Origin of the sequence: Pseudomonas sp. UME65, from assembly GCF_014170225.1 — a bacterium.
GTDB lineage: Bacteria > Pseudomonadota > Gammaproteobacteria > Pseudomonadales > Pseudomonadaceae > Aquipseudomonas > Aquipseudomonas protegens.
Genome location: NZ_LZZQ01000010.1, coordinates 450,223 through 564,760 on the forward strand (window position 1 = coordinate 450,223; position 114,538 = coordinate 564,760).

Below are 114,538 nucleotides of genomic sequence, written 5' to 3' on the forward strand. Positions count from 1 at the left end.
TGTCTTCATCACTCAGCCGCTGATCCGCAGCCGCACCTTCGATCTCAGCGCCCAGTTGCAGTACGAGGACAAGCGCCTGCGCGACGACATCGACCTGTTCGAAGTCAGCAGCCAGAAGCATGTGGAACTGTGGAGCCTGAGCCTCAACGGCAACTCCCAGGACAGCCTGCTCGGCGGCGGGCAGAACTTCTTCTACCTCACCTACGGCAGTGGCCGGTTGAGCATCGACGACCCGATGGACCAGTGGCGCGACCATTTCACGGCCGGCACCAACGGTGGCTTTCAGAAGCTCAACCTCAATGCCGCGCGCCTGCAGTACCTGAGCCCGCGCTTTCAGCTCTATGGCCAGTTCAACGGCCAATGGTCCTCGACCAACCTGGACAGCTCGGAAAAATTCGGCATCGGCGGCCCCTTCGATGTGCGCGCCTATCCCCAGGGGACCGGCAGTGGCGACCAGGGCTGGCAGGCCAGCCTGGAGCTGCGCTTTCTCCTGGCCCCGCGCTGGCAGCTCAAGGCGTTTGTCGATCACGGCGCGGTGCAGGTCAACAAGAGCCCCTGGATCCACGACGAGAACCGCCGCCAGCTGTCGGGCGCCGGTGTGGGTGCCAGTTGGAGCGGTCCTTCGCAACAGATCAGCGTGACCAGTGCCTGGGCCCTGGACAACAACCAGGAAGGCAGCGGGCCCGAGCGCACGCCGCGGATCTGGGCCAGCGCGACACAGTATTTCTGAAGGCCAGCGTGTGCTTCGGAGGTGGTGCCGTCCTGCATAGGTTGCAGGGCGTTAATAAGTAGATAAGGAGTCAACGTGAATAAGGTTTATGCATTGGTGTGGAATCAGGCCCAGGGCTGCTGGAGTGTGACCGACGAGGGCGCGCGCCGTCGTCGTCGCTCCGGAACACGCAAGGGCCTGGTGGTGATGGTGGCCGGGCTGCTGGGCATTGGTGTTCTGCCTATGGCCTTCGCGTTGCCGACCGGCGACACGATAGTCTCCGGATCTGCGGACATCCTGACGTTCGACAATGGCAAGCAGATGTCGATCAACCAGCACTCCGACAAGCTGATCACCAACTGGAACGACTTCAGCGTGAACCGCGGCCAGACGGTGACCTTCAGCCAGCCGACCAAGACCTCGGTCGCCCTGAACCGGGTGATCGGCGTCAACGGCAGTAACATCCAGGGGCAGATCAATGCCAACGGCCGGGTGTTCCTGATCAACCCCAACGGCGTGGTATTCGGCAACAACGCTCAGGTCAACGTCGGTGGCCTGGTGGTCTCGACCAAGAACATCAGCGATGACAACTTCAAGGCCGGCAACTACAAGTTTGCCGGGACCTCACAAGCTGAAATCGTCAACAACGGCGTGATTACTACCACCGATGGTGGCAGCGTGGCCCTGCTCGGCAAGACCGTGCGCAACGAAGGCGACATCAAGGCGCAAAAGGGCCGTGTGGCCCTGGGTGGCGGCGACGAGTTCACCGTCAGCTTCGACAGCAACAACCTGCTGGACCTGAAAGTCGATGCCGCGGCGATCAATGCGCTGGTCAGCAACGGCGGCCTGCTCAAGGCCGATGGCGGGCAGGTGTTGATGACCGCACGCAGTGCCGGCTCGATGCTGCAGACCGTGGTCAACAACCAGGGCGCCATCGAAGCCAACACTCTGTCGCGCAAGGCCGGCAAGATCACCCTGGACGGCGGTGATGTCGGCGTGGTCAACGTCGGTGGCTCGATGAGCGCCAACGCACTGACTTCGATCGGTGATGGCGGTGTCGTGGAGACCAAGGGCGCCGACACCAAGGTGCAACTGGCCGCCCGGGTCAACACCTTGGCCACCAATGGCAAGGCCGGTACCTGGAAGATCAGTTCCACCGATATCAATGTCAGCCCAACCTCCACCCCCGGCAGCAACAACGTGTATGCCGATACCCTGTCGTTTAACCTGGCTTCCACCAACGTCGAGTTGAGCAGCAAGTCCGGCGACGTTTCGATCGACGGTGATATCAACTGGAGCAGCGGCAATCACTTGAACGTCGCTTCGGCCCAGGACATCAACCTCAATAAAAACCTGAAGGCCAGCGGTACAGGCGCTCGTGTTGAGCTCCAGGCCGATCGGGACATCAAGCTCAATGGTGCGGTAGCGCTGACCGGTGCCAACAGCAGCCTCGGCCTGGTCTACGGCAACAGCTATGTCCTGGGCGATCGCGGCCAGGTCACCCTGTCCGGCAGCGGCGCTTCGTTCGACGTCAATGATGACCTGTACACAGTGATCCAGAACTCCGCGCAGTTGCAGGCGATCGGCACCAACCTCGGTGGCCTGTATGTGCTGGGCAATGACATCAAGGGCACCGGCATCATCAAGACCATTGGTGGCAACAGACAGTTCAACGGAATCTTCGAGGGCCTGGGCAATACCATCAGTGGTTTCACCGTCAATACCGATGGGCCTTACGGTGGTCTGTTCGGCCGATCGTCCGGCAGCATCAGCAACCTCAAGCTGGCGTCGATGAGAATCAACGGTACTACCTCCAACTCGGGCTTCGGAAAAATCGGTGGCTTGGTGGGCGAGAACACCGGCCGCATCGAAAACGTCAGTGGCACCAACCTGGTCGTGAACGCCAACAGCAATCAGACCAACACCGTCGGTGGCCTGGTCGGCGTCAACGCCGGCGGCAGCATCAACCGTGGATCGGTGACCGGTACGGTGACCGGTAACAACAACACCTTGGCAATGGGCGGCCTGGTCGGCGAAAACAATGTTGGCCGCGCCGGTGTGGGGAGTATTACCAATAGCTCCACCAACGTGCAGGTGTTGGGCACCGTACAGCTCAGTGAGGTGGGTGGCATGGGCGGCCTGGTGGGGATCAACAAGGGCGGGGAAATCAAGGGTTCTTCGAGTGCCGGTACGATCGGAACGGGTTTCCGTCCACCCGTTAACCCACCCGTTCGCCCACCTTACATCGACCCGAACCTGGGTGGTTTGGTGGGCTACAACCAAGGCGGCCTGATTGATAACGCCAGTTCCTCGGTCAATGTCTGGGGTTATGCCGCCAGCCGCATCGGTGGTCTGGTGGGGACCAACAAAAATGGCACCATCATCGACTCCAGCGCCAGTGGTGCGGTTGCGGGTGCAGCGTCCTTGGCCGCAGGTGGCTTGGTGGGCTTCAACCAGAACAGCGAGCTGAAGAACGTCAAGGCCACTGGCACGGTGACTGACTCCACCGGCACCAACATTGGCGGTCTGGTGGGCAAGAACGAGGACAGCCAGATCCACACGGCGGAAGCGACCGGCAATGTGACAGGTGGTGCCAACAGTAATGTCGGTGGCCTGATCGGACACAACTTTGGCGGTAACACCGAATATGTCGTGGCTCGTGGCAATGCCAGCGGCGGCAACATCAGCAACGTCGGCGGGTTGGTGGGTTACAACGACGGTGACCTGAGTTCGGCCGAAGCCAGCGGTGACGTCCGCGGCGGCGTCACCAGCTTCGTCGGCGGCCTGGTGGGTACCAATGGCGACCTTGTCGATCACCGCATCAATAGCGCATCGGCCAAAGGCGACGTAGTGGGCGGTGATCGGAGTGCGGTTGGCGGCCTGGTCGGTCAGAACAATTCGTTCATCACCAACTCCCTGGCCGATGGCCAGGTGAGCGGCGGCGTCTCTGCCCTCCTGGGCGGACTGGTCGGCTTGAACACGGGCGATCTGCGTAACTCTTCGGCCTCCGGCAAGATCAACTTCGTTGCGCGCAACGCCCAGACCTACGGTGGCCTGGTCGGGGTCAACTACGGCGACATGCGCTACAACAGGGCGGAGGAGCTGGCGGCGCAAGTGCCAGCGGTCGGCCTGAACGAGGGCGATATCCGCAACTGATGACCGGTACCCACTGATCTGAGGAGGGGCAGTTCCCCGGTGCACCTGGCTGATGCCTGGCGTACCGGGTGCTGACTGATGACGGGTACCTGCTTGTCTCGTTCCTTGATGATCTTTCTTAAGGGTGGCCGGAAGCAGCCGGCCACTGTTGGACAACCCATCTCGTTTGTGCAGGGCATGGCCGTTCACACAGGCGGTGCTCCAACAGTGCAGACAGGGAGAAAGACAGATGATTCGCCAATGGCTGAGGCTTGTAACCGAGCGTAGACCGCTGTCCCTGTGGGTTCATGGCGTCGTGCTTGCAGCGATGCTTTGCGGCTGGGTCGGCACGCAAGCGCGCGCAGCCTCGGTGAACGGTTATGCCAGGGGCTGCGACGTCACCAGCAACGCCGTTACGCAATGGCGGCTGATCAACCCGTTGAACACCAATACCGCGGTAGGAACCGTGTTATGGCAGCGTACGCTGACCTTGCATACCAGTTTCAACCTGGCTGTCTCCGGCAGACCTCGGGAACTGGTGACTGCGGGGCATTGGACCCCCGGTACGCCGCAGTACGATGGTGCCGCGCCTACCGATGTCGCCGGCATTGGCTTGCGACTGGAGGTTGTTCCTCAAGGGGGCAAGAAAATACGGGTGGCCCAGGTCACCTACCCGATTGCCTTGGAAAAAAATGACGACCTGGTCTTTGAGAGCGGTTTACCCAAGCAGACCATGGTCACCCAGATTATTCAGTCACTGATCCTGACCGTGCCACCGGATCAGTTGCCCACGGGCACCCTCAAAGTGACTCAGGTAACAGGCTCTTCCTACCTGCAGTTGTATGCGTACGACCTGGAAAAAAACGAGTCGACCCTGGGGGCCCAATTGAGCCAGCTCAGCGCACCGCTGACCGGCAGTTGCCGCACGAGCCTGGTCATGGGCGGCATGGACTTCAACATCAACATCGAGCTGCCCAAGACCTGCGTGGTGGAAGCCTACAAAGAGATCGGGGTGCGCTTGGGACGCTTCGCCCTGTCGGACTTTCCCCAGGTCAACGCTACCTCGCCTGCGGTTCCTTTCAGTATCGGCTTGAGCCGTTGTTCGATGCAGGCCAAGCCTCGCATCAGCTTTATCGACAAGTCCGGGGGCTCGTCGGTCCCGGGCGTACTGGGTCTGATCAATTCCAGTACCCGGGGGTTCGGCATTGTCATGACCAATGGGCTGACTTCGGAACGCATCGAGTACAGCGGCCAGAGCTACGAGATGCAGCGCATCGGCGATGGCGCAAGCATTCCCCTGCGGGCCAGCTACATCCGCATTGGCAATGACCAGGAAGTCGAGGCCGGCGGGGAGGCCAACGGGGCCGCAGAGTTCACTTTTACCTTCCCATGATCGCGACCGCTCATTGAGCCGGTTCGTCCGTGGGCGAGTTCTACCCAACACCGTCGTTCAATTTTGAAGGCCTAGCAGGCGCTTCAGCGGCAGTGCCGTGCTGCAAAGGTTTGTAGTACGTAGATAAATCGATATGGAGTTTTCATGAACAAGATCTATGCGTTGGTATGGAACCAGGCCCAAGGCTGCTGGAACGTCACTCACGAAGGCGCCCGGCGTCGGCGTACCGGTTCCGGCAAGGGCCTGGTGGTGGCGGTCGCCAGTCTCCTGGCATTGACCGGGTTGCCCTCGGCGTTTGCCTTGCCCACCGGCGGGGAGGTGGTGTCCGGCAGTGCCGACATCCTGACCCAGGGCCCGAACATGTCGATCAATCAGCATACGGACAAGTTGATCACGAACTGGAATGACTTCAGTGTTCAGGCCAATCAATCGGTGACCTTCAATCAGCCCACCAGCACTTCGATTGCCCTGAACCGGGTCGTCGGCGTCAATGGCAGCCAGATTCATGGGCAGATCAACGCCAATGGCCGGGTGTTCCTGATCAACCCCAACGGGGTGGTGTTCGGCCAAGGCTCACAGGTGAATGTCGGTGGCCTGGTGGCTACGACCCGCGACATCAGCGATGCCGATTTCAAGGTCGGCAACTACAAGTTCACCGGTGACTCGGCGGCCGAGGTCGTCAACCAGGGTTCCATCACTGCCGCTGACGGCGGCGGCGTTGCGCTGCTCGGGGCCAAGGTGACCAACCAAGGCACGATCAATGCGCAGAACGGGCGTGTGGCGCTGGCCGCAGGCAATGGCTTCACCGTCAGCTTCGATGACAACCAACTGCTGGACCTGCACGTCGACAGCGCCGCGCTCAACGCGCTGGTGCACAACAGCGGCACCGGCCTGCTCAAGGCCGACGGCGGGCAGGTGCTGATGACCGCCAAGAGCGCAGGTTCGATGCTGCAGACCGTGGTCAACAACCAGGGCACCATCGAAGCCAATACCCTGTCGCAAAATGCCGGCCGGATCACCCTGGACGGTGGTGATGTAGGAGTGGTCAGCGTCGATGGTTCGCTGCAGGCCAACGCGCTAGGCGGCAAGGGCGATGGCGGGTTGATCGAGACCCGGGGCGCCACCACCCGCGTACAGCTGCCGACCAAGGTCGGCACTCAGTCCAGGGATGGCCGCACGGGCACCTGGAAGATCGCCAGCAACGAAGTCAAGGTGGGCTCCTTCTTCAACGCCAACAGCAACACCGTCCATGCCGACACCCTGTCGCGCAACCTGGCCACGACCAATATCGAACTGGCCAGTGGCAAGGGCGATGTAGCGGTGGAAAACGGGATGCGCTGGTCCAGCGGTAACCAGTTGACCCTCTCTTCGGCCAAAGACATTCGCCTGAATGATCGCCTGTCTGCCTCTGGCGCCAATGCCCGGGTCGAACTCAACGCCCAGGGTGGTATCAAGCTCAACCGTCAACTGACGCTGAGCGGCAGCAACAGCAGCCTCGGGCTGAACCACGGTAGTGGGTTTGTCATGGGCCAGAATGGCGGCGTCACGCTGTCCGGCAACGGAGCGCGTTTCGATGCCAACGGCGAAGCCTACCGGGTCATTCAAGACACCACGCAGTTGCAGGCAATCGACCAGGATCTGGCCGGTCGCTACGTCCTCGGCAACTCCGTCAACAGCAGCGCGCGCCTGACCTCCATCGGTGGCCAGCAGGCCTTCAGTGGCATCTTCGATGGCCTGGGCAACACCCTCAGCGGTTTGACGATCAACAGCAACGGCACCGATGGCGGACTGTTCGCCAGCTCGTCCGGCAGCATCGGCAACCTCAAGCTGGCCTCGTTGACCATCAACGGTGCCATGCCCACCTCCGGTCCCAGTGCGCTCGGAGGCCTGGTCGGGCGCAACAGCGGGAAAATTGCCAACGTCAGCGCCAGCAATCTGCGGGTGAATGGCAAGAGCCGACAGGACAACGTGATCGGCGGGCTGGTGGGCAGCAACATCGGTGGTTCCGTCGACGCCTCGTCGATAAGCGGTGTGGTACTGGGCAATAGTTACACCTCGGCGGCCGGTGGCCTGGTGGGCGAGAACCGTCAGGTGGAGGGCAGTGGCGGCACAGTGACCAACAGCAGCGCCGATGTCCGGCTCACCGCCAGCATCGCTGCCAACGCCGAGGGCGGTGTGGGTGGGCTGGTGGGCGTCAACCATCAAGGGCTGATTGCCAATTCCTCCAGTTCGGGAGCGCTCTCCAGTGGTGGCAGCTACAGCTACAAGGGCACCAACCTGGGCGGCCTGGTGGGTTACAACCAGGGTGGCCGTATCGAGGGTTCCCAGTCTTCGGTGGCGGTCTCCGGCAATGGTGCGAGCAATGCCGGTGGCCTGGTTGGCCGCAACGAAGCGGGCCGGATCAGTGATTCGGTAGCCAGCGGCAGGTTGCAGGGCAACAGCTTTGCCACGGCCGGTGGCCTGGTGGGGCTGAACCACGACAGCGTGCTGCGCAACGTCAACGCCAGCGGCGCGGTGAATGCGGGGAACAGCCTGCACATCGGCGGCCTGGTGGGGCAGAACCTTGACAGTGACATCAGCCTTGCCGAAGCGTCCGGCCTGGTTCAGGGGGGTAGCAACAGCACTGTAGGTGGGCTTGTTGGTTCCAACGCTGGTGGGCTCATTGCCAACTCCCTGGCCTTGGGCAATGTCACTGGCAAGGATCAAAGCCATGTCGGCGGGCTCATCGGCTACAACGCCGGGGACCTGAAGTCGGTCGAGGCCCATGGTGATGTCAGTGGCGGTGCCAAGAGCGCGGTCGGTGGTCTGGTGGGGACTCATGGGATTGAGCTGGGTGACAGCCTCATCGACACCGCCTCGGCCAAGGGCAATGTTTCCGGGGGCAGCTACAGCGTGGTCGGTGGTCTGGTGGGGCAGAACAACGCGCGGATCGTCAACACGCTCGCCAGTGGCGAAGTCTCGGGCAACCAGTATGCACAGCTGGGCGGCCTGGCGGGGGTAGACCTGGGTGACATTCGTCAATCGGCAGCCTTCGGCAACATCAAGGTAATAGCTCCGAACTACGCAAGCACGGGCTACGACCGCCCCTTGAATCAGCCAGCCAACCTCAACCAGGGCGAGCCGCGTAACTGGTGATCAACCCCTCTTGATACAAGGAAATGGCCACTCCCTTGGTATGCCGTGCGCGAGCACAGCATATCGAGGTTGGCCTGATTCAGGGCTGCCATGCAGCTTGTCCTGAGCGGCCCGAGGTAACGGGCGCAGTACATCGCTTGGGATTGTGCGAGCACTTAACTGCATTGCTGCCAGGGCGCTGTGCCCCAGCCGTGTTGTGCTGCTCTGCAAAGGTTTGCCGGGTATTGAGAATACGATAAGGAGCTTTATGAATAAGGTTTATGCGTTGGTCTGGAATCAGACACAAGGCTGTTGGAATGTGGCTCACGAAGGCGCGCGCCGGCGTCGGCGTTCGGGCTCGGGCAAAGGTCTGGTAGTGGCGGTCGCCAGTCTCCTGGCATTGGTCGGGATGCCTTTGGCGTTTGCCTTGCCCACCGGGGGGCAGGTGGTGTCCGGCAGTGCGGACATCCTTGCCCAGGGGCCGAACATGTCGATCAACCAGCATACGGACAAGCTGACCACGAACTGGAATGACTTCAGTGTTCAGGCCAATCAATCGGTGACCTTCAATCAGCCTTCCAGCACTTCGATTGCCTTGAACCGGGTGGTCGGTGTCAACGGCAGTAACATCCAGGGGCAGATCAATGCCAATGGCCAAGTGTTCCTGATCAACCCCAATGGCGTGGTGTTCGGCAATAAAGCTCAGGTCAATGTCGGTGGCCTGGTGGCTACGACCCGCGACATCAGCGATGCCGATTTCAAGGCCGGCCGCTACACGTTCTCCGGGACTGCGGCGACTGAAGTCGCCAACCTCGGTTCTATTACCGCGGCGGACGGTGGCAGTGTGGCTCTGCTGGGGGCGAAGGTTCGCAACGAAGGCACGATCAAGGCCCAGAACGGGCGCGTGGCCCTGGCTGCGGGCAACAGTTTCACCGTCAGCTTCGACAGCAACCAGTTGCTGGACTTGCACGTCGACAGCGCCGCGCTCAACGCGCTGGTGCACAACAGCGGCACCGGCCTGCTCAAGGCCGACGGCGGCCAAGTGCTGATGACCGCCAAGAGCGCGGGTTCGATGCTGCAGACCGTGGTCAACAACCAGGGCACCATCGAAGCCAATACCCTGTCGCAAAAAGCCGGTCGGATCACCCTGGACGGCGGCGACGTGGGCGTGGTCAGCGTCGATGGTTCGCTGCAGGCCAACGCGCTAGGCGGCAAGGGCGATGGCGGGTTGATCGAGACCCGGGGCGCCACCACCCGCGTACAGCTGCCGACCAAGGTCGGCACTCAGTCCAGGGATGGCCGCACGGGCACCTGGAAGATCGCCAGCAACGAAGTCAAGGTGGGCTCCTTCTTCAACGCCAACAGCAACACCGTCCATGCCGACACCCTGTCGCGCAACCTGGCCACGACCAATATTGAACTGGCCAGTGGCAAGGGCGATGTAGCGGTGGAAAACGGGATGCGCTGGTCCAGCGGTAACCAGTTGACCCTCTCTTCGGCCAAAGACATTCGCCTGAATGATCGCCTGTCTGCCACTGGCGCCAATACCCGGGTCGAACTCAACGCCCAGGGTGGCATCAACCTCAACCGTCAACTGACGCTGAGCGGCAGCAACAGCAGCCTCGGGCTGAACCACGGCGGTGGGTTTACCCTGGGCCAGAATGGCGGCGTCACGCTGTCCGGCAACGGGGCGCGCTTCGACGCCAACGGCGAAGCCTACCGGGTCATTCAAGACACCACGCAGTTGCAGGCAATCGACCAGAACCTGGCCGGTCGCTACGTCCTGGGCAACTCCATCAACAGCAGCGCGCGCCTGACCTCCATCGGTGGCCAGCAGGCCTTCAGTGGCATCTTCGATGGCCTGGGCAACACCCTCAGCGGTTTGACGATCAACAGCAACGGCACCGATGGCGGGCTGTTCGCCAGCTCGTCCGGCAGCATCGGCAACCTCAAGCTGGCCTCGTTGACCATCAACGGTGCCAAGCCCACCTCCGGTTCCAGTGCACTCGGTGGCCTGGTCGGACGCAACAGCGGGCGCATTGCCAACGTCAGCGCCAGCGATCTGCAGGTGAATGCCCAGAGCCGGCAGGACAACCTGGTCGGCGGGCTGGTGGGGATCAACTCCGGCGGTTCCATCGATAATGCGTCGATCACCGGTGTGGTGCTGGGCAATACCCTCACTTCGGCAGCCGGTGGCCTGGTGGGCCTGAACACGGGCTCGGTGAGCCGGAGCAGCGCCGATGTCGATGTCAGGGGCACCATGAACAGCCATGCTCTGGTGGGTATAGGCGGATTGGTGGGGATCAACCAGAGCGGCTCGATCGCTAACTCTGCAAGCTCGGGAGCGCTTGGGTTGGGCAGCATTCATGACTACGCCTACCGCAACCTGGGTGGCCTGGTGGGTATCAACCAGAACGGCACCATAGTGGGCTCCAACGCCTCGGGCTTGGTGTTTGGCGGGGCTGGCAACAACGTAGGAGGGTTGGTAGGTCTCAACAACTCCAGTTTGATCACTGACTCGTCAGCCAGCGGAATGGTGATTGGTCTAGTGCTTGATACCGCTGGTGGTCTGGTGGGGCTCAACCAGAACAGCGTTCTGCGCAACGTCAAGGCCAGTGGTGAGAACTATGGACAAAAGAGCTTCAACGTCGGCGGCCTGGTCGGCAAGAACGTGAACAGTGAAATCAGCGGTGCCGAAGCCTCGGGCATGGTAGCTGCCGTGGATTCCACCCATGTTGGCGGACTCATTGGGCACAACACTGGCGGTATCACCCAATACGCCGAGGCACAAGGCGATGTATACGGCGGCTCCAACAGCCATGTGGGCGGTCTGGTCGGCTACAACGCGGGTGATCTGCGCTCGGTCTCGGCCAGCGGACGCGTCCGGGGCGAGAGTAACAGTGCTGTCGGCGGTCTGGTTGGCACCCATGCCAGTGGTCTCATCGATACGGCATCGGCCAAAGGCAGCGTCTATGGAGGCTTGCGTAGCAAGGTGGGTGGCCTGGTAGGCGAAAACAAATCCCGGCTCGTCAACTCACTCACCAGCAGTCACGTAAGTGGTGGTAGCTATGCCGTCCTTGGTGGTTTGGCGGGGGTCGACCGGGGAGAGATACGTCAGTCTTCGTCCTTCGGCAACATCAAGAGCGTGGCCGGTAACAGATGAGGAGCCCCCGCTAGTACCGGGTATGTGCAGGTTTCAGGGGCGTCAGGCCAATCCCTGACGTCCCCGGGATCTGTAGCTTCAACGCTGTTATCGACCAACAGGCCCCGCCCTGTTCAAGTAATAACGCCGCTTTCTCTGTACGAGAAAGCGGCGTGGCGTTCTTTATCCTGTTCTCTTTTTCTGGCGGCTGGCGGCAGTCAGCCGTTGCTGCTGACGGCTGATACGAGAGCTTGCAGACTGCGGATACACCTTGCCAACACAGTGTGTACCCGTAACTTCTAAATCGACAGAAGGTCGTGCGTCAGGACGCCGTCGGTTTGCCGGAGCTCAGGGGGGGGCTCCCTGTCCTGACGCTTTTGATGAAAAAAACCTGCATCCATCGCGGATCAGGGGTTTTTTATGGCCTGCCTCAGACGCCCAGGCTTTCCAGGTCCCGTGCCAGCATCACCAGTTGGTGGGCCAGGGAGCTTTCGAGTTTTTCGCTGGACAGCTGGAAACTCGGGGCGCCGCAGGTCAGGGCCATGATGCTGCCGTCGGCCAGGCGCAGTGGCACGCCGGCACCGTTGACGTTGCGGTCCCACTCGCCCAGCGACAGGCAGAAGCCGAACTCTTCGTATTCACGGAAGGAGTCTTCCAGGGATTTTTCCAGTGCAGGCCATTCATCACCGAGCTTTTTCGCCACTTCCCCCAACAGGTGGTCACGCTCGATTTTCGGCGTGGCGGCCAGGTAGGCGCGCCCGGCGGCGCTGGTGGCCAGGGGCAGGCGCAGCCCCGGCTCCATGCGCAGGCTGGCGACTTCCGGCGGGCGGCTGCTGTCGACGTGGATCATCGACAGGCGATCGCGGCAAGTCAGGCTGACGGTGGTGTTGGTGCGGCGCGAGAACTCGTCCATGAACGGCTTGCCCAGCTGGCGCACCCTCAGGCTGGCGGAGTAGGCGTAGCCCAGGGCCAGTACCGCTGAATCCAGCTGGTACTTCTCCAGGTCCTGGTTGTACTTGAGGTAGCCCAGCTGCGTCAGGGTGTAGGTCAGGCGCGACACCGTGGGCTTGGGCAGGCCGGTGATGCGCGCGATGTCCTGGTTGCCGCGTACCGCGTGACCGTGGGTAAAGGCCCGCAGGACTTCCAGGCCTCGGGCCAGGGCTTCGACGAACTTACGGTCTTTGGGCGCTTGTTCCGGGGAGTCGTTCGGGTCTTGCATGGGGTCTTCCGGTAGGGGCTGGTGCCGGGCGCAATGCCGGTTGACCACGCAGCGGATTCGTGGAAACAAAGGAAAAATGTTATCCCGGAACCGCCGCAATTGAAATCTGCGATTCCCTGACGAAACCCGATTCCGTTCCTGACGCCATCACCGGCCAATCAAGGGCACGCCACAACCTCAGTGGCTGCCGCGCGCAGGCGGCCGCGCTTGAACACCCCTTCGGCGCTGGCCAGCAGGCGGTCCTGGGCATCCAGCAGGTCGCAGCTGGCCATGAAGATCTTGGCCCCGCCGCCGCGCAGGCGGGCCACGGCCCGGACCTCGGTGGCCGGTGGGATCGCGGCCATGTAATTGATGTTCAGGGACAGGGTCAGGGCCAGCCGCCACTGGGCGGGGTCGGCATGCCAGGTGCCGCTCATGCCCATGGCGGTGTCGGCCAGGGAGGCGATGACACCGCCGTGCAGATTGCCGGCCTGGTTGAGGTGATGAGGTTGGACGGTGACCGCGATGACGGTTTGCGCCTGCTGGTATTCCCGCAGGTTCAACCCGAGATGGGCCGCGAATCCGCTGAACAGGCCTTGCAGCATCGAAACTTCGGGTACGGCACTCATGGGCGATGGCTCTTGGGTCAGTCCCGGTCGGGTGTCCTGGAGGGCAGGTGTTCCCCGTGGCCAGGCAGCAGTGATTGTTCTGATTGTGTTTCGCAGGGCAAATGGCTCGTTGAAATGCAGGATGTCAGCGAATATTCTACTGGTCAATATGGAATATTATTTCGCACAGCGGAATATAAGTGGTTGAAAATCACGCCCTGCATGGGGCAGGATCGACCCGGGGCGGTGGCCCATCAACGTGCGGCCTGGCTGGCCAGCCGGCACCGGATGACGCTGTCCATGGCTGTTCCCTCGATCATTCCCGGGCTTGAAGGAGTCTTCCATGTCCACCGCTCGTACCCAGCGCCCCCATCACCGTGTCTGGCCCAAGCGCCTGCCCCTGGCCTTGTCGGTGCCGGCCACCTCGCTCTGGTTCAACCTGGAGGTGGCGGCCCGGCGTTACCCGGACAAGGTCGCCTACCGGTTTTTCGGCCACACGCTGAGCTTTGCCCAGTTGCAGGCCGAGGCCCTGGCGCTGGCCGGCTGGTTGCAGGGCGAAGGGGTCGAGCCCGGTGACCGGGTGGCGCTGTACCTGCAGAACTGCCCGCAATTCATCGTCGCCTGCTACGCCATCCTGCGGGCCAATGCGGTGCTGGTGCCGATCAACCCGATGAACAAGGTGCAAGAGCTGAGCTACCAGCTCGGCGATGCCCAGGCGTGGGTACTGATCTGCGCCGCGGACCTGGCGCCCATCGCCCAGGCGGCGAATGCCAGCCTCGACCCCGAGCAGCGACTGCACCGGGTCCTGGTGACCCGCTACAGCGATGCCATGCCGGCGCCGGCGGACATGCACCCGGCGGAGGTCGCCAGCGCCGAGATCGATGCCTGGCTGCGCAGCGAGCCACCTCTGCCCGAGGGCTATCAGCGCTGGAACGAGGCCTTGGCCCAGGCACGTTGCCCCGGCCCGCACACTGCCCAGGCCGATGACCTGGCGCTGCTGCAATACACCTCGGGCACCACCGGCCATCCCAAGGGCTGCATGCACACCCATCGCAGCCTGATGAGCAACGCGGTCAGCGGCAGCTGGACCCAATCCACCGTGGAGTCGGTGGGCCTTGGGGTCGTGCCGTTCTTCCACATCACCGGCCTGGTGTGCTTCGTCCTGCGGGCGGTGTTCGACGCCACCAGTACGGTGATCATGCCGCGCTGGGATCGGGAGCTGGCCGGGCGGCTGATCTCGCGGTACCGGGTGACCCACTGGACCTGCATCCCGACCATGGTCATCGACCTGTTCGCCAGCCCCCATTACCAGGACTTCGAACTGTCGAGCCTGGTGCATATCAACGGTGGCGGGGCGGCGATGCCCGAGGCGGTGGCGCAGCGCCTGCGCCAGGAGTTCGGCCTGACTTTTCTCGAAGGCTACGGCCTCACCGAAACCGCCGCCGCCAGCCATGGCAACCCCCCTGAGCGGGCCAAGCTGCAATGCCTGGGCATGCCGTTCTTTGGCGTCGATTCACGGGTGGTGGACCCGCGCACCCTGGAGGAACTTGCACCCGGCGAGGTGGGGGAAATCATCACCTCTGGCCCGATGCTGTTCAAAGGCTACTGGCGCAACCCTGAAGCTACCGAGGCGGCGTTCGTCGAGTTCGAGGGCAAGCGTTTCCTGCGCACCGGCGATCTGGGGCACATGGATGAGGAGGGCTATTTCTTTCTCACCGACCGCCTCAAGCGAATGATCAACAGCAGCGGCTTCAAGGTCTGGCCGGCGGAAGTGGAGGCGCTGCTGTTCAAGCACCCGGCGGTGCACGAAGCCTGTGTCATCGCCACCCGGGACGCCTACCGCGGGGAAAGCGTCAAGGCCCTGGTGGTGCTGCGCAGCGAGGCCCGGGGCCGCACCGCCAGCGAAGAGATCATCGCCTGGGCGCGCGAGCACATGGCCGCCTACAAGGTGCCGCGGGTGCTGGAGTTCGTCGACAGTCTGCCCAAGTCCGGCTCCGGCAAGGTGATGTGGCGCGTGCTCCAGGATCGCGAGGCGACCCATAGCTGAAGAGTGATTTCCCAGGCGGGCCAACCCGCGACTGCGTCGGAGACGACAATGACTACAACAACAATAACGGTCCATGATCCCCACGCCTCACCCGAGCATGCCCGGCAGCTCGACACGCTGTACGCCAGGATCCGCTGGCGCCTGCTGCCGCTGTTGATGCTGTGCTACATGGTGGCCTTTCTGGACCGGGTGAACATCGGCTACGCCCAGTTGCAGATGAAGCAGACCCTGCCGTTCGGCGATGCGGTGTATGGCCTGGGGGCGGGGATCTTCTTCATCGGCTACTTCATCTTCGAGGTGCCCAGCAACCTGATGCTCAAGCGCAGCGGCGTGCGCAAGACCCTGTTGCGGATCATGTTCTGCTGGGGCCTGGTGGCCGCGGCGATGATGTTCGTCAGCACCCCGATGCAGTTCTACGTTCTGCGTTTTCTTTTGGGGGCCTTCGAGGCCGGGTTCTTCCCCGGGGTGATCCTGTATTTCACCTACTGGTTCCCGGCGCCGCGCCGGGGGCAGGTGATCGCCATCTTCATGACCGCCGCCGCGGTCGCCGGGCTGATTGCCGGGCCGGTCTCGGGCAGCATCCTCAAGTACCTGGACGGCGCGGTCGGCCTGCACGGCTGGCAATGGATGTTCATGATCCAGGGGCTGCCGGCCAGTGTCCTGGGGGTAGTGGCTTTTTTCTATCTGCAGGACAGCCCGGCCCGGGCCCGCTGGCTCAGCCCCGGGGAAAAGCGCCTGCTGGACGCCGACATGGCCCGGGATCTGGCGAACGTCCGGGACAAATCCCAGGACAGCCTGGCGCAGATGTTTCGCGACCCCAGGATCTACCTGCTGTCCACGGCCTATTTCATGTTCCTGGGCGCCACCTACATGCTGGTGTTCTGGATGCCGAGCCTGATCCAGGGCTGGGGCAGCAAGGACCTGTTGCAGGTCGGGCTGATCACCGCGATCCCCAATATCGTCGGGATCGTCGGCATGGTGCTGATCGGGCAGCACTCCGACAAGCACCGGGAGCGGCGCTGGCACTTCGTCGGCTGCATGGCCATTGCGGTGTTCGGCCTGGCGGTCACCACCTTGCTCAACGGCCACCTGCTGCTGTCGGTTACGGCCCTGGGTTTTGCCTACGTGGGGATCAAGGCCGGCACGCCGATCTTCTTCGCCCTGGTCAGCGAGTACCTGTCGGTGGCGGCCACCGCCGGGGGCATTGCCTTCATCAGCAGCCTGGGCAACCTCGGCCCGGCGGTCACACCCTGGCTCAACGGGGTGATCAACAGCCATACCGGCGGCCATGTGTCGAGCATGTACCTGGGGATTGTCATGTACCTGCTGGCGGGCGGGCTGGTACTGGTGACCGCGCGCATCGCCCGGGTGCCCAAGGTCGCTGCGGTCGTCGCCGAATCATGAACTACCCATTGGGTTGCCCAGGAGCCCGAACATGAGCCTGCCGAAGATTCTCACCCAGCATTTGCGCCTGCCAGTGGTGGCCGCGCCGCTGTTCATCATTTCCACTCCCGAGCTGGTGATCGCCCAGTGCAAGGCCGGGATCGTCGGTTCCTTTCCGGCGTTGAACGCACGGCCGGCCGAGCGCCTGGGGGAGTGGATCGAGCAGATCACCCAGGCCCTGGCCGAGCACGACCGGCTGCACCCGCAGCGGCCCGCCGCGCCGTTTGCGGTGAACCAGATCGTCCACCGCTCCAATGACCGGCTGGAGCAGGACATGGCGGTCTGCGTGCAGCACAAGGTGCCGATCATCATCACCTCCCTGGGCGCGCGCCCCGAGATCAACCAGGCGGTGCACAGCTACGGCGGCATCGTGCTGCACGACGTGATCAACAACCGTTTCGCGCGCAAGGCCATCGACAAGGGTGCCGACGGCCTGATTGCCGTGGCGGCCGGCGCCGGAGGGCATGCGGGCACCCAGTCGCCGTTTGCCCTGGTGCAGGAAATCCGCCAATGGTTCGATGGCCCGCTGCTGCTTTCCGGGGCCATTGCCTCGGGGCGTTCGATCCTCGCGGCCCAGGCCCTGGGGGCGGACCTGGCCTACATCGGCTCGGCCTTTATCGCCACCCAGGAGGCCAACGCGGTGGCGGGCTACAAGCAGATGATCAGCCAGTCGGCGGCCGAGGATATCGTCTACACCAACCTGATCACCGGGGTGCACGGCAATTACCTGAAGGCCTCGCTGGTGGCTGCGGGGCTGGACCCCGATGACCTGCCCAGCAGCGATCCCTCGCAGATGAACTTCGGCGCAGACAGGCACAAGCCCAAGGCCTGGAAGGAGATCTGGGGCTGCGGCCAGGGGATTGGCGTGGTTGACGGCGTACCGAGCGCCGGAGACTTGGTGGCGCGCCTGGGCAGGGAGTATCAGCAGGCCTGCCAGGGGTTGCGCACCCGGTTGCTGTAACACGCAAGTGGGGAAGGGGAGGCTGCCGGCAAGGAAGGCGGCGACACCTGCGGCCCTTGCGACAGGCCCAGGTGGCCGCCCGGGCCGCGATTCATGGGGCCTATTGCTTGCCGAGGGCGATGTAGCGTTGCAGGTGGTGATCCTCGTCCCCCAACTGATGGTCGATCATCACCAGCCGCTTGGCGTAATGGGCCAGGGGCAGCTCCCAGGTCATGCCGATGCCGCCGTGCAACTGGATGCATTCTTGCGCCACCAGGGTGGCGATGCGGCCGATGCTGACTTTGGCCGCTGACAGCGCGCGCTCGCGGTCCAGGCGATCGGCCTCCAGGGCCGAGGCGGCATTGATCACCGCCGAGCGCGCTTGTTCGATCTCCAGCAGCAGCACCGCCATGCGATGTTGCAGTGCCTGGAAACTGCCGATCGGGCGGCCGAACTGCTGGCGGGTGCGCAGGTAATCCAGGGTCGCCACTTTGGCCACTTCCATGGCGCCCAGGGCTTCGGCGCACAACGCCAGCACGCCGCGGCCAATGGCCCGCTCCAGGGTGGCATGGCCCTGGTGCAGGGTGCCCAGCAGGGCAGAGCCCGGCACAAGCAGCTGGTTCAGGCGCACCTGCGCCACGGGGCCGCCATCGAGGGTGGCGCTGCCGCGGATCTCCAGGCCCGGGGTGTCCCTGGGCACCAGGAACAGCGAAATGCCCTGGCTGTCGTCAATGGCCCCGGCGGTGCGGGCCGACACCACCAGCAACCCGGCCTGCTCGCCGTGCAGCACCAGGCTCTTGGTGCCATCCAGGCACCAGCCGTCGGCCTGGGGTTCGGCGCGGCAGGCGACCCGGTTGAGTTCGTAGTGGCTGTCGGGTTCGTCATGGGCCAGGGCGGCGATCAGGCTGCCGTCGATGATCTGCGCCAGCTCGATCTTCTGCGTTTCGCTACCGGCGCTGGCGATGGCGTCCCCGGCCAGCACCGCGCTGCCCAGCAGCGGTTCCACCAGCAGCCCGCGGCCCACGGCCTCGAAGACCAGGGCCAGGTCGAAACCACCGCCGCCGTAGCCACCGTCGGTTTCGCTGAACAGGGCGCCGATCACCCCCATCTCTGCCAGCTGCTGCCAGATCCCGGAGTTGAAACCCTGGCCTGACTGCAGGCTCTGCTGGCGTTTTTCCAGGTTGTAGTGCTGGGCGATAAAGCGGTTCAAGCTGTCGCCGAGCATGCGCCGTTCTGCGCTGTGTTCGAAGTTCATGTGCGCACCCTCAGAGCCCGAGAATCATTTTCGAAATGATGTTTTTCTGGATTTCATTGGAGCCGCCGAAGATCGACAGCTTGCGATTGTTGAAGTACTGCGCCGCCGCGCTGCTGGCGAAGGCCGGGCCCAGGTCCATCGCCCCGGTGTCGCCTTCGTCCTGCATGACCCGAGCGGCGGGGCCCATGGCCCGGCGCAGCAGAGCGGTGAGCTCCTGGCGGATTTCCGTGCCGCAGATCTTCAGCATCGAGCTTTCCGCGCCGGGTGCGCCGCCGCCGGCCACCGCTGCGATCACCCGCAGGTTGGTGGTCTTCATGTTCTCAAGGTCGATCTCGACCCGGGCCAGGCGTGCAGCGAACTGCGGGTCTTCCAGCAGTGGCCGGCCATTGCGGGTGCGCTGTGCTGCCACGCGCTTGAGGCGTTGCAGCGCGGCCATGGACAAGCCGACCCCGGCAATGTTGGTGCGCTCGTAGGTCAACAGGTACTTGGCACAGGTCCAGCCCTTGTTTTCCTCGCCCACCAGGTTGGCCACCGGCACCCGCACGTCGGTGAAAAACACCTCGTTGATCTCGTGGTCGCCTTCCAGGGTGATGATCGGACGCACCTCGACCCCGGGGCTGGCCATGTCGATCAGCAGGAAGCTGATGCCTTCCTGGGGCTTGGCCTCGCGGTCGGTGCGCACCAGGCAGAAAATCATGTTGGCGTGCTGGCCCAGGGTGGTCCAGGTCTTCTGGCCGTTGACCACATAGTGATCGCCGTCGCGCACCGCCGTGGTCTTGACCGCCGCCAGGTCCGAGCCGGCACCGGGTTCCGAATAGCCCTGGCACCACCAGTGGCGGCCGTCGAGGATGCGCGGCAGCCAGTAGTCCTGCTGCTGTGGGGTGCCGTACTTGATCAGCACCGGGCCCAGCATGTTGACCCCGAACGGCACGATGCGCGGCGCGTTGGCCAGGCCGCATTCGAGTTCGAAGATGAATTTCTCCACGGCGCTCCAGCCCGGCCCGCCAAAGGCCTCGGGCCAGTGGTTGGCCAGCCAGCCGCGGGTGTTGAGGGTCGAATGCCAGTGCTCCATGTCGGCCTTGGACAGGCGTTCGCCATTGGCCACCTTGTCACTCAGTTCGCTGGGCAAGTGTTCGGCGAGGAAGGCCTGCACCTGATTGCGGAAGGCTTCTTCTTGGGGGGTGAAACTCAGGTCCATGTCGGCGTCCTCAATAGATTTCGAACAGCGCGGCGGCGCCCATGCCGCCGGCAATGCACATGCTGACCACGGCGTACTTGACCCCGCGGCGCCGACCTTCGAGCAGCACATGGCCGGCCAGGCGTGCGCCGGTCATGCCGAACGGGTGGCCGAGGGCGATGGCCCCGCCGTTGACGTTCAGGCATTCATCGGCGATGCCCAGCCGCTGCTGGCAATAGAGCGCCTGGGAGGCGAAGGCTTCGTTGAGTTCCCAGAGGCCGATGTCGTCCACCTTGAGGCCGTGCCGGGCCAGCAGCCGGGGTACGGCGAACACCGGGCCGATGCCCATTTCGTCGGGTTCGCAACCGGCCACCGCCATGCCACGGAACACGCCCAGCGGTTGCAGGTTGGCGCGGGCCGCTTCACGGGCCTCCATCAGTACGCAGGCCGAGGCGCCGTCGGACAGTTGCGAGGCGTTGCCGGCGCTGATGAAGCGCTGCGGGCCCAGCACCGGTTCCAGTTTGGCCAGGGCCTCGTAAGTGCTCCCCGGGCGGTTGCAGGTGTCGGCGTCCACCGTGACCTGGTGCTGGCTGACCTCGCCGCTCTGCTTGTCGGTCACGGCCATGGTGGTGGTGCAGGGAATGATTTCCTCGCGGTAGTGCCCGGCCCGTTGCGCCGCTTCGGTCTTGTGCTGGCTGCGCAGCGAGAAACGGTCCTGGGCCTCGCGGCTGATGCCGTAGCGCGCGGCGACGATGTCCGCGGTCTCGATCATCGGCAGGAACAGCTCCGGCTTGTGCTGCACAAGCCAGGGATCGAGATCCGGGTCGTCGCTGCCGCGGCCGCGGATCTGCGAGATGCTTTCCACGCCACCGGCAATGATGGCGGGGGCGCCATCGACCACGATACGCCCGGCGGCCATGGAGATGGCCTGCAAGCCGGAGGCGCAGAAGCGGTTCACCGTGGTGCCGGCGATGCCGATGGGCAGGCCGGCGCGGACCACCGCCAGGCGCGCGACGTTGCGCCCGGTGGTGCCTTCGCCGTAGCCACAACCGAGGATGGCGTCCTCGATCAGCCCCGGGTCGATGCCGGCCCGTTCCACGGCGGCGCGTACCGCGAAAGCGGCGAGGGTCGGGCCGGGAGTGATGTTGAATTCGCCGCGGTGGGCCTTGGTCAGGGGCGTGCGTGCGGTGGATACGATGACGGCTTCGCGCATGGCGCGTGCTCCTTGAGTCAATGGCTGTGGTTGAGACTGTCGAAGTTCTCGCCGCGCTCCACCAACTGCTCCAGCAGCGGCGAGGCTTTCCAGAACAGCGGGTCTTGTTCGGCGAATTCGCGGATGTCCGCCAGCACCTGGGACAGGCCGTACTGGTCGGCGTACTTGAGCGGGCCACCGCGATAGCGCGGGAAGCCGTAGCCATGGATAAAGGTGATGTCCACATCCAGGGGGCGCAGGGCGATGCCTTCGTGCACCACGTTGGCGCCTTCGTTGATCATCGCCGCCATGTAGCGCCGCAGGATCTCCGGGTTGCCGAAGGGGCGGGGCGTGATGCCGGCCCGGGCCCGCTCGGCGTCGATGATGGCCAGGACTTCCGGGTCCTGGGTGGCGCTGCGCGGGCCCTGGGCATAGAGGTAGTAGCCACGGCCGGTCTTGTGTCCGAACCAGCCGCGCTCGCACAGGCGGTCGGCAATCTGCACGTAGCGCGCGTCGGGATTGCGGGTGGCGGCCTTGCGTTTGCGCGTCGCCCAGCCGATGTCGCCGCCGGCCAGGTCGGCCACCTGGAAGGGGCCCATGGGGAAGCCGAAGTCGCGCAGGGCCTGGTCGATCTGATAGGGCGAAGCGCCGTCTTCCATCATGTAGTCCGCCGCCTGGCGGTAGACCGCGAGGATCCGGTTGCCGATGAAACCATCGCAGACCCCGGCACGCACCGGCACCTTGCGCAGTTTCTTCGCCAGTTCGAAGGCCGTGGCCACCACGTCCGGTGCGACCTTGGCCGGGACCACGATCTCCAGCAGCTTCATGATGTTGGCGGGGGAGAAGAAGTGCAGCCCGATGACATCGGCAGGCCGCGAGACGCTGTCGGCGATGGCGTTGAGGTCCAGGTAGGAGGTGTTGCTGGCCAGTACCGCGCCAGGTTTGCACACCCGGTCCAGTTCCTTGAACACCGCCTGCTTGGCGGCCATGTCCTCGAACACCGCTTCGATCACCAGGTCGGCCCGGGCCAGGTCCTGGTAGTCCAGGCTGGCGCGGAAGCGGGCCAGGGTCGCGGCCTTGCCGGCGGCATCCAGGCGGCCTTTTTCGATCAGCCCGTCATAGACCTTCTCGACGTTGCCCCGGCCGCGGTCCAGGGCCTGCTGGTCGCGCTCGATCATGGTGACCTGCAGGCCGGCGTCGAGGGCCGAGACAGCGATGCCGGCGCCCATGGTGCCGCCGCCGACCACGGCCACCTGTTCGATGGGGCGAGGCTGGGCGATGCGGGTTTCCGGGGCCTTGAGCACCTCGCGCTCGGCGAAAAAGGCATGTACCAGCCCGGCACGCTGCGGGCTGTCGAGGCATTCCTGGAACAGCCGGCGTTCTTCCTCCAGGCCTTGATCGAAGGGCCGGTCAAGGGCCGCCTCGACCGCACGAATGATGTTCTGCGGCGACAGCAGGCCCTTGGCCTTGTGCGTGAGCTGTTCGCGGGCGGCGTTGATCTGTTCGCGTTGCAGATGCTGATCGCCCAGGGCCCGGGCGTTCCGGGTGCGCCGCACGCCGGCATGGCTGTCCACCAGCTCGCGGGCATAGGCCAGGCCGGCAGCCAGGGCATCCTCACCCTCCGCCAGGCGGTCCACCACCCCCAGGTCGAGGGCCTCCCGGGCATTCAGGTGACGGCCGCTGAGCATCAGTTCCAGGGCCGCCCGGGCACCGATCAGGCGTGGCAGGCGCTGAGTGCCACCGGCCCCGGGCAGCAGGCCGAGCAGCACTTCCGGCAGGCCGAGGCGGGCGCTGCCCAGGGCCAGGCGGTAGTGGGCCGCCAGGGCCACTTCCAGGCCGCCTCCCAGTGCCACGCCCTGGATGGCCGCCACCACCGGTTTGGCGCTGTCCTCGATGCGCTTGACCACCGCTGGCAATGCCGGGGCCTGGGGCGTCTGGCCGAATTCGCGAATATCGGCGCCGCCACAGAAGTGGCGCCCGGCGCCGACCAGCAGGATGGCGGCCACCGTCGGATCGTCGGCGGCGCTGTCCAGGGCGGCCAGCAGCCCGCGCCTGACCTCCACGCCAAGGGCGTTCACCGGTGGGTTGTCGAGGGTCAGGACCAGAATGTTGCCGTGCAGGGCGGATGCCACAGAGGGCTGGGCGGTGTCGCGACTCATTGCAGCAGTCTCCCGAGGAAAGGGCAGCGTGAGGCCGATGGTTGCCCAGGGGCTCTGGGCGCTGAACGGAAATCAGGATTGGATTCCGCTGTTTGAATCGGCTGGTGAAAATAATCCTGTCATCAATAAATTAGTGGGTCAATACGGAATAATGTTTCGCAGTGCGGAATAAAAAGATTCTTTTTACTTGATTTAAGCCCTTGATTGCTTCAGAGACGTGAGGATGAATATTTGACATATTTGATTTGTGATCACATATTGCTGCCTACAAGAATCACAACACAGGTGTCACCCCCATGTCCGAAGGTCCTATCCCCCTGCCTACCTTGCGTCAGGTTTCTCGCGATACCTTGCAGGAACAGGTGTATCGACAGATTCGCGAAGCCTTGATGAGTGGCCGATTCCAGCCCGGCCAGAAACTGACCATTCGTGGCCTGGCCGAAGCCCTGGGTTCCAGCCCGATGCCGGTGCGCGAAGCCCTGCAGCGCTTGAGTGCGGAAAATGCCTTCGAGGTCACGGAAACCTCCCGCCTGCGGGTACGCATGATGACGGTGGAGCGCCTGCGGGAAATCCGTGATGCACGGGTGGCCCTGGAGGGGCTGCTGGCGGAAAAGGCCGTGCAGCATCTGCACAAGGCCGATATGCAGGAGATCGCCGATCTCTGCCGGCAGATGCAGAAGGCCGCCGACGAGGTGGATGTCTCCCGCTACCTGTGGACCAACTTCGCTTTCCACCGGCGCATCTATGCGGTGGCCCGGGCCGAACTGACCATGGCCGCCGTGGAGAACTTCTGGCTGCACATGGGCCCCTGCTTCGCCCTGGTGGCGCCGGACAAGGCCCACCTGCAACGTTCCATGGAAGCCCACAACCGAATCGTCGAGGCCCTGGTCGCCGGCGATGGCCCGGCGGCGCGAGCAGCGGTCACCGACGACATCATGCAGGCGGCGGATTCCCTGGGCCGCCTGCTGGCCAAGAGCGACGGCGCAGCACAGCGCAAAGGAGGCCGGGCATGAGCATCCTTCAGCGTTTGCAGCCTTATCCGGGCTTGCGGGTGATGATTTCCGGTGGCGCGGCGGGCATCGGTGAAGTGCTGGCCGCTGCCTACCTTGAAGCCGGCGCCCAGGTGCATGTGTGCGATGTCAGCGAAGCGGCCCTGGCGGCCTTTCGCGATCGCTACCCCGAGGCCCTGGCAACCCGTACCGATGTCGCCGACCCGGCGCAGATCGAAGCCTTGTTCAAGCTTCAGGTGCAGCACTTCGGTGGCCTCGATGTGCTGGTCAACAACGCCGGCATTGCCGGGCCGACCGCGGGCATCGATGCCGTCAGCGATGCCGACTGGCAGCGCACCATCGATATCAACCTGACCGCGCAATACCGCTTCGCCCACCACGCGGTGCCCCTGCTCAAGGCCTCGGACAAGGCCCACCTGCTGCACATCGCCTCCGTGGCCGGGCGCCTGGGCTACGCCTGGCGCACGCCTTATGCCGCTACCAAATGGGCGATTGTCGGGTTGATGAAGTCTTTGGCGGCGGAGCTGGGTGCCAGCGATATCCGGGTCAACGCGCTGTTGCCGGGGATAGTCGAGGGGCCGCGGATGGAGGCGGTGATCCAGGCCCGGGCCGAACAGACCGGGGTACCGGTGGCGCAGATGCGCGAGCAGTACCTGGAGAAGATCTCCCTCAAGCGCATGGTCAGTGCCGAAGACGTGGCGGCCATGGCGCTGTTCCTCTGTTCGCCGGCGGCATGCAACGTCACTGGCCAGGCGATCAGCGTCGACGGCAACGTCGAATACCTCTAGCTCCCGCCGGCTGGCCGCGCCGGCGAGGACCGCCGGCGCTGAAACCTGTAGCGACACCCTGGGATTTTTTTCATCAAGAATAAAAGTCGGAGTACCGTCATGCCTGGAAAAACACCCGTCATCATCACTTGCGCCGTTACCGGTGCCATTCATACCCCGTCCATGTCGCCCCACCTGCCGGTCACGGCCGGGGAGATCGCCGCCGAGGCCATCGCCGCCGCGGAGGCCGGGGCGGCCATCGTCCACCTGCACGCCCGGGACCCGGAGGACGGCCGGCCGAGCCAGGACCCCGAGCTGTTCCGGCGCTTCCTGCCGCAGATCAAGGCCGCCTGCGACGTGGTGATCAACCTCACCACCGGCGGCGCGCCGACCATGGGTGTCGAGGAGCGCCTGCAACCGGTGCTGGAGTTCAAGCCGGAACTGGCCTCGCTGAACATGGGCTCGATGAACTTCGGCCTGTACGAAATGCTCAACCGCTTCACCGAGTTCAAGCACGACTGGGAGCGGCCGTACCTGGAGGAAAGCGACGACCGGATTTTCCGCAATACCTTCCGCGATATCGCCCATATCCTCAGTGCCTGTGCCGAGAACCGCACGCGCTTCGAGATCGAGTGCTACGACATCGGCCACCTCTACACCGCTGCGCATTTCCTGGAGCGCGGCCTGCTCAAGGCGCCGCTGTTCATCCAGTCGGTGTTCGGCCTGCGGGGCGGCATCGGCGGCCACCCCGAGGACCTGGCACACATGCGCCGCACCGCTGACCGGCTGTTCGGCGATGCCTATCACTGGTCGATCCTCGGCGCCGGGCGCAACCAGATTCCCCTGGCGACCATGGGCCTGGCCATGGGCAGCCATGCCCGGGTCGGCCTGGAGGACTCGCTGTGGGACGGCCCCGGCAAGCTGGCGGCGAGCAACGCCGACCAGGTACGACGCATCCGCAGCGTCATCGAGGCCCTGGGCGGCCGGGTGGCGACGGCGGACGAAGCCCGCACCCTGCTCGGGCTCAAGGGACGCGACCAGGTCGCGTTCTAAGCCCCGCAGGCCCGCTGCCGGCGCCTTCCGGGCGCTGGCGATCCCGCATAACAATTACAAAGGGATATGCCCATGAACACTGCAACCGCCGCGCCGCCCCGGGACCCGCAACAACTGACCCGGCTGATGTTCCTCAAGCTGATGCCGCTGCTGATCGCGGCCTATGTCCTGAGTTTTCTCGACCGCACCAATATCGCCCTGGCCAAGCATCAGCTGGATGTGGACCTGGGGATTTCCGCCGCGGCCTACGGGCTGGGGGCCGGACTGTTCTTCCTCACCTATGCGCTGTCCGAAGTGCCGAGCAACCTGATCATGCACAAGGTCGGCGCGCGCTTCTGGATCGCCCGGATCATGGTGACCTGGGGGCTGATCTCCGCCGCCATGGCTTTCGTCCAGGGCGAGACCTCCTTCTATGTGCTGCGCCTGCTGCTGGGGATCGCCGAGGCCGGGCTGTTTCCCGGGGTCATGCTGTACCTGACCTACTGGTTCGACCGCCAGCAGCGGGCCCGGGCCACCGGCTATTTCCTGCTGGGGGTGTGCCTGGCCAATATCATTGGCGGCCCGCTGGGCGCGGCGCTGATGAAGATGGACGGCCTTTTGGGCTGGCACGGCTGGCAGTGGATGTTCCTGCTCGAAGGCCTGCCGGCGGTGTTCTTCGCCTGGGTGGTATGGCGGCGCCTGCCGGACCGCCCGAGCCGTGCTCCCTGGCTGAGCGCCGAGGAAGCGGCGGCCATCGAACAGCGCCTGGCCCGGGAAGCCGACGAGGGCGCGGGGCAGGGCGGGCACTCGTTCCGGCAATGCTTCACGCCACAGATCCTGCTGGCGATCTTTGTCTACTTCTGCCATCAGATCACCATCTACACCGTGATCTTTTTCCTCCCCAGCATCATCGGCAAGTACGGCAACCTGAGCATCATGAGCGTTGGCCTTTTGACCTCGCTGCCCTGGATCGCCGCAGCCGTCGGGGCTATCGCCTTGCCCCGGCTGGCCAACAGCCCGCAACGCTCGCGGCGCCTGCTGGTCTGTGGCTTGCTGGTGATGGCGGCGGGGCTGTCGATCGCGGCGTTTTCCGGGCCGGTGTTCAGCCTGCTGGGGTTCTGCGTGGCGGCGCTGATGTTCTTCGTGGTGCAGTCGATCATCTTCCTGTACCCGGCTTCACGGCTCAAAGGCGCGGCGTTGGCGGGTGGCCTGGGCTTCGTCAATTCCTGCGGGCTGCTGGGCGGTTTTGTCGGCCCTTCGGTGATGGGCGCGATCGAGATGAGCACCGGCAATGCCATGAATGGCCTCAAGGTGATTGCCCTGGTGCTGCTGGTGGCGGCATTGGCGGCCCTGCGTTTGCGCCAGGGCCAGGAGGACCGCTGTGAGCAAAGGGCGAGCGGGCTGGCGAGAAACTCCGCCTGAGGTCTGCCCGGGGGCGGCGTCGCTTGGCAGATCTTGCCTGGACGCCAGCCCTCCGGCCTTTCTACACTGCTTCCCGTCTGGGGACCGGGGGCAACATCAATGAATCGCAATGAACTGCGCAAGGCCGATATCAACCTGATGGTGGTGTTCGAGGCGCTGATGCTCGAGCGCAATGTCACCCGGGTGGCGGAGAAGCTGTTCCTCGGCCAGCCCACCATCAGTTCCGCGCTCAACCGCCTGCGGGCGATGTTCAACGACCCGCTGTTCATTCGCGTCGGCCATCGCATGGAGCCCACGGCCCGTGCCGAGCAGATCATCCAGCACCTGTCGCCGGCCCTGGACGCACTGTCCTCGGCCCTGAGCCTGACCCACGATTTCGATCCCGCCAGCAGCACCATGACCTTTCGCATCGGCCTGTCCGACGACGTCGAGTTCGGCCTGCTGCCCCCCCTGCTGCGGGCCCTGCGCCAGGAAGCGCCGCAAGTGGTGGTCGTGGTGCAGCATGTGGACTACTGGCGGATTCCCGACCTGCTGGCGTCCGGCGATATCACCGTGGGCATCAGCCAGACCCGCGGCCTGCCGGCCAACGCCAAGCGCAAGCTGCTGCGGCATATCCAGCCCAGCGTGCTGCGGGCCGATGCCAGCGATACACCGCTGACCCTCGACGAGTACTGCGCGCGGCCCCATGTGCTGGTGTCCCACACCGCCAATGTCGCCGGCTTCGCCGATGAGTGGCTGGCGGAGATCGGCCGCACCCGCCAGGTCGTGTTGTCGGTGCCCCAGTACAGCTCGCTGCCGGCCCTGCTCGCCGGCACCAAGCTGATCGCCAGCCTGCCCGACTATGCCGCCGCCGCCATGGCCGCCTCGGGGCAGCTGTACTGCGAGCCGTTTCCGTTCAAGACCCCGACCCTGGACCTGTCCATGGTCTGGCTCAGCCATGTGGACACCGACCCCGCCGAACGCTGGCTGCGCTCGCGGCTGGAAGCCTTCATGAGCGAGCGGGCGCCCCTCGCGAGCTAATCGCGCCTGGTAGCCGCTGCCGCAGGCTGCGATGGACCGCGCAGCGGGACCCAAACCTGCCCATGCGGTATGCCTGGCGGATCGGGTGGGCGGCCTTGCCAGTCCTGCGGACCGGGTCGCAGCCTGCGGCAGCGGCGCAGTGAACGGAGGCCGCCAGCTTGGCATAGGCACAGGGGGCTGCTTTGCTGTGTGGATCGTCTGTTGAAACATTGATCGGTGGAGTGTGCCCATGAGTCGTTCCCGTTCCCTGTTGCGTGGGCGTGGCAGCCACGACAGCGGCAAGGTTGGCATGGTCGAGCTGTTCTTCGACCTGGTGTTCGTGTTTGCCGTGACCCAACTGTCCCACTCCCTGCTGGCTCATCTGTCCCTGGGCGGAGCGCTGCAGGTGGCGTTGCTGATGGTGGCGGTGTGGTGGGTGTGGATCTTCACCTCGTGGATCACCAACTGGCTGGACCCGGAAGCCCTGCCGATCCGCCTCGGCCTGTTCGTGCTGATGGTGGCCGGGTTGCTGCTGTCGTCGTCGATTCCCCAGGCCTTCGGCGAGCGTGGGCTGCTGTTCGCCGGCGCCTATGTGTTCATGCAGGTGGGGCGCACCGCCTATTCACTGTGGGCAGTGCGCGGCGAGCCGCTGAACATGACCCGCAACTTCCAGCGGATCCTCTTGTGGCTGATGTTCTCGGGCGTTTTCTGGATCACCGGTGGCCTGCTCGAAGGCCCGCAGCGCCTGGCGTGCTGGGGGCTGGCCCTGGCCATCGAGGTGCTGTCGCCGTCGCTGTATTTCTGGGTGCCGGGGCTCGGCCGCTCGACCCTGGAAGACTGGAATGTCGAAGGCAACCACATGGCCGAGCGCTGCGCTCTGTTCGTGATCATCGCCCTGGGTGAATCCCTGCTGGTCACCGGCGCCACCTTCGCCGAGCTGGCCACCAGTGCCGAAGGGGTACTGGCTTTCGTGGTGGCGGTGCTGGGCAGCATTGCCATGTGGTGGGTGTATTTCGACAGCGGCGCCGAGCGTGCCCACCACCGCATCGCCCACTCCAGCGACCCGGGGCGCCAGGCGCGTATTGCCTACACCTACCTGCATGTGCTGATCGTCGCCGGGATCATCGTCAGTGCGGTGGCCGACGAACTGGTGCTGGTGCACCCGCAGCATGCCAGCCAGGCCGCGGTGCTGGTAATCGTCGGCGGCCCCTGGCTGTTCCTGCTCGGTTGCGCGCTGTTCAAGTGGGTGATGAACGAGCGGCCGTTGCCGCCGCTGTCGCACCTGGCCGGGCTCGCGGCCTTGCTGCTGTTGTTGCCCGCGGCCTGGAACCAGTGGTTTTCCGCCCTGGCGCTGGGCAGCCTGACCACCCTGGTGATGCTGCTGGTGGCGGCCTGGGAAACCCTGGCCCTGCGGGAAAGGGCGGCGTCCAGGCAATGAGGCTAACGGCTACTGCGGCGGCGTGGGGCGGGTTGTGTAGTATGGAGCGCCTTTTTACCCCTGACTGACCGGGAGCTTTGCCATGCCGCACCTGCATATGGAATACACCGCCAACCTGCCGCAACTGGACGTCGACAAGGCGCTGCTGCGACTCAATCATGGGCTGGTGGCGTCCGGGCAGTTCTCCGACGAGTTCGACATCAAGAGCCGCGCAGTCAAGGTCGAAGCGTTCCGGGTCGGCACCGGGATTGGCGAGCGCGGCTTTGTCCACGTCAAGCTGGCCTTGCTCAGCGGCCGTTCGCCAGAGATCAAGAAGCAGTTGTCCGAGAGCCTGCTGGCGGTGTTGCAGGATCTGGCGCCATGGCCGGCGGATGTCCAGGTGCAACTGTGCGTGGAGATCGTCGATATCGACCGCGCGTCCTACAGCAAGGCCGCCGTCGGCCGCTGAGGATCAGGCCAGCCCCTGCTCGGCGCAGACCTTGACTATCTGTTCACGGAACCAGGTCTGCGCGCTGTCCTGATCGGTGTGCTGGCTCCACTGCATGTCCAGGCTGAATCCCGGCAGGCCGCTGGGGGCCTCGCAATGGTTGAACACTGCCTCGTTGGCCAGCAGTGCCTGGATGCGCCGGGGCAGGGTGAGGAGGAAGTCGGTGCCGGTGATCATCTTCAGCGCTGCGCTGTAGCTGTTGGAGCGGGCGACGATCTGCCGCTTGTGGGCCTGGCGCGCCAGCCAGCCGTCCACCATGTTGCTGTCCGACGTCCAGGGCGTGGGAAACACGTGCCGCCGCTCGACGAACGACTGCAGGCTGAAGCGCGGTTCCCTGGGCGGGGTCGCACGCTTGTCGAAGACACACACCAGGTCGTCCTCCAGCAGCATCTGCGACTTGAAGTCGGCGTGGCGGCGATGGAAGTCGGGCCCGAAACAGATCACCAGGTCGACGCTGCCATCGCGCAGGTCCTCGGCGGGAATATCACTTTCCAGCTTCTGCACGTTGACCGTCACCGGCAGGTCGGCGTAGTCGAAGCCCTTGAGCAGGCGCGGCAGGATCAACAGCTCGAAGTATTCCGGGGCACAGAGATTGAAGGTCACGGCCTGGCGGGTCGGGTCGAAGGCCGGCACACCGCTGTGGCACAGGTTGATGCTCTCCAGGATCCTCAGCACGTGGTTGTACATGCTGGTGGCCTTGTAGGTCGGGCGCATGCCGGTGCGGGTGTTGATGAACAGTTCGTCCTCGAAGCCGTTGCGCAGTTTCTTCAGGCAGTAGCTGACGGTCGACTGGCTGACGCAGAGGGTTTCCGAAACCCCGGTGACACTGCTTTGCTCGTACACCGCGATAAAGACCATGAGGTCCTGCATGTCGAGTTTTCTGAGCACATTGCTGATGAGCATCCGTTCCATCCCGCTGAGCACCTGGCGCCGGTGGCGCGCAAACCGGATCGATGCTAGCGGAACGATCGTCCTAATTAAATGCCCGGGGCGGGGATTCGCGGACAGCATCGGGACATAAATGTCCGATAACACGACCTGCGCAGTTTCGCGCACTGCAATGGTGCTTGTCCCGGGTAGATTTCAGGCCGCCGCGGCTGTCGGGCGGCTGCCGCGCACCAGGCCGAGCATGCCCAGGGCCACCAGCAGGGCGCCGAGCATTTCTGTCAACTGTGGCCCCTGGCCCAGCCACAACCAGTGGAACAGCGTGAGGAACAGGGTGCTCAGGTAGATGTAGGAAATCACCGTGGACGGGGCGATGACGCCGATGGCCCGATGCAGCAGCCAGAAGGTTGCCAGGGTGGCGAACAGCGCCAGGTACAGCAGCCACAGCAGGTCGTTGCCGCGCAGTAGCGCGGCACTGCGCCAGCCGCCACTGGCCAGGCTGGCGACAAACAGGAACAGCGATCCGAACAGCATGTTCCAGAAGGTCATGGCCGCCGGGCTGCGCCCTTGCAGGCTGCCGGCCTTGAAGCGCTGGCTCAGCGGCGAGTAGGCGGCCATGGCCAGGCAGCCCAGGGCGTAGATACCCATGGCGTACAGCGACGGCAATTGCCCTGGCGCGCCGCCCTTGAGGATCAGCAGCAGCGCCCCGGCCCCCGCCACCAGCATCGGCAGCAGGCGGCGCCGCAGGCCGCTGCCAGGCAGCAGCCAGGCTTCGAACACCAGGGTCAGGAGCGGCACCAGGGTGAACAGGGTCCCGGTGTTGACCGCCGAGGTATAGCGCAGGGCTTCGAACAGCGAACCGAAATACAGCGCCAGCAGCAGGCCCAGCAGCCCATGGGCGCGCAAGCCGGCCAGGGTCATGGGCGCCGAACCCTTGAGCCACAACAGAGGCACGAACATCAGCGCCGAGAACAACAGGCGCAGGGCAGTCAGCAGCACCGGGTCGATGGCCTGGCTGACCTCGGCGGCGGCAAAGAACGAAGCGGCAATCAGCACCGCCCACAGCAGCATGCCAAGGTTGGCCTGGGTGAAGTTCGCCGGGTTCATGATGGCCTCCCCCGGCTCAGCGGATGTGCTGGCGGTAATGCTTCGGATCGAAGCGCAGCGCCATGAGGATCATCACCAGCATCACCGCGGCCAGTGACCACCAGGCCCATTCGAAGCTGCCCAGCTGGTCGCGGATCATCCCCGCCAGCAACGGCGACAGCCCGGCAATCAGGTAGCCGATGCCCTGCACGAAAGCGGTCAGGCCACCGGCGCGGCGCGGGTCGCTGAGGTGGTCCAGGGAGACGATCAGGCTCATGGGAAACAGCCCGCCAATTCCCAGGCCCAGCAGGCACGGCCACAGCAGGCTGAGGTGTTTGGGGCTGAGGATCAGGCCGCAGAAGCCGGCGATGATCAGTACCAGCAGGGCCACCAGCACCAGGCGCCGGTCCTGGCTGCGGTTGGCGATGGCCGGGGTGACCAGCCCGGAAATCACTTCCATGGCGGTGAGAAAGCCCAGCAACAGGCCCGCGTTCTGCTCGCTCCAGCCGTTCTCCACGTAGTAGGGCGCCAGCCATGCCAGCACGCAGGTATAGGAAGCGGTGCCGAGGCCGAAGAACACCGCCAGCAGCCAGGCCCGGCGATTACCGGCAAAGGACTCCCGTGCTCCACCTTTGCCCGGCAGCCTGGGCAGGGCCGCGCGCTGGGCGTACCAGAACACCAGGGCCAGCAGCGCCAGGGCGGCCCAGATCGCCAGGGCCAGGCGCCAACTGCCACTGTGGTTCATCACCAGGGGCGAGAACGACGCGGCCAGCGCTGCACCGCCCATGATCGAGGTGACGTACAGGCCCATGAACAACGAGACATTGTCGGCAAAGCGCGACTTGATCAGCGCCGGCAGCAGGGCCTGGATCAGGGCGATGCCGATGCCGGCCAGCACCGCGCTGAGAATCAGCTCGGCCGCCGAATCCATGAACAGCCGCGAGACCGTGGCCAGGCCGATGACCAGCAGCGACAGGACCACGGTGCGGTGCTCGCCCAGGCGCTGGCTGATGCCCATGCCGAAGAACATCGCCAGGCCCATGGCCATGACCGGCAGCATGGTCAGCAGGGAAGCCAGGCTGAAGCTCAAGGGGATATCGCCACGAATGCCCGACAGCAGCGGGCCGACGGCGGCCATCGACGGACGCAGATTGAGCGCCACCAGAATCACACTGACCATCAGCCAGAGTGCGGGGCGGGAAGTTGCACGAACGTTTTCCATGGTCGGACCTTCAACAAACAAGGACCCGATTAGGCGGCTCGGTCTGGAGTGGGGGCAAATCAGAAAGTCCGCGGTGTTATTTAAAAACTAAATAACACCGCGGACCTGTAGCCGCTGCCGCAGGCTGCGATCCGGGCCGCAGGGCCGCAAACCGGACGATACGCACGCCCGGCAGGCACCTACCGCTGGAGCAACCTGCAACCCGGGATCAGAACGGCTTGGTCGGCAGGTATTTGCCGTCCAGGGTGATCACTGCGCGGGAACCGCCTTCCGGATCTTCGACCTTCTTGATGTCCAGCTTGAAGTTGATGGCGCTGATGATGCCGTCGCCGAACTGCTCGTGGACCAGGGCCTTGAGGGTCGAACCGTAGACCTGGAGCATTTCATAGAAGCGATACACGGTCGGGTCGGTGGGGATGCCGCCGGCGATGCTGCCGCGCAGGGGAATGCTCTGGAGCAGGCGGCTGGCGTCCTGGTCCAGGCCCAGCTTGTCGCACACCAGGTCGGCGGCGGTGGCCGGCAGGGCGTGCTGGCCCAGCAGGGCGGCGGTGACGAAAGCCAGGCTCAGCCCGGTGCCGTCGGTGAGGTCCTGCCACGACAGGTTCTTGCGCGCCTTGGCGTCGATGATGGTGTCGGCCAGGGCCAGGCGTGGAGCTTGGGCGAATTGGGATTGCAGCATGGGGTGACTCCTCTTGAGTGACGAAACGGGGGCTGCTCAGGCAGCGCTGGAAGCTTGGCTGGCCAGGGCACAGGTGTGCGGGTACTCGGCCAGGGAGACGAAACGCTGGGTGTTGCCGTCGAGGGCGACGATGGCGCCGCTCTCGATGTCATAGACCCAGCCATGCAGGTTGAGCCGGCCCTGTTCCAGGGCCAGGGCCACCGAAGGATGGGTCTTGAGGTTGGCCAGTTGGGCGATCACGTTGTCGCGCACCAGGGCGTCCAGGTGCTCGGCGGGCGAGGCGTGCTGGCGGGCGGCATTGATCACCTTGGCCGACTCGGCATGGCGCAGCCAGTTGGCCACGGCGGGCAGGTGGTCGAGGCACTTGCAGGTGGAAATGGCGGTCATCGCGCCGCAGTCGGAGTGGCCGCAGATGACGATGTCGCTCACCCCCAGCACTGCCACCGCGTATTCCACGGTGGCCGATACGCCGCCCGGCTCGGGGCCGTAGCTGGGCACGATGTTGCCGGCGTTGCGGATCACGAACAGGTCGCCGGGCTCTTGCTGGGTCAGCAGTTCGGGCACCACCCGGCTGTCGGAGCAGGTGACGAACAGGGTGCCGGGGTTCTGGGTGCTGGCCAGTTGCTTGAACAGTTCACTGCGTTGGGGAAAGGCTTCGCGCTGGAACTTGAGGAAGCCGTCGATGATGTTCTGCATGGGGTTCTCCTTGCGTCGCTGATGGGGCAAGGATGGAAGTTTTCAGCTATAGCGTCCAAGACCGGCTTATTATGCTTTCCATAATTACAGCCTATAGTTGGAATTCCCCATGCTGTTGCGTCATATCCGTTACCTGCTGGCCGTGGCCGAGCATTGCAACTTCACCCGGGCTGCCGAGGCGCTGCATGTGTCCCAGCCGACCCTGTCGCAACAGATCAAGCAGTTGGAGGAGGGCCTGGGGGCGCCGCTGTTCGACCGTTCCGGGCGCAGCGTGCGCCTCACCGATGCCGGCCAGGCCTATGTCGCCTATGCCCGCCGCGCCCTGCAGGACCTGGAGGCGGCCAGGCGGGCGATCCACGATGTGCAGGACCTGAGCCGCGGCTCGCTGCGCCTGGCACTGACCCCGACCTTTACCGCCTACCTGGCCGGGCCCTTGCTCAGCCGCTTTTACCGGCAGCACCCGGGAATCGGCCTGAGCATCGAGGAAATGACCCAGGACCGCCTGGAAGCGGCCCTGGCCGAAGACCGCCTGGACCTGGGTATCGCCTTCGCCGGCGAGCACCTGGCGGAGATCGAGAGTCAGGCGCTGTTCATCGAGACCCTGAGCCTGATGGTCGGCCCGCAGTATCCGCAGCCCGAGCGCCTGCCCCTGAGTGCCGAGGCCCTGGGCCGCCAGCCCCTGGTGCTGCTCAGCGCCGACTTCGCCACCCGCCGGCACATCGACCTGTATTGCCGGCAGCAGGGCATTGCCCCGCCGATCGCCGCCGAGGCCAATTCGGTCAGTGCGATTGTCGAGATGGTCCGGCACGGGCAACTGGCGACCATCCTGCCCAGCTCCATTGCCCGGGAGCAGCCGGGGCTGCGCACCCTGGCCTTGCAGTCACCACCGGCGCCGCGCAGCGTGGTGCTGCTGGGGCGCAAGGGCGCCTATCGCAGCGCCGCCTGCCAGGCTTTCCGGCAGCTGCTGCTGGATCAGGACGAGGGCGCGGCCAGCCACTGATTGACCACCCGGTCGTAGGCGCCAGTGGCCTTGCTCAGGTGCAGCCATTGGTCGACGTAGCTTTTCCAGGCCACATCGTCCCGGGGCAGGAGAAAGGCCTTCTCGCTGTATTGCAGGTAGCGCTCGGGGTTGACTGCGCACAGCCCCGGCTTGTGCCGTTGCTGGAAGCGCGCCTCCGAGGCGTCGGTGATCATCACGTCGGCGCGGTGGGTCAGCAACTGATCGAAGATCGTCACGTTGTCGGCGAATAGGGTCAGGCTGGCCTTGGGCAGGTGGGCCCGGGCGAAGATTTCGTTGGTGCCGCCCGGTGGCTCGATCAGGCGCACCTCGGGCTGGTTGATCTGTTCCAGGGTCTGGTAGCGCTTGAGATCCTGGCAGCGCACCAGGGGGATCTTGCCATCGATGCCCAGGGGCTGGCTGAAGAAGGCTTTTTTCTGCCGCTCCAGTGACACCGAAATACCGCCGACGGCGATGTCGCACTGTTGGCTCTGGAAGTCCGCCATCAGGCCTTTCCAGGTGGTGTTGACCCACTTCACCCGCACCCCGAGGCTCTCGGCCAGGGATTCGGCCAGGCTGATGTCGATGCCTTCGTAGTGGCCGTCGTCGCGCAGGTAGCTGTAGGGCTTGTAGTCGCCGGTGGTGCAGACCGTCAGGTGGCCGCGCTCGATCACCTGGTCCAGGTGCGAGGAGGGCTCCTGGGCGAAGCTCAGGGCTGGGGCGCTGAGGCCCAGCAGGGTACACAACAGCAGGCGCGGGAGCATGGAATCGTTCCTTGAGGGGCAGGGGGGCGGAGCATTATTGGCGCCAGCCGCCGACCAGGCAAGGCAAGTACCGGTGCCGGAAGGCGATGCGGGCTTTCGACCTTTTTTTCACGAATGGCACGTTAACCTGTGGCTCCTGGATTCCAAAAAGAGTTCGCCGTTCATGTCGTCCCATCCCCCACCGTCCATCGAACTGGAGTTCGCTCGGCGCTACGACCAGGAGCACGCGCGCGTCTGCCGCGAGCCCCGGCCAGCCGGGATTGGCGCGCGCCTGGCCGCCTGGCGCACGGCACGCCTGGTACGTCACGCCCTGAAGGAAGCCGGCGAGCCGGGGCTGATCCTGGATGTGGCCTGTGGCGCCGGGCGCTACTGGCCGGTGCTGGGCGAGCACGGCAACCGGGTGATTCTGGCGGCGGACCCTTCCCAGGACATGTTGAACCATGCCCAGACCCACCACCCGGCCAGCCTGCTGAAGCGGGTCAAGACCTTTCACAGCTCGGCGTTCAATATCGGCCTGTCGGCCAATGCGGTGGACTGCATCATCTGCATGCAACTCTTTGCCCACGTGACCCGGGGCGAGGATCGCCTGGCCCTGCTGCGCGAGTTCTACCGGGTCAGCCGGGACACGGTGATCCTGGCCACGCGGATCGAACCGCTGTTGCAGATCGCCCGACCCGCTTCTGCCAGCTCCGGCATGCTGCCGCTGGCCAGCAAGGTGCAGCTGGAAGCGGAGTTCCGCGAAGCCGGTTTTGAAGTGCTCGACCATCGGGACCTGCTGCCCGGTTGGGCGCCTTCGCGGGTCTATGTGCTGAGAAAACAGGGTTAGCCCAGAGTCTCGGACTATTCTTGCCCTCCGGCAGATGGTTTCTCACTTGCTCTTGTCGGGTGAATGCTCGGAAATCGCCGGAGGCGATATATACTGCGCGCCATTCTTCAAGGGAGAGCCGTGTGGCCATCGATATACATTGGATTCGCGACAACGATAGCCTCGGTCAGCTTTGCGCCCAGTGGCAGCAGTTGCCATTCGTCGCCCTCGACACCGAATTCATGCGGGTCGACACTTTCTATCCCATTGCCGCCCTGTTGCAGATTGGCGATGGGCAGCGCGCCTACCTGATTGACCCTTTGACCATCGACAACTGGCAGCCACTGGCGGCCCTGCTGGAGAATCCGGCAGTGGTCAAGGTGGTGCACGCCTGCAGCGAGGACCTTGAAGTCCTGCTGCGCCTGACTGGCAGCCTGCCGGCGCCGTTGTTCGACACGCAACTGGCGGCCGCCTACCTGAACCTGGGTTTCTCCATGGGCTATTCGCGCCTGGTGCAGGAAGTCCTGGGCATCGACCTGCCCAAGGGCGAGACCCGTTCCGACTGGCTGCAGCGCCCGCTGTCGGAAACCCAGGTCAGCTACGCCGCCGAAGACGCCGTGCACCTGGCCCAGGTGTTCACCGAACTGCGGCCCAGGTTGTCCGAGGACAAGTACCGCTGGGTGCTGGAAGACGGCGCCGAGCTGGTGGCCAACCTGCGCCGCGAAGTGGACCCCTACGAGGTCTACCGCGAAGCCAAGCTGGCCTGGAAACTGTCCCGCGCCCAGCTGGCGGTCTTGCGTGAACTGTGTGCCTGGCGCGAGCGCGAGGCCCGTGCCCGCAACCTGCCGCGCAACCGTATCGTGCGCGAGCATGCCCTGTGGCCCCTGGCCAAGACCCAGCCGGACAACCTGTCGGCGCTGGCCAAGATCGAAGACATGCACCCGCGTACCGTGCGCCAGGACGGCGAGTTCCTCCTCGACCTGATCAAGCGCACCGCCAGCGTCGGCCCGGATCAATGGCCGCCGGCCGTGCCCGAACCCCTGCCGATCGAAGCCGCGGCCCTGCTCAAGCGCCTCAAGGCCGTGGGCCAGGCCCAGGCCGAGCGCCTGGGGATCGCCCCGGAAGTGATGCTGCGCAAGAAAACCCTGGAGAGCCTGCTCAAGAGCGGCTTCCCCAACGGGCCTTACCAATTGCCTGATTCGTTGCGTGGCTGGCGCCGCGAATTGATGGGCCAGGCGCTGCTGGACAGCCTGGCCACCGCCGGAGAACAGCCTTGAAACGTATCTGCTCCATCTACAAAAGCCCGCGCAAGAACGAGATGTACCTCTACGTGCTCAAAAGCGAGGCTCTGGAACGCGTGCCGGAAAACCTGCTGCTGGCCTTCGGCAAGCCGCAACATGCCTTCGACCTGGTGCTGAGCCCGGAGCGCAAGCTGTCCCGCGAGGACATCCACCAGGTGCTGGAAAACCTCGACAAGCAGGGCTACCACCTGCAGATGCCACCGGCAGAAGACGAGTACATCGAGCACTTGCCCGAAGAGCTGCTGCGTCGCAATGATCCGGTCTGACCTGTAGGCGCCCGGTCCCGGGCCTCCTTGTAAGTGCAACTGACTGACCTGGCAGCCGCCTTGATCGATGGAGCGATTCTCCGTCGGCGGCTGCCTGCACCGTTTTTTAAGGTTTGAGCCATGCGCGTTCTGATTGCCGAACACGATCACGCTGTTTATGCCCGCCTGTTGCGTCAGGCGGCCCCGGAGCTGGAAGTGCTGACCAGTGGCGACTCCGCCGAGCTGGCACGGTTGGCGGCGGATTGCCCGGTCTGGCTGGGGCAGCCGGACCTGCTGGCCACCCTGCTGCGCCAGGGGCACCAGCCCCAGTGGCTGCAGTCCACCTGGGCCGGCATTACCCCGCTGCTGGCCGACGGCCTGCCGCGGCACTACCGCCTGACCCGGGCCGTGGGCATCTTCGGCCAGGTGATGGCCGAGTACGTGCTGACCTACATCCTGGGCCATGAGCGCGAGGTGCTGGCGCGCCTGGTGAGCCAGGTCGAGCGCAAGTGGGACAACCGCCTGGGCCAGAGCCTGGTGGGGCGCAAGGTGCTGATCGTCGGCACCGGCGACATCGGCCAGAGCGTGGCGCAGTTCCTCCTGCCGTTTGGCGTGAAGCTGTACGGCATCGCCAGCCAGCCCCGGGAGCAGGCGCCCTTTATCGAAGTGGCCGGCCTGCAAGACCTGGGGCGCCTGGTGGGGGAGGTGGACTACGTGGTCAACCTGCTGCCCAACACCCCGAGCACCCACGACCTGTACGACGCGGCGCTGTTCAAGCAGTTCAAGCCCACGGGGTTGTTCATCAATGTTGGCCGGGGCGTGGCGGTGGTCGATGCGGACCTGGTGCAGGCCCTCAAGGATGGACATCTGGCGGGGGCGGTGATCGATGTCTGCCGCCAGGAGCCCTTGCCGCAACGGCATCCGTTCTGGACCGCCTGGGGCTTGCTGCTGACGGGCCACAGTTCGGCGCCGACCTCGCCGGAATTGATGGTGCAGTTGTTCGTCGACAACCTGCGGGCTTATCAGGCTGGGCAGGCCCTGCGCGGCGAAGTGGATTTCGCCCGGGGCTATTGAAACGGACCTGATCGCAGGAGCGAGCTTGCTCGCGAAAGCCGTGCTTGCCAGGCCAGCGCGGCGCCCTTCAGGGCTTCGCGAGCAAGCTCGCTCCTACAGAGGCGATCGCGGCTTTAGAGGCTGAAATCGCCTTCGGCCACGGTTTCGCTCAGGGGGCGACGCGGGCTTGGCTCTTCCCGGGCCTGGAGGTAGTCGGCCAGGGTCGACTTGTCTCCCAGCTTGCCCACGGCCACGGCGGCGTGCACGGCATAGCCTTCGGGAATCTTCAGTTCCTTGCGGGTCAGTTCCTGGTCGAAACCGGCCATGCCGTGGGTGTGCCAGCCACTGAGGCTGGCTTGCAGGGCCAGGTGGCCCCAGGCCGAACCGGTGTCGAAGGTGTGCCACAGGGCCGGGGTTTCCTCGCTGGCGCCGGGCACGGTGAAGGTGGTCTTGGAAATCACGATCACCAGGGCCGAAGCGTGTTGCGCCCAGCCACGGTTGAATTCGTTGAGCAGGCCGAGGAAGCGTTCCCAGTTCGGCGTGTCGCGGCGGGCATAGAGGAAGCGCCAGGGCTGCGAGTTGTAGGCCGAAGGCGCCCAGCGTGCGGCTTCGAAGAAGCTCAGCAGGGTTTCTTCGGGGATGCTTTCGCCGGTGAAGGCCCGGGGCGACCAGCGCTGGGTGAACTGCGGGTGGATGGCGTAGTCGGCAACGCGAGTGTTGGCGCTCATGGAAAAACTCCTGGCAGCATGTGAGATGAGTGGAATAAACCGGCAAGCGCAGATGAGCTGAGCGAAGGGGTATTCCTGACCCCGTGCGGTTTGCCGGGTGCAACGCGGTCAAGCGTTAATGGCACACGGACGCGGGTCGGTCCGAGGGGCAAAGCTACTGTGCCCATGGCCCGCTGACAAGTCCCGGCCTACCGACAGTCGCCAGCGCTTGGCCCGCCGGTTCTTCGGCACTAGACTGGCGGCCTTTTCACCCTCGGATATTGATGCTTGAGCCATGGCCGCCAAAGTCGAACCTTTCTGGATACGCAAAACCCTCGAACAACTCGACCAGGACGAATGGGAGTCGTTGTGCGATGGCTGCGGTCTGTGCTGCCTGCAAAAGCTTGAAGACGAGGACGACAACAGCGTCTATTACACGCGCATCGCCTGCAAGCTTTTGGACCTCAAGACCTGCCAGTGCAGCGATTACCCCAACCGCCGCGACTCGGTGCCCGACTGCATCCAGCTGACCCCGGGCAAGGCCGACGAATTCAAGTGGCTGCCCCCCACCTGCGGCTACCGCCTGGTGAGCGAGGGCAAGGACCTGCCCCTGTGGCACCACCTGGTGTGCGGCGACCGCGATGCGGTGCACCACGAACGTATTTCCCAGTCCGGCCGCATGCTCGCCGAAGGCAGCGTGGCGGAAGAGGACTGGGAGGATCATCTGATTTTCCGCGCAGGCTGAGGGTTCGCCGCGCCGGCTTCGAGGTTTCAATAGCAAGGAGAGGGTATGAGGGTGGGGGCGAAGCTGGCGCTGGCCGCTGCGATGCTGGCATTGAGTGCATCGGCGTTTGCGGCGAAGAAGGTCGATCTGGATTATCACGTGCGCTTCCTGCCCCAGAGCGATCAGGCCGAAGTGCGCCTGACCCTGGCCGACGGCGCGGCGCTGCGCAGCCTGGATTTCGATCTGGGCTCGACCGGCGACTACAGCGACTTCAAGGCCGACGGCCAATGGCAGGCCGCCCCCGCCGGTGCCGGCGGTCAGCGTGGGGTCTGGCGCCCGGCCAGCGGCAAGGCCAGCCTGAGCTACCGGGTACGCCTGAACCACAGCATCAAGAAGGGCAGCTATGACAGCCGCAGTACTGCCAACTGGGCCCTGCTGCGCGGCGAAACCCTGGTGCCGCCGGCGCACCTGGACCAGCAGGACGGCATCGAGCTGGTGGCGCGCCTGGATTTCGAACTGCCCGCCGGCTGGAAGAGCATCGAGACCGCCTGGCCGCGGATCGGCAAGCACCGTTTTCGCATCGACAACCCCTCGCGGCTGTTCGACCGTCCCGCCGGCTGGATGCTCGCCGGCACCCTGGGCAGCCGCCGCACGCGCCTGGGGGAAACCGACGTCAGCGTGGTCTCGCCACTGGGCCAGGGCATGCGGCGCATGGATGTGCTGACCCTGCTGACCTTTGTCTGGCCGCAGGTGCAGGCGGTGTTTCCCCGCCAGCCGAGCAAGCTGTTGATCGTCGGCGCGGCCGATCCGATGTGGCGCGGCAGCCTGGCCGGGCGCGATTCACTGTTCCTGCACAGCCGCCTGCCGCTGGTCAGCGAGAGCGGCGCCAGCCCCTTGCTGCGGGAGCTGGTGCAATCTCTGGCACGGATCAACGACAGCCAGCGCAGCGACTGGATCAGTGAAGGGCTGGCGCAGTACTACGCCATCGAGCTGCTGCGCCGTGCCGGTGGCATCAGCGATGAACGTTACCAGGTGCTGGAGAAGCGCCTGGCCCGGGACGGCCACAAGGTCACCAGCCTGCGCGGCGAACAGGTGGACAGCGCCACAGTGGCCAAGGCGGTGTTGCTATTGCAGGAGCTGGATCGGGAGATTCGCCTCAAGACCCGCAACAAGCGCTCCCTGGACGATGTCCTGCAAGCGGCGATGCGCCTGGAACGCGTCAGCACCGCCGAATTCATCCAGCTCAGTGAAAGCGTGCTGGGCGAGCCCTCCAGGGTCCTCGACACCAGCCTGCTGCGCTGACCCGGCGCGGTTGGCCCCAGGCGTCCATGAGGACGCCCCGGCTTCAGGCCTTGGGCACCTTCACTTCATCATTGCTGGCGGCCTTGGCGTTGCGGCCGGCGGCTTCGGCATCGGCTTTCAGGTTGCGCAGCTCTTCTGCAGCGCGTTCGATCTTGTTGCGCACGTTGTTCATGTCCTGGCGGCTTTTCTCCAGCAGGCTTTTCGCCGAGCTGTGCCCGGTGATGCCCCGGGCCAGGGCCACGCCGCCGATGGCTACCTGGATCAGGCCGAATACGCCGCCACGGCGCAGGCCCTTGCCCATCATCACCACGCCGCCGGCCAGCGAGCCGATGCGCTCCCAGCCCTGGACATTCTGGGTGGGCTGGCTCTGGAACGGGGTCGATTCGATGGTTTGCAGCTGTTTGCGCTCGCTCATGATCTGTCTCCAAGGGCGGTAAGGGATACAAGGCTGACTGCACGAAGGCGTCACAGGTTCCCGGGCAATGACCGGCGTGTGCTCAGAACTTGGGACCGGAGCGGGTGTTGTTACCCTTGGCCAGGCGATCATAGAGCACCACGTTGACTGTCGCTGCCAGGTTCATGCAACCGGTGGTGGGGATGTAGACCACGTCCTCGCACCAGTCGCGGATCTCCTTGTCGAGGGAGCCGTCTTCCGGGCCGAAGATGTACAGGGCGCGATCCGGGTGGGTGTATTCGGGCAGTGGGCGGGCACCCTCGACCAGTTCCACGGCCACCGGAATGCAGCCCAGGGGGAGGATTTTCTTCAGGTCGTCGATGCCGATCAGCGGAATGTCCTGGTGGACCTTCTTGGTGTCGGTGACGAAGTCGCGGGCCCGCTCATAGCGCTTGCCGGTGTAGAACACCGAGGCGACGCCATAGCAGCCGGCGGCGCGCATCACCGAACCGACGTTCTCCGGTGACTTGGGGTTATACAAACCGATGCAGCTGTACCTTTTGTTTGCCACGAACAAAGCGCCTTGGGGGAAAAGAGCGCGATTATACGGGGATTGCCCACGGCTCGGTGGCTTGTTGTGGCGAGGGAGCTTGCTCCCGACGCCGGCCAATGCGGTATAGCAGGCCGGCCGGGGGCACAGGGTTTACGGCTGCCTTGCCGCCGAACGGGAGCGCGCTCGCTGGCCACAATATGCCCGGCGGCTGGTGCTTACTCCGGGTCTTTCTTCATCAACCCGGCCAGGGCGGCGAACGGGTTGTGGGTCGCCTTGGCGACTTTCGGGGTGCTCAGGGAGCCTTCGCCGAAGTACTGCTGGTCGGTGTAGCGCGAGTGCTCGTTATCGTGGCAGTACAGGCACAAGAGTTCCCAGTTGGAACCGTCCTGGGGGTTGTTGTCGTGGTTGTGATCGCGGTGGTGCACGGTCAACTCGCTCAGGCGCTTGCCGGAGAACTCCCGGGCGCAGCGGCCGCAGACATGGGGGTACATTTTCAGCGCCTTGTCGCGGTAGCCCATTTCCCGGTCGCGCTGGGCGTCGGCAAGGATACGGTCCAGCTTGGCGGTGTTGGACGGGGGAGTGGACGAACTCATGGGTTCACCTTTGTAGAAGGACTAATGACGGTAATGGACAAAGTTTAGCTCAGGCCTTGAGCTTCTCGGCAATCCAGATGGTGTGCCGGGTGCCGCGATTGCCATGGGCGAAGACCTGTACTTCCTCGGCCTTGAAGCCGGCCTTGCGCAGGCGCTCGGAGAACTGCCGGTCGGCGCTGGCCGACCACACCGCAAGAATGCCCTTGGGCCGCAGGGCCCGGGCGCAGGCGGCCAGGCCGGCGCTGGAGTAGAGCCAGCTGTTGGCTTTCTGGGTCAGGCCTTCGGGGCCGTTGTCGACGTCGAGCATGATCGCGTCGAAGCCCTGGGGCTCGGCCTGCAGGACCTTGGCCACGTCTTCCAGGCGGATCACCGTGCGCGGGTCCAGCAGCGGCCGGCCGGACTTTTCGCCGAGCGGGCCACGGTTCCATTCCACCACCCCGGGCACCAGCTCGGCGACCACCACCTCGGCGCTCTTGCCCAGGTGCTTGAGAGCCGCGGCCAGGGTGAAGCCCATGCCCAGGCCGCCGATCAGCACCCGTGAGTTCGGGCGCCCGGCGACCTTGCTGCAAGGGATCTGCGCCAGGGCGTCCTCGGAACCGTGCATGCGTGTGTTCATCAACTGGCCGCCGTCGCCGCCCTGGATCTTGATGACGAAATCCTCACCGTATTCGAACAGGCACAAGGCACCGCCGTTTTCAGGAATCGCAGTAGTGTCCAGCAGTACGAAACGTTTCATGGAGATCTCATTGAGGAAGGCAAAACGCCCCGGTTGGGAGTAGCCTGACGCCAGACAATAGCAATGGAGCCATTGATGAAGCGCACTATTCTAACGGTGATTGCCCAAGCGGCGCTCGCCCTCACCGCAGCCCTGGCGCTTGGTGCCGGCCCGGCTTTGGCCGACGAGCCGCAAAGCGCCCCGGTGGTGACCCCGGCGCCGACCCTCGGCACCCCGGGTACCGCGACCCCTACGCCTTATCCGCAAGTCACCCCGCCCAGCACGCCGAAAGCCGGCAGCAGTGGCAGCGCGCCCCTGCTGCCGCCGATCGACATGCCCAAGCCGCCCAAGGACCAGACCCTGCCAGGGCTGGAGCAGAACGACAGCAAACCCAAGGTTCAGGGTTGATGGATGTAGCGGGCGAGGGTACCCCGGGGCTCAGATCTGCTGCGCGAGCAACTGGCCGTCGGCCATGCGCAGCCGCTTTGACAGCGACACGGCCAGGGCGCGGATGATCTTGGCGGCGATCTTTGGCGCATCGTTGAGCATCTTCTCCAGGGAGTCCTTGCCCAGGTTGAGCAACTGGCAATGGCTGGCGGCCACGCAGGTAGCCGAACGTCGCTCGCCATCGAGCACCGCCATTTCGCCAAAGGCCCGGCCGCTGCGCAGGGTCGCGATGGTCAGGGGCTGGCCGTCGTGGTTGCGCTTTTGCACAGCTACCTGGCCGCTGTGGATGATGCACATGAAGCTGCCGGCATCGCCCTCATGAAAGATCGCTTCGCCCTCGGCGATGCTGCTGATGCTGAAGTAGCCGGCCGCAGCGTTGAAGTCGGCGGGCAACAACTGGTCGAACAGGCCGCAGTCCATCAGCCAGTCGCGGATCTCGTTGTTCAGTAAGGTGGGTTCGGACATGGGGTCACGGTCTTTTTCTTGTGTCTGTTACACGGGCGCGGGCCCGGTCCGGCGGTTGCCGGTGGCGTTCTGGGTTAAGACAGGAACGCCGCCGGGAGTTCCTCAGGCCAGGCCCAGAATGTTCAGGATAAAGGCGTATTCGAGGGCTACGTCACGTAATCCCTGGTAACGCCCGCTCATGCCGCCATGGCCGGCCCCCAGTTCGGTCTTGAGCAGCAGCGGGTTGCCGTCGGTCTTGGTGGCCCGCAACCTGGCCACCCATTTGGCCGCTTCCCAGTACTGCACGCGGCTGTCGTTGTAGCCAGCGATCACCAGGAGCGCAGGGTAGGCCTGGGCGCGCACGTTCTCGTAGGGCGCGTAGGCCTTGATCCGTGCGTAGACCTCGGGTTCTTCGGGATTGCCCCATTCGTCATATTCGGTGACGGTCAGCGGCAGCTCCGGGTCGAGCATGGTGTTGAGCACATCGACGAAGGGCACTTCGGCGATAGCGACCTTGAACAGCTCGGGGCGCTGGTTGAGTACCGCGCCGATCAGCAGGCCGCCGGCGCTGCCGCCGCTGATGGCCAACTGCTGGGCGCTGGTCAGGCCCTGGGCGACCAGGTGTTCGGCGCAGGCGATGAAATCGCTGAAGGTGTTCTGCTTGTGTTCCTGCTTGCCGGCGCGGTACCAGGCCTCACCCAGCTCGCCGCCGCCACGCACGTGGGCAATGGCAAAGGCCACGCCGCGATCGAGCAGGCTCAGGCGGGCGTGGGAGAACCAGGGGTCGAGGCTTTCGCCGTAGGCACCGTAGCCGTAGAGGTACAGCGGCGTCGGCTGGCCCAGGCAGTCGCGCTTGACCACCAGGCTGATGGGCACTTGGGTGCCGTCGGCGGCGGTGGCCCAGAGGCGCTGGCTGACGTAGGCATCGGGGTCGAACGGGCCCAGTACTGGGGTTTCCTTCAGCACCTGCTGCTGGCCGTCGGCCAGTTGCAACTGGCGCACCTGGGCCGGGCGGTTCAGGGCCTCGTAGCGCAGGCGGATGCGCTCGCTGGAAAACTCCAGGCTGTTCTGCACGTGCAGGCTGTAGGCCGCATCCGGCAGTTGCACGCGGTATACCGGCAGGTCCCGGGGGTGCACTTCGATGATCGGCAGGCCGCCTTCGCGCAGGCTCAGGGTCATGGCGCCGGCGTTGAGGGTCACGCCGTCGAGCATCACTTCGGGGTTGTGCGGCACCAGCAGTTGCCAGTCGTCCTGCTCGGGGATCGCGCCGTTGTCTTCTGCCTGGTAGAGGGCGAAGTTGATGCCGTCGCGGTTGCTGCGGATGAACCAGGTCCATTGGCCGTCCAGCAGGCCGTGGTCGACATCGTATTCATGGCCTTCGACCCGCGGCGCCAGGCAAGTGAACGGCAGCTGGGGCTGCGTGGCGTCCAGGGCCCAGGTCTCGCCGGTGGTCTTGCTGCCCAGGGACAGCAGCAGTTGGCGTTCGGAGCTGGAACGGTAGCAATGCAGGAAGAAGCGTCCGTCCGGCTCGTGGAACACTTCCTCGGCGGCGGTGCCATCCAGCCGGTAGCGCAACAGCTTGTGCGGGCGGTGGGTATCGTCCAGCTCGCCGAAGAACAGGGTCAGGCTGTCGTTGGCCCAGGTCATGCTGCCGTCGCAGTTGTCGAAGGACAGCTCGCTGACTTTGTCGCTGGCCAGCTCCTTGACGAACAGGGTGTAGATTTCCTCCCCAGTGGTGTCGAGGCTGTAGGCCAGGCGCTGGTGGTCGGGGCTGATGCTGAAGGCCCCGAGGGAGAAGAAGCCGCCATTGGCCAGGGCGTTGGGGTCCAGCAGCAGTTGCTCGCGGCTTTCGTCCACCGTCAGGCTGTCGTCCGCCGGGCGCGGGCAGCGGTAGTGGCGGGCGTATTCGTCGCCGGCGGTGGTGCGGGTGTAGTACAGGTACGGGCCCCAGGGCGAGGGCAGGGACAGGTCGGTTTCGAGGATCCGCCCCTTGATCTCCTGGAACAGCGTTTCACGCAGGGGCCCCTGATGCGCCAACTGGGCGTCCAGGTAGCTGTTTTCAGCCTTCAGGTAATCGAGCACCGCGTCGGTGTCGCGTTCCTGCAGCCAGGCATACGGGTCAGCGCCTTCGGTCTTGTGGGCAATCGGGGCGCTGCTGTCGTTGGCGGTTAAGGGCATGGGTGGCTCTCGGGCGATGACAAATGAGGGCTGGGCAGACGGCGGTGCAGCCTGACACGGCAAAAGTCGTTATCATAAGCGCCTCTTTGCCTGCCTTGCCATGGACACCATGACCGAGAACGACTATCTGATCGCCTGGGGGCTCTATGCCTTCGCCGCCTTGGGCTGCCTGCTGGTGTGGATGCGCCTGACCCGCTGGATGTGGCGCTGGCTGCGCGAACCGCTGCGAGTGCTGGTGGCGGTGCTGCTGTTCAGCCCGACCATCATCGACCCGGTCAAGGAAAAATTTGCCCCGGCCGTGGCCATCACCGCATTGGATATAGCCTTCAAGGTCGGCAACAACGCCTGGCGTGCGGTATCCGACCTGTTCATGTACGGCATGATCGCCTTTGGCGTCTACCTGCTGTTCGTGCTGATCCGCTGGCCCGTCGAGCGCGCGGCCAGGGAGCGCCGGGAACGCAACGAAGCGGCGAAAGCTGCCGCCAAGGCTGCCGAAGTGGAGGATGACCAGCCCTTCGGTGGCGCCGGCAATGACCGTTACGGCCGCCAGCCTGCAGCCGGCACCCCCCTGAATACGCGGGTCGAACCGCGTTTGTAACGCTGCCCCCGGCATTGAAGCGAGAGTCCGAGCATGTGTGAGTTGTTGGGCATGAGCGCCAATGTACCGACCGATATCGTCTTCAGCTTTACCGGGCTGATGCAGCGCGGCGGCCGCACCGGCCCCCATCGCGACGGCTGGGGCATCGCTTTCTATGAAGGCCGCGGCCTGCGCCTGTTCCAGGACCCGGCGGCCAGCAGCGAGTCGGAAGTGGCCAACCTGGTTCAGCGTTACCCGATCAAGAGCGAAGTGGTGATCGGCCATATCCGCCAGGCCAACGTCGGCAAGGTCTGCCTGGCCAATACTCATCCTTTTGTCCGCGAGCTGTGGGGCCGCAACTGGTGCTTTGCGCACAATGGCCAGTTGGCGGATTTCCAGCCCCAGGCCAGCTTCTACCGCCCGGTGGGCGATACCGACAGCGAAGCGGCTTTCTGTGACCTGCTGAACCGGGTGCGGGCCGCCTTTCCCGAGCCGGTGGAAATCGAGGAACTGCTGCCGACCCTGATCCAGGCCTGCAGCGAATACCGCAGCAAGGGCGTGTTCAATGGCCTGCTCAGCGACGGTGACTGGCTGTTCTGCTATTGCTCGACCAAACTGGCGCAGATCACCCGGCGCGCCCCATTCGGCCCGGCGCGGCTGAAGGATGTGGATGTGATCGTCGACTTCCAGGCCGAAACCACGCCCAACGACGTGGTCACGGTGATCGCCACTGAACCCTTGACCGAAAACGAAACCTGGACCCGCTACCAGCCGGGCCAGTGGAGCCTGTGGCGGCGCGGTGAATGCGTCAGCCATGGCCAGACCGAATAAGGACATCCCTATGTTGCTCAGTTATCTGCGGCTGGTGCTGTTCGCCGCCGGCCTGTTGATCGGTGTGCAAGTGCCGGGTTTCATCAGTGATTACGCCAAGCGCGTCGAGGCGCATCTGATCGAGTCGCAGCACAGCCTGCAGGGCTTCCAGGGCACCGCGCAGCAATTCTTCAAGGGCGACATGAACGCCCTGGTGGCCCATTACCGGGCCAGCGACGATCCGGTGTTTCGCAGCGATGCCGAGAGCCTGAGCGGCTTGCTCAGCCGCCAGCTGGCCCTGGACAAGCAATACCAGGCGATGCAGGGGCCCTGGTACATCCGCCTGCTGCAAGTGGCCCTGGCCCCCGACCCGGAAATCCGCAAGGAAACCTGGGACGGCTACAGCTACCAGATCCTGCTGACCCCGGAAGCCATGATCTGGGGTATCAGTGGCGCCTTGCTGCTGTCCTTCGGCCTGGAATGCCTGTACCGGCTGATCGACTGGGTAGTGCTGGGCGGCAAGCGCCTGCGCCAGAGCCGCCCGATTGAAGAGCGCGACCTCAAAGGCCTCTGACCCCCTGTAGGAGCCGGCTGCCGGCGAAGGGGGCCGCGTGGCTTGCGCCTGACTGAAGATCGCCTTCGCTGGCAAGCCAGCTCCTACGGGAGCCGTATCGATTTTGTTTTCTGTGTAGGAGCCGGCTTGCCGGCGAAAGCGGCGTGCCTGACACACCGCAGCGCGCGGGTCGCTGGCAAGCCAGCTCCTACGAGGGGGGCGATGGCGATGTTCACTGGGGTTCGCTGAGCACCAGGTAATCCGCGCCGACCTTCTGCCCATAGCGCTGCACCACGCGCTGGCACAGCTCGACTATGTCCTCCACCAATTCCACTCCCACCCGCCACGACACCACCACTTGCAGGTTCGGCGGGCGCTGTTCGATGGCCAGCAGGGTCAGTTCGCCCCGGGCCAGTTCCTCGCGCACCAGCACCGGCGGCAGGGCGCCGATGCCGAAGCCGTCCCGCAGCAGGCGGGTGATGGCCGACACCGAGTTGACGCAATTGAGCCGCGGCGCCAGCACGCCGTTGGCCTGCATCAGGCTCAGCACCTGCTGGTGGGGCAGGGAGTTCTTCGAGTAGGTGACGATCCGTTCCCGGGCCAGCTCGGCGACGTTGGCGTAGTCGCGGTTGTAGATCGAGTTGCTGGCGGCGATCCAGCCCATGGGATAGCTGGCCAGTTCCAGGCTGCGGATGCTTTCCTGGCGCAGCAGGTCGGTTTGCAGCACCAGGTCGAGAAAGCCTTTTTGCAGCTGGTCGCACAGGTTCAGTGAGGTGTCGGCCACCAGCTCGATTTCCACTTGCGGGTAGTGGTCCATCATCTCTGCCACCAGGGGGCTGAGCCAGGTGTGGATCACCGTATCCATGACCCCGATGCGAACCCGCCCGACCTTGCTCGACGGCGCTTGGATGGACTGTTTCAGCACCTGCAGGGTGTCGAGCATCTGCTCGGCGTGCTCCAGCACCTTGACGCCTTCCGGGGTCAGGCTGACGCCCCGGGAGTCGCGCAGGAACAGCTTCACGCCCAGTTCGCCCTCCAGCACCGCGATGCGGCTGGAGATCGCCGCCTGGGTGGTAAAGAGTTTTTCCGCGGTGTGGCTGAAGCTCTTCAGCCGCGCGACCCAGACGAAGGTTTCGAGGAACTTGAGGTTCATGGGATCAACTTTTCTTATGCATAAGGGCAGTTTTTATTAGTTGGACGCAGTTGGCGCTCGAGCCGAAGAATGCGCCAACCCACGATATGCGTCGTCGGGGCCCAGAACAACACCAATAAATTACCCTGGAGATCGCCATGAGTGCGCCCGAAACACTGGCCGCCAAGGCCCCGCGCCGCGCCGGCCCGTTTGACTGGTACCGGGACATCAACCAGCAGGAGCGCCGGACATTCTGGAGCTGCAAGCTCGGTTATGGCCTGGATGGCATGGACACGCAGATGCTCAGTTTCGTGATCCCGACCCTGATCGCACTGTGGGGCATCACCTCCGCCGAAGCCGGGCTGATCCATACCAGTACCTTGCTGGCCTCCGCCCTGGGGGGCTGGATCGCCGGGATCCTCTCCGACCGCATTGGCCGGGTGCGCACGTTGCAACTCACGGTCCTGTGGTTCGCATTCTTTACCTTTTTGTGTGGCCTGGCGCAGAACTACGAGCAGTTGCTGATCGCCCGGACCCTGATGGGCTTCGGCTTCGGTGGCGAGTGGACCGCCGGGGCGGTACTGATCGGCGAGGTGATCCGTGCCAAGAACCGTGGCAAGGCGGTGGGCATGGTGCAGTCCGGCTGGGCCCTGGGCTGGGGCATAACGGCGTTGCTATATGCGCTGCTGTTCTCCCTGCTGCCGCCGGAAGACGCCTGGCGCGGGCTGTTCCTGCTGGGCATCCTGCCGGCGATCTTCGTGATTTTCGTCCGCCGCCTGGTCAAGGACCCTGAGGTCTATCGCCAAACCCGGGCCCGGGAAGAGCCCAGCAACCCGGCCCGGTTCTACGAGATCTTCGCCCCGGGGATCCTCAGCACCACCCTGCGTGCATCGCTGTTGGCGGCGGGGGCCCAGGGCGGCTACTACGCCATCACTTTCTGGCTGCCGACCTTCCTCAAGACCGAGCGTGGCCTGAGCGTGCTGAGCACCGGCGGCTACCTGGCCATGGTGATCTTCGGCTCCTACATGGGCTATGTGATCAGCGCCTACCTGACCGATATTCTCGGGCGCAAGAAGAACTTCGTACTGTTCGCCGCCGGCTCTTTCACCATCGTCCTGCTCTATACGCAAATGCCGGTGAGCAACGCGGTGATGCTCTGGCTGGGCTTTCCCCTGGGCTTTTTCGCCTCGGGCATCTTCAGCGGCATGGGAGCGTTCCTCACCGAACTGTTCCCCACCCGCATCCGCGGTTCCGGCCAGGGTTTCTGCTACAACAGCGGCCGGGCGCTGGCGGCGCTGTTCCCCCTGCTGATCGGCCTGCTCAGCCAGCATGTGCCGCTGGGCGCGGCCATCGGCACCTTTGCCGCGGTGTCCTACGGCGTGGTGGTGCTGGCAGCCTTGAGCCTGCCGGAAACCCGCGGCAAGGAACTTGAGGCACGCTAACTGATAATCTGCGGGGCATTGCCAGCGCTGCCCCGCAGCTGACCCCTTATAAAAAACACAGGAACACTGACCATGAGCCGCCTGTTATTGAATTGCGACATCGGCGAAAGCTTTGGCAACTGGACCCTGGGCCTGGATGCCGAAGTCATGCCCTTTATCGACTGCGCCAACATCGCCTGCGGTTTCCACGCCGGTGACCCGGGCATCATGCGCAAGACCGTGGCCCTGGCCCTGGCCAATGGCGTGCGCATCGGTGCCCATCCGGCGTACCAGGACCTGGCCGGCTTTGGCCGCCGCTCCATGAGCTACTCGCCCGAGGAAATCCAGGACCTGCTGCACTATCAGATCGGTGCGCTGGACGGCATCTGCCGAGCCCAGGGCGGCCGGGTCGAGTACGTCAAACCCCATGGCGCGATGTACAACGACATGATGGCCAAGCCTGCGCAACTGCGGGCGGTGATCCAGGCCGTGGCAGCCTACGACCCGCAACTGCCGCTGATGCTCATGGCCACCCGCGACAACAGCGCGGCCCAGGCCCTGGGCGATGAGTACGGCGTGACCCTGTGGTTCGAAGCCTTTGCCGATCGCGCCTACGACAACGCCGGGCATCTGGTGTCGCGGCAGTTGCCGGGGGCGGTGCACCATGACGCGCAAACCATCCTCCAGCAGGCCCTGACCATCGCCCGCGGCGAGCCCCTGGCCGCCAGCGACGGCAGCGCCTTGCTGCTGCACGCCAACACACTGTGCGTGCATGGCGACAACGCCAGTTCGGTGGCGGCGGTGCAGCGCATTCGCGAGGCCCTGAACCAGCAGTCCGGCCTATGAAGCCACAGGTTGAAGTAGTCGCCATCGACTGCCTGATGGTGCGGCTGTTCGAGGTGATCGCCGAGGACAACATGCCCTGGATGCTGGCCGCCGCCGAAGGGCTGCGGCGGGCCTTCGGCGAGTCTCTGGTCGACCTGGTGCCGTCCTATACCACGCTGATGGTGCATTACGATTTGCTGGCGCTGAGCCCGTCCGAGGCCCGGCAGCGGATCGAGATCGCCTTGGCCGACCTGGCGCCCGGCACCACCCAGGCCGGGCGCGAGCACGTGCTGCCGGTGTGGTACGACCTCAGTGTCGGGCCGGAACTGGTGCTGTTGTCCCGGCGCAGCGGGCTGTCGGTGGCCGAGGTGATCGAGCGTCACAGCCAGCGTGAATATCAAGTGTTTGCCCTGGGCTTCGCTCCCGGGTTTGCCTTCATGGGGCTGGTGGAGGAGGCACTCGCGGCGCCGCGGCTGAACACCCCGCGCAAGCGGGTGGCGGCGGGCAGTGTGGGGATCGCCGAACGGCAGACCGCGGCTTACCCGGTGGTATCGCCGGGGGGCTGGAACCTGATCGGCCGCACCCCGAGCCGGTTGTTCGACCGCGAGCGCGACGGCTACAGCCTGATGCAACCGGGGGACCGGGTGCGCTTTGCCCCAGTGGAGCGGGCCGAGTTCCTGCGCCTGGGGGGCAATGACACGCCACTGGAGGTGCCGGCATGAGCCGACTGACGATCGAGGCCAGCACCCCGCTGTGCCTGCTACAGGATGCCGGGCGCTTTGGCGTGCGCCACCTGGGCGTGACCCAGGGCGGCGCGCTGGACTGGGTGTCGATGTCCTGGGCCAACTGGCTGCTGGGCAATGCCCTGGATGCGCCGGTGGTGGAAATCACCCTGGGCGGTTTCACCCTGCAGGCCGAGGACTATTGCCTGCTGGCTTTGGCCGGGGCTGATCTTGGGGCCTATGTGGATGAGCGGCCTTTGACCCCGGGGCGCAGTTTCATCCTGCAAAAGGGCCAGCGGCTGCGATTCACCCAGCCATTTTCTGGGGCCCGGGCCTATCTGGCCGCCCCTGGCGGTTTCGACGCGCCCAAGGTGTTGGGCAGTTGCGCCAGTGTGTTGCGTGAAGCCCTGGGTGGCCCCGATGGTTATGGCCGCGCCCTGAGCGAGGGTGGGGTGTTGAGTTATTCGGGAGCTGGCGGTGCGCTCAAGAGCCTGTCGGCGGAACAACTGCCGGATTGGCAATCCGCTGCACCGCTGGAGGTGATCCTGGGGGCGCAGATCGGCCAGTTCAGCGGTCTGAGCCTGTTCGATGCCTTCAATAGCAGTTGGAGCCTGGACAGCCGGGCCGACCGCATGGGCGCGCGCTTGCTCGGGCCGGTCTTGCAGTATCAGGGCCGGCCGATGATTTCCGAGGGCATTCCCCTGGGGGCGATCCAGGTGCCGCCGGACGGCCAGCCGATCATCCTGCTCAATGACCGCCAGACCATTGGCGGCTATCCGCGATTGGGAGCGTTGACGCCGCTATCACTGGCGCGGTTGGCGCAGTGCCTGCCGGGCAGCGAAGTGCGCCTGGCGCCGGTGGTACAGGAAACGGCGCATCGGCAGCAGGTGGCGTTCCTGCGCCGGTTCGGGTGAGGGGCTGAAAGCTTCGCCGGCAAGCCGGCTCCTACATCGCCCTGTAGGAGCCGGCTTGCTGGCGAACGGGTTTATTTGGACAGGAAGCGCATGCCTTCTTCCAGGCCACGCAGGGTCAGGGGGTACATCTGGTCTTCGATCAACTCGCGAACGATATTGGTCGAAGCGGTGTAGCCCCAGGTGTCCTTGGGATAGGGGTTGATCCAGATAAGCTTCTTGTACTTCTCCATGAAGCGCTGCATCCACACGTAGCCGGCTTCTTCGTTCCAGTGCTCCACGCTGCCGCCGGCCTGGGTGATTTCATAGGGCGCCATGGCGGCATCCCCGACGAAGATCACTTTGTAGTCGGCGCCGTACTTGTGCAGCAGGTCCTGGGTCGAGGTGCGCTCGGAGCCGCGGCGCATGTTGTTCTTCCACACCGACTCATAGATGAAGTTGTGGAAGTAGTAGTACTCCAGGTGCTTGAACTCGGTCTTGCAGGCCGAGAACAGTTCCTCGCAGATCTTCACGTGGGCATCCATGGAACCGCCGATGTCGAACAGCAACAGCAACTTGATGCTGTTGCGCCGTTCCGGGCGCATCTGGATGTTCAGCAGCCCGGCATCCCGGGCGGTGTGGTCGATGGTGCCGTCAATGTCCAGCTCCTCCGCCGCACCCTGGCGCGCGAACTTGCGCAGCCGGCGCAGGGCCACCTTGATGTTGCGGGTGCCCAGTTCCACCGAGTCGTCGAGGTTCTTGTACTCGCGCTGGTCCCAGACTTTCACCGCCTTGCCCTGGCGCTTGCCAGCATCGCCGACGCGGATGCCTTCCGGGTTGAAGCCACCGGAGCCGAACGGGCTGGTGCCGCCGGTGCCGATCCACTTGTTGCCGCCGGCATGGCGTTCCTTCTGTTCTTCCAGGCGTTTCTTGAACTCTTCGATGAGTTTGTCCAGGCCGCCCAGGGACTGGATCTGCGCCCGCTCTTCATCCGTCAGCGAGCGCTCGAACTCCTTGCGCAGCCAATCCTCGGGGATCAGCGCCTGCAGGTGGTCGTCGAGTTTTTCCAGGCCGTTGAAGTAGGCGCCGAAGGCCCGGTCGAACTTGTCGAAATGCCGTTCGTCCTTCACCAGGATCGCCCGGGCGAGGTAGTAGAACTCGTCCATGTCGGCGAAGGTCACGCGCTGCTTGAGCGCGTTGATCAGGTCCAGCAGCTCGCGCACCGACACCGGCACCTTGGCCGCGCGCATTTCATTGAACAGGTTGAGCAGCATGGCATCAGCCTCTTAACGACTACCGCGACGGCTCATGAACGCCAGGCGTTCGAGCAATTGCACATCCTGCTCGTTCTTCACCAGGGCGCCGGCCAGGGGCGGGATGGCCTTGGTCGGATCGCGCTCGCGCAGCACCGCTTCGCCGATGTTGTCGGCCATCAGCAGCTTGAGCCAGTCCACCAGTTCCGAGGTCGAGGGCTTCTTCTTCAGGCCCGGCACTTTGCGCACATCGAAGAACACGTCCAGGGCTTCGCTGACCAGGTCCTTCTTGATGTCCGGGTAGTGCACATCGACGATCTTCTGCAGGGTGGTGCGGTCGGGGAAGGCGATGTAGTGGAAGAAGCAGCGACGCAGGAAGGCGTCCGGCAGCTCTTTCTCGTTGTTGGAGGTAATGATGATGATCGGCCGCTGCTTGGCCTTGATGGTCTCGTCGATCTCGTAGACGTAGAACTCCATCTTGTCGAGTTCCTGCAGCAGGTCGTTGGGGAACTCGATGTCGGCCTTGTCGATCTCGTCGATCAGCAGGATCACCCGCTCCTCGGATTCGAAGGCCTCCCACAGCTTGCCCTTCTTCAGGTAGTTGCGAATGTCGTGCACCTTGTCCACGCCCAGTTGCGAATCGCGCAGGCGGCTGACCGCGTCGTACTCGTACAGGCCCTGGTGGGCCTTGGTGGTGGACTTGATGTGCCAGGTGATCAGCTTGGCGCCGAAGGATTCGGCCAGTTGCTCGGCAAGCATGGTCTTGCCGGTGCCGGGTTCGCCCTTGACCAGCAGCGGACGCTCCAGGGTGATGGCGGCATTGACTGCCAGCTTCAGGTCATCGGTGGCGACATATGCGCTGGTGCCTTCGAACTTCATCTGCAATTCCTCGAACGGTGACGGCGAGCTGCCCGGGGCAGGTCGATTGAATGGGGAGTGATGGCGCGACTATAACGCGCTGCCCGGTCGACTGTGAACGTGGACGCCCCATTCAGTCTCTGAATGGAGCGTCACGGGGTGACTCAGTCAGGCGAGGGCTTGGGTTGTTCGTAACGGGCATTGAAGGCCTGGATGAACCCATTGCGCAAAATCTGCAAAAACGCCTGGAACGCGCTGATATCTTGCTGGTGCACACTGCCGCTGAGTTCGACCCGGGTGGCAAACTGGTTCTTGCGCTGGTTCTTCAGGAGGTTTTCCCCGGCGCCCACCAGGGCCTCCCACACCGAGCGGAAAATGCTCTTGTTGCGGTTCTCCACGTCCTGCTGCCAGTTGAAGACTTCCACGTCCCGCAACAGCGGCTTGATATAGCCGTGCAACTGGCCCTTCTCGGCCTGGGCTTCGATCACCACGTCACCGTGCCCGGCATTGAAGTCGAACTTGCCGTAGGCCGAGGCGAAGTCGTTGAAGCGCTTGAGCTCGATATCCCGGGCCCGCAGGCGGAACTCGAAGTTCTCGAAGTTGCTCAAGGGGTCGAAGGTGGCGGTGCTTTCCATGGGCGCCTGGCCCTGGAGCAGGGCCTTGCCGTCGAAGCGCGCATCGCGCTTGCCCTGGGTGTCCACCACGTTGGTCAGGTTGTAGAAGCTGGCGTTGACCTGGGTCGCGCCGATGTTCACCGGCGGCTTGGAGCTGAAGTTGCGAAAGTGGATCTTGCCGTCATCGATCCGCACTTCGTCGAGGGTGATGGGCAGCAGCTTGCCCAGTTGGGCTCGCCAGTCGGTGCCCTCACCGGTCTGCGATGCCTGCTTGTCGGCCCCGCCGTCGACGAAGTTCAGCTCCGGCTGGATGAACTGCACCTTGGCCACTACCGCGTGGTCGTACCACAGCGAATGCCAGCTCACCGAGAGGTCGATCAGCGGCGCCTTGACGAAGGGCACCGGCACCTTGCCGCTGACCTTGACGATCTCCAGGCCATTGATGCGGTAGGCGCCGCGCCACAGGGCCAGGTCGATGTCGCTGATGCGTCCGCGGTAGTCGCCCATGTCCGCCAGCTTGTCGTTCAAGTAGTCGCGCACCAGGTAGGGCAGGGCGATATGCAGGGCCACCAGCAGCACCACCAGGCTTGCCAGGACCCACAGGGGCCAACGGTAACGAGCTTTCATGATCAGCAGCCTCCAGCCGTATACAGGCATTGACTGCGTCCGTTGGCAGACGTTCGAGTCAATGTTCCCGGGGGGGGCCTGGGGCGCAGGTTCGGGGAACGCAGGAGCCGGGCCATGAACTCGGCGTCGCTGATGTGTCTCTTGCATAGGCACGACTGGCCCGGCTGGCCCGGGTGTTGCGCGACTGGACGCTCAAGGGCGCCAGGCATACCCTTGGGGACTTCTTCACTGCTGCATAAGGACCCAGCCATGAGCCGAATTTTTGCTGATAACGCCCATTCCATCGGCAATACGCCCTTGGTGCAGATCAACCGCATCGCCCCGCGCGGGGTGACCATCCTGGCCAAGATCGAAGGACGCAACCCGGGCTATTCGGTGAAGTGCCGGATCGGCGCGAACATGATCTGGGACGCCGAAAGCAGCGGCAAGCTCAAGCCGGGCATGACCATCGTCGAGCCCACGTCGGGCAACACCGGGATCGGCCTGGCCTTCGTCGCCGCCGCCCGTGGCTACAAGCTGATGCTGACCATGCCGGCGTCCATGAGCATCGAGCGGCGCAAGGTGCTCAAGGCCCTGGGCGCCGAGCTGGTGCTCACCGAGCCGGCCAAGGGCATGAAGGGGGCGATCGAAAAGGCGGCGGAAATCGTTGCCAGCGACCCGGCCAGGTACTTCATGCCGCAGCAGTTCGATAACCCGGCCAACCCGGCGATCCACGAAAAGACCACCGGTCCGGAAATCTGGAACGATACCGACGGCGCGGTGGACGTGCTGGTGGCCGGGGTTGGCACAGGGGGCACCATCAGCGGTGTGTCGCGCTACATCAAGAAGACCCAGGGCAAGCCGATTCTCTCGGTGGCGGTGGAGCCGGCGACTTCTCCGGTGATCACCCAGAAACTCGCCGGTGAAGAGATCAAGCCCAGCCCCCACAAGATCCAGGGCATCGGCGCCGGTTTCGTGCCCAGGAACCTGGACCTGGCGATGGTCGACCGGGTGGAGTTGGTGACCGATGAAGAGTCCAAGGCCATGGCCCTGCGGCTGATGCAGGAAGAGGGCATCCTCTGCGGCATCTCCTGCGGCGCGGCGATGGCGGTGGCGGTACGCCTGGCGGAAACCCCGGAAATGCAGGGCAAGACCATCGTGGTGATCCTGCCGGACTCCGGTGAGCGCTACCTGTCGAGCATGCTTTTCAGCGACCTGTTCACCGAGCAGGAAAACCAGCAGTAAGCACGGATCAGGCATTCGCCCGCAGGAGCCGGCTTGCCGGCGAATGCTGACCCATATCAGGCCAGGGCCTGGCTGCTTATGCTACTTAACGCCTTTGTTGCATAACCGTTAACGCTGAATGTTGGGTTGTGCGGGTTTTTTAAAGGGCCCAGGAGTGTTTATCATTGCCGGCTGCCAGGTCGGGTGAACGCTCCCCCTACAGGTGCCTATTTCCAAGGAGTCGTTGCATGAGCTTTTCCTTTACCGCCAAGGTCGCGGTGTTGTCGCTGTTCGTCGGCAGCATTCTCTACGTGCACCTGCGCGGCAAGGCGCGTCTGCCGGTACTGCGCCAGTTCGTCAACCATTCGGCGCTGTTCGCCCCCTATAACGCCCTGATGTACCTGTTCTCCGGGGTGCCTTCCAAGCCGTACCTGGACCGCAGCAAGTTTCCCGAGCTGGACATCCTGCGGGACAACTGGGAAGTGATCCGCGAAGAGGCCATGCACCTGTTCGACGAGGGTTACATCCGCGCCGCCGAGAAGAACAACGATGCCGGTTTCGGTTCCTTCTTCAAGAAGGGCTGGAAGCGCTTCTACCTCAAGTGGTACGACAAGCCGCTGCCCTCGGCCGAGGCCCTGTGCCCGAAGACCGTCGAGCTGGTGAGCGCGATTCCCAACGTCAAGGGCGCGATGTTCGCGCTGTTGCCCGGCGGCAGCCACCTCAACCCGCACCGCGATCCCTTCGCCGGTTCCCTGCGTTATCACCTGGGCCTGTCGACCCCCAACTCCGACGCCTGCCGGATCTTCGTCGATGGCCAGGAGTACGCCTGGCGCGACGGTGAAGACGTGATGTTCGACGAGACCTACGTGCATTGGGTGAAGAACGAAACCGAGATCACCCGGGTGATCCTGTTCTGCGACATCGAGCGTCCGCTGAGCAGCCGCCTGATGACCCGCATCAACCGTTGGGTCAGCGCCCAACTGGGCCGCGCCACCGCGCCGCAGAACCTGGATGACGAGCGTGTCGGCGGGATCAACCAGGCCTACGCCTGGAGCAAGCGCTTCAGCGACAGCTTCAGTGGCGTGGTCAAGCAGTGGAAGCGCCGCCATCCCAAGCTGTACCGCATCCTGCGCCCGGTGCTGGCAGTGGTGGTGCTGGTAGTCCTGTGGAAGTGGCTGTTCGGATAAATCTTGCAATGAATATCGGGCGCTGGTTATATTCGGCGTCCGATGAGTCCAGCGACTCAGGTTTTTCCTCTCTCGAGAACCATCAGTACATGGCCTTTTCCCTTCTCAACGCGGTAGTGGTTTCAGCGGTCAACGCTGGCGTCGTGCCGTGCGGGAATCAGCAGCCTGTGCAGATCGGTCATTACCCCCCACCTGTCAGTAGCACGCCGGTGTACGCAGTCGTATCACCGCCGGGCGTTGGCTTCTCGGGCTGATCAGCAACCGCTGCTGTTCCCTGCGCCCGCCTGAAAAAAACACTACTGAACTTCAGCCTCGGCTGAATTGGCTTCTTGCCTGATTACAGGTGGTTTTCATGTTGCTCATTTCAAAAAAGTCCGCGCTCGCGGCCGCTTCCACGAGCCTGTTCGTCCTGCTGTGGAGCAGTGGCGCCATCTTCTCCAAATGGGGCCTGGCCCACGCTTCACCCTTTGCCTTCCTGCTGCTGCGCTTCGTCATTGCCCTGATCGGCCTGATGCTGCTGGCGCCCCTGCTCAAGCTCAGGTTGCCCCGTGGGCGCCGGGCCATGGGCTTTGCCGTGGCCACCGGCCTGGTGCTGCTGGGGGCCTACCAGATCTTCTACATCCTGGCCCTGGACCTGAAGGTGACCCCCGGGGTCATGGCCACCATCATGGGGGTGCAGCCGATCCTCACGGTGGTGCTGATGGAGCGCCAGCGCTCCTGGAGCCGGCTGTTTGGCCTGAGCCTGGGGCTGGCCGGGCTGGTGATGGTGGTCTACCAGAGCATCGGCCTGGCGGGGATGTCCATCACCGGCATGCTGTGCGGGCTGCTGGCCCTGGTCAGCATGACCGCCGGTTCGATCATGCAGAAACGCATCACCGACAATCCCCTGGGCACGCTGCCGGTGCAGTACCTGGCAGGGCTGCTGCTGTGCGCGCTGTTCGTGCCGTTCCAGCCGTTTCACTTCGAGCACAGTGCAGGTTTCGTGATTCCACTGCTGTGGATGGGGCTGGTGGTGTCGGTGCTGGCCACGCTGTTGCTGTATCGGCTGATTGCCCAGGGCAACCTGGTGAATGTCACCAGCCTGTTCTACCTGGTGCCCGCGGTGACCGCGCTGATGGACTACCTGTTCTTCGGCAACCGCCTGGGGCTGCTGAGCCTGGTGGGCATGGGCCTGATCATCGTCGGGCTGGTGTTCGTGTTCCGCAAGCAGCCTTGACCGCCCTGGGCGGCGTGAGCTCTGCGCGCCGTCGCTGACGACACCGGCCGGGTGCAATGCCCGGTCGGTTGTTTTCCCTATTTATGGCATGAAGGGTCGACTTTTATGTCGAATGGTGGCCATATGGCATCATTGTCGAAAAGGTACTCGCCAACTGCATTGGGATAGGGCTTCAGCGCCGCGTGAGGCAGCTCGAAGAGTCGCCTGAGCAACGCTTGCAGGTGATTTTGATAACCAGTTGATTGGACTTCTTTTCTAATGCCTCCAAACTGTCCATCAGACTTTTCTCAAAAGCTAAAGCCCGTACCTAGACTGACGATACAGTCCTTACACACAAGGAGAGTCAGGATGAACGTAGCGCTTGCTTCCACTGCTTTGAGTCTGTTCCTTGGGCTATCGGGCAGTTGCCTTGCCGCCACTCCCTCAGGGCAAGGCATCATCCGTTTTTACGGCAAGATCGTAGAGTCCAACTGCACCTCCAATGCTGCCAGCGATGGGCTGAACTTGCGGCAGTGCCCTCAGGGCTCGCGCGGGGGATCCATTGACGTTCGGCGGGTCGGCCCGCTGGCCAGCGCCAGCGGCCCGGGAAACTCCGTAGTCAAGGTCAAGCTCCTGGCCGACAGCGGGCGCGAGGGGCGCTATTACGACCAGCACTATGCCGTTATCGACCAGGCCGGCAAGGCCGTGACCTCGGGCGCCTACCTGATCACCCTGAACGTTCCCTGAGCCCCTTGGCGGGATTCAGTCTCGGCTCAGCCCGTGTTCCTTGCGAACCGAGTTCATGAAGGCCTGCATCGCCGATGACTGGATGCGGTGCCGCCGGGTGATCAACCCGAAGGGCGGCAAGCGCGCCTCGAACTGGATCGGCAGCACCGCCAACAGGTGACGCCCGGGATAGTCTTCGACTACCGAAACCGGTGTAACACCAATCATGTCGGTCTGCTGCACCAGAGACAGCAAGGTCATGATCGAGGTGGTCTCGACGATGCTGCTGGGGATATCGACCCGGGCGTTGTGAAACACCTGGTTGATGATCGAGCGCATGGGGCTGGGATGCTGTTGCAAGACCCAGGTCTCGTTCTGCAATTGTGCCCAGCTCAGGTGCGTGGCTTGCGCCAGTGGATTCTGCACCCCGGCGATCACGCACAGGGCCTCTTCACCCAGGCTGTCGAAGAGCAGTTCCTCGGCCCGTGCGCCGCCGGGAATCCTGCCCAGGACGATGTCCAGTTGATCCTGGAGCAAGGCCTGTACCAGCACGTCGCTGGTGTCGACCTGAATGCTCATGGACAACCGTGGATGGCTTTGCTTGAGAGTGGCGATTGTCCGCGTAAGCAGTCCCGAGGCCAGGGCCGGAATGGCTCCGACGGCGACCCGCCCGAGGTTGCCGGATTCCAGTGCCACCAGTTCCTCACGCATGCCGCTGAGCTCGGCGAAGACCATCTGTGCGTAGTAGATCACTGTCTCGCCGAAGGGCGTGGGACGCATGCCCCGAGGCAGGCGTTCGAACAGCTCCACACCCAGCAGGTCCTCCGCTTCGTGGAGCATCTTGGTGGCTGCTGGTTGGGTCATGCCAATGTTGTCCGCTGCGCGGCGTAGCGAGCCGAACTCCTGCAAGGCCAGCATCAGCCGCAGTTGTCGCAGGCGCAGGCGGCTGTGGATCACATTGGCATCAGGAATCTTGGTCATGGGCCGGGCTCGCAGTAAAAGGCAGCGGCAAGCCTGACAATAAATGCCAGGCCTTGCCAGGGGCTACGTCAAGGGTAGGGGCTCATTGGGCCAGGGGATGTTCGTTCAGCTTTCTGCACGGCGCTGAAGCAGCCGCTGCAGGTCGGCAGACAGCAGCGGCCAGAACAGCATCAGCACCACGTCGAAGAAGGCGTTGTGCACCGAGTAGGCACCAATGGCGCAGACCATGATGATCGGTGCAATGATCGAGAACGGAATTCGCAGGATCGAGGCGAACAGCGGCACGGTGACCAGCACCACGATCAGGCTGACCACGTTGCCCAGGTACATACTGGCGATGAGCCCCCAGACGAAATCGTGCTGCTCGACGAACAGTGTCGGCCCCGGGTGCAGCCCCCAGATCATCAGGCTGCCAAGCATTACCGCAGCGGTGGCAGAGCCGGGAATGCCCAGGGTCAGCATCGGCAGCAGGGCGCTGGTGCCGGCAGCCTGGTCGGCGGTTTCCGGGGCGATCACGCCTTCGATTTCGCCCTTGCCGAAGTTCTCTCGGTGCTTGGAGAAGGGCCGCGCCAGGCTGTAGCTCATGAACGAGGCCGCAGTCGGGCCACCGGGCGTGATGCCCATCCAGCAGCCCACCAGAGTGCTGCGCAGCAGGGTCAGCCAATAGCGCGCCAAGCGCGCCCAGGTACACAGGATGATCATCGGCCCGGCGGTGAAGGCCGCCCAGGCTCTGGGCATCGCCACCGACGGGCCTTACCCGGGCGACACCATCTTCCTCAAGGTTCAGGGCGACGCCAGGCCTTCGAGATCGCTTGCCGCATGGGCGCCCACCGCCACTGATCGGAGCATTTCCTGGTTCCCGCATTCCCATGCCTTGGCATGGGAATGCTTTCTGGCATCCGCCGTTTGCTAGAGCGCCTTGGCCGGCATGGCTGCAGGCGTCGGCTTGCCCGCGAAAGGAACGAGATATCTCCGATAACCCTAAAAGGCAATAAAAGCCCTCCGGCGATCACCTGTGGTTATCGTTGGATGCCCATAAGTGATTAGCCGCTGCTGTCGGCGCTGGCTAAAGTCGCCTCATCGATTGAGCGGCTGCCAGCCACTCGCTCAGCGATCGAACAACTACAAAAAGCCCGCCTTGTCCCTTGCGCAAGGCCTGACCGGCACTCAAGGAACCTCCACATGACCCGTCCAGATTCTGCGCTGGCGCTCGCCAGCGCCATCTCCAAAAGCCGGCTGCGTCTGCTGCCCTTCCTGATCCTGATGTACATCCTGGCCTTTATCGACCGTTCCAACGTCGGCTTCGCCAAGGCGGCGCTGCAAGCCGACACCGGCCTCGGCGATGCAGCCTTCGCTTTTGGCGCGAGCATTTTCTTCATTGGCTACGCCTTCTTCGAAGTGCCCAGCAACTACATGCTGCATCGCCTCGGTGCGCGGGTCTGGTTGTGCCGGATCATGGTCACCTGGGGTCTGGTGTCGGCGGCGATGATGTTCGCTCACAACGCCCAGACGTTTTATGTGCTGCGTTTTCTTCTGGGCGTGGCCGAGGCCGGCTTCTTCCCGGGGATCATTCTCTACCTCACCTACTGGTTTCCGGTCCAGAGCCGGGGCCAGGCCCTGGGGCTGTTCTACTTCGGCCTACCCCTGGCGCTGGTCCTCGGCAGCCCGCTGTCGGGCTGGTTGCTGGAATTCCATGGGGTGTTCGGCCTGACCAACTGGCAATGGCTGTTCGTGGTCGAGGGCCTGATGGCGTCGGTGGTCGGCATCGCCGCCTACTTCTACCTGGTGGATCGTCCCGGCGATGCGCGCTGGTTGAGCGTCGAGCAGAAGCAGGCGCTGCATGACGCCCTGGCCGCAGAGGACGCAAGGAAAAAGGACAGCAGCCCCCACGGCTTCCTCAGTGCCCTGCGCAATCCCCGGGTCCTGCAATTCTGCCTGGCCTACTTCACCATCCAGATGAGCGTCTACGGCGTGGTGTTCTACCTGCCGACACGCATCGCCGGGCTGCTGGACGGCCACGTGGGCCTCAGCGTCGGGCTGATCACCGCGATTCCGTGGATCTGTGCCCTGCTGGTGACCCGCCTGGTGACCCGTTATGCCGACCGCAGTGGTCAGCATCAGCGCCTGGCGGTGGTGATGCTGACCATGGCCGCCCTGGGCATCGCTGCTTCCGCGCTGGGTAGCAGCATGGTCCCGGTGGTCCTGGCCTTCTGTTTCGCCGCCGCCGGCTTCGTCGCCGTGCAGCCGCTGTTCTGGACCATCCCCACCGGCTACCTCAGCGGTGCCGCGGCGGCCGGCGGCATCGCCCTGATCAACTCCATCGGCAACCTCGGCGGCTTTGTCGCGCCGAACCTCAAGACCCTGATGGAAACCCAGTTTGCCGATCCACGTGCGGGGATGTTCGCCCTGGCTCTGGTAGGCATCCTCGGCGCCATCCTGTTGTCACGCCTGAATACTCGGCACACCCCGACAGCTCCCAAACAGCTCACACCGTCCCAGGTCGGCTGATCACTACCCACGCCTTGCAAGGAAACCCCCTGATGAAAATCACCGCGATCCGTACCCGTGTATTCGAATGGAAAGGCAAAGTCGTGCCACCTCAGGCGCACTTCTGCACCAATGCCACGGACATCCTCTTCGAGCGTGGCGATGCCATGGGCTCGTTCCGTTTCCACGGCTGGCTGGTGGTGGAAGTGGAAACCGACAACGGCCTGGTGGGCATCGGCAATTGCGCCCTGGCGCCGCGGGTGGCCAAGGAAATCATCGACACCTATCTGGCTCCGATCGCCATCGGTGAAGACCCTTTCGACAACGAATACATCTGGCAGAAAATGTACCGTCAGAGTCACGCGTGGGGGCGCAAGGGCATCGGCATGGCGGCGATCTCGGCGATCGACATCGCCCTCTGGGACATCATGGGCAAAGCGGTGAACAAGCCGGTGTTCAAGCTCCTCGGCGGGCGCACCAAGGACAAGATCTGGACCTACGCCTCCAAGCTCTACGCCAATGACAATCTCGACCTGTTCCTCGAAGAGGCCCAGGGCTACCTCAACCAGGGTTTCACTGCGCTGAAGATGCGCTTCGGCTACGGTCCCAAGGACGGCCCGGCCGGCATGCGCCGCAACATCGAGCAGGTACGCGCTCTGCGCGAACTAGCCGGCCCGGATGTGGACATCATGCTCGAGTGCTATATGGGCTGGACCCTGGAATACGCCCGGCGCATGTTGCCCAAGCTGGCGGAGTTCGAGCCGCGCTGGTTGGAGGAGCCGGTGATCGCCGACGACCTCGAAGGCTACGTCGAACTGAAGAAGATGGGCATCATGCCGATCTCCGGCGGTGAGCACGAGTTCACCTCCTATGGCTTCAAGGACTTGCTGGAACGCCGCGCCGTCGACGTGATCCAGTACGACACCAACCGCGTCGGCGGCATCACCGCCGCGCGCAAGATCAACGCCATGGCCGAAGCCTGGTCGGTGCCTGTGATTCCCCATGCCGGGCAGATGCACAACTACCACTTGACCCTGTCCACCACGGCCTCGCCGATGGCCGAGTTCTTCCCGGTGTTCGACGTCGAGGTCGGCAACGAACTCTTCTACTACGTGTTCAAGGGCGAGCCGCAGCCAGTCAAGGGCTACATCCAGCTCGATGACCACAAGCCGGGCCTGGGCCTGGAAATCTCCGAAGACTACCTGAGCGAATTCAACATCATCGAATAAGCCTCGGGCGCCGCTTGCGGGCGGCGCCGTACACACCTATGGGAGAGCGAACATGCGCTTGATTCAATTTGCCAGCAGCACCGGTCAGCGTCAGGTCGGAGTGATCGAAGAGCAGCAAGTGCGAGTATTGCGCAACACCTCCAGCACCCGTGAACTGGCCCTGGCGGCGATCCGCAACCAGCGCAGCCTGCAGCAGGAAGCGCAGCTGCGCGGCAGTGATCCGGGACCGGACTATGCACAGCTGTTGCAGCAGGGCCGGGTGCTGCCGCCCCTGGACCATGAGGACCCGGCCCATTGCCTGATCAGCGGCACCGGCCTGACCCACCTGGGCAGCGCCTCGACCCGGGACAAGATGCACCAGCATGACGGCGAGGTCGAAGCGGGCATGACCGACACCATGCGCATCTTCAAATGGGGCCTGGAAGGCGGCAAGCCCGAGGCCGGGCAAGTGGGGGCCCAGCCGGAATGGTTCTACAAGGGCGACGGCAGCATTGTCGTGCGTCCCGGCGGCGATTTTCCGCTGCCGCCGTTTGCCGAGGATGGGGGGGAGGAACCGGAGCTCACCGGCCTTTATGTGATCGGTGATGATGGACTGCCGTACCGCGTCGGTTATGCCCTGGGCAACGAGTTCTCCGACCATGTGATGGAGCGGCGCAACTACCTGTACCTGGCCCACTCGAAGCTGCGCTACTGCGCCTACGGCCCGGAATTGCGGGTCGGCGAACTGCCCCGGCACCTGGTGGGCCGCAGCCGCATTATCCGCAACGCTGAAGTGCTCTGGGAAAGGGAGTTTCTCAGCGGTGAGGACAACATGTGCCATAGCCTGGCCAACCTCGAATACCACCACTTCAAGTACGCGCAGTTCCTGCGTCCCGGCGACGTCCATGTGCACTACTTCGGCACCGCCACCCTGTCCTTTGCCGACGGTGTACGCACGCGCCCCGGCGACCGCTTCCAGATCAGCCTCGAAGCCTTCGGCGCGCCCCTGGAAAACACCATCGGTGCAAGCGTCCAGCCCTTGGCCATCGGCCAGGTACGGGCCCTGTAAATCTTCAAACACCGGCCTCTGGCGCCGGTCAAGGAATTCTCATGACTCGCTTGTCTGGACACAACTACATTGGTGGCGCCCGCAGCGCTCTGGGCGAGGTGCAGTTGCACAGCCTGGATGCCAGCAGTGGCCAAGCCCTGCCGGGAAGCTTCTTTCAGGCGACCGCGGCGGAAGTGGATGCCGCGGCCCGGGCCGCGGCGCTGGCCTACCCGCTGTACCGCAACCTCAGCGCCGAGCGGCGTGCGCAGTTTCTCGATGCCATTGCCGATGAACTGGACGGCCTCGGGGATGATTTCATCGCCACTGTCTGCCGGGAAACTGCCTTGCCCGCCGGGCGCATTCAGGGCGAGCGAGGGCGTACCAGCGGCCAGTTGCGTTTGTTCGCCAGGGTCCTGCGTCGGGGCGACTTCTATGCTGCACGCATCGATCGCGCCTTGCCCCAGCGCCAGCCGCTGCCGCGCCCGGACCTGCGCCAGTACCACATCGGCCTGGGCCCGGTGGCGGTGTTTGGTGCCAGCAACTTCCCCCTGGCGTTCTCCACCGCCGGTGGCGACACCGCTGCGGCCCTGGCCGCCGGTTGCCCGGTGGTGTTCAAGGCCCACAGCGGGCACATGGCGACCGCCGAGTGGGTGGCGGACGCGATCATCCGCGCGGCGCAGCGCAGCGGGATGCCCGCCGGAGTGTTCAACATGATCTACGGAGCCGGGGTCGGGGAGTGGCTGGTCAAGCACCCGGCGATCCAGGCGGTGGGCTTTACCGGCTCCCTCAAGGGTGGCAATGCCTTGTGCCAGATGGCCGCGACCCGGCCGCAGCCGATCCCGGTGTTCGCCGAGATGTCGAGCATCAACCCGGTGATCCTGCTGCCGGAGGCTCTCAGGGTCCGGGGTTCGCAGATCGCCGCCGAACTGGCGGGTTCGGTGACCTTGGGTGCGGGTCAGTTCTGTACCAATCCTGGCCTGATCATCGGCCTGCGCTCGCCGCAGTTCAGCGCCTTTCTCCAGCAGTTCAGCACGCAGATGGACCAGCAGGCGCCGCAGACCATGCTCAACAGCGGCACGCTGGTCAGCTATTGCCAGGGGCTTGCAGCCTTGCACCAGCATCCACGTTTGCGGCACCTGGCGGGGCGGCCACAGCAGGGCGCCCAGGCACAGGCTCAGCTATTTCAGGCCGATGTCAGCCTGTTGCTGGAGGGCGATGAACTGCTTCAGGAGGAAGTCTTCGGCCCGGCCAGCATCGTCATCGAAGTGGCGGATCAGCGTGAACTGGCGGCGGCCTTGCAGGGGCTGCGTGGGCAACTGACCGCGACCTTGATCGGCGAGGAACAGGAACTGCTGGAGCATCGCTGGCTCAGCGAGGTCTTGCAGGAAAAGGTCGGCCGGCTATTGCTCAATGGCTACCCGACCGGGGTCGAAGTCTGCGATGCGATGGTTCACGGCGGGCCTTATCCGGCAACGTCGGATGCCCGTGGCACCTCGGTGGGCAGCCTGGCGATCGCGCGCTTCCTGCGCCCGGTATGTTTCCAGAACTACCCGGACGCGCTGCTGCCTGAAGCCCTGCGCAATGCCAACCCGCTGGGTATACGACGCCTGGTGGACGGAGAAATGAGCAACGCCGCGCTTTGACCCTGGGCGGCCGCAACAGGCCTTGAGCAGATGCCGGCAGCCTGTTTCAGGCTGCGGCCTTCACCGCCGGCCTGAGCACCAGCCACAGCGCGGCGGCAATCAGCGCGCCGCCATACAGGTGGGCCATGGACAGCGGCTCGTCCAGCAGCAACGCGCCCCACAGTACGCCGAATGGCGGGATCATGAAGGTCACGGTCATCGAGCGCACCGGGCCGATGGCGCTGAGCAGGCGGAAATACAGCACGTAGGCAAACGCGGTGCAGCCCAGCCCCAGCCCCAAAAGCGATAGCCATACGCTCCAGCCACCCCAGCTGGGGGGCGGCTGGCTGATGGCGTTGTAGGCGAACAGCGGCAACAGCAGCAGGGTCGCTCCCAGCATGCTGCCCAGGGCCGACAGGCGGCTGTCCAGGCCGCCGGCCTGGTCCAGCCAGCGTCGGGCGAGGAACCCGGCGAAGCCGTAGCAGGTGGTGGCCATCAAGCAGGACAGGGCGCCCAGCAGCAGGTCTCGGTCGAAGGCCACGGGGCCGGCGCGGGTCAGGATGCCGACGCCGAGCAGGCCCAGGCAGACCCCGGCGAATTTGCTCGGGGTCAGGCGTTCATGGAAAAACAGGCCGCCGATCAGCACCCCCATCAACGGCGTGGTGGCATTGAAGATCGCCGAGTAGCCGGCGGGCAGCACCTGGGCCGCCACCGAGTACATCGTCGCGGGTATCCCGGAGTTGATCACCCCGAGCAGCAGCACGGTCTTGAGCTTGCCGCGAAAGTTCCAGTCGACCCGCATCAACGCCAGCATCACCAGCAGCCCGAGCGCGGCGATGGACACCCGGAAGAAGGCCGTGGGCACGCTGCCCAGTACCGGGGCGATGATGCGCATGAACAAGAAGCTCGCGCCCCAGATGGCGGCCAGCGACAGCAGGCGCAGCAGATCGACAGGTTTCACAGGAGGTTCCTTGGGTTCGGGGCGAGGGATCTTGCCCAGCGTGGCCGGGCATGGCAAACCTTATTGGCGCACGGGGCGAAGAAAACCCGCACCCCGATTGTTGCGTTCAATCCTGCGTTGCAGAGGCCTGGAGACAGAGCGACCGCCGGGTCATTTTTCGGCGTACATCCCATCACAAAAATACGCTTCTCTTCACCTCGTTTCACTGGCTAAGCTCTGGCATCGTAAATTCCCGCAGAGGTCTCTTTATGTCGCAGTCATGGCCCGCCGCCGATATCGCTCGAATGATCCTCGATGGCTTCGACGACTACCGCGAGCACTTTCGCCAGATCACCGACGGTGCCCGGCAACGCTTCGAGCAGGCGCAGTGGCAGCAAGCGCAAAAGGCCTCGGCAGCGCGGATCAACCTGTATGAAGAGAAGGTGGGCGAGACCGTGGCGCGCCTGCACCAGGCCTTCAGCTCCGAGTCGCTGATGGATGTCAGCCAGTGGCCACTGGTAAAAAGCGCCTACATCAGCCTGATCGACCTGCGCTTTGACGATGAGCTGTCCGAGACCTGGTACAACTCGATCTTCTGCGGCCTGTTCAGCCACGACCTGATCAGCGACGGCTGCATGTTCATCCACACCACCCGGCCCAGCCTGCGCCGGGCCCGGGCCGCGCAGACCCGCAGCTACAAGCCCCAGGGCGAACTGGCGACGATGCTCGAACAGGTATTCGCCGACTACCGCTTCAGCGAGGACTACGCCGACCTGCCGGGGGACCTGCGGCGCCTGGAGGCGCAATTGCGGGAGAACCTGCCGGACTGGGTGTGCAAGGACCCGGAACTGACCCTGGAACTGTTTTCCTCGGTGCTCTACCGCAATAAGGGCGCCTATCTGGTGGGGCGCATCTTCACCCATGAAGAACAGTGGCCGCTGGTGATCCCGCTACTGCACCGCGAAGGCCGGGGGATCCAGATCGACGCGCTGATCACCGACGAGGCGGACGTCTCGATCATCTTTTCCTTCACCCGTTCCTACTTCATGGTGGACGTGCCGGTGCCGGCGGAATTCATCGGCTTCCTCAAGCGCATCCTGCCGGGCAAGCACATCGCCGAGCTGTACACCTCCATCGGTTTCTACAAGCACGGTAAGTCGGAGTTCTACCGTGCCCTGATCAACCACCTGGCCAGCACCGACGATCGCTTCATCATGGCTCCCGGGGTGCGCGGCATGGTCATGAGCGTGTTCACCCTGCCGGGCTTCAACACCGTGTTCAAGATCATCAAGGACCGCTTCTCGCCGTCGAAGAACGTCGACCGGGCCACGGTGATCGAGAAATACCGGCTGGTGAAAAGCGTGGATCGGGTGGGCCGCATGGCCGATACCCAGGAGTTCGCCGACTTCCGCTTCCCCCTGAGCAAGTTCGACCCGGCGTGCCTTGAGGAACTGCTGGAAGTGGCGCCCTCCACGGTGGCGGTGGAAGGCCAGGCGGTACTGATCCGCCACTGCTGGACCGAGCGGCGCATGACCCCGCTCAACCTCTACCTGGAGCATGCCAACGAAGCCCAGGTGCGCGAGGCCCTGGAGGACTATGGCCTGGCGATCAAGCAGCTGGCCGCGGCCAACATCTTCCCCGGCGACATGCTGCTGAAGAACTTCGGCGTCACCCGCCATGGCCGGGTGGTGTTCTATGACTACGACGAAATCTGCTTCCTCACCGAAGCCAACTTCCGCCACATTCCGGCCCCTCGTACCCCGGAAGATGAAATGGCTTCCGAGCCCTGGTACTCCATCGGCCCCCACGACGTGTTTCCCGAGGAGTTCCCGCCGTTCCTGTTCGCCGATGCCGGCCAGCGCAAGCTGTTCGACCAGTTGCACGGCGAGCTGTACAACGCCGATTACTGGAAGGGCCTGCAGGAGGCCATTCGCGCCGGTAAGGTGATCGATGTCTTCCCTTACCGGCGCCAAGGCCTGGAAGACGAATAAATAGACGTGCAGGAGCCGGCTTGCCGGCGAGGGCGTCCTCACCGGCCCCTTCGCCGACAAGCCGGCTCCTACGTATTGCATGGACTTTTCTGCGACAATCGCGCCCTGCCTAAATAGACGACCCTTGCGTACCTGATGACTGACGAATCGCCTGCAATCGACCAACTGCTGAAAAACCTCGATCAAGCCATGCTCGGCGACCGTCACCGGTTGCGCCGGCAGTTGCTCGAACTGCGCAAGAAGCCCGACGAGGCCAAGCTCGCCCAGTGGCTGGAGCGCATGCAGGCTTCCTGCAACCTGGTGACGGCGCGTCGCCAGAGCGTGCCGCAGATCCGCTATGACGACAGCCTGCCGATTGCCGCCAAGCGCGACGAGATCAAGGAGGCGCTGCTCAAGCATCAGGTGCTGATCATTGCCGGCGAGACCGGCTCGGGCAAGACCACCCAGTTGCCGAAGATCTGCCTGGAAATCGGTCGTGGCCAGCATGGCCTGATCGGCCATACCCAGCCCCGGCGGATTGCTGCCCGCAGCGTGGCCAGCCGAGTCGCCGAAGAGCTGGCCACGCCCCTGGGCTCGCTGGTGGGCTACCAGGTGCGCTTCGAGGACCAGAGCGATTCCAGCACCCTGATCAAGCTGATGACCGACGGCATCCTGCTGGCGGAAACCCAGAACGATCGCTACCTGGAACGCTACGACACGATCATCGTCGACGAGGCCCACGAGCGCAGCCTGAATATCGACTTCCTCCTCGGCTACCTCAAGACCCTGCTGCCGCGGCGCCCGGACCTGAAGGTCATCATCACCTCGGCGACCATCGACCTTGAGCGCTTCTCCAAGCACTTCGATAACGCGCCGATCGTCGAGGTCTCCGGCCGCACCTTCCCGGTGGAAACCTGGTATCGCCCGTTGACCCTGGAACAGGACGAGGAGGGCAACCGGGTCGAGGACGACCTCACGGTGGACCAGGCGATCCTCGCCACCCTGGATGAAATCGCCGCCCATGAACGCAGTGAAAGGCGCAGCCCCGGGGACGTGCTGGTGTTCCTGCCCGGCGAGCGGGAGATCCGCGACGCCGCGGAGATGCTGCGCAAGGCCCAGCTCAAGCACACCGAGATCCTGCCGCTGTACGCGCGCCTGTCGCCGGCGGAACAGCAGCGCATCTTCCAGTCCCACCCGGGCCGCCGCGTGGTGCTGGCCACCAACGTCGCCGAAACCTCGCTGACCGTGCCGGGCATCCGCTACGTGATCGACAGCGGCACTGCGCGCATCAGCCGCTACAGCTACCGGGCCAAGGTCCAGCGCCTGCCCATCGAGGCGATTTCCCAGGCCAGCGCCAACCAGCGCAAGGGCCGTTGCGGCCGGGTCGAACCGGGGATCTGCGTGCGCCTGTACAGCGAGGAAGATTTCCTCGGCCGGCCGGAATTCACCGACCCGGAGATCCTGCGTACCAACCTGGCGGCGGTGATCCTGCAGATGCTGCACCTGCGCCTGGGGGAAATCACCGCCTTCCCGTTTATCGAACCGCCGGATGGCAAGGCCATCAGCGACGGTTTCAACCTGCTGCAGGAACTCTCGGCAGTCGACCGCAACAGCCAGCTGACACCACTGGGCCGGCAACTGGCGCGCCTGCCGGTGGATCCGCGCATGGGCCGCATGCTGCTGGAAGCGGCCAAGCTCGGCAGCCTCCAGGAAGTGCTGATCGTCGCCAGCGCCATGTCGATCCAGGACCCCCGCGAGCGTCCGCCGGAGCGCCAGCAGGCCGCCGACCAGGCCCACGCCCAGTGGAAGGACGTGGATTCGGACTTCGCCGGGCTGGTCAACCTGTGGCGCGGCTTCGAAGAACAGCGCCAGGCCCTCACCGCCAGCCCGCTGCGCAACTGGTGCCGCAAGAATTTCCTGAACTACCTGCGCCTGCGCGAGTGGCGTGATTCGCACCGGCAATTGAGCCTGATCTGCCGCGACCTGCAACTGAGCCTGAACAAGGAGCCGGCGGACTACCCGAAACTGCACAAGGCGGTGCTGGTAGGCCTGCTCAGCCAGATCGGCCAGAAGACCGAAGACGGCGACTACCTGGGGGCCCGCCAGCGGCGCTTCTGGATCCACCCGTCCTCGGGCCTGGGCAAGAAGCGCCCGCAATGGCTGATGACCGCCGAGCTGGTGGAAACCACCAAGCTCTATGCGCGCATGGTGGCCAAGATCGAGCCGGACTGGATCGAGCCCCTGGCCGGCCATCTGGTGAAGAAGAACCACTTCGAGCCCCATTGGGAGAAGAAGCGCGGCCAGGTAGTGGCCTACGAGCAGATCACCCTGTTCGGCCTGATCGTGGTCGGCCGCCGGCCAGTGCATTACGGCCCGGTGGACCCGGTGGTATCCCGCGAGCTGTTCATCCGCGAGGCCCTGGTGCGTGGCGAAATCCAGTCCAAGGCCAAGTGCCTGAGCGCCAACACCCAGTTGCTGGAGCAGCTCGATGCCCTGGAAGCCAAGGCCCGGCGCCGCGACATCCTGGCCGACGAGGAAACCCTGTTCGCCTTCTACGACGCGCGCCTGCCAGCGGAGATCCACCAGACCGCGACCTTCGACAGCTGGTACCGGGTGCACAGCCAGAAGAACCCGCAGTTGTTGATCATGCGCGAGGAAGACGTGCTGGCCCGCGAGGCCAGCGAGGTCACCGCCAAGCAGTACCCGGACACCTTGCATATCGGTGACCTGGAACTGGCCCTGAGTTACCACTTCGAACCCAACCATCCCCGGGACGGCGTGACCCTGCGGGTGCCGGCGCCGCTGCTGCCGGCACTGCCCGCCGAACGCCTGGAATGGCTGGTGCCGGGGCTGATCGAGGCCAAGTGCATCGCCCTGGTGCGCAACCTGCCCAAGGCCCTGCGCAAGAACTTCGTGCCGGTGCCGGACTTCGTCAAGGCCGCCCTGCAGCGCATGGTCTTCGCCGAGGGCTCCTTGCCCCAGGCCCTGGGCCGCGAGCTGCTGCGCATGACCGGTGCCCGGGTCAGCGACGAGGCCTGGAGCGAAGCCGAACAACAGGTGGAAAGCCACCTGCGGATGAACCTGGAAATCGTCGACGCCCAGGGCAAGTTCCTCGGCGAAGGCCGCGACCTGGCCGAACTGACGGCGCGTTTCGCCGAAGCCAGCCAGGCTGCCCTGGCGGTGCCGCAGACCGCCAAGGGCCAGCAGCCGGTGGAAGCCAAGGTGTTCGCCGCAGTCGCAGAAAAGACCCAGCAGAAGATCGCCGGGTTGTCGATGACGGTGTATCCGGCGCTGGTCGAGGAGGCCGGGACCGTCAAGGAAGGGCGCTTCTCCACCGCCGCCGAGGCTGAGTTCCAGCACCGCCGGGCCTTGCAGCGCCTGCTCTTGCAACAACTGGCGGAGCCGGCCAAGTTCCTGCGGGGCAAGTTGCCGGGCCTTACCGAGCTGGGCCTGCTGTACCGCGAACTGGGCCGGGTCGATGCGCTGGTGGAGGACATTCTCCTGGCCAGCCTCGACAGTTGCATTCTTGAAGGCGAGGCCGTGCTGCCTCGGGATGGCGCGGGCCTGGCCTCCCTGGCCGAGCGCAAGCGTGGTGCCTGGACCGAGCACGCCGAGCGCCTGGCACGCCTGACCCTGGAGATCCTCAAGCTCTGGCACGGCCTGCAAAAGCGCTTCAAGGGCAAGATCGACCTGGCCCAGGCCGTGGCCCTCAACGACATCAAGGCCCAGCTGGCGAACCTGGTGTACCCGGGCTTTGTCCGGGAAACCCCGGCCCTGTGGCTCAAGGAACTGCCGCGTTACCTCAAGGCCGTGGAACTGCGCTTCGAGAAACTCGGCAGCCAGGTGCAGAAGGACCGGGTCTGGAGCAGCGAGCTCACGGGCCTGTGGAGCCAGTACCAGACCCGGGCCCAGAAGCATGCCCAGGAAGGCAAGCGCGACCCGCAGCTGGAGCTGTACCGCTGGTGGCTGGAGGAGTACCGGGTGTCCCTGTTCGCCCAGCAGTTGGGGACCAAGGTGCCGATTTCCGACAAGCGCCTGAGCAAGCAGTGGAGCCTGGTCGACGCCTGATCTAAAGCCCTTCGCAGGCGCTGGCGTGCTAGCGAAAGCGCCGCCAGGGGCGGTATAGGGTTGACTCCGTCGATCTTGCAGTTGCGGCGAAATGGCGGAGGTTATGGCAAACTCCGCCGTCATAAATGCCGGCCCCGGCTTTCTGCATCGCAGGCAGCCTGGGCGGATCGGAATAAAGCGATGCCAGAAACGGCTCCCCTGGCGGGAGTCGTCCCTTTACGGTTTGGCACGTGAGTGCCAATACCTTCTGCCTCAACACATTAGAGGAACGACCGTGCACAACGTCGTCATCAGCGGCACCGGCCTGTTTACCCCGGCCAACAGCATCTCCAACGAAGAGCTGGTGGAATCGTTCAATACCTACGTCCACCAGTTCAACAGTGACAACGCTGCCGCCATCGAGCGCGGCGAAGTGCAGGCCCTGACCGAATCCAACGCTGCCTTCATCGAAAAGGCCTCGGGCATCAAGAGCCGCTTCGTCATGGACAAGGACGGCATCCTCGACCCGCAGCGCATGGCTCCACGCCTGCCGGAACGCTCCAACGACGAATGGTCGGTACTCTGCCAGATGGCCGTGGCCGCCGCCGAGCAAGCCCTGCAGCGGGCCGGCAAGACTGCCGCCGACATCGACGGGGTGATCGTCGCCTGCTCCAACCTGCAGCGCGCCTACCCGGCCATCGCCATCGAAGTCCAGGCCGCACTGGGCATCCAGGGTTTTGGCTTCGACATGAACGTGGCCTGCTCCTCGGCGACCTTCGGCATCCAGGCGGCCTGCAACAGCGTGCAACTGGGCCAGGCCCGGGCGATCCTGATGGTCAACCCGGAAGTCTGCACCGGGCACCTGAACTTCCGTGACCGCGACAGCCACTTCATCTTCGGCGACGCCGCCACCGCGGTGGTCATCGAGCGAGCCGACCTGGCCACCTCCGAGCACCAGTTCGACATCGTCAGCACCAAGCTGCTGACCCAGTTCTCCAATAACATCCGCAACAACTTCGGCTTCCTCAACCGCGCCGCGGAAGAGGGTATCGGTGCCCGCGACAAGCTGTTCGTCCAGGAAGGCCGCAAGGTATTTCGCGATGTATGTCCGATGGTGGCCGAGCTGATCGCTGCGCACCTGGAAGAAAACCAGCTCAACGTCAGCGACGTGAAGCGCTTCTGGCTGCACCAGGCCAACCTCAGCATGAACCACCTGATCGTCAAGAAGCTCCTGGGCCGCGAAGCCTCGGTGGAAGAAGCGCCGGTGATTCTCGACACCTACGCCAACACCAGTTCGGCGGGTTCGGTGATTGCCTTCCACAAGTACCAGGACGACCTGGCCAGCGGTTCCCTGGCCGTGCTCAGCTCCTTTGGCGCCGGTTATTCGATCGGTAGCGTGTTGCTGCGCAAGCGTTGATCCAGGGTTGGGGTGTGGCGTCGGGCGGGATTGGCGCGTCACACCCCCTCAAACCTGCATGATTGAACGAGGCACGAATGGCCGCTGCTGATGACACGCAACTGCTAGAGCGCCTGTTGGCGGGCGAACAAAAGGCTTACAAGGAACTGGTCGGCACCTACCAGAGCGCCATGCGCGCCGTGGCCTACGCCATTGTCGGCAACCGCCACGCCGACGAAGTGGTACAGGACGCCTGGCTGTCGGTGGTGCGCAACCTGGCGGGTTTCCAGGGGCGTTCCAGCCTCAAGACCTGGCTGCTGACCATCACCGCCAACGCGGCCAAGAGCCGCTACAAGCAGAACCGCCGGGAAGTGTTGCTCGACGATCTGCCGGCGCCCCATGGCACCGTGGGTGATGAGCGTTTCTCCTCCAGCGATGGTCACTGGCTGGTGGCGCCTTTCGCCTGGCACGAAGATACCCCGGAGGCCCTGCTGACCGAGTCCGAACTGCGTGACTGCCTGGAGCACACCTTGCTCAGCCTGTCGGAGTTGCAGAGCAGTGTCCTGCTGTTGCGCGAACGCCAGGGCCTGGAGCTGGAAGAGATCTGTAACCTTTTGGGGCTCACGCTCTCCAATGTCCGGGTACTGCTGCACCGGGCGCGTCTGAAGGTCTTCGCCACCGTGGAGCATTTTGAGGAAACCGGCCAATGCTGACCTGCAAGGAACAAGTGGCACGATCCAGCGATTATCTCGATGGCCAGTTGAGCTTTCGCGAGCGCTTGATGGTGCGCCATCATCTGTTGTTCTGCCCCAACTGCCGGCGTTTCATTCGCCAGATGCGCCTGCTCCAGGCCACCTTGCGGGTGCTTCCGGAGCCGCCCCTGGAAGGTCTCGACGAACTGGCCGAGCGTCTGGCCGCCGAGCGCCAGAACCACCGCTGATCCTGCCCCCCCCCATGGCTCGGTAGCCGCTGTCGAGCCCCGGCGAGGCTGCGAAAAGGCCCGCAGGGCCTTGCTTGACGGTCTCCCGCCGAACCTCCTGCGCCCTCAGGATCGCGGCGTCTCCTACAGAGCCGTTCGCCGCCTCGCCGGGGTTCGACGGCTACAGACACCACATGAAACTGTCATCCGATCAAAGGTGACAGTGTTCTTGTGTCCCCCTATTCCCCCGCAAAACCCAGGGCAAAGGCTCTAGTACAGGCTTTTTGCCTTATTTCATTTCGAAGTAAAAAAGTTCCCCTGTAATCAAATCTTTATCTATCAGCAACCCGGCTGAAATAACCCCTCGCCAAGATTCCCACCCAACACCAGCGGGCCAACCCCGCGTGTTTTCCAACGCTACAGACCACCAATTAGGGGAACTCTTCGATGATCCGTAAGCACTTCGCCGGTTTTGCCGCCAGCGCCCTGGCCTTGGCAGTAACCGCCCAGGCTTTCGCTGGCACCGTCACCACCGACGGCGCCGATATCGTAGTCAAAACCAAGGGCGGCCTTGAGGTTGCTACCACCGACTCCGCGTTCAGCTTCAAGCTGGGCGGTCGTCTGCAAGCCGACTATGGCCGTTTCGACGGGTTCTACACCAAGAATGGTGACAGCGGCGACGGCGCGTACTTCCGCCGCGCCTATCTGGAATTGGGCGGCACCGCCTACAAGGATTGGAAATACCAGATCAACTACGACTTCTCCCACAACTCGGGCACCGCCGATGACGGTTACTTCGACGAGGCGTCCATCTCCTACGTCGGCTTCAAGCCGGTGACCCTGCGCGCCGGCCGCTTCGACGAAGACTTCGGCCTGGAGAAGGCCACCAGTTCCAAGTGGGTTACCGCCATGGAGCGTAACGCCGCCTACGAGCTGGCCGACTGGGTCAACTCCCACGAGAACGGCATGGGCCTGCAGGCCAGCTCGGTGGTCGCCGACATGGCCTACCTGTCCGGCAGCGTGGCGGCCAAGGACATCAACGACAAGGACGGCGACAGCGTCAAGCAGTTCAACGCGCGTGCCGTGTTCGCCCCGATGCACGAGACCGGCAACGTCCTGCACTTCGGTCTGGACTTTGCCAGCCGTGATGTGAGCGACACCGCTTTCGACTCGCGGATCCGCCCACGCCTGGGCGTGCGTGGTATCGCCACCAACGGCGGCAACGATGCCGGCACCAACGGCAACCGTGCCACCTTCGGCGGCGGCGCCGGCCTCAACGCGTCGAGCCAGACGGCCGTTGGCGCCTATGACAATGACCGGGTGTTCGGCGGTGAATTCGCCTTCGCCACCGGCCCGTTCTCGGCCCAGGCGGAATACCTGACCCGCAAGCTGCAGGCCGACAGCAACGCCTACAAGGACGTCAAGGCCACCGGTTTCTACGGCCAACTGGCCTATACCCTGACCGGCGAGGCCCGGGTGTACAAACTCGACGGCGCCAAGTTCGACACCATCAAGCCCGAGAACAAGCAGTACGGTGCCTGGGAAGTGTTCTACCGCTACGACAACATCAAGGTCGATGACAAGAACGTCGTAGCCGCCACCGCCACCCGTGACGTCGGCGATGCCAAGGCCACCATGAACACCATCGGGGTCAACTGGTACGCCAACGAGGCGATCAAGATTTCCGCCAACTACATCAAGGTCAACACCGACAAGATCACCAACAACGTTGGCGATGACAGCGGCGATGCCCTCGTAGCCCGTGTGCAGTACGTGTTCTAACGCTGTTGCAACACCCAGGTAGAGCTCTTTCTCATCCGTTATAGCTCCTCTCGTTTTAACCCCGCCCCGGCGGGGTTTTTTTTTGCCCGCTGCACGGGCGCCTCTCAAGGGCAGGCGGTTTCGTGCAGGTACAGCCACTGCGCCGCATCGCCCTGCACGCGAATGATCGCCAGGGACAGGCGCGCGCTTTCGACCTGGTCCAGGCGGTGGGTTTCCTTGTAGTGGATCGCCGCGCTCTGGCCTTCCTGCCACACACAGCGCACCTGGCTGATGCTGATTTCCAGACCGGGGCGTTGGCCCAGGCCTTCGCGAAACAGCTGTTCCACCTGCTCGCGGCCGACCATGGCGCCGCCGGTGGTGACCATCTGGAAGTCTTCGGCGAACAGCCCCAGCAAGGGATCGATGCAGGCCTCGGCATCCCCGCGCTGGTTGGTGAAGACGCTGTGAATCAGTTGGTGAATCCAGTGCACGCTGTATTGCGCCTGTCTAGCGATCGAGTTGGGCATGGGAGACCTCGGGTGGTGGGAGTCGGTTCAGGGTCAACAGGGGTAGCAGGCCGGCTGCGGCGGCCAGCAAAAGGCTCAGGTGGTAGGCGCCGGTGACGCCCCGATAACCCAGCAGCAGGTTGTAGAGCATCAACAGCAAGGCCGCGCCGAGGCTGAAGGCCATCTGCCGGTTGATGTTCCAGATCACGCTGGCCTTGTGCGTATCGGCGCCGTCGAAGTCCAGCAGGGCGGTGGTCTGCGCGGTATTGGCACCGGCGCCGCCGCCCAGGCCCATCAGCAGGTAGGCCAGGCTGATCAGGGGCAGATCGGCCAGCGAATCGACCCCGTACAGGCTGGCGATGCCGGCGCTGTGCAGCACCAGGGCGATGGCGAACAGCCGTGCGGCGCCCAGGCGATTGTACAAACGTCCGCAGGCGAGCATCGCCAGCAGTGCGCCGGCGGCATACAGCAGCATGAACATGCCGCTGTGCTGGGCGCTCAGGTGCAGGCTCTCCTGAAGGAAGAACAGGCTCAGCAGATTGACCCCGGTGAAGAGCCCGGGGATCGCGTGATAGATAGCCACCGACAGGCCCAGGCGCGGATTTTTCAGCAGCCGCAGTTCGACGATGGGCCGGGCGCAGGCCCGACAGTGACGCCGGTAGCACTCGGCCAATAGCAGGCCGGCAACCAGGCCCGGTGCGGCCTGATGGGCCGGGTAGCCGCTGCCGTACAGCGACATGCCGAGCAACAGGCAGCCCAGGCTCGCAGTCACCAGCAGCAGGCCGCGCAGGTCCGGGCGCGGCGGTGGCGCCGAGCGCTCGGCGTTGATCCAGCACCAGGACAGCAACGCCGCCAGCAGCGACAGCGGCAGGCTGGCGAAGAACACCCAGCGCCAGGAACTGTGGTCGACAATGGCCCCACCCACCGTGGGCGACAGCGCTGGCGCCAGTAGCGCCACGGCCATCACCAGGGTGGAGATCCGCGCCCGTTGCGTGCCCTGGAACAGGTTGAAGGTCAGTGCCTGCCCCAGGGGAATCAGCAGGCCGCCGGCCATGCCCTGGACCAGCCGCCAGAACACCAGTGGCATGAAGCTGTCGGCCAGCCCGCACATCAGCCCGGCAACGCTGAACAGCAGCATCGAGGCGCAGAGCACCTGGCGGTTGCCGAAACGCGCCGCGAGCCAGGTGCTGATGGCGATCACCAGGGTCAGGCCGAGGATGTAGGCATTGGCGACCCAGGCCACGGCGGCGCTGGACACTTGCAGTTGGGCGGCGATAGTGGGCAGGGCCACCGCCGACATGAAAATGTTGACGCAGTCGATGAAGAATCCGAGAAGGAATACCACCGCCACTTTGTATCTGTAAGTCATGCCGTCTCCCTTTTGGCGCGCAGCTTAGGGAGCTTGGGGGCAGGGTGTCGAGGTGCCTATACTTGACGCATTGTTTAATGGGATTTGACAGTGAGCGAAAATTTTCACGGCCAGCTGCACCGGGTACAGACCTTTCTTGCGGTGGTGGACTTCGGCTCATACACCCGCGCCGCGCAGTACCTGGGCATCAGCAAGGCCATGGCCAGCCTGCACATAAAGGCCCTGGAGCAAGCGCTGGCGAGCACCTTGCTGATCCGCACCACGCGGCAGGTGACACTGACCGAGACCGGCCAGGCCCTCTACGACGAGTTCAAGGGGATTGTCGCCAATATCGACACCGCCTTCGACAATGTGCTGCACGGGCGCGACCGGGTCAGTGGCAAGTTGCGCATCAGCTCCACGGCGGAGTATGCCGAGACGTTCGTGTTGCCGATCCTGCCGTTGTTCACCGCGCGTTATCCCGAGGTGCGCCTGAGTTATCACTTCAACTCGTCGTTGAATGATCTGGTGGCGGAAAAGCTCGACCTGGTGATCCGCCTCGGGCACCTGGCGGACTCGGGGTTCAAGGGGCGCCAGCTGGCGGACTACGCCATTGTCCTGGTGGCCAGCCCGGCGCTGCTCAAGGACCGGCAGGTGATGCAGCCTGAAGAGCTCGATGCCTGGCCCTGGATTGGCAACAGCAACCTGGGTGGGCCGCCGGGCTGGACCTTCAGCCATCCGCGCCGTGGCGAGGTGGAGGTCAAGGTCAGCCCCGGGCACGAGTCCAACTCGGCGACGGCGATTCGCGCCATGGCCCTGGCCGGCCTGGGGCTGGCGGTGCTGCCGGAGTGGATGGTCCTCGATGACCTGGGCAACGGGCGGCTGGTGCGGGTATTGCCCGAGTACCGGCTGGCCACGCAGCCGGTGCATGTGCTGTTTCCCAACAGTGCGCACCTGCCGCGCAAGTCCCGGGTGTTCATCGACTTTCTGGCGGAGCACCTGGGGCGCTAGCGCTGCGGCGGTTTCGGTGAACCCGGGGATGGAGGATACTCCCCGGGTTGTTCGATCTGAATTCCGGGGACCCCGATGCCGCTGCAATCCTTGAACAGCCTGTCCGCCGTCGATCCTGCGCAATGGGATGGCCTGCTCAAGGACGGGCAACCCTTTGTGCGCCACGCCTTTCTCAGTGCCCTGGAAGACAGCGGCAGCCTTGGCCCGCGCTCTGGCTGGCAGGCCGAGCACCTGCTGCATGTCGAAGACGGTCGGCTGCTGGCGGCGCTGCCCAGCTATCGCAAATGGCATTCCTACGGCGAATACGTGTTCGATCATGGCTGGGCGGATGCCTGCGCCCGGGCCGGAATCGACTACTACCCCAAGCTGCTGACGGCGGTGCCGTTCAGCCCGGTGAGCGGCGCCCGGGTGCTGGCAGCGACCCAGGCAGATGCGCTCGAACTGCTGAAAAGCCTGCCCGGCTACCTGGAGATCGAAGGGCTTTCCAGTGCCCATATCAACTTCACCGACGATTTCAGCGACGCGGCCCTGGAGCAGCAACCGGGCTGGCTGCAGCGCCTGGGCTGCCAGTTTCACTGGCAGAACCGTGGCTACCGGGACTTTCAGGATTTCCTCGATGCCCTGAGCTCGCGCAAGCGCAAGCAGATGCGCAAGGAGCGCGAGCAGGTGGCGGGGCAGGGCATTGATTTCCAGTGGCTCGAAGGCCATGAACTGGACCAGGCGCAGTGGGATTTCGTCTATGCCTGCTACGCCAACACCTACGCAGTGCGGCGCCAGTCACCCTACCTGACCCGAGCTTTTTTCAGCCTGCTGGCCGAGCGTATGCCCGAAGCGATCCGCGTGGTCCTGGCCAAGCAGGGCGGGCGCCCGGTGGCCATGGCCTTCAGCCTGGTGGGCGGCGACAGTTTCTATGGGCGCTACTGGGGGTGCCTGGCGGAGTTCGACCGCCTGCATTTCGAGACCTGTTTCTACCAGGGCATGGAGTACGCCATCGCCCAGGGGCTGCAGCGCTTCGACGCCGGCGCCCAGGGCGAACACAAGCTGATTCGCGGCTTCGAACCGGTGCTCACCCGCTCCTGGCACTACCTGCGCCATCCCGGGCTGAAGGCTGCGGTGAAGGATTTCCTGCAACAGGAACAGGCCGGAATCCGCGCCTATGCGCAAGAGGCGAGGGACGCCTTGCCCTATCGGCAGGCGTGACCCTCGCCGGCGTTGCTCAGCCGTCTTCCTTGCCCAGCCAGCGATAGACCACGCCGCCGATCACTGCGCCAAGGATCGGCGCCAGCCAGAACATCCACAGCTGCTGCAACGCCCAGCCGCCGACGATCAGCGCCGGTCCGGTGCTGCGGGCCGGGTTGACCGAGGTGTTGGTGACCGGGATCGAGATCAGGTGGATCAGGGTCAGGGCCAGGCCGATGGCGATGGGCGCCAGCCCCGCCGGGGCGCGTTTGTCGGTGGCGCCGAGGATGATCACCACGAACATCAAGGTCATCACCAACTCACAGACAAAACCCGCGGCCATGGAATAGCCGCCGGGGGAGTGTGCGCCATAGCCGTTGGACGCCAGCCCCGAGGCCAGTTCGAACCCCGGCTTGCCGCTGGCGATGAAGTACAGCAGCGCCGCGGCGATCACTCCGCCGATCACCTGCGCGACGATATAGGCCGGCAGTTCCCTGGCCGGAAAGCGTCCACCCACCACCAGCCCGACGGACACCGCGGGGTTCAAGTGGCAACCGGAGATATGGCCGATGGCGAAGGCCATGGTCAGCACCGTCAGGCCGAAGGCCAGGGCGACCCCGAGCAGGCCGATACCGACGTTGGGAAAGGCCGCCGCCAGCACGGCGCTGCCGCAACCGCCCAGAACCAGCCAGAACGTACCGAGCAATTCGGTGACAGAACGTTTGAACAAAGACATGAGAGAGTCCTTGATAGGTCAACCTATCAACGCGATACAACTGTTATGCATCCCGCAGGTTAACTACAGGTTCCGCTCCGGAACCTAGGCTGAGTACAGCAGGCTTTCGGCGCAATTCCACTCGCCCATGAAAAACGCCAGGGCCCCCTGAAACCGGGGGCTCTGGCGCATTGTGCGGCAACTTTCTGTAGCTGATTAGCACCCTGTAGCCGCTGCCGCAGGACTCGCAAGGCGGCCGCCGCGTTTTACCAGACGAACCGCGAACTCCGGTTCTACGGCCCCTGCGGGGCCGATCGCAGCCTGCGGCAGCGGCTACAGAGGCTCAGTCGATGCCGACGAAGCCTCCGGTCTGGTGCTGCCACAGGCGCGCATACAGGCCGCCGTGGGCCAGCAGTTCGGCGTGGGTACCGGTCTCGGCGATGCGCCCCTGTTCCAGGACCACCAGGCGGTCCATGCGGGCGATGGTGGAGAGGCGGTGGGCGATGGCGATCACGGTCTTGCCTTGCATCAGGGTCTCCAGGCTTTCCTGGATCGCCGCTTCCACTTCCGAGTCCAGGGCCGAGGTGGCTTCGTCCATGATCAGGATCGGCGCATCCTTGAGCAGCACCCGGGCAATGGCGATGCGCTGGCGCTGGCCGCCGGACAACTTGACCCCGCGCTCGCCGACATGGGCGTCGAAGCCGGTGCGGCCCTGGGCGTCGGACAACAACGGGATGAACTCGTCGGCACGAGCCTTGCGCACTGCTTCCCAGAGTTCCTCGTCGGTGGCGTCGGGGCGGCCGTAGAGCAGGTTGTCGCGGATCGAGCGGTGCAGCAGCGAGGTGTCCTGGGTGATCATGCCGATGCGTTCGCGCAGGCTTTCCTGGGTTACCCCGGCGATGTCCTGGCCGTCGATGAGGATCTTGCCACCCTGCAGGTCGTAGAGGCGCAGCAGCAGGTTGACCAGGGTTGACTTGCCGGCCCCGGACGGGCCGATCAGGCCGATCTTCTCCCCCGGGCGGATCTCCAGGTTGAGGTCGCTGATGACCCGGTTGGCCTTGCCGTAGTGGAATTCCACATGTTCGAAACGCACGCCGCCCTGGGCCACCGCCAGCTTCGGTGCCTGCTCGCGGTCGGTGAGTTGCAGGGGCTGGGCGATGGTCTTCAGGCCGTCCTCGACCATGCCGATGTTTTCGAAGATGCCGTTGATCACCCACATGATCCAGCCGGACATGTTGACGATACGGATCACCAGCCCGGTGGCCAGGGCAATGGCCCCGGCGCTGATCAGCGACTGGCTCCACAGCCACAGGGCCAGGCCGGTGGTGCCGGCGATCAGCAGGCCGTTGAGGCTGGTGATGGTCACGTCCATGGCGGTGACCACGCGCCCGGCCAGCTGGCTCTTTTCGGTCTGCTCGGCGATCGCCTCGCGGGCGTAGCTCTGCTCGAAGTGGGTGTGGGCGAAGAGCTTGAGGGTGGTGATGTTGGTGTAGCCGTCGACGATTCGCCCCATCAGCTTGGAGCGGGCGTCGGAGGCGTCCACCGAGCGCTTCTGGATGCGTGGCACGAAGTAGCGCATGGCACCGATGAAGCCGGCGATCCACAGCAGCAGCGGGATCATCAGGCGCCAGTCGGCGTCGGCGAACAGCACCAGGGAACCGATGGCGTAGATGGTCACGTGCCACAGGGCATCGATCACCTGCACCGAGGAGTCCTGCAGCGAATAGCCGGTCTGCATGATGCGCTGGGCGATGCGCCCGGCGAAGTCGTTCTGGAAGAAGTTCAGGCTCTGGCGCAGCACGTAGCTGTGGTTCTGCCAGCGGATCAGGCTGGTCATGCCAGGGTTGATGGTCTGGTGCATCAGGAGGTCGTGCAGGCCCACCATCAGGGGCCGGAACAGCAGCGCCACCACCGCCATCCAGGCCAGCTCCAGGCCGTGGTCGGTGAACACCTGGACGCTGGGGGTGCCCTGGGCCAGGTCGATGATGGTGCTCAGGTAGCTGAACAGCGACACCTCGATCAGGGCCACGAACAGGCCCACCACCAGCAGGGCGACGAAGCTCGGCCAGACTTGCTTGATGTAGTGGAAGTAGAAGGGCAGGACCCGGTTGGGCGGGGTGGCGCTGGGAGCGTCGCGGAAGATGTCGATCAGTTGTTCAAAACGACGAAAGAGCATGGGGTCTGAAGCCCGGGGTACGGGCTCTCCTGTGCAGAAAACGGACGGGGCGCCGGGTAGGGCGCCGCCGTCGGGACAGGCTGCGAAGTATCAGTCGATACGCTTGGCCGACTTGATCAGTACCGGGTCGATCGGCACGTTCTGCATGCCCTGCTTGGTGGTGGTCTGGGAGTTGACGATCTGGTCCACCACGTCCATGCCGCTCACCACCTTGGCGAATACGGCGTAGCCGGCATCGCGGCCCGGGTCGAGGAAGGCGTTGTCGGCGACGTTGATGAAGAACTGGCTGGTGGCCGAGTTGGGGTTCGAGGTGCGGGCCATGGACAGGGTGCCACGCACGTTATGCAGGCCGTTGGAGGCTTCGTTCTTGATCGGGTCGCGGGTGTCTTTCTGCACCATCTGCGCGGTGAAGCCACCGCCCTGGACCATGAACCCCGGGATCACCCGGTGGAAGATGGTGTTGGTGTAGAAGCCGCTGTCGACGTAGTCGAGGAAGTTCTTGCTGGAGATCGGTGCCTTGACCGGGTCCAGTTCCACTTCGATCTTGCCGAAGCTGGTGTCCAGCAGGACGTGGGGCGCCTTGGCCGGTTGCGCGGCCATCAGGTTGGCCGCGAAGAGTACGGAGCCGGCGACGAGGGCGATTTTTTTCAGCATGGGTCAGTGATCCTGGGTGGTGGTGTCGACTGTGGTCATGAAGTCCAGCAGGGTTTGGTTGAAGCGCTGCGGCTGGTCCAGCGGCGTGGCGTGTCGGGAGTCCTCGATCACCACCAGCCGCGCGTCCGGCAGCAGTTTGACATAAGCCTCCTTGAGCGCCACCGGGGTGTAGTCGCGGTCGGCGCTGACGACCAGGGTTGGACAGGTGATTCGCGACAGACGTTCCTGAACCCCCCAACCGACGATGGCGTCGAAGCTGGCGAGATAAGCACGTTTGTCGTTTTTTGCCCAGCGCTCGGCCATCTTCTGTCGCAGCTCGCCCTGCTCCGGCTTGGGAAACAGCCGCGGGCCCAGGGCCTTGCCGATGGCGCTCGGGCTCAGCACCCGGGCCAGGCTCCAGCGCTTGAACCACTGCCAGTAGTCGTTGGCGCTGCGCAGCTTGACCTCGGGGCCGCTGTTGACGATGCACAGGCTCTTGAGCAACTGCGGCTGGTCGACCCCCAGCTGGAAGCCGATCATGCCGCCCATGGACAGCCCGACGTAGTGGGCCGGGCCCAGGTTCAGGTGCTCGATCAGCGCCACGATGTCGGCGGTGAAGCCTTTGATGCTGTAGCGCTCCCGGGGCTTGTCGGAGCGCCCGTGGCCGCGGATGTCCGGGACGATCAGCCGATAGCGGGCCGAGAGCGCGGGGATCTGTTTTTCCCAGTCCAGGGCGCTGGAGCCCAGGCCATGGACCAGCAGCAGGGGTTCGCCCCGGCCGTATTCCTCGTAGTGCAGGGTGCAACCTTCATGCTCGAAATAGGCCATGGCAGAACTCCTGTTCTGGTGGGTGGGGCGTCAGGCTTGCTCGGGGGCGGCAAAGGGCGCATCCAGGGGCGCGGTGTCGAAGGTGCGCAGCAGCTCCACGAGGATCTGCGTCGCCGGGCCCAGGGGTTTGTCCTTGTTGGAGTAAAGGTAGAAGGTCGGGTGGCGGCTGCCGCCCTGGTCCAGGGGCAGGACCTTGAGCAGGCCTTCGCGCAGCTCGCGCTCGATCAGGTGCCGGGGCAGCCAGGCAAAGCCCAGGCCGCTGCCGACGAAGGTCGCGGCGGTGGCCAGGCTGCCCACGGTCCAGCGCTGTTCGGCGCCGAGCCAGCCGACATCGCGCGGTTGCTGGCGGCCGGAGTCGCGGATCACCACTTGCAACTGGCTTTCCAGGTCCTGGAAATGCAGTTCCCGCTGCAGGCGGTGCAGGGCGTGTTCCGGGTGGGCCACGGCGACGAACTCCACCGAGCTCATCTCGGTACCCAGGTAGCCGGGAATGTTGAAGCCGCTGATGGCCAGGTCGGCCACGCCTTCGAGTAGCACTTCCTCGACCCCGGACAGCACTTCCTCGCGCAGGCGCACGCGGCAGCCACGGCTTTGCGGCATGAAGGCGGTCAGGGCGCGTACCAGGCGCGCGTTGGGGTAGGCAGCGTCCACCACCAGCCGCACTTCGGCTTCCCAGCCCTGTTCCATATGGTGGGCCAGGTCTTCCAGCTGGCTGGCCTGCTTGACCAGTTGCCGGGAGCGGCGCAGCAACACGCCGCCGGCTTCGGTGAGCACTGCCTTGCGGCCGTCGATGCGCAGCAGCGGCACGCCGAGCTGGTCCTGCATGCGGGCCACGGTGTAGCTGACCGAGGACTGGGACCGATGCAGCGCTTCGGCGGCCTGGGCGAAACCGCCGTGGTCGACCACCGCCTGCAGGGTGCGCCATTGATCCAGGGTCACGCGGGGCGCTTTCATGAGGGGCTCCTCTTGTCCTAAGCTGGCGCTCCTTACTGGAGACTGCCGAATGAGAAAATTCTGTTGTGTGTTGCTGGCTCTGTTGCCCTTGAGCGCCTGGGCCTATCCCATCGAAGTCGAGAAGCAGCTCAACGGCCAGAGCATCGATTACACGGCCTATGACACCGATGAAGACATCGGCTCCATCCAGTTGAACAACTACGGCAAGAGCGATGCGCTGTGCTCGGTGGTGTTTCGCAATGGCCCCGAAGCGCCGCGCACCCGCAAGGTGGAAGTCGCCGCAGGGCAGAGCAAGAACGTTACCGCCAAGTTCAATCGCAAGATCATCAAGCTGCGCCTGGACCTGACCTGCCAGGCCAAATGATCGAAGTGGGCCCGGCCCGGCCGGTTGCTGCAGGGCTGGCTCCGCTTATAAACGAATTTATTGATTGGTTATAGCAGTTATTTGCGCTTTTTCATCGATATCGCTCTGTTTAATCTGCGCTCCATCGACTTACGCATACCCCGATGGAGATTTGTGCCATGTCCCGCGTCCTGATCATTGAAAGCAGTGCCCGCCAGCAGGATTCCGTATCCCGCCAGTTGACCCAGACCTTTATCCAGCAATGGCAAGCCGCCCACCCGGGTGATTCGATCACGGTACGCGACCTGGCCCGCAACCCGGTGCCGCACCTGGATGCCAACCTGCTGGGGGGCTGGATGAAACCCGCCGAGCAGCGCAGCGCCGCCGAGCAGGACTCCCTGCAACGCTCCAATGAATTGACCGAGGAATTGCTGGCCGCCGACGTCCTGGTCATGGCCGCGCCGATGTACAACTTCGCCATTCCCAGCACCCTCAAGGCCTGGCTCGACCACGTACTGCGCGCCGGGGTGACCTTCAAGTACACCGACACCGGGCCCCAGGGCCTGCTCACCGGCAAGCGTGCCTACGTGCTCACTGCCCGCGGCGGTATCTACGCCGGCAGCACCGCGGACCACCAGGAACCCTACCTGCGCCAGGTGATGGGCTTTATCGGCATCCACGATGTGGAGTTCATCCACGCCGAAGGCCTGAACCTGGGGGGCGATTTCCACGAGAAGGGCCTGAACCAGGCCAATGCCAAGCTGGCCCAGGTGGCCTGAGCCGCGATTCTTGAGCCCAGGCGCCGCTCAGCGAAGGGCAGGGCGGCGCCGTTAATCCGCAGATAATCCACCGGTGTTCAAGTAGCGCCTGCGCATCCCCCTTCAAGCCGGTTCGCGCATCGAACCTCCCTTTGTACTGGTTGCTCCTTCAGTACCGACGCCCGATTGCACGCCTAGCGAGATCGGGCTTTTTTTTGCCCGGGATTTCATCTGAGGGGGCAAAACCGCTATCGTCGCCGCCATTCAAGACGAGGCGAACATGGGCTATCTACTTTTTGTCACGCTGATCCAGGCGTTTTCCTTCAGCCTGATCGGCGAATACCTGGCCGGGCATGTCGACAGTTACTTCGCGGTGCTGGTGCGGGTGCTGCTGGCGGGGCTGGTGTTCATTCCACTGACCCGCTGGCGCCGGGTGGCCCCGGCCTTCATGCGCGGCATGCTGCTGATCGGTGCGCTGCAGTTCGGCATCACCTACGTGTGCCTGTACCTGAGCTTTCGCGTGCTGACGGTGCCGGAAGTACTGCTGTTCACCATCCTCACGCCGTTGCATGTGACCCTGATCGAAGACGCCCTGAACCGGCGCTTCAACCCCTGGGGCCTGCTGGCGGCGCTGGTGGCGGTGGCAGGCGCGGTGGTGATCCGCTACGACAGCGTCAACCCGGACTTCTTCATGGGCTTCTTGCTGCTGCAACTGGCCAACTTCACCTATGCCGCCGGGCAAGTGCTGTACAAGCACCTGGTGGCGCGCTACCCCAGCGACGAGCCGCACTACCGGCGCTTCGGCTATTTCTACCTGGGGGCGCTGCTGGTGGTGTTGCCGGCGTTCCTGCTGTTCGGCAAGGCCCACTACCTGCCCGACGCGCCGCTGCAATGGGCGGTGCTGCTGTTCCTCGGCCTGGTGTCCACGGCCCTGGGCATGTACTGGTGGAACAAGGGCGCGTGCCTGGTGACCGGCGCCACCCTGGCGGTGATGAACAACCTGCATGTGCCGGTGGGGCTGTTGATCAACCTGCTGATCTGGAACCAGCACGAAGACCTGGGGCGGCTGTTGCTGGGCGGGTTGGTGATTCTGGGGGCGGTGTGGATCAGCCGCCGCGGCGCGGCGCCGCGCCTGAGGCCCTAACCTGTAGGAGCCGGCTTGCCGGCGAAAGGGCCCGCAAGCGTTGCGTCTGGCCGGCCAACGCCTTCGCTGGCAAGCCAGCTCCTACCGGGTTACAGAGCCTGCTTCTCTACCGTCGGCACATGGCTGGCACCCAGCACCGCGGGCAGCAGGCCGGCCCGCAGGTCGGTGCCGCTGGGCTGCTGGTACAGGTTCAGGCCGAATTCCGGCATCACCGCCAGCAGGTAATCGAAGATATCCCCCTGGATGCGCTCGTAATCCACCCACGCGGTGGTGCGGGTGAAGCAGTAGATCTCCAGGGGAATGCCCTGGGCCGTGGTCTGCATCTGGCGCACCATGCAGGTCATGTTCGGCTGGATTTCCGGGTGGCTCTTCAGGTACGCCAGGGCATAGGCGCGAAAGGTGCCGATATTGGTCATGCGCCGGCGGTTGGCCGACAGCGCGGCGACGTTGCCCTGGGCTTCGTTCCAGCTTTTGAGCTCGGACTGCTTGCGCCCGATGTAGTCGGTGAGCAGGCGCACCTTGCTCAGGCGCACTTCTTCATCGTCATGCAGGAAGCGCACGCCGCTGGCGTCGATGTACAGGCTGCGCTTGATCCGCCGGCCGCCGGACTGCTGCATGCCGCGCCAGTTCTTGAACGATTCGCTCATCAACCGCCAGGTGGGGATCGAGACAATGGTCTTGTCGAAGTTCTGCACCTTGACCGTGTGCAGGGTGATGTCCACCACGTCGCCGTCAGCGCCGACCTGGGGCATTTCGATCCAGTCGCCGACCCGCAGCATGTCGTTGCTGGTCAACTGTACGCTGGCCACGAAGGACAGCAGGGTGTCCTTGTAGACCAACAGGATCACCGCCGACATGGCGCCCAGGCCCGACAGCAGCAACAGCGGCGAGCGGTCGATCAGGGTGGCGACGATGATGATCGCGCCAAACACGTACAACACCATTTTCGCCAACTGCACATAGCCCTTGATCGAGCGGGTGCGGGCGTGTTCGGTGCGCGCGTAGATGTCCAGCAGGGCATTGAGCAGGGCGCTCAGGGCCAGGAGCTGGAACAGGATGGTGAAGGCCATGGCCAGGTTGCCGAGGAACAGCAGGCTGGTCTTGCTCAGCTCCGGTACCAGGTGCAGGCCGAACTGGATCACCAGGGATGGAGTCATCTGTGCCAGGCGGTGGAACACCTTGTTGTGGCGCAGGTCGTTGAGCCAGTGCAGGGCCGGCTGGCGGCCCAGCAGCTTGACCGCGTGCAGCACCAGGTAGCGTGCCACTCGTCCGACCAGCAGGGCGACCACCAGTAACAGGGCCAGGCCGATGCCGGCGTGCAGGAGAGGGTGTTGGTCGAGTGCTCCCCAGAGATCCTGGGTATTGAGCCAGAGCTGTTTGAAATCCATGGGCTAAAACGATTCTTCTATAAGGCACAGGAGGGGGATTAGAGCATTTAACCCTGGGAAAGTTACGGTTAAGGACAAATCGGTTAACAAAAAACCAACTCTTTGCCACCGTTTGCACAAAGAAACTCGGCCTTCGCGCTCGAAACCGGTACCCTATGCAGCTGTTTTTTTGCATATCTTCGAGGTAGCACCCGTGTTTTCCCAATTCGCCCTGCACGAACGCCTGCTCAAAGCCGTGGCCGAGCTTAAATTTGTCGAGCCGACGCCGGTGCAAGCAGCGGCTATTCCGCTCGCGCTGCAAGGGCGTGACCTGCGGGTGACGGCACAAACCGGTAGCGGCAAGACCGCGGCTTTTGTCCTGCCGATCCTCAATCGCCTGATCGGCCCGGCGAAGATCCGCGTCAGCATCAAGACCCTGATCCTGCTGCCGACTCGGGAACTGGCCCAGCAGACCCTCAAGGAAGTCGAGCGTTTCTCCCAGTTCACCTTCATCAAGTCGGGCCTGATCACCGGTGGTGAAGACTTCAAGGTCCAGGCTGCCATGCTGCGCAAGGTGCCGGACATCCTCATCGGCACTCCGGGGCGCATGCTGGAGCAACTCAACGCCGGCAACCTGGACTTGAAGGAAGTCGAAGTGCTGGTGCTCGACGAAGCCGACCGCATGCTCGACATGGGCTTTGCCGAAGACGTGCAGCGCCTGGTGGACGAATGCCCGAACCGCCAGCAGACCATGCTGTTCTCCGCCACCACTGGCGGCTCCGGCCTGCGGGAAATGGTCGCCAAGGTCCTCAACAACCCTGAGCACCTGCAACTCAACAGCGTCAGCCAGCTGAACGAAACCACCCGTCAGCAGATCATCACCGCCGACCACAACCAGCACAAAGAACAGATCGTCAACTGGCTGCTGGCCAACGAGACCTACCAGAAGGCCATCGTCTTCACCAACACCCGGGCCATGGCCGACCGCATCTACGGCCGCCTGGTGGCCCAGGACTACAAGGCTTTCGTCCTGCACGGTGAAAAGGACCAGAAGGACCGCAAGCTGGCCATCGACCGCCTGAAGCAGGGCGGGGTGAAGATCCTCGTGGCCACTGACGTCGCTGCCCGCGGCCTGGACGTTGACGGCCTGGACCTGGTGATCAACTTCGACATGCCGCGCAGCGGCGACGAATACGTGCACCGCATCGGCCGCACCGGCCGTGCCGGCAACGATGGCCTGGCCATCTCGCTGATCTGCCACGGCGACTGGAACCTGATGTCGAGCATCGAGCGCTACCTCAAGCAGAGCTTCGAGCGCCGCACCATCAAGGAAGTCAAAGGCACCTACAGCGGGCCGAAGAAGGTCAAGGCCTCCGGCAAGGCGGTGGGCGTGAAGAAGAAAAAGACCGACGCCAAGGGCGACAAGAAAAAGGCCGTGGCCAAGGCCCCGACCAAGCGCAAGACCGCCAACCGGCCAAAGAGCGACAGCCTGGTCAGCCAGGATGGCCTGGCGCCGCTCAAGCGCCGCAAGCCACAGGCCCCCGCCGCTGAATAAGCCTGGCGCCTGATGCAGATGAAAAGCCCGGACCTGGTCCGGGCTTTTTGCTTTGCGGGTGTCAGCTCTCGGCCTTTTTCTCGGCAGTGGCCAGTTCCTTGAGCCGCTGGTCGATCAACTGGCAATTGTCCGGCAGGTCCTTGCTGGAGGTGCTCAGGTCCATCTTCTGCAGTTCGGCGTTGATCTCCTTGGCCTTGGCCGGGTTCTGCTCGGTGATCTTGCTGACTTCCTGGGCCAGCTGTTCGCGCTTGGCGGTGGCTTCGTCCGGGGTGCAGGCCCAGGCGGGCAGGGCGAACAGCAGGCTGCTGGCGAGGGTAAGAATGCTCAGGTTCTTCATGGCGTAGGCCTCGTGATTCGGAACGGGCAGTCATCCGGTTGAGGCAGCGGAGGCAGGGAAAGTTCAGTTGGATTGAGCCGGTGGCCGCGGCTTTGATTGCCGTGCCTGATCAGGAATTCTTACTCGGCAATTCAGATGGATCTGATTTGCCGGCGCCGCCGATAGCTCTAGCATCCGGCCTTGTAGCAGGGCGCGTGCCCCGCAAAACCAGCCATCCATCGACGATGCTCGCGCTTAATTGACGTCAGAATGGTGGCACATTAACATCGCGCGCCCTTTCTCTACCCTTGCTGCCGTTTCGAAGGACCGAATATGTCTCTCTCCACCCTCGGGATGAGGTTGTGCTGTGCCTTGTCCTGCTTGCTGCTGGTCACTGCGCTGCCCAGCGCCACTGCCGCGCCGTTGCCGGGCCCGGCTTTCAACCCCGGCGACCAGGACCTGATCCGCGACCGCCAGAACCGCCTGCTGGAAGAACAGCAGCGGCGCCTCGAAGAACTCAAGGACCTGCCCGGCAAGAGCGCCGCGCCTGTAGCGCCCACGGCGCCGGCCGACAGCCGCTGCTTCCCGATCAAGGACATCCAGCTCAAGGGCGCCGACTCGCTGTCGGCTGCCGAGCGCGAGCGCCTGCTCCAGCCCTACATCGGCCAGTGCCTGGGGGTAGCGCAGCTCAATGAACTGCTCAAGGTCATCACCGACCGCTATATCGAAAAAGGCCTGGTCACCAGCCGTGCCTACCTGCCGCAGCAAGATCTCTCCAGCGGCCACCTGCAAGTGCTGGTGGTGGAGGGCAAGCTCGAAGGGCTCAAGGCCGCCGAAGACAGCAAGCTCAGTGCCCGTGAGCTGAACATGGCCTTCCCCGGCAGTAGCGGTGAGCTGCTCAACCTGCGGCAGATCGAACAGATGGTGGACCAGCTCAACCGCCTGCCGTCGAACCAGGCGCAGATGGAACTGGCCCCGGGCCAGGCCGTGGGCGGCAGCGAGGTCTTGGTCAAGAACAACGCGCAAAAGCCCTGGCGCGTTGGCCTATCACGCAGCAACGAGGGCCAGAAGAGCACCGGCGAGCAGCAGTGGGGCAGCTCCTTCGAATGGGACAGCCCCCTGGGGCTGGCCGACCAACTGGTGCTGCGCGGCGGCCACGACGCCATCAGCGACCACCAGAAAACCTCGCGCAACGCCATGCTCTATTACAACCTGCCGTTTGGCTGGTGGAACCTTAGCTACAGCTACAGCCAGAGCGAATACCGTTCCCTGGCCCAGGGCCAGGGCTTCAACTTCAAGCAGACCGGCGACAGCCAGAACCACCAGTTGCGCCTGGAGCGGGTGATCCATCGCGACGCCCTGAGCAAGACCTCGCTGAACAGCGGCCTGAGCTACCTGCGCACCAACAACTACATCGAAGACAGCAAGCTGAGTAACAGCAGCAACCGCCTCAGCGAAGCCCAGTTCGGCATCAACCACGGCCGGCGTATCGGCAGTGCCTTCCTCAACCTCGACCTGGGGCTGCAGGACGGTATTGGCGCCTTCGATGCCCAGCGCGAAAACCAGCGCGACAAATACGGCAATCGCCAGGCCAACGCCCGCTACCGCAAGTACACCGCCACCGCCAGCTACCTGCAGCCGTTCAAGCTGTGGGAAGAGTCCCTGGTGTTCAGCAGCCTGGTCACCGGCCAGCGCAGCGAGGACCTGCTGTTCAGCTCGCAACGCATGAGCCTGGGCAGCCAGTCCTCGATCCGCGGCTACAAGGACCAGAGCCTCAATGGCGACAGCGGCTACTACTGGCGCAACGACCTGCGCTGGACTCGTCCGGTGGGCTGGGACTGGCTGCGCCCGGTGTTCGCCGAATACGGCGCGGGGCTGGGCTATGACTTCGGCGCGATCCGCAACGACCGCTACAACGCCGAGCAGCATGGCCGGGTCTCCAGCGACTCCATCGAATTCTTCGCCCGGGGCAAGCACCTTGCCGCCAGCGTGACCTTTGCCCATTCCCTCGAACGGCCCGAAGCCCTGAGTGAACGGGAAGCCCCGATCTATTTCCGCCTGGATCTGTTCCTTTAACTCCGCTCTTTGCCCGAGATATACGACATGGACGCTCGTCAGTTCGCCTTTCTGGCCCGCCAGCCTTCCGCCACCCTGCAAGCGCGGGATTCGTTCTGGGGGCTGTCCAAACGCGGTCTGGCGTTCATCCTGGCCAACGTGATGTTCTGGCAGCCTCTGGTGGCGATGGCCGACGGCATCGTGGTCAACGGCAGCGGTACAACACTGGGACAGGCCGGCAATGGCGTGCCCATCGTCAACATTGCCACGCCCAATGGCAGCGGCCTGTCGCACAACAAGTTCAGCGACTACAACGTCGGCCAGCAGGGGCTGATCCTCAACAACGCCACCGGCCGCACCCAGGAAACCCAACTGGGCGGGATCATTCTCGGCAACCCCAACCTGGGTGGCCGCGCGGCCAATGTGATCCTCAACGAGGTCAACGGCGGCAGCCCCAGCCAGCTCAAGGGCTACACCGAAGTGGCCGGGCAAGCGGCCCATGTCATCGTCGCCAACCCCTATGGCGTGAGCTGCAATGGCTGCGGTTTTATCAACACCCCAAAAGCCACCCTGACCACCGGCAAGCCGGTGATCGAGAACGGCCAGGTCCAGCGTTACCAGGTGGACCAGGGCAGCGTCGCCATCGAGGGTGCGGGCCTCAACGCGAGCAATATCGACCAGTTCGAAATCATCACCCGCAGCGCCAAGATCAACGCCGAGATCCAGGCCCGGCACCTGGCGGTGATCGCCGGGGCCAACGACGTCGACGCCAAGACCTTGAACGCCACGACCCGCACCGCCAACCCGGCGGATGCACCGCAACTGGCCATCGACTCATCAGCCCTGGGCGGCATGTACGCCGGAGCGATCAAGCTGGTGGGCACCGAGGCCGGAGTGGGGGTGAAGCTCGACGGCAAGCTGATCGCCAGTGGCGGTGATATCCAACTGGATGCCAACGGCCAGTTGCGCATGGCGGACGCCACTGCCGAGAAGGGCGCGGTGGCGATCAAGGCCGGCAGCCTGGAGGCCCAGGGCGCGGTCTACGCTGGCACCGATCTCAAGGTGCAGACCAAGGGTGACCTGAGCAGCCAGAAAACTCTCGCCGCCCGCGACAGCATCCAGCTGGACAGCAGTGGCCAACTGAGCAACCAGGGCATCATCGAAGCCGGGGTCAATACCGATAACTCTCGCAACGCCAACGGCGATATCAGCCTCAACGCCCGGGATCTCGACAACCGCGGCAAGAGCATTGTCGCCAGCCGCGACCTGACCCTGAACACGGCCCAGACCCTGAACAACCAGGGCGGCACCCTGAGCGGGCAGCGCCAGGTGACGGTCAGTGCCGGGGCTCTGGATAACAGCCGTCAGGGCAAGCTGCTGAGCGCCGAGCGCCTGCAACTCGATGCCGAGCAAGTGCGCAACGGCCAGGGCGGCCTGATCAAGAGCCAGCAGTCCCTCAATGCCACCCTGGGCCACCTGGGCAACAGCGGTGGCGAGCTGTCGAGCCAGGGCAGCAGCACCCTGGTACTGGCCGGCATGGACAACCTCACCGGCGTGGTACTGGCGCAACAGACCCTGGAGATTACCGGTACTGCGGAACTGGACAACCAGGGCGGCCTGCTCTCGGGCTGGCAGGGTCTGACCCTCAATGGCACGGGCTTGAACAACAGCAACAAGGGCACCGTCTCCAGCCTCAAGGGCGGTGTCGAGGTCACCCTCAGCGACGCCTTGAACAACAGCCAGGGCGGCGGCCTGGTCAGCCAGCAGGCCCTGGACGTCAAGGCCGCCAGCCTCGACAACAGCCTCAAGGGCGTGATCTCCAGCGCGGGTGCACAGAGCCTTAAACTCAGCGACCTGCTGGACAACAGCCAGGGCGGCTCCATCGACAGCGCCGCCACCCTGACCCTGCAGGCCATGGCCCTGGGCAACCAGGGCGGCACAGTCAACGCCGCTGGCGACCTGGAGTTCATCGGCAGCGACCTGGACAACAGCCACGGCACCTTCACCGGCAAGCAGGGCGTTACCCTCGACCTGCTGGGACACTTGATCAACAACCAGGGCACCCTGTCCGCCGCTGGCCCTTTGCTGCTCAAGCGCAGCACTAAGGTTGAGAACCAGGGCGGCGAACTTTCCAGCCAGCAGTGGCTGCGGCTGTTCACCGAACACTTGGACAACCGGCAGAAGGGCCGGGTCGCGGCCAATGAGTCGGTGTTGATCAGCGCCAGTGGCGAAGTGCAGAACAGCGATGGCGGAGAGATCCTCAGCCGCGAAGCCGACCTGCAACTCAATGCCGAGCGTCTGGATAACGCCAGAGGCCTGCTGCAGGCCAAGACCACCCTGGGCCTCGATGTGGCGGCCGACGCCGGTAACCAAGGCGGACAAGTGATTGCCCAGCAGGGCGACCTGACGCTCAAGGCGGGCCACCTCGACAACAGGGCCGGCAAGGTGTCCGCCCTCAACGGCGGCGCCACCCTGGAAACCGCGGCCGATGGCCGCCTCGACAACCGCGACGGCGCGCTCTTCGCCCAGCAGGCTCTGCATATCAGCGCCAGGGAGCTGGACAACAGCGCCGGCCAGATCAGCGCCCGGCAGATCGAGCTGGAGCTGGCTGGTGCCCTGAACAACCGCCAGGGCCTGATCGAAAGCGGCAGTACCCTGGCCACCGCTGCTGCCAGCCTGGACAACCAGCGCGGGCAACTGCGGGCCCTGGGCCTGGCCAGCAAGACCCGGTTCAGCATCGCTGGCACCTTCGACAACCGCGACGGCTCCCTGGAAACCGCCAACAACGACCTGGCCTTCGACGCCGGCGGCTTCAACAACCGCGGCGGCAGCCTGCTGCACAGCGGCAGTGGCGTGTTCGGCATCTCCATGGCCAACCTCGAAGACGTCGGCGGCCGCCTGAAGACCGCCGGCCAACTGACCCTGGAAGCCGAGCGCTGGACCAACAGCAGTGCAATCCAAGCCGACCGGTTGCTGGTCAAGGTCGACCACCTGACCCAGACCGCCGATGGCCAGCTCCTGGCGGGCACCGGCCTGACCGGCAGCGGCAGCCACTGGAGCAATGACGGCCTGATCGGCAGTGACGCCGCGCTCAACCTCGACCTGAACGGCAGCTACAGCGGCAAGGGGCGCCTGAGCAGCATTGGTCAACTGGACCTGCATGCCGCCCAACTGGACCTGGCGGACAGCGCCAGCATCGCCGGTGGCGCCAACGGCACCCTGAAGATCGACGGTGCGCTGAACAGCGCCGGGCGTATCACCGCCAGCCAGAAGCTGCTGCTGAATGCCGCCAGCATCCACAACCTCGGTACCCTGGGCAGCGGCGAAGACCTGAGCCTCAACGCCGCCACCCTGGTCAACGACCATGGCCTGATCTCCAGCGGCGGCAATATGCAGTTGCTGACCACGAGCTTCACCAACCGCTATGCCCAGGTGTACAGCCTGGGTGCCGCGCTGATCGCCAAGGACGACCAGCAAGCCAGGGCCGACCTGCTGGACAACCGTTCCGGGGATATCGAAAGCCTGGGCAAGCTGAGCATCGCCGCCACCACCGTCAACAACGTCATGGACGTGCTGCAGTACACCGAGCACGAAAAGAGCGCGGCCAGTATCACTCGCCTGTCCTGCACCCTGATTCCCGGCGCCGGCTGCGACGACCGCGGCGGTGGCCGCATCAACGGCCTGTGGGAAGTGGCCGAGACCGACCGCCTGCGGGTGACCAACAGCAGCGCCGCCGCCAGCCTCAACAGCGGCGCCGACCTGCAGATCGACACCCAGACCCTGACCAACACCAGCAGCCTGATTACCGCGGCCGGCGACATCAACGTCAAGGCCGAGACCGTCCACAACCAGGGCCTGCAACCCCAGGAAATCACCACCCTGCGGCGCTACTGGAGCTTCGTCAACGAAACCGGCACCGCCGCAGCCCTAGCCGCCGCGTTCAACGCCCGCAACAACCCGACGCCTTCGAGCAGCTTCGCCTCCGACCTCAGCGCCTTCATTGCCTGGACCGGGGTGATGCTGTCCTCCAGCAGCAAGGTGGTGGACGGCGACCAATCCTTCGCCGCCACCATCCAGGCCGGTGGCAAGGTCAACCTCAAGGCTGACCAGACCCTCGACAACAGCGTGATCCGCTCCTTCTACGAGTACGTCGGCGCCGGCAAGACCCTGACCGACACCGGCGTTGGCAACGGCTACTCGACGCCGATCCGGATCAACCCGCAACTGCCCCCGGAACTGGCCCAGCAACAGGTCAACCCCCTGGTACTGCCGGGCTTCACCCTGCCCACCGGCGGCAACGGCCTGTTCCGCCTCAGCGGCCAGGGCAGCACCTTGGCCCAGGCCCCGACGCCTGCGCAGATCGCCGGCCTGCCGGACGCCGCGAGCCTGTCCCGGCCGCACAAGTACCTGATCGAAACCAACCCGGCGCTGACCAACCTCAAGCAGTTCATGAGCTCGGACTACCTGCTGTCCAACCTGGGCTACAACCCCGATGAAAGCGCCAAGCGCCTGGGGGACGGTTTCTACGAACAGAAACTCATCCAGCAAGCCATGGTGGCCCGCACCGGCCAACGCTTTATCGACGGCCAGGACAGCAACGAAAAGCTCTTCAAGCACCTGATGGACAACGCCATCCAGAGCAAGCAGCAGCTTGACCTGGCGGTGGGTATAACCCTGACCTCCGAGCAAGTCGCCGCCCTGACCCACGACATCGTCTGGCTGGAAAGCCATGAAGTGAACGGCGAACAGGTGCTGGTGCCAGTGCTGTACCTGGCCCAGGCCAACAACCGCCTGGCGCCAAACGGCTCCCTGATCGCGGGCAAGGACGTGAGCCTGATTGCCGGCAAGGACTTGAACAACGTCGGCACCCTGCGCGCGGCCAATGACCTGTCGGCGGTGGCGGGGGCGAACCTGGTCAATAGTGGGTTGGCAGAGGCGGGCAAGGGCCTGAATCTGACGGCGGGCAAGGATCTGCTGAACAAGGCCGGTGGTGTTATCGCTGGGCGCGATGTGGCCTTGACGGCAACTGATGGGGACGTGGTTAACGAACGCACTTTGACCTCGCACCAAAGCAATAAGGATTCGTTCGCGCAGCAACGGGATTTTGTCGACAGTGCTGCACGGGTTGAGGCTGCGAATAACCTCACCATCAATGCGGGACGCGATTTCAATAACAGCGCGGGAATCCTAAAGAGCGCCGCAGATACCCGCATCACCGCTGGCCGCGATGTCAGCCTGACGGCTGTGGAGCAAGTGGTCGGCAACCAGCTGAACGCCAACTACCGTGACAAAAGTGTCACCCAGCATGGTTCGACGCTTGAGGCGGGTCGCGACCTGTCCATCAGTGCTGGTCGCGATATCACGGCGATTGCCAGCCAGATTGAGGCCAAGCGTGATGTGTCGATGTCGGCTAAAGAAAACCTGACATTGGCCTCTGCGGCAAATGAGCAGCACTGGTTCAGCCAGACCAAGAGCTTCAAGGGGCAGGAGGATCATGGTCAGCAGGTTTCTACTGTGGTCACTGCAGGTGGCAGCGTGGCACTCAGTGCCGGTAAGGATCTGGAACTGATTGCCAGTCGGGTGAGTGCGGGGGATGAGGCTTATCTTTACGCAGGCAATGACCTGAATCTGGAGACCGCTGAAAATACCGATTACTCCTATTACTCCAAGGCCAAGAAAGGGGCGTGGGGCAAGAAGAGTTCGAAGATGAGCGAGAGCGAAAACGATGTCGCTGTCAGCTCGTCTATCGAGGCTGGAAAGAAAGTCGTTATTTCAGCTGCTCAGGATATCAATGCCGAAGGCGCCAAGGTCTATAGCGCCGGGGCATTGCTGGCGACTGCAGGGCGCGATATCAATCTCGAGGCTGCTGAGAACTATGCAAGTCAGGCCAATGCCTCATCCAAAAAAGGTCTGTTTTCGAGTAAGTCCAGTAGCAGCTCGACCAGCCAAACGACGCTGACTACTACTGAGTTGGTTGCGCAGAGCATCGATCTGCGAGCGGATAACGATATCTCTCTCAAGGCGACGGCTCTGCGGGCAGACGGAGCGGTAAAACTGAATGCCGGCAACGACATCGAAATCGGTACGGCCGAAGTGCATCAGACGTCTAGTCAGTCCAAGCAGTCCGGCAAGGTTGGCATGACCGTCACTGGTTGGGTTTCCGCAGCTAAGAAAGCCCAGCAAACCGAGCAAAGTGCTTCGCAAAGCATCGGTAGTGATATCAGTGCCGACAGTCTGCAAATCACCAGCGGCCGCGATACCAGCGTGCGTGGAAGCACATTGGTTACAGATCGGAATTTGCAGGTCGAAGCTGGGCGCAATCTGGAGGTGGTCAGTGCTGAAAACACTAGCAGTGCGAACTCCAAATCCAGCAGTAAAAAAGTCGGTGAGGTGGGCTCCTGGTGGCAGGGAGCGACCGGAGTAGTCAAACAGAAGGGCACCGATCAAAGCGACACCATCCGCCAGTCGGGCAGTCAGATCGCCTCGCTAGAGGGCAATGTTTCCCTGAAAGCGGGAGAGCATTACAACCAGATAGCCAGCCAGCTCGTTGCGCCTAAAGGCGATATTGATATCAACGCTAAGCAGGTGGATATCCAGGCCGGTTTCGACACCCTCAAAACCAACAACACGGCCAGTACCAGTCGAACGGCCATTGGCGGCACGGTCAGTGTTCCATTGTTGAATGCGCTGCAGGGGATTCAGCAAATGGGCAAGGCCGCCCAGGAAACCAGCGATGGTCGGATGTTGGCATTGGCCGCAGTCAATGTCGCGATGAATGCCAACCAGGCGGTAGAGGCCGGTCAGGCGTTGATGGTAGATCCTCGTGCAGGCGTGAAGATCAGCATCAATTTGAGCAACAGCCGCAGCGACAAAGAGGGTAGCCAGAGTGGTAGTAACGTGGTGGGCAGCAGCGTTGTTGCAGGCGGAGACGTCAATATTGTTGCCAAGGGCGCCGGTGCAGCGAGCAACTTGAATGTTGTGGGGAGTCGTATCGAAGCCGGTGGTGATGCTAATCTCAAAGCAGATGGCCAAGTCAATCTGCTGGCGGCACAGAATACTGCTCATCAACAAAGCAGCAATGGCAACAGCGGCTGGAGCGCGGGTGTCGGTTTTGGCTTTGGCGAGAGTAACGGCATTACCTTTGAGCTGGCCGCGAACAAAGGGCGTGGTAAGTCGGATGGTGACGATGTCACGCAATCCAACACCTATATCAAAGCCGGGCAGACGGTACGGCTCGACAGCGGTGGTGATACCTCTCTCAAAGGTGCGGTAGTTTCCGGTCAACAGGTCAAAGCCAATGTGGGTGGCAATCTCAATGTCGAGAGCTTGCAGGACACCAGTACTTATCGCTCGGAGCAACTGAGTGCCAATGTGGGGGTCAGTCTCTGTATTCCACCATTCTGCTATGGCATGAGCAGCGCCAGTGGCGGCATTGCTCAGCAGAAGATGCACAGTGACTATGCCAGTGTCAGTGAACAGTCTGGTATCAAGGCTGGCGATGGTGGCTTCCAGGTTGAGGTCAGGGGCAATACCGACCTCAAGGGAGCAATCATTGCAAGTACAGATAAGGCTGTGGCTGACGGCAAGAACAGCCTGAGCACTGGCTCGTTGACGAGTTCGGATATCAAGAACAAGGCCGAATACGATGCGAGCAGTATCAACCTGAGCGGTGGCTTTGGTGGCAAGGTAGGGCGTGACAAGGATGGCAATGCTAGCGCGACAGCCAACAAGAACGGCCCAGTCATTGCGAGCAAAGAAGGTGTCAGTGTCAGTGCTCCTATCGCGTTGTTTGCTGGCGATAGCTCAAGTAGCAAGACTCTGAGTGGTATCAGCGGAGCAACGGTCTCTATCACCGATAGCGCAAAACAACAGGCATTGACTGGCCAGACAGCCGAGCAGGCTATAGCGGCCATCAACACTGATGTGTCCAGCGACCGGGATGGCAGTAACAAGCTCAAGCCAATCTTCGATGCCAAGGAAATTCAGGTCGGCTTCGAGATTACCGGCAAGTTTATCCAGAACGCCTCCATGTACCTGGAGTCCCGTGCACGGGAGGTGGATGAGACGCGTAGGCAGGCTGATAAAGAGTATGCCGCTGCACACAATCAGGATTTGAGTGATGAAAAGCGTCAGATCCACCGCAATAACTATCTCGCTCTGAAGGAGCGGGCTGACACCGTTGCCAAAGATTGGGGGGCAGGCGGTACTTATCGGCAAATTGCTACAGCCTTGGTCGCTGGGGCCAGTGGCAATGTCAGCGGCAGCACCTCGCAGTTCGCGCAGAACATGTTTGTCAATTATGTCCAGCAACAAGGCTCGGACTACATTGGCAAACTGGTGCTCAACGGCCTGAAAGAAGGCAGCCTGGAACATTCAGGTTTGCACGCGATCCTTGGGTGTGCGGGGGCTGCCGCAAGCAGCCAAAGCTGCTCGGCCGGCGCCCTGGGTGGTTCCGCCAGCAGCGTACTGGCGGGCCTGTTCAACGAGACTAGCCCGAACGAAACCAACGAAGAGCGCGAAGCAAAACGCAACATCATCGCCTCGGTAGTGACCGGCATCGCCGCAATGAACAACCCGAACGGCGCGGCCACGGCGACTAATGCGGCAATTGCCAATGTTGACAACAACTGGCTGGCCACTCAGCAGATGGTTCAAATGACCAAAGAGCTGGCGGCGGCCCCAAGTTTTCGTGAAAAATTTGCGGTTTATGGTAAGTGGCTAAGCGTCTCTGGTAATCAGGACCTCATTACTGGCAGCGCACTATTCAAGAGCTTCAGCGATAGCATGGCAAGTGCGGGTATCGATACCCTTAATGGTGCAGCGGGTGTTCTGAAAGACCCTCTCGCCAGCATCGATGCCATGAATGAGTTTATCTTGTCTGTTGATGGTCAAAAGCTCTTTGGTGCAGCAGCAGATACTTTCCGTTCTCAAATTACTCAAATGCGTGATGCTCTAGTCATTGGCGGTGATGAGAATGCTGAGAATCTAGGCAAGCAGCTAGGTCAAGCACTGGCCCTCTATGCACAGGTAATCGCTTCTGGCGGTACAGGTGCGGCTAAGGGAGCGTCCACGCTTTCCAAGGCGGGGGTCGAAGTCTCCAGCAGCGGAATGAAAGACATCGCGACCACCGTTAAGGCAACCGGTGGCATTGAGACTAAGCTGGCCAAGTTGGAGAGGGTTGGGCCTGATCCGAATGTGCCGCAGATGCCGGTGGCTGTACCCAAACCGATTGAGCCACCTAATTTTGTACTCGTTGATGGTGCGAAGTACGTTGAAAGCGCGACCATTCAAGCCAACACTACGGTGAAACTCTCTGAGAGAGTAACCCTTGCGAATGGCACGGTTGTTCCAAAGGGCAGCGTTGTCACGGTCAGTGATGATGCGATGAAGATCGTCTACCCTGATGGAACGAGTGAGCTAGTTTCTTACGCGAAGGTGACATCGAAGCCTTTGGAGCTGCCAGCTACAAAAGAGACCGCGAAAAATCTAGTCTCTGGGGAAACTAAGGTTGTAGGTATTGATAAGCCAGCGGCTAACGATGCTAATTTTACGTTGACATTACCTTCAGGAAAGAAAGGGACTGTAGTTAGGGGGGCTTTAGAGGATCACGAGTTTAAACAGGCATCTGATATCGTTTCCTTTAGAGGTGGTGAATTTAAGGGGGCCGATACACCTAGTTTTGCGGGCATTGATGGCTGGCTTGATGGTGTTCCTGTTCAACTTAAGACAGTCAAAGGGACTAGTATAAACTCGGTTAGAAGAAATATCCTTAGTGGTGCTGAGGATATGGCTAAAGCTGGGTATAAGGGGGATTTGTATATTGATGCAGCTAGTACAGGAGTGTCCATGGAAAAGATGTTAAGTCACTTTAAGTCGGGGTCCCCAGTCTCAAATGTTGTTGGTGAAGGGACGGTGAGCAATATTTATATAAAAACTCAGGATGGCTGGATGAATATATCTTCTGGTCGAGTTGCTCAATATAAAGGGTGGGAATGATGTCGGCTGGTTTGTTTGTTCCGATCAGGGTGGTTCCTGATTTTAAGAGTCTCTTAGGCGGACTGTTTACCTTTCTTTCCGGTTTTTTTATATCGGCAGGGCAGCTAAGGGTTGGTGTGAATCTTGGCGGAGGGGGGGAGCTAATTGATAGTTTTGTCTTTGTGCATGATCAAGAGCAGAAGCCTCTTTGTTGGATTAGCTTTATGGAAGTGGCTGAGGATTTGAGAGAGATCTCAGAAGTGGATTTGCCTATTGTTGCTCAAGTTACAAGGAGTTCGAAGCATAATATGTTGTTTTCAGTGGCTGTTGCTTGTGCGATAGGAAAAACGTTCGGAGGGCGAGTGATATATGATGATGCCCAGGTGTATTTTGATTGTAAGAAAGACGTTTATACTCTTTTGGAGAGTGAGGAGTATCTTTCTGTTAGATTGTGAAAGTGTTTGCTGAGGTTGGCGGAAGGTGTTTTTTTGAGCTGGACGGGTGCTGTGTTTGTAGTGGTCTAATTTCCCCGGACACCTCGATAGGTGGAAAATGCATCTGTCGAGGAGTTTTTCATAACTAACAAACGCAGAACATTCGATGACAGCTTCAAGTTGGAAGTCGTGAAGATGATCAAAGATCAGGGCCTGAGCGTTCCACAGGTTTGTCGTGATCTTAATATCGCTGATACGGCCGTTCGACGCTGGATACAGCAGTACGAAGCTGAGCAGCTGGGGCAAGCAGGTATGGGCAAACCGCTGACATCCGAGCAGCAACGTGTCCTGCAGTTGAGTCACGGCGCGAATGCGGTAAGCCGCTGCATCGTGCAGGACGTCAATGGGGGCTTGGGTATGGATCAGCAGGGAGGGAGTGTTGCAGTCGTGGCCGGTAATCGGCATGTATCTGTTCATGTGTAGACCTCTGTTTGACTGGCTGAATGCCTACACCCGTTGTCGCCAAACAAGAGGGTGACGGCTGTACGCAGGTTGGCGAACCGACCACAGAGGTAAAGTTGGCAGATCCTGAGATCTCCCGCGCACAGCCGTCATAGAACTGCGTGTGCGGACGCAAAATACCTGCAAGCTGGATCTTTTGCATTCCCTCTGTGAATCAGGTCGCCAAACCCGGTCGTTCTTTCAACGCTCCCTCGACTATATCCAGCGTTCCTCCCTGTCCTTTAAGCCTCATTCCTACTGGATTGTCTGCTTCTGCCGTAAGGCAATTCCTAATTTGCCGAGAGTATCTTTTCGAGCCGGTCCGCCGCGATTTTCCTGGCTTACAATGCCGACGCTTATCGCCATGCCACACTTGGTTTTCAGGTGGCGGTGCGTTGTTGAAAACCTTCTCAAGGAAGATCCGCCATGCGTCTGTTGTCTCTGCTCTTCACCCTCGTTCTGCTCGCCGGTTGTGCTTCAACCCCGGACTATTACATCTCGCCCAAACCGGTGCAGATTCCCGCCACCGCCACGTACTGGATCGACACCTTCAACCTGCAACTGGTGGGCGAGAGCGAGCGCTTTCTGCCCGAGGACAAGTTGCGTCAGCAACTGGGCATGGAGTTGATCCGGCAGTTGGGCAATGCCAATCGCTACGCCGCCACCAAGGACAGTGCCGACTACCTGCTGGATGTGAATGCGGTGTACAAGCGCCGCCTCAGTGATTCCAAGGGTGGGCTGGTGTCGATGGTCGTCGATGACAATACGATCCTTGCCAGTGTCGACTTTGGCTACAAGGTGCAGGTCAAGCGCGACGGCGCCGAGGTGTTGCATTTCGCCCAGGAGCGCGATGGTTTGCAGCCTGCCGGGGCCATGGGCCAGTTGCGCAATATGAAGACCATGTTGGGGGCGATCACCAACAGCGGTAACTCGGATGTGGAGAACTTCTACATTCGTGCTCTGCCGAGGTTCATCGTTCGCGATATCACGGCCATTCCTTCTCGTTGAGTGAGTGTGTGGGGGGATTGTAGGAGCGAGCTCGCTCGCGATGAGCGCCAGGGCGTCGCGTTCTTTCAGTAGCGGCGCGTTATCGTTGGCGTTGTTCGCGAGCGAGCTCGCTCCTACAGGGGGATCAACGTGCTTTTTGGGTTATAGCTTTTTCACCGGAATGCAGATCTCACACTCCAGCTCCCCGGTCTTGACGTCGTAGAAGGCATCCCCCGGGTAGCGTTCGAAGGCCGGGCGCGGGTCGAATTGCAGGCCGCTCTTGGGCAGCCAGTCGCGGCACAGTTCGATCCAGGCGTCGGCGATAGCCGGGCCCAGGCCGCGGTAGTGGGCCACGGCGTAGAGACCACCGGGCAAGGTGGTGACGACGGCCGGGGCGCTGGCCTTGAAGTCTTCGGGCACTTCCACGCAGGCGTCGTAGCGGCATTTGTCGGCGGGGGTGAGGTCCGGGTCGTCGTGGCCGATGCCGTAGCGCACGCGGTTGAAAAGTTGATGTTCCAGCATCCATGGCGCTGCGGTTTCGCGCCAGAAAACACCAATGCCCGGGCCGTAGGCGCCGATGTAGCGCAGGTAGGCCACGCGGGTGGCGGGTAGTTGCTGCAGGGTGACCTTCATCGCGGTTTCCTTCAGGTGAATGAAGGCGTCAGGATCGTCGAAGGCGGGGATGTGGGTCTGATCAGGATTGCGCAATTCACGCAGGCGGCGTTCGCGGATGTCGTCCAGGCGGCGGTGCCAGCGTTTGGGCTCGGTATCGCGCCAGGTGCTGGGGGAGACCGAGAAGTGCTGTTTGAAGGCCCGGGAAAATGCCTCGCCGGAGCCGAAGCCGACTTCCAGGGCAATTTCCAGCACTGAGGCCGAGGGGCGGCTGGCCATGAGGTAGGCGCCGCAGGCCAGGCGTCGGCGGCGCAGGTAGGCACCCAGGGGCTCGCCGACCCAGGCGCTGAACAGGCGGTGGAAGTGGTAGGGCGAGAAATGTGCGACCCGCGCCAGGTCCGCCAGCTCCAGGGGTTGGTCCAGGTGTTGGTCGATATGCTCCAGCACCCGGCTCATGCGCAGGGTGTATTCGTGGAGGCTGTGATAGGCGGCGCTCATGTCTACAGCTTAGTTGGCTGGGTGGGTCGTCACAGTCTGCCGCAGATTTGTGCCGTTTGTGAGTGCGATTCGCCGGCAAGCTGGCTCCTGCGGCAGGTTCTGCCGGCGAACAGGTTCTCAATCGTCACAACAGCAACTGCTGCTCTTGCCCTGGGGCGTTGCCTGGTAGCGATCGTGGTGCCGGACCCAGCCCATGATCTGTTCTTCGTTGCGCCCCTTGGGCGTCAGGTCGAGGAAGTTGTAGGCCCCCAGCAACAGGTCCAGCCCGCGGGCATAGGTGGAATAGGTGTGGAATATCTCACCTTGCGGGTTGCGGTAGAACACGCTGAGCCCGGGCAACTCCTGCTCATCGCCACTGGCCTGTTCGTAGTTGTAGCTGGCAGTGCCCTGGGCCAGTTGCTCGGCGCTGAGGCTGACGCCGAAGTCCTGGTTGAAGTCGTCGCCGGCGCTGGAATACCAATCGAAATGCCAACCCATGCGCTGGCGAAAGGCCTGGAACTCGGCATAAGGGGCGTGGGAGATGGCCACCAGCGCTACATCGTGGTGGGCCAGGTGCTGGTTGGCGCCATCGAAGTGGTCGGCGACGAACGAGCAGCCCTTGCAGCCTTCCTCCCAACCTTCGGCAAACATGAAGTGGTAGACCAGCAGTTGGCTGTGGTCGCCAAACAGATCGGCCAGGCCCAGCGGGCCATCGGGGCCATGAAACTGATAGGGCTTGTCGATTTTTACCCAGGGCAGCGCCCGGCGTTCGGCGCTGAGCTGGTCGCGCTGGCGGGTAAAGGCCTTTTCGTGGATCAGGTGCTGTTTGCGGGCTTGCAGCCATTGTTCCCGGGAGACCACGGGATGCTCGGTAACGGACATGACATCTCTCCTCAAGGCAGTGGGGGCGATGGGTCTTACACACGCTAGTCGTTTGGCGCTGGAGTGGATCGACAAACCGCCCAGCGGTTTTCCGATCAGGGGGCGGCGGGCTGGGGTGGATTTCCTGAACGGCTGAATGGCCTGCCGGTCACAACTTGTGAAGGCATTTCATTCTCTTGTCTGGAGGTTGAATCAGGATGACGACTTATAACTGGGATCTGATCGAACGGCTGCTGCACGAAGTGCAGAACGGCGCCGGCCACAGCTTCACTCCGCGGCCCTATGCCGAGCAGCATGCGGCGGCCAAGGCGGCGGAAGGCGAGCCCACCGGCAATCTGGATGACCTGAAAGTCACCGCCACCGAGTACGAAAAGTTACTGCTGGACCGGGGCTTTATCGAAAGCCGGCCGGAAAAGGAGGGGGGCAATGGCGAGAACTTCGTGCTCACACCCCGTGGTTCCAGCCTGCTGTGCCTGATCGACAGCAGCATCCCGGGCAATGATCACCCGCGCCAGGTGCTGGATGAGCAGGCCGATGCGCTAGATCCGGCGACCTTCGATCAGGTGGCCTCCAAGGCCCAGATCGCCTAGGTTGCACCTAGCCCTGGCGGGCGTTCTGCAGGCATTTGAGCTCGGCGAAGTCCTTGCGCACTCCGTCGATTTTCTTCAGCAGGCGCTGGCGCTGGGCCGGGGTGCTTTGTGCCATCAGGTCCACCAGCAGGCTGCGTGCGGCCTGTTCGGTGTGGGCGTACGCTTGGCGATAGTCCGGCGTCCATAAGCTCTCGCGGTGTACCAGCAATTGCTCGATACGTTGTGGGAAATCGCTGTTTTGCCGTTGCTCCACGGCCGCGCTGAATTGCGCCTGCCAGTGGGCTCGGTTGGCGATCCACTGCTGGTTCTGCTCGCCCAGGCTGCTGGACCATTGTTCCACCCGTTGCTGCTGGCTCGGGCTCAAGGGGCCGAGCCAGGCGTTCAGGCGCTTGCTCATGCGTTGGCTGCGCTGCTCTATCTGTTGCGCCAACGGCGGCTTGAGGTATTGCTCCTGGTGTTCCTGCAGGTCCTTGGCGAAGGCGGAATTCATCTCTTTGACTTGCTGGTCGTTCAGACCCTGGAGCAGCTCCACGGCGGACGGGGTGATCTGCTGGGCGGTTTCGGCGATGGCTTGCTTGGCTTCCCGGGTGCGCTCTTGCAAGCCCTGGTCGCTGACCTGGTTGTTCTGCACCATCAGTTGCAGGCGGTCGAGCCAGTCCAGGTAACCCGGAAGCTGGGTGGTGCAATGCCAGCTCAGGTGCTGCTGCAGGCGCTGGTTGAACCAGCTCTTCTGCTCGCTGTTCATGTCCAGGTAGTCGTTGAGGTTCCAGGGAATGATCACATCCAGGTTGCGATAGGCCAGGCCGACCCGGCTACAGGCGCCCAGCAGCAGGCTGATGATCAGGAGCGGAATGAGGAGGTGCCAGCGGCGCGCCATGTTCGAGTCCTTGCGAGTGCGGGTTGCTGTATCTGAACCCTGAAGGTGCCTCGCAGTTCAGACGTTCAGTAGAACGCCCGTTCGGCCTTGAAGGTGAGCAGGCCGTCGCATTGCGGGTTATGCCCGGAGTAGGCGCTGCAGTCGTTGCCGCTGAGGCTGGAGTCACTGTAGATCAGGTTCAGGTCGATCCCCAGCCAGGGGCGCGAGAGCTTGATCGACCAGTCATTGAAGCCGGCCACGTAGCCGCCGTCGGCGATCGAGACGCCATTGTTCAGTTGATGGGTGGTGTATTTGACGCTGACGCCAATGCCGAACGGTACGTTGCCGCCCAGGTCAGCGAACAGGGTGCTGTTGCGTTTGTCCGGGTCATTGCTGAACGCCGCGCCGAAGCGGCTGCCGAGCAGGGTCAGGCCGCCGTAGAATTCCTGGCTGTCCTGGGTCCGCAACTGCGGGTAGTTGTAGTGGATCATTCCCAGTTCGTAGCCCAGGGTCTGGTCGAAGGGCTGCTTGAAGCCCAGGTAGGAATCCACCTCCAGTTTGCTGGAGGGGCTCAGGCCCATGCTGGGGGCCCACTGGCCGGCATACCAGCCACTGTCGTGGCTCAGGTCGAGGCCGCCGTGGAACGAGCCGCTGGAAGACGGCTTTACCAGGCCCTGGGCCATGCTGCGGCTGGGGCTGGTGCCCAGCTTGAGGTCGAAATCCCCCAGCTCGCGCTGGAAGATTTGCCCATGGGCAATGGGGCAGGCCAACAGCAGGCTGCAGGCCAGCAACGCGGATTTGAGCATGCAGCACTCCCTGAACTGCGCGGAGCGACAACCTGAAAGGCGGCTGAAACGATTGATCTAGAGGGGGTAAAGGATACCGGCGAATGCCATTGGCTGAAGGC

Annotated in this window: 93 protein-coding genes and 3 pseudogenes (1 of these 96 cut by a window edge); 57 read left to right on the forward strand and 39 right to left on the reverse strand. The window is 63.7% G+C overall.

Annotation, left to right across the window (positions count from 1 at the left end):
* From A9971_RS09840 to A9971_RS09860, 5 genes are all read left to right on the forward strand, one after another.
* Nucleotides 1–730: the 3' end of a ShlB/FhaC/HecB family hemolysin secretion/activation protein gene (locus A9971_RS09840; RefSeq protein WP_220802955.1), read on the forward strand. Its footprint begins 902 nt before the window's first position; 730 of the gene's 1,632 nt are visible here — the last part of the coding sequence; its start codon lies beyond the left edge, outside the window; it ends in the stop codon at nucleotides 728–730.
* A gap of 75 nt (nucleotides 731–805) precedes the next feature.
* Entirely contained in the window at nucleotides 806–3,865 is a 3,060-nt protein-coding gene (locus tag A9971_RS09845) for a GLUG motif-containing protein (protein ID WP_015634525.1), read from the forward strand.
* Nucleotides 3,866–4,094: 229 nt separating this feature from the next.
* On the forward strand, nucleotides 4,095–5,237 hold the full coding sequence (locus A9971_RS09850; RefSeq protein ID WP_015634526.1) for a fimbrial protein: 1,143 nt from the start codon (nucleotides 4,095–4,097) through the stop codon (nucleotides 5,235–5,237).
* A 144-nt stretch (nucleotides 5,238–5,381) separates the two neighbouring features.
* The gene (locus A9971_RS09855; RefSeq protein ID WP_183000540.1) at nucleotides 5,382–8,372 is read left to right on the forward strand and encodes a GLUG motif-containing protein; all 2,991 of its coding nucleotides are present in this window, start codon (nucleotides 5,382–5,384) and stop codon (nucleotides 8,370–8,372) included.
* A gap of 247 nt (nucleotides 8,373–8,619) precedes the next feature.
* Entirely contained in the window at nucleotides 8,620–11,514 is a 2,895-nt protein-coding gene (locus A9971_RS09860) for a GLUG motif-containing protein (protein WP_183000541.1), read from the forward strand.
* A 409-nt stretch (nucleotides 11,515–11,923) separates the two neighbouring features.
* Here the strand turns inward: A9971_RS09860 and A9971_RS09865 are convergent, their stop codons facing one another.
* A complete protein-coding gene (locus A9971_RS09865; protein ID WP_015634531.1) occupies nucleotides 11,924–12,712 on the reverse strand; it encodes an IclR family transcriptional regulator in 789 nt (262 codons plus the stop codon).
* 158 nt (nucleotides 12,713–12,870) lie between these two features.
* Nucleotides 12,871–13,320 (reverse strand): PaaI family thioesterase, encoded by a 450-nt coding sequence (locus tag A9971_RS09870; RefSeq protein ID WP_015634532.1) that lies wholly within the window; start codon nucleotides 13,318–13,320, stop codon nucleotides 12,871–12,873.
* A 322-nt stretch (nucleotides 13,321–13,642) separates the two neighbouring features.
* Between A9971_RS09870 and A9971_RS09875 the strand changes: the two genes are divergently transcribed.
* Genes A9971_RS09875 through A9971_RS09885 form a run of 3 tightly spaced genes read left to right on the forward strand, consistent with a single transcriptional unit; the run spans nucleotide 13,643 to nucleotide 17,750 of the window.
* Entirely contained in the window at nucleotides 13,643–15,346 is a 1,704-nt protein-coding gene (locus A9971_RS09875; protein ID WP_183000542.1) for a long-chain fatty acid--CoA ligase, read from the forward strand.
* Between the two features lie 48 nt (nucleotides 15,347–15,394).
* On the forward strand, nucleotides 15,395–16,750 hold the full coding sequence (locus tag A9971_RS09880; protein ID WP_183000543.1) for an MFS transporter: 1,356 nt from the start codon (nucleotides 15,395–15,397) through the stop codon (nucleotides 16,748–16,750).
* 31 nt (nucleotides 16,751–16,781) lie between these two features.
* A complete protein-coding gene (locus A9971_RS09885; protein WP_183000544.1) occupies nucleotides 16,782–17,750 on the forward strand; it encodes a nitronate monooxygenase family protein in 969 nt (322 codons plus the stop codon).
* A gap of 100 nt (nucleotides 17,751–17,850) precedes the next feature.
* On the opposite strand, the gene A9971_RS09890 is transcribed toward A9971_RS09885, so the two are convergent.
* From A9971_RS09890 to A9971_RS09905, 4 genes are read right to left on the reverse strand one after another with little or no spacing between them, the layout of a single operon-like run.
* Nucleotides 17,851–18,984: an acyl-CoA dehydrogenase family protein gene (locus tag A9971_RS09890; RefSeq protein WP_183000545.1), complete on the reverse strand. Its 1,134-nt coding sequence runs from the start codon at nucleotides 18,982–18,984 to the stop codon at nucleotides 17,851–17,853.
* 10 nt (nucleotides 18,985–18,994) lie between these two features.
* A complete protein-coding gene (locus A9971_RS09895) occupies nucleotides 18,995–20,182 on the reverse strand; it encodes an acyl-CoA dehydrogenase family protein (protein ID WP_041116513.1) in 1,188 nt (395 codons plus the stop codon).
* 10 nt (nucleotides 20,183–20,192) lie between these two features.
* The gene (locus A9971_RS09900) at nucleotides 20,193–21,374 is read right to left on the reverse strand and encodes an acetyl-CoA C-acyltransferase (RefSeq protein ID WP_183000546.1); all 1,182 of its coding nucleotides are present in this window, start codon (nucleotides 21,372–21,374) and stop codon (nucleotides 20,193–20,195) included.
* Nucleotides 21,375–21,391: 17 nt separating this feature from the next.
* Nucleotides 21,392–23,512, reverse strand: coding sequence for a 3-hydroxyacyl-CoA dehydrogenase NAD-binding domain-containing protein (locus tag A9971_RS09905; protein WP_183000547.1), 2,121 nt, complete (start codon nucleotides 23,510–23,512; stop codon nucleotides 21,392–21,394).
* 296 nt (nucleotides 23,513–23,808) lie between these two features.
* Between A9971_RS09905 and A9971_RS09910 the strand changes: the two genes are divergently transcribed.
* The 7 genes from A9971_RS09910 to A9971_RS09940 all read left to right on the forward strand — a co-directional run bounded on the left by A9971_RS09910 (nucleotide 23,809) and on the right by A9971_RS09940 (nucleotide 30,628).
* Complete coding sequence (locus tag A9971_RS09910) at nucleotides 23,809–24,525, forward strand: GntR family transcriptional regulator (RefSeq protein WP_011059818.1); 717 nt, start codon at nucleotides 23,809–23,811, stop codon at nucleotides 24,523–24,525.
* Nucleotides 24,522–25,310: an SDR family oxidoreductase gene (locus tag A9971_RS09915; protein ID WP_011059819.1), complete on the forward strand. Its 789-nt coding sequence runs from the start codon at nucleotides 24,522–24,524 to the stop codon at nucleotides 25,308–25,310. The genes A9971_RS09910 and A9971_RS09915 overlap by 4 nt, the downstream gene beginning before the upstream one ends.
* A 99-nt stretch (nucleotides 25,311–25,409) precedes the next feature.
* Nucleotides 25,410–26,342 carry a 3-keto-5-aminohexanoate cleavage protein gene (locus tag A9971_RS09920; RefSeq protein WP_011059820.1) on the forward strand — a complete coding sequence of 311 codons (933 nt, stop codon included), beginning with the start codon at nucleotides 25,410–25,412 and terminating at the stop codon, nucleotides 26,340–26,342.
* 72 nt (nucleotides 26,343–26,414) lie between these two features.
* Complete coding sequence (locus A9971_RS09925; RefSeq protein ID WP_015634541.1) at nucleotides 26,415–27,743, forward strand: MFS transporter; 1,329 nt, start codon at nucleotides 26,415–26,417, stop codon at nucleotides 27,741–27,743.
* 99 nt (nucleotides 27,744–27,842) lie between these two features.
* Nucleotides 27,843–28,763 carry a LysR substrate-binding domain-containing protein gene (locus A9971_RS09930; protein ID WP_011059822.1) on the forward strand — a complete coding sequence of 307 codons (921 nt, stop codon included), beginning with the start codon at nucleotides 27,843–27,845 and terminating at the stop codon, nucleotides 28,761–28,763.
* A gap of 229 nt (nucleotides 28,764–28,992) precedes the next feature.
* On the forward strand, nucleotides 28,993–30,180 hold the full coding sequence (locus A9971_RS09935) for a low temperature requirement protein A (RefSeq protein ID WP_015634542.1): 1,188 nt from the start codon (nucleotides 28,993–28,995) through the stop codon (nucleotides 30,178–30,180).
* Nucleotides 30,181–30,262: 82 nt separating this feature from the next.
* Entirely contained in the window at nucleotides 30,263–30,628 is a 366-nt protein-coding gene (locus A9971_RS09940; protein ID WP_123473808.1) for a 5-carboxymethyl-2-hydroxymuconate Delta-isomerase, read from the forward strand.
* Nucleotides 30,629–30,631: 3 nt separating this feature from the next.
* On the opposite strand, the gene A9971_RS09945 is transcribed toward A9971_RS09940, so the two are convergent.
* From A9971_RS09945 to A9971_RS09965, 5 genes are all read right to left on the reverse strand, one after another.
* The gene (locus tag A9971_RS09945; protein WP_011059825.1) at nucleotides 30,632–31,570 is read right to left on the reverse strand and encodes a LysR family transcriptional regulator; all 939 of its coding nucleotides are present in this window, start codon (nucleotides 31,568–31,570) and stop codon (nucleotides 30,632–30,634) included.
* Between the two features lie 180 nt (nucleotides 31,571–31,750).
* Entirely contained in the window at nucleotides 31,751–32,659 is a 909-nt protein-coding gene (locus tag A9971_RS09950) for a DMT family transporter (RefSeq protein ID WP_015634544.1), read from the reverse strand.
* Nucleotides 32,660–32,675: 16 nt separating this feature from the next.
* Nucleotides 32,676–33,860 carry a cyanate transporter gene (locus A9971_RS09955; protein ID WP_019093310.1) on the reverse strand — a complete coding sequence of 395 codons (1,185 nt, stop codon included), beginning with the start codon at nucleotides 33,858–33,860 and terminating at the stop codon, nucleotides 32,676–32,678.
* A gap of 208 nt (nucleotides 33,861–34,068) precedes the next feature.
* On the reverse strand, nucleotides 34,069–34,539 hold the full coding sequence (gene cynS, locus A9971_RS09960) for a cyanase (RefSeq protein ID WP_011059828.1): 471 nt from the start codon (nucleotides 34,537–34,539) through the stop codon (nucleotides 34,069–34,071).
* Nucleotides 34,540–34,575: 36 nt separating this feature from the next.
* Nucleotides 34,576–35,235: a carbonic anhydrase gene (locus A9971_RS09965; protein ID WP_011059829.1), complete on the reverse strand. Its 660-nt coding sequence runs from the start codon at nucleotides 35,233–35,235 to the stop codon at nucleotides 34,576–34,578.
* Nucleotides 35,236–35,344: 109 nt separating this feature from the next.
* Between A9971_RS09965 and cynR the strand changes: the two genes are divergently transcribed.
* Entirely contained in the window at nucleotides 35,345–36,235 is an 891-nt protein-coding gene (gene cynR, locus A9971_RS09970) for a transcriptional regulator CynR (RefSeq protein WP_041116526.1), read from the forward strand.
* Here the strand turns inward: cynR and A9971_RS09975 are convergent.
* Entirely contained in the window at nucleotides 36,208–36,996 is a 789-nt protein-coding gene (locus A9971_RS09975; RefSeq protein ID WP_011059831.1) for a transporter substrate-binding domain-containing protein, read from the reverse strand. The genes cynR and A9971_RS09975 overlap by 28 nt on opposite strands.
* A gap of 163 nt (nucleotides 36,997–37,159) precedes the next feature.
* On the opposite strand from A9971_RS09975, the gene A9971_RS09980 reads away from it, so the two are divergent.
* The 4 genes from A9971_RS09980 (at nucleotide 37,160) to A9971_RS09995 (ending at nucleotide 40,421) form a co-directional block, all read left to right on the forward strand.
* Nucleotides 37,160–37,822 (forward strand): class I SAM-dependent methyltransferase, encoded by a 663-nt coding sequence (locus A9971_RS09980; protein ID WP_072443303.1) that lies wholly within the window; start codon nucleotides 37,160–37,162, stop codon nucleotides 37,820–37,822.
* Between the two features lie 122 nt (nucleotides 37,823–37,944).
* Nucleotides 37,945–39,078 carry a ribonuclease D gene (rnd, locus tag A9971_RS09985; RefSeq protein WP_011059833.1) on the forward strand — a complete coding sequence of 378 codons (1,134 nt, stop codon included), beginning with the start codon at nucleotides 37,945–37,947 and terminating at the stop codon, nucleotides 39,076–39,078.
* Complete coding sequence (locus A9971_RS09990; RefSeq protein ID WP_011059834.1) at nucleotides 39,075–39,368, forward strand: YcgL domain-containing protein; 294 nt, start codon at nucleotides 39,075–39,077, stop codon at nucleotides 39,366–39,368. Before rnd ends, A9971_RS09990 begins: the two co-directional genes overlap by 4 nt.
* Nucleotides 39,369–39,488: 120 nt before the next feature.
* Entirely contained in the window at nucleotides 39,489–40,421 is a 933-nt protein-coding gene (locus A9971_RS09995) for a D-2-hydroxyacid dehydrogenase (RefSeq protein ID WP_011059835.1), read from the forward strand.
* Between the two features lie 113 nt (nucleotides 40,422–40,534).
* Here the strand turns inward: A9971_RS09995 and A9971_RS10000 are convergent, their stop codons facing one another.
* Nucleotides 40,535–41,128 (reverse strand): nitroreductase family protein, encoded by a 594-nt coding sequence (locus A9971_RS10000; protein ID WP_011059836.1) that lies wholly within the window; start codon nucleotides 41,126–41,128, stop codon nucleotides 40,535–40,537.
* 274 nt (nucleotides 41,129–41,402) lie between these two features.
* Between A9971_RS10000 and A9971_RS10005 the strand changes: the two genes are divergently transcribed.
* Nucleotides 41,403–41,852 carry a YcgN family cysteine cluster protein gene (locus tag A9971_RS10005; RefSeq protein WP_015634549.1) on the forward strand — a complete coding sequence of 150 codons (450 nt, stop codon included), beginning with the start codon at nucleotides 41,403–41,405 and terminating at the stop codon, nucleotides 41,850–41,852.
* A 45-nt stretch (nucleotides 41,853–41,897) separates the two neighbouring features.
* A complete protein-coding gene (locus tag A9971_RS10010) occupies nucleotides 41,898–43,133 on the forward strand; it encodes a hypothetical protein (protein WP_053149595.1) in 1,236 nt (411 codons plus the stop codon).
* Nucleotides 43,134–43,176: 43 nt separating this feature from the next.
* On the opposite strand, the gene A9971_RS10015 is transcribed toward A9971_RS10010, so the two are convergent.
* From A9971_RS10015 to A9971_RS10030, 4 genes are all read right to left on the reverse strand, one after another.
* Nucleotides 43,177–43,548 carry a DUF2892 domain-containing protein gene (locus tag A9971_RS10015; RefSeq protein WP_011059839.1) on the reverse strand — a complete coding sequence of 124 codons (372 nt, stop codon included), beginning with the start codon at nucleotides 43,546–43,548 and terminating at the stop codon, nucleotides 43,177–43,179.
* Nucleotides 43,549–43,630: 82 nt separating this feature from the next.
* Entirely contained in the window at nucleotides 43,631–44,098 is a 468-nt protein-coding gene (locus A9971_RS10020; protein WP_011059840.1) for an RNA methyltransferase, read from the reverse strand.
* Between the two features lie 197 nt (nucleotides 44,099–44,295).
* Nucleotides 44,296–44,673, reverse strand: a complete 378-nt coding sequence (locus A9971_RS10025; protein WP_011059841.1) for a YajD family HNH nuclease — start codon at nucleotides 44,671–44,673, stop codon at nucleotides 44,296–44,298.
* A 49-nt stretch (nucleotides 44,674–44,722) separates the two neighbouring features.
* A complete protein-coding gene (locus tag A9971_RS10030; protein WP_015634551.1) occupies nucleotides 44,723–45,409 on the reverse strand; it encodes a spermidine synthase in 687 nt (228 codons plus the stop codon).
* Between the two features lie 75 nt (nucleotides 45,410–45,484).
* Here A9971_RS10030 and A9971_RS10035 point away from each other — a divergent pair, with 75 nt between their 5' ends.
* Complete coding sequence (locus A9971_RS10035; RefSeq protein WP_011059843.1) at nucleotides 45,485–45,796, forward strand: hypothetical protein; 312 nt, start codon at nucleotides 45,485–45,487, stop codon at nucleotides 45,794–45,796.
* 30 nt (nucleotides 45,797–45,826) lie between these two features.
* On the opposite strand, the gene A9971_RS10040 is transcribed toward A9971_RS10035, so the two are convergent.
* Complete coding sequence (locus tag A9971_RS10040) at nucleotides 45,827–46,300, reverse strand: cyclic nucleotide-binding domain-containing protein (RefSeq protein WP_011059844.1); 474 nt, start codon at nucleotides 46,298–46,300, stop codon at nucleotides 45,827–45,829.
* A gap of 102 nt (nucleotides 46,301–46,402) precedes the next feature.
* Nucleotides 46,403–48,457 (reverse strand): S9 family peptidase, encoded by a 2,055-nt coding sequence (locus tag A9971_RS10045; protein ID WP_183000548.1) that lies wholly within the window; start codon nucleotides 48,455–48,457, stop codon nucleotides 46,403–46,405.
* Between the two features lie 100 nt (nucleotides 48,458–48,557).
* Between A9971_RS10045 and A9971_RS10050 the strand changes: the two genes are divergently transcribed.
* The 3 genes from A9971_RS10050 to A9971_RS10060 are packed head-to-tail and all read left to right on the forward strand — an operon-like array spanning nucleotide 48,558 to nucleotide 50,418.
* A complete protein-coding gene (locus tag A9971_RS10050; RefSeq protein ID WP_123430222.1) occupies nucleotides 48,558–49,055 on the forward strand; it encodes an MFS transporter in 498 nt (165 codons plus the stop codon).
* Nucleotides 49,056–49,088: 33 nt separating this feature from the next.
* The gene (locus A9971_RS10055; RefSeq protein WP_011059847.1) at nucleotides 49,089–49,865 is read left to right on the forward strand and encodes a class II glutamine amidotransferase; all 777 of its coding nucleotides are present in this window, start codon (nucleotides 49,089–49,091) and stop codon (nucleotides 49,863–49,865) included.
* 10 nt (nucleotides 49,866–49,875) lie between these two features.
* On the forward strand, nucleotides 49,876–50,418 hold the full coding sequence (locus A9971_RS10060) for a DUF2937 family protein (RefSeq protein WP_011059848.1): 543 nt from the start codon (nucleotides 49,876–49,878) through the stop codon (nucleotides 50,416–50,418).
* 211 nt (nucleotides 50,419–50,629) lie between these two features.
* On the opposite strand, the gene A9971_RS10065 is transcribed toward A9971_RS10060, so the two are convergent.
* Nucleotides 50,630–51,550: a LysR family transcriptional regulator gene (locus A9971_RS10065; protein WP_011059849.1), complete on the reverse strand. Its 921-nt coding sequence runs from the start codon at nucleotides 51,548–51,550 to the stop codon at nucleotides 50,630–50,632.
* Between the two features lie 137 nt (nucleotides 51,551–51,687).
* Here A9971_RS10065 and A9971_RS10070 point away from each other — a divergent pair, with 137 nt between their 5' ends.
* The 4 genes from A9971_RS10070 (at nucleotide 51,688) to A9971_RS10085 (ending at nucleotide 55,411) form a co-directional block, all read left to right on the forward strand.
* Nucleotides 51,688–52,971 carry an MFS transporter gene (locus A9971_RS10070; RefSeq protein WP_011059850.1) on the forward strand — a complete coding sequence of 428 codons (1,284 nt, stop codon included), beginning with the start codon at nucleotides 51,688–51,690 and terminating at the stop codon, nucleotides 52,969–52,971.
* A gap of 72 nt (nucleotides 52,972–53,043) precedes the next feature.
* The gene (locus A9971_RS10075) at nucleotides 53,044–53,796 is read left to right on the forward strand and encodes a 5-oxoprolinase subunit PxpA (protein WP_015634555.1); all 753 of its coding nucleotides are present in this window, start codon (nucleotides 53,044–53,046) and stop codon (nucleotides 53,794–53,796) included.
* On the forward strand, nucleotides 53,793–54,497 hold the full coding sequence (gene pxpB / locus A9971_RS10080; protein ID WP_015634556.1) for a 5-oxoprolinase subunit PxpB: 705 nt from the start codon (nucleotides 53,793–53,795) through the stop codon (nucleotides 54,495–54,497). Before A9971_RS10075 ends, pxpB begins: the two co-directional genes overlap by 4 nt.
* A complete protein-coding gene (locus A9971_RS10085) occupies nucleotides 54,494–55,411 on the forward strand; it encodes a biotin-dependent carboxyltransferase family protein (RefSeq protein ID WP_019093317.1) in 918 nt (305 codons plus the stop codon). Before pxpB ends, A9971_RS10085 begins: the two co-directional genes overlap by 4 nt.
* A gap of 71 nt (nucleotides 55,412–55,482) precedes the next feature.
* Here the strand turns inward: A9971_RS10085 and A9971_RS10090 are convergent, their stop codons facing one another.
* The 3 genes from A9971_RS10090 to A9971_RS10100 form a co-directional block, all read right to left on the reverse strand.
* Nucleotides 55,483–56,661 carry a VWA domain-containing protein gene (locus tag A9971_RS10090; protein WP_011059854.1) on the reverse strand — a complete coding sequence of 393 codons (1,179 nt, stop codon included), beginning with the start codon at nucleotides 56,659–56,661 and terminating at the stop codon, nucleotides 55,483–55,485.
* Nucleotides 56,662–56,673: 12 nt separating this feature from the next.
* Complete coding sequence (locus A9971_RS10095; RefSeq protein ID WP_011059855.1) at nucleotides 56,674–57,519, reverse strand: MoxR family ATPase; 846 nt, start codon at nucleotides 57,517–57,519, stop codon at nucleotides 56,674–56,676.
* A 143-nt stretch (nucleotides 57,520–57,662) separates the two neighbouring features.
* Nucleotides 57,663–58,739 (reverse strand): DUF748 domain-containing protein, encoded by a 1,077-nt coding sequence (locus A9971_RS10100; protein ID WP_053156838.1) that lies wholly within the window; start codon nucleotides 58,737–58,739, stop codon nucleotides 57,663–57,665.
* 249 nt (nucleotides 58,740–58,988) lie between these two features.
* Between A9971_RS10100 and cysK the strand changes: the two genes are divergently transcribed.
* The 4 genes from cysK (at nucleotide 58,989) to A9971_RS10120 (ending at nucleotide 63,071) form a co-directional block, all read left to right on the forward strand.
* A complete protein-coding gene (gene cysK, locus A9971_RS10105) occupies nucleotides 58,989–59,963 on the forward strand; it encodes a cysteine synthase A (protein ID WP_011059857.1) in 975 nt (324 codons plus the stop codon).
* Between the two features lie 227 nt (nucleotides 59,964–60,190).
* On the forward strand, nucleotides 60,191–61,129 hold the full coding sequence (locus A9971_RS10110) for an aspartyl/asparaginyl beta-hydroxylase domain-containing protein (protein ID WP_011059858.1): 939 nt from the start codon (nucleotides 60,191–60,193) through the stop codon (nucleotides 61,127–61,129).
* Between the two features lie 352 nt (nucleotides 61,130–61,481).
* Nucleotides 61,482–62,345, forward strand: a complete 864-nt coding sequence (locus A9971_RS10115) for a DMT family transporter (RefSeq protein WP_019093320.1) — start codon at nucleotides 61,482–61,484, stop codon at nucleotides 62,343–62,345.
* Between the two features lie 348 nt (nucleotides 62,346–62,693).
* Entirely contained in the window at nucleotides 62,694–63,071 is a 378-nt protein-coding gene (locus tag A9971_RS10120) for a hypothetical protein (protein ID WP_015634561.1), read from the forward strand.
* 15 nt (nucleotides 63,072–63,086) lie between these two features.
* Here A9971_RS10120 and A9971_RS10125 read toward each other — a convergent pair whose 3' ends face one another.
* Complete coding sequence (locus A9971_RS10125) at nucleotides 63,087–64,031, reverse strand: LysR family transcriptional regulator (RefSeq protein WP_019093322.1); 945 nt, start codon at nucleotides 64,029–64,031, stop codon at nucleotides 63,087–63,089.
* Nucleotides 64,032–64,160: 129 nt separating this feature from the next.
* Nucleotides 64,161–64,736, reverse strand: a pseudogene (locus A9971_RS10130) (tripartite tricarboxylate transporter permease); the annotation flags it as partial.
* Here A9971_RS10130 and A9971_RS10135 point away from each other — a divergent pair.
* The 5 genes and pseudogenes from A9971_RS10135 to A9971_RS10155 form a co-directional block, all read left to right on the forward strand.
* Nucleotides 64,729–64,830 (forward strand): annotated as a pseudogene (locus tag A9971_RS10135) (4-hydroxythreonine-4-phosphate dehydrogenase PdxA); the annotation flags it as partial. The pseudogenes A9971_RS10130 and A9971_RS10135 overlap by 8 nt on opposite strands.
* Before the next feature lie 383 nt (nucleotides 64,831–65,213).
* On the forward strand, nucleotides 65,214–66,539 hold the full coding sequence (locus A9971_RS10140) for an MFS transporter (protein WP_183000549.1): 1,326 nt from the start codon (nucleotides 65,214–65,216) through the stop codon (nucleotides 66,537–66,539).
* 32 nt (nucleotides 66,540–66,571) lie between these two features.
* On the forward strand, nucleotides 66,572–67,747 hold the full coding sequence (locus A9971_RS10145; protein WP_019093325.1) for an L-rhamnonate dehydratase: 1,176 nt from the start codon (nucleotides 66,572–66,574) through the stop codon (nucleotides 67,745–67,747).
* A 52-nt stretch (nucleotides 67,748–67,799) separates the two neighbouring features.
* Complete coding sequence (araD1, locus tag A9971_RS10150) at nucleotides 67,800–68,795, forward strand: AraD1 family protein (RefSeq protein ID WP_015634566.1); 996 nt, start codon at nucleotides 67,800–67,802, stop codon at nucleotides 68,793–68,795.
* A 41-nt stretch (nucleotides 68,796–68,836) separates the two neighbouring features.
* A complete protein-coding gene (locus A9971_RS10155) occupies nucleotides 68,837–70,417 on the forward strand; it encodes an aldehyde dehydrogenase (NADP(+)) (RefSeq protein ID WP_103290533.1) in 1,581 nt (526 codons plus the stop codon).
* A 46-nt stretch (nucleotides 70,418–70,463) separates the two neighbouring features.
* Here the strand turns inward: A9971_RS10155 and A9971_RS10160 are convergent, their stop codons facing one another.
* Entirely contained in the window at nucleotides 70,464–71,357 is an 894-nt protein-coding gene (locus tag A9971_RS10160) for a DMT family transporter (RefSeq protein ID WP_183000550.1), read from the reverse strand.
* 248 nt (nucleotides 71,358–71,605) lie between these two features.
* Here A9971_RS10160 and aceK point away from each other — a divergent pair, with 248 nt between their 5' ends.
* The 6 genes from aceK to A9971_RS10190 all read left to right on the forward strand — a co-directional run bounded on the left by aceK (nucleotide 71,606) and on the right by A9971_RS10190 (nucleotide 81,450).
* Nucleotides 71,606–73,327 carry a bifunctional isocitrate dehydrogenase kinase/phosphatase gene (gene aceK / locus A9971_RS10165; RefSeq protein WP_183000551.1) on the forward strand — a complete coding sequence of 574 codons (1,722 nt, stop codon included), beginning with the start codon at nucleotides 71,606–71,608 and terminating at the stop codon, nucleotides 73,325–73,327.
* Nucleotides 73,328–73,462: 135 nt separating this feature from the next.
* On the forward strand, nucleotides 73,463–77,374 hold the full coding sequence (hrpA, locus tag A9971_RS10170; protein WP_183000552.1) for an ATP-dependent RNA helicase HrpA: 3,912 nt from the start codon (nucleotides 73,463–73,465) through the stop codon (nucleotides 77,372–77,374).
* Nucleotides 77,375–77,648: 274 nt separating this feature from the next.
* Nucleotides 77,649–78,770 (forward strand): beta-ketoacyl-ACP synthase III, encoded by a 1,122-nt coding sequence (locus tag A9971_RS10175; RefSeq protein ID WP_019093329.1) that lies wholly within the window; start codon nucleotides 77,649–77,651, stop codon nucleotides 78,768–78,770.
* Between the two features lie 77 nt (nucleotides 78,771–78,847).
* A complete protein-coding gene (locus tag A9971_RS10180; protein ID WP_011059871.1) occupies nucleotides 78,848–79,462 on the forward strand; it encodes an RNA polymerase sigma factor in 615 nt (204 codons plus the stop codon).
* Nucleotides 79,456–79,689 (forward strand): anti-sigma factor, encoded by a 234-nt coding sequence (locus A9971_RS10185; RefSeq protein ID WP_011059872.1) that lies wholly within the window; start codon nucleotides 79,456–79,458, stop codon nucleotides 79,687–79,689. The genes A9971_RS10180 and A9971_RS10185 overlap by 7 nt, the downstream gene beginning before the upstream one ends.
* Nucleotides 79,690–80,115: 426 nt before the next feature.
* Nucleotides 80,116–81,450 carry an OprO/OprP family phosphate-selective porin gene (locus A9971_RS10190; RefSeq protein ID WP_011059873.1) on the forward strand — a complete coding sequence of 445 codons (1,335 nt, stop codon included), beginning with the start codon at nucleotides 80,116–80,118 and terminating at the stop codon, nucleotides 81,448–81,450.
* Nucleotides 81,451–81,554: 104 nt separating this feature from the next.
* Here the strand turns inward: A9971_RS10190 and A9971_RS10195 are convergent, their stop codons facing one another.
* Both A9971_RS10195 and A9971_RS10200 read right to left on the reverse strand, forming a co-directional pair.
* On the reverse strand, nucleotides 81,555–81,956 hold the full coding sequence (locus A9971_RS10195) for a nuclear transport factor 2 family protein (protein WP_174394909.1): 402 nt from the start codon (nucleotides 81,954–81,956) through the stop codon (nucleotides 81,555–81,557).
* Entirely contained in the window at nucleotides 81,937–83,304 is a 1,368-nt protein-coding gene (locus tag A9971_RS10200) for an MFS transporter (protein ID WP_072443291.1), read from the reverse strand. Before A9971_RS10200 ends, A9971_RS10195 begins: the two co-directional genes overlap by 20 nt.
* Before the next feature lie 84 nt (nucleotides 83,305–83,388).
* Between A9971_RS10200 and A9971_RS10205 the strand changes: the two genes are divergently transcribed.
* Both A9971_RS10205 and A9971_RS10210 read left to right on the forward strand, forming a co-directional pair.
* A complete protein-coding gene (locus A9971_RS10205; protein ID WP_183000553.1) occupies nucleotides 83,389–84,294 on the forward strand; it encodes a LysR family transcriptional regulator in 906 nt (301 codons plus the stop codon).
* Between the two features lie 75 nt (nucleotides 84,295–84,369).
* Complete coding sequence (locus tag A9971_RS10210; RefSeq protein WP_183000554.1) at nucleotides 84,370–85,494, forward strand: GNAT family N-acetyltransferase; 1,125 nt, start codon at nucleotides 84,370–84,372, stop codon at nucleotides 85,492–85,494.
* 16 nt (nucleotides 85,495–85,510) lie between these two features.
* On the opposite strand, the gene aqpZ is transcribed toward A9971_RS10210, so the two are convergent.
* The 5 genes from aqpZ to A9971_RS10235 form a co-directional block, all read right to left on the reverse strand.
* Nucleotides 85,511–86,209, reverse strand: coding sequence for an aquaporin Z (gene aqpZ, locus A9971_RS10215; protein WP_011059878.1), 699 nt, complete (start codon nucleotides 86,207–86,209; stop codon nucleotides 85,511–85,513).
* 322 nt (nucleotides 86,210–86,531) lie between these two features.
* Nucleotides 86,532–88,364 (reverse strand): ABC transporter ATP-binding protein, encoded by a 1,833-nt coding sequence (locus A9971_RS10220; RefSeq protein WP_015634574.1) that lies wholly within the window; start codon nucleotides 88,362–88,364, stop codon nucleotides 86,532–86,534.
* A gap of 90 nt (nucleotides 88,365–88,454) precedes the next feature.
* Nucleotides 88,455–89,018 carry a peptidylprolyl isomerase A gene (locus A9971_RS10225; RefSeq protein WP_011059880.1) on the reverse strand — a complete coding sequence of 188 codons (564 nt, stop codon included), beginning with the start codon at nucleotides 89,016–89,018 and terminating at the stop codon, nucleotides 88,455–88,457.
* A gap of 3 nt (nucleotides 89,019–89,021) precedes the next feature.
* Complete coding sequence (locus tag A9971_RS10230) at nucleotides 89,022–89,825, reverse strand: alpha/beta fold hydrolase (RefSeq protein ID WP_011059881.1); 804 nt, start codon at nucleotides 89,823–89,825, stop codon at nucleotides 89,022–89,024.
* Nucleotides 89,826–89,855: 30 nt separating this feature from the next.
* Nucleotides 89,856–90,779 carry a LysR family transcriptional regulator gene (locus A9971_RS10235; RefSeq protein ID WP_011059882.1) on the reverse strand — a complete coding sequence of 308 codons (924 nt, stop codon included), beginning with the start codon at nucleotides 90,777–90,779 and terminating at the stop codon, nucleotides 89,856–89,858.
* A 49-nt stretch (nucleotides 90,780–90,828) separates the two neighbouring features.
* On the opposite strand from A9971_RS10235, the gene A9971_RS10240 reads away from it, so the two are divergent.
* From A9971_RS10240 to A9971_RS10250, 3 genes are all read left to right on the forward strand, one after another.
* Nucleotides 90,829–91,143, forward strand: a complete 315-nt coding sequence (locus tag A9971_RS10240; protein ID WP_011059883.1) for a hypothetical protein — start codon at nucleotides 90,829–90,831, stop codon at nucleotides 91,141–91,143.
* A gap of 158 nt (nucleotides 91,144–91,301) precedes the next feature.
* On the forward strand, nucleotides 91,302–91,901 hold the full coding sequence (locus tag A9971_RS10245) for an FMN-dependent NADH-azoreductase (RefSeq protein WP_011059884.1): 600 nt from the start codon (nucleotides 91,302–91,304) through the stop codon (nucleotides 91,899–91,901).
* Between the two features lie 259 nt (nucleotides 91,902–92,160).
* A complete protein-coding gene (locus A9971_RS10250; RefSeq protein ID WP_041116582.1) occupies nucleotides 92,161–93,024 on the forward strand; it encodes a carboxylate/amino acid/amine transporter in 864 nt (287 codons plus the stop codon).
* Nucleotides 93,025–93,113: 89 nt separating this feature from the next.
* Here A9971_RS10250 and A9971_RS10255 read toward each other — a convergent pair whose 3' ends face one another.
* Complete coding sequence (locus A9971_RS10255; RefSeq protein ID WP_011059886.1) at nucleotides 93,114–94,412, reverse strand: mechanosensitive ion channel family protein; 1,299 nt, start codon at nucleotides 94,410–94,412, stop codon at nucleotides 93,114–93,116.
* A gap of 193 nt (nucleotides 94,413–94,605) precedes the next feature.
* On the opposite strand from A9971_RS10255, the gene A9971_RS10260 reads away from it, so the two are divergent.
* Nucleotides 94,606–95,946 (forward strand): DEAD/DEAH box helicase, encoded by a 1,341-nt coding sequence (locus A9971_RS10260; protein ID WP_011059887.1) that lies wholly within the window; start codon nucleotides 94,606–94,608, stop codon nucleotides 95,944–95,946.
* A gap of 61 nt (nucleotides 95,947–96,007) precedes the next feature.
* On the opposite strand, the gene A9971_RS10265 is transcribed toward A9971_RS10260, so the two are convergent.
* Nucleotides 96,008–96,283 (reverse strand): hypothetical protein, encoded by a 276-nt coding sequence (locus A9971_RS10265; protein ID WP_183000555.1) that lies wholly within the window; start codon nucleotides 96,281–96,283, stop codon nucleotides 96,008–96,010.
* A 312-nt stretch (nucleotides 96,284–96,595) separates the two neighbouring features.
* On the opposite strand from A9971_RS10265, the gene A9971_RS10270 reads away from it, so the two are divergent.
* From A9971_RS10270 to A9971_RS10290, 5 genes and pseudogenes are all read left to right on the forward strand, one after another.
* Nucleotides 96,596–98,338, forward strand: coding sequence for a ShlB/FhaC/HecB family hemolysin secretion/activation protein (locus tag A9971_RS10270; protein WP_183000556.1), 1,743 nt, complete (start codon nucleotides 96,596–96,598; stop codon nucleotides 98,336–98,338).
* Between the two features lie 27 nt (nucleotides 98,339–98,365).
* The gene (locus A9971_RS10275) at nucleotides 98,366–108,313 is read left to right on the forward strand and encodes a hemagglutinin repeat-containing protein (RefSeq protein ID WP_183000557.1); all 9,948 of its coding nucleotides are present in this window, start codon (nucleotides 98,366–98,368) and stop codon (nucleotides 108,311–108,313) included.
* Nucleotides 108,313–108,747: a hypothetical protein gene (locus A9971_RS10280; protein ID WP_183000558.1), complete on the forward strand. Its 435-nt coding sequence runs from the start codon at nucleotides 108,313–108,315 to the stop codon at nucleotides 108,745–108,747. Before A9971_RS10275 ends, A9971_RS10280 begins: the two co-directional genes overlap by 1 nt.
* A gap of 120 nt (nucleotides 108,748–108,867) precedes the next feature.
* Nucleotides 108,868–109,083 (forward strand): annotated as a pseudogene (locus A9971_RS32885) (transposase); the annotation flags it as partial.
* Nucleotides 109,084–109,653: 570 nt separating this feature from the next.
* Nucleotides 109,654–110,235, forward strand: coding sequence for a hypothetical protein (locus tag A9971_RS10290; protein ID WP_183000560.1), 582 nt, complete (start codon nucleotides 109,654–109,656; stop codon nucleotides 110,233–110,235).
* 141 nt (nucleotides 110,236–110,376) lie between these two features.
* Here the strand turns inward: A9971_RS10290 and A9971_RS10295 are convergent, their stop codons facing one another.
* Nucleotides 110,377–111,324, reverse strand: a complete 948-nt coding sequence (locus A9971_RS10295; protein ID WP_041116594.1) for a GyrI-like domain-containing protein — start codon at nucleotides 111,322–111,324, stop codon at nucleotides 110,377–110,379.
* Nucleotides 111,325–111,441: 117 nt separating this feature from the next.
* Nucleotides 111,442–112,185: a thioredoxin family protein gene (locus tag A9971_RS10300; protein ID WP_053149676.1), complete on the reverse strand. Its 744-nt coding sequence runs from the start codon at nucleotides 112,183–112,185 to the stop codon at nucleotides 111,442–111,444.
* Between the two features lie 197 nt (nucleotides 112,186–112,382).
* Here A9971_RS10300 and A9971_RS10305 point away from each other — a divergent pair, with 197 nt between their 5' ends.
* Nucleotides 112,383–112,775, forward strand: coding sequence for a transcriptional regulator (locus A9971_RS10305; protein ID WP_183000561.1), 393 nt, complete (start codon nucleotides 112,383–112,385; stop codon nucleotides 112,773–112,775).
* A 7-nt stretch (nucleotides 112,776–112,782) separates the two neighbouring features.
* Here the strand turns inward: A9971_RS10305 and A9971_RS10310 are convergent, their stop codons facing one another.
* Nucleotides 112,783–113,652 (reverse strand): DUF6279 family lipoprotein, encoded by an 870-nt coding sequence (locus A9971_RS10310; protein ID WP_125062213.1) that lies wholly within the window; start codon nucleotides 113,650–113,652, stop codon nucleotides 112,783–112,785.
* A 65-nt stretch (nucleotides 113,653–113,717) separates the two neighbouring features.
* A complete protein-coding gene (locus A9971_RS10315) occupies nucleotides 113,718–114,437 on the reverse strand; it encodes a TorF family putative porin (protein WP_065363342.1) in 720 nt (239 codons plus the stop codon).
* Nucleotides 114,438–114,538 lie beyond the last annotated feature (101 nt).

What these genes read in the sequence shown, in the direction of transcription:
- A9971_RS09850 (WP_015634526.1), top strand. Translation starts at nt 4,095, where the DNA reads ATGATTCGCCAATGGCTGAGGCTTGTAACCGAGCGTAGACCGCTGTCC.
- A9971_RS09855 (WP_183000540.1), top strand. Translation starts at nt 5,382, where the DNA reads ATGAACAAGATCTATGCGTTGGTATGGAACCAGGCCCAAGGCTGCTGG.
- A9971_RS09860 (WP_183000541.1), top strand. Translation starts at nt 8,620, where the DNA reads ATGAATAAGGTTTATGCGTTGGTCTGGAATCAGACACAAGGCTGTTGG.
- A9971_RS09865 (WP_015634531.1), bottom strand. Translation starts at nt 12,712, where the DNA reads ATGCAAGACCCGAACGACTCCCCGGAACAAGCGCCCAAAGACCGTAAG.
- A9971_RS09870 (WP_015634532.1), bottom strand. Translation starts at nt 13,320, where the DNA reads ATGAGTGCCGTACCCGAAGTTTCGATGCTGCAAGGCCTGTTCAGCGGA.
- A9971_RS09875 (WP_183000542.1), top strand. Translation starts at nt 13,643, where the DNA reads ATGTCCACCGCTCGTACCCAGCGCCCCCATCACCGTGTCTGGCCCAAG.
- A9971_RS09880 (WP_183000543.1), top strand. Translation starts at nt 15,395, where the DNA reads ATGACTACAACAACAATAACGGTCCATGATCCCCACGCCTCACCCGAG.
- A9971_RS09885 (WP_183000544.1), top strand. Translation starts at nt 16,782, where the DNA reads ATGAGCCTGCCGAAGATTCTCACCCAGCATTTGCGCCTGCCAGTGGTG.
- A9971_RS09890 (WP_183000545.1), bottom strand. Translation starts at nt 18,984, where the DNA reads ATGAACTTCGAACACAGCGCAGAACGGCGCATGCTCGGCGACAGCTTG.
- A9971_RS09895 (WP_041116513.1), bottom strand. Translation starts at nt 20,182, where the DNA reads ATGGACCTGAGTTTCACCCCCCAAGAAGAAGCCTTCCGCAATCAGGTG.
- A9971_RS09900 (WP_183000546.1), bottom strand. Translation starts at nt 21,374, where the DNA reads ATGCGCGAAGCCGTCATCGTATCCACCGCACGCACGCCCCTGACCAAG.
- A9971_RS09905 (WP_183000547.1), bottom strand. Translation starts at nt 23,512, where the DNA reads ATGAGTCGCGACACCGCCCAGCCCTCTGTGGCATCCGCCCTGCACGGC.
- A9971_RS09910 (WP_011059818.1), top strand. Translation starts at nt 23,809, where the DNA reads ATGTCCGAAGGTCCTATCCCCCTGCCTACCTTGCGTCAGGTTTCTCGC.
- A9971_RS09915 (WP_011059819.1), top strand. Translation starts at nt 24,522, where the DNA reads ATGAGCATCCTTCAGCGTTTGCAGCCTTATCCGGGCTTGCGGGTGATG.
- A9971_RS09920 (WP_011059820.1), top strand. Translation starts at nt 25,410, where the DNA reads ATGCCTGGAAAAACACCCGTCATCATCACTTGCGCCGTTACCGGTGCC.
- A9971_RS09925 (WP_015634541.1), top strand. Translation starts at nt 26,415, where the DNA reads ATGAACACTGCAACCGCCGCGCCGCCCCGGGACCCGCAACAACTGACC.
- A9971_RS09930 (WP_011059822.1), top strand. Translation starts at nt 27,843, where the DNA reads ATGAATCGCAATGAACTGCGCAAGGCCGATATCAACCTGATGGTGGTG.
- A9971_RS09935 (WP_015634542.1), top strand. Translation starts at nt 28,993, where the DNA reads ATGAGTCGTTCCCGTTCCCTGTTGCGTGGGCGTGGCAGCCACGACAGC.
- A9971_RS09940 (WP_123473808.1), top strand. Translation starts at nt 30,263, where the DNA reads ATGCCGCACCTGCATATGGAATACACCGCCAACCTGCCGCAACTGGAC.
- A9971_RS09945 (WP_011059825.1), bottom strand. Translation starts at nt 31,570, where the DNA reads ATGCTCATCAGCAATGTGCTCAGAAAACTCGACATGCAGGACCTCATG.
- A9971_RS09950 (WP_015634544.1), bottom strand. Translation starts at nt 32,659, where the DNA reads ATGAACCCGGCGAACTTCACCCAGGCCAACCTTGGCATGCTGCTGTGG.
- A9971_RS09955 (WP_019093310.1), bottom strand. Translation starts at nt 33,860, where the DNA reads ATGGAAAACGTTCGTGCAACTTCCCGCCCCGCACTCTGGCTGATGGTC.
- cynS (WP_011059828.1), bottom strand. Translation starts at nt 34,539, where the DNA reads ATGCTGCAATCCCAATTCGCCCAAGCTCCACGCCTGGCCCTGGCCGAC.
- A9971_RS09965 (WP_011059829.1), bottom strand. Translation starts at nt 35,235, where the DNA reads ATGCAGAACATCATCGACGGCTTCCTCAAGTTCCAGCGCGAAGCCTTT.
- cynR (WP_041116526.1), top strand. Translation starts at nt 35,345, where the DNA reads ATGCTGTTGCGTCATATCCGTTACCTGCTGGCCGTGGCCGAGCATTGC.
- A9971_RS09975 (WP_011059831.1), bottom strand. Translation starts at nt 36,996, where the DNA reads ATGCTCCCGCGCCTGCTGTTGTGTACCCTGCTGGGCCTCAGCGCCCCA.
- A9971_RS09980 (WP_072443303.1), top strand. Translation starts at nt 37,160, where the DNA reads ATGTCGTCCCATCCCCCACCGTCCATCGAACTGGAGTTCGCTCGGCGC.
- A9971_RS09995 (WP_011059835.1), top strand. Translation starts at nt 39,489, where the DNA reads ATGCGCGTTCTGATTGCCGAACACGATCACGCTGTTTATGCCCGCCTG.
- A9971_RS10000 (WP_011059836.1), bottom strand. Translation starts at nt 41,128, where the DNA reads ATGAGCGCCAACACTCGCGTTGCCGACTACGCCATCCACCCGCAGTTC.
- A9971_RS10005 (WP_015634549.1), top strand. Translation starts at nt 41,403, where the DNA reads ATGGCCGCCAAAGTCGAACCTTTCTGGATACGCAAAACCCTCGAACAA.
- A9971_RS10010 (WP_053149595.1), top strand. Translation starts at nt 41,898, where the DNA reads ATGAGGGTGGGGGCGAAGCTGGCGCTGGCCGCTGCGATGCTGGCATTG.
- A9971_RS10015 (WP_011059839.1), bottom strand. Translation starts at nt 43,548, where the DNA reads ATGAGCGAGCGCAAACAGCTGCAAACCATCGAATCGACCCCGTTCCAG.
- A9971_RS10025 (WP_011059841.1), bottom strand. Translation starts at nt 44,673, where the DNA reads ATGAGTTCGTCCACTCCCCCGTCCAACACCGCCAAGCTGGACCGTATC.
- A9971_RS10030 (WP_015634551.1), bottom strand. Translation starts at nt 45,409, where the DNA reads ATGAAACGTTTCGTACTGCTGGACACTACTGCGATTCCTGAAAACGGC.
- A9971_RS10035 (WP_011059843.1), top strand. Translation starts at nt 45,485, where the DNA reads ATGAAGCGCACTATTCTAACGGTGATTGCCCAAGCGGCGCTCGCCCTC.
- A9971_RS10040 (WP_011059844.1), bottom strand. Translation starts at nt 46,300, where the DNA reads ATGTCCGAACCCACCTTACTGAACAACGAGATCCGCGACTGGCTGATG.
- A9971_RS10045 (WP_183000548.1), bottom strand. Translation starts at nt 48,457, where the DNA reads ATGCCCTTAACCGCCAACGACAGCAGCGCCCCGATTGCCCACAAGACC.
- A9971_RS10050 (WP_123430222.1), top strand. Translation starts at nt 48,558, where the DNA reads ATGGACACCATGACCGAGAACGACTATCTGATCGCCTGGGGGCTCTAT.
- A9971_RS10055 (WP_011059847.1), top strand. Translation starts at nt 49,089, where the DNA reads ATGTGTGAGTTGTTGGGCATGAGCGCCAATGTACCGACCGATATCGTC.
- A9971_RS10060 (WP_011059848.1), top strand. Translation starts at nt 49,876, where the DNA reads ATGTTGCTCAGTTATCTGCGGCTGGTGCTGTTCGCCGCCGGCCTGTTG.
- A9971_RS10065 (WP_011059849.1), bottom strand. Translation starts at nt 51,550, where the DNA reads ATGAACCTCAAGTTCCTCGAAACCTTCGTCTGGGTCGCGCGGCTGAAG.
- A9971_RS10070 (WP_011059850.1), top strand. Translation starts at nt 51,688, where the DNA reads ATGAGTGCGCCCGAAACACTGGCCGCCAAGGCCCCGCGCCGCGCCGGC.
- A9971_RS10075 (WP_015634555.1), top strand. Translation starts at nt 53,044, where the DNA reads ATGAGCCGCCTGTTATTGAATTGCGACATCGGCGAAAGCTTTGGCAAC.
- pxpB (WP_015634556.1), top strand. Translation starts at nt 53,793, where the DNA reads ATGAAGCCACAGGTTGAAGTAGTCGCCATCGACTGCCTGATGGTGCGG.
- A9971_RS10085 (WP_019093317.1), top strand. Translation starts at nt 54,494, where the DNA reads ATGAGCCGACTGACGATCGAGGCCAGCACCCCGCTGTGCCTGCTACAG.
- A9971_RS10090 (WP_011059854.1), bottom strand. Translation starts at nt 56,661, where the DNA reads ATGCTGCTCAACCTGTTCAATGAAATGCGCGCGGCCAAGGTGCCGGTG.
- A9971_RS10095 (WP_011059855.1), bottom strand. Translation starts at nt 57,519, where the DNA reads ATGAAGTTCGAAGGCACCAGCGCATATGTCGCCACCGATGACCTGAAG.
- A9971_RS10100 (WP_053156838.1), bottom strand. Translation starts at nt 58,739, where the DNA reads ATGAAAGCTCGTTACCGTTGGCCCCTGTGGGTCCTGGCAAGCCTGGTG.
- cysK (WP_011059857.1), top strand. Translation starts at nt 58,989, where the DNA reads ATGAGCCGAATTTTTGCTGATAACGCCCATTCCATCGGCAATACGCCC.
- A9971_RS10110 (WP_011059858.1), top strand. Translation starts at nt 60,191, where the DNA reads ATGAGCTTTTCCTTTACCGCCAAGGTCGCGGTGTTGTCGCTGTTCGTC.
- A9971_RS10115 (WP_019093320.1), top strand. Translation starts at nt 61,482, where the DNA reads ATGTTGCTCATTTCAAAAAAGTCCGCGCTCGCGGCCGCTTCCACGAGC.
- A9971_RS10120 (WP_015634561.1), top strand. Translation starts at nt 62,694, where the DNA reads ATGAACGTAGCGCTTGCTTCCACTGCTTTGAGTCTGTTCCTTGGGCTA.
- A9971_RS10125 (WP_019093322.1), bottom strand. Translation starts at nt 64,031, where the DNA reads ATGACCAAGATTCCTGATGCCAATGTGATCCACAGCCGCCTGCGCCTG.
- A9971_RS10140 (WP_183000549.1), top strand. Translation starts at nt 65,214, where the DNA reads ATGACCCGTCCAGATTCTGCGCTGGCGCTCGCCAGCGCCATCTCCAAA.
- A9971_RS10145 (WP_019093325.1), top strand. Translation starts at nt 66,572, where the DNA reads ATGAAAATCACCGCGATCCGTACCCGTGTATTCGAATGGAAAGGCAAA.
- araD1 (WP_015634566.1), top strand. Translation starts at nt 67,800, where the DNA reads ATGCGCTTGATTCAATTTGCCAGCAGCACCGGTCAGCGTCAGGTCGGA.
- A9971_RS10155 (WP_103290533.1), top strand. Translation starts at nt 68,837, where the DNA reads ATGACTCGCTTGTCTGGACACAACTACATTGGTGGCGCCCGCAGCGCT.
- aceK (WP_183000551.1), top strand. Translation starts at nt 71,606, where the DNA reads ATGTCGCAGTCATGGCCCGCCGCCGATATCGCTCGAATGATCCTCGAT.
- hrpA (WP_183000552.1), top strand. Translation starts at nt 73,463, where the DNA reads ATGACTGACGAATCGCCTGCAATCGACCAACTGCTGAAAAACCTCGAT.
- A9971_RS10180 (WP_011059871.1), top strand. Translation starts at nt 78,848, where the DNA reads ATGGCCGCTGCTGATGACACGCAACTGCTAGAGCGCCTGTTGGCGGGC.
- A9971_RS10185 (WP_011059872.1), top strand. Translation starts at nt 79,456, where the DNA reads ATGCTGACCTGCAAGGAACAAGTGGCACGATCCAGCGATTATCTCGAT.
- A9971_RS10190 (WP_011059873.1), top strand. Translation starts at nt 80,116, where the DNA reads ATGATCCGTAAGCACTTCGCCGGTTTTGCCGCCAGCGCCCTGGCCTTG.
- A9971_RS10195 (WP_174394909.1), bottom strand. Translation starts at nt 81,956, where the DNA reads ATGCCCAACTCGATCGCTAGACAGGCGCAATACAGCGTGCACTGGATT.
- A9971_RS10200 (WP_072443291.1), bottom strand. Translation starts at nt 83,304, where the DNA reads ATGACTTACAGATACAAAGTGGCGGTGGTATTCCTTCTCGGATTCTTC.
- A9971_RS10210 (WP_183000554.1), top strand. Translation starts at nt 84,370, where the DNA reads ATGCCGCTGCAATCCTTGAACAGCCTGTCCGCCGTCGATCCTGCGCAA.
- aqpZ (WP_011059878.1), bottom strand. Translation starts at nt 86,209, where the DNA reads ATGTCTTTGTTCAAACGTTCTGTCACCGAATTGCTCGGTACGTTCTGG.
- A9971_RS10220 (WP_015634574.1), bottom strand. Translation starts at nt 88,364, where the DNA reads ATGCTCTTTCGTCGTTTTGAACAACTGATCGACATCTTCCGCGACGCT.
- A9971_RS10225 (WP_011059880.1), bottom strand. Translation starts at nt 89,018, where the DNA reads ATGCTGAAAAAAATCGCCCTCGTCGCCGGCTCCGTACTCTTCGCGGCC.
- A9971_RS10230 (WP_011059881.1), bottom strand. Translation starts at nt 89,825, where the DNA reads ATGGCCTATTTCGAGCATGAAGGTTGCACCCTGCACTACGAGGAATAC.
- A9971_RS10235 (WP_011059882.1), bottom strand. Translation starts at nt 90,779, where the DNA reads ATGAAAGCGCCCCGCGTGACCCTGGATCAATGGCGCACCCTGCAGGCG.
- A9971_RS10240 (WP_011059883.1), top strand. Translation starts at nt 90,829, where the DNA reads ATGAGAAAATTCTGTTGTGTGTTGCTGGCTCTGTTGCCCTTGAGCGCC.
- A9971_RS10245 (WP_011059884.1), top strand. Translation starts at nt 91,302, where the DNA reads ATGTCCCGCGTCCTGATCATTGAAAGCAGTGCCCGCCAGCAGGATTCC.
- A9971_RS10250 (WP_041116582.1), top strand. Translation starts at nt 92,161, where the DNA reads ATGGGCTATCTACTTTTTGTCACGCTGATCCAGGCGTTTTCCTTCAGC.
- A9971_RS10255 (WP_011059886.1), bottom strand. Translation starts at nt 94,412, where the DNA reads ATGGATTTCAAACAGCTCTGGCTCAATACCCAGGATCTCTGGGGAGCA.
- A9971_RS10265 (WP_183000555.1), bottom strand. Translation starts at nt 96,283, where the DNA reads ATGAAGAACCTGAGCATTCTTACCCTCGCCAGCAGCCTGCTGTTCGCC.
- A9971_RS10270 (WP_183000556.1), top strand. Translation starts at nt 96,596, where the DNA reads ATGTCTCTCTCCACCCTCGGGATGAGGTTGTGCTGTGCCTTGTCCTGC.
- A9971_RS10275 (WP_183000557.1), top strand. Translation starts at nt 98,366, where the DNA reads ATGGACGCTCGTCAGTTCGCCTTTCTGGCCCGCCAGCCTTCCGCCACC.
- A9971_RS10280 (WP_183000558.1), top strand. Translation starts at nt 108,313, where the DNA reads ATGTCGGCTGGTTTGTTTGTTCCGATCAGGGTGGTTCCTGATTTTAAG.
- A9971_RS10290 (WP_183000560.1), top strand. Translation starts at nt 109,654, where the DNA reads ATGCGTCTGTTGTCTCTGCTCTTCACCCTCGTTCTGCTCGCCGGTTGT.
- A9971_RS10295 (WP_041116594.1), bottom strand. Translation starts at nt 111,324, where the DNA reads ATGAGCGCCGCCTATCACAGCCTCCACGAATACACCCTGCGCATGAGC.
- A9971_RS10300 (WP_053149676.1), bottom strand. Translation starts at nt 112,185, where the DNA reads ATGTCCGTTACCGAGCATCCCGTGGTCTCCCGGGAACAATGGCTGCAA.
- A9971_RS10305 (WP_183000561.1), top strand. Translation starts at nt 112,383, where the DNA reads ATGACGACTTATAACTGGGATCTGATCGAACGGCTGCTGCACGAAGTG.
- A9971_RS10310 (WP_125062213.1), bottom strand. Translation starts at nt 113,652, where the DNA reads ATGGCGCGCCGCTGGCACCTCCTCATTCCGCTCCTGATCATCAGCCTG.
- A9971_RS10315 (WP_065363342.1), bottom strand. Translation starts at nt 114,437, where the DNA reads ATGCTCAAATCCGCGTTGCTGGCCTGCAGCCTGCTGTTGGCCTGCCCC.